The organism is Bacillus cereus group sp. N14, from assembly GCF_016483555.1.
Lineage (GTDB): Bacteria > Bacillota > Bacilli > Bacillales > Bacillaceae_G > Bacillus_A > Bacillus_A wiedmannii.
Window position 1 is genome coordinate 1 of the sequence record NZ_JAEHBQ010000008.1, and the last position, 115,343, is coordinate 115,343.

Sequence of the window (115,343 nt, forward strand, 5' to 3'; positions counted from 1 at the left end):
CCCCAACACCCATCAACCACGCACCCCGTTTCTCTTTCAAGAACAGAACCGGATACACCAGAAACAACGGACCCAGAGAAACCAGAAACGACGGATCCAGAGAAACCAGAAACAACGGATCCAGAGAAACCAGAAACAACGGATCCAGAGAAATCAGAAACGACGGATCCAGAGAAGCCTGAAAAAGAATTACCGAAGACAGGACAGAAAATGCCTGTGGAACCATATATGGGAGCACTTCTTATTATGATGAGTTTTGGATTGCTCGTATTAGGTAGAAAACAGCAGAGATAATAAAAATGAAAAGGTATCCTCAAAGTATTGGAGGATACCTTTTTTATTTGGCATAAAAAAACATTTAGCAAAAGAACTCGATGCAAATAGAAACAAAAAGGAAGAAAAAGTTCGTCCTATTTTCTTAATATAGTTATATCAAAAAATAGCTATATGTATTTAATGTGAAAATAAAAGGTTAAAGGCCTTCGTAATGTTTGGGTGAAAAAAGAGTTATCTATGTAATTAATTTGAGTACTTTAAGAAAGAGGGCTTTTTCCTAAAGTATTCAAAGGATGATAGTCCAATAGCAGGTGGGAGATGAAACTCGTTTTAGCACTGTATTAACACCTTAAAATGTAGATAGGGGAAAATAATGTAAAAAAACTATTGTATATTCAAAAACCTTATGTTACATTTGTGTTACAAGAAAGTTACAAACGGTAACTTATGTTACGGTTTGTTTTCTTTTGTTTTTCGGTATGTTACAGAATGAGGTTCGTAGCCAAACAACCGAGAATATGTAAAGCTAAAAAAATAGCAACCTAAAAATAGTTTTTCTATGTGTATAAGAGTGTGTGTAGTAAAGAGTCTGGTGAGAGCTTTACGCACATTATTAAAATTCCTTTCTGTCTTAAAAGAAGAAAAACAAATACCAACTATTTAGGTGTTTTAAGTAATGATAGTAAATGAAATGTACAGTACATATTTACTTTCAGTCTAATTACTACACAGACTTTTATACATATGCTGTTATTGTTTTAGGAACACATAGGGGGAGAAAGAATGAGGAAGTTATTAACGGTAATTGGAATTACATTTTTAATGTTAGCTGGATGTAGTAATGGGAATTTTGAAAAAGAAATGGATGCAGGGAAGACCGCGTTAACGAATAAAGAATATAAAAATGCCTTATCATCATTTGAAAAAGCGCTAGATGAGAAACAAGACGATTCAGATGTAATGGTGCTTGTAGAACAAACGAAAATAATGATTGAAGCAGTGAAGTTAAAAGAAGAAACAAAGGTAGAAGAATCAATCAAGTCATTTGAAAAAGTAGAGAACATGAAGGATGGGAATAATACACTTATAAAGCAGGCAAAGGAAGAACGAACAGCATTACTAGCTGTGTTAGAACAAAAAAAGAAGTATAGTGAGCAACTGACGAAAAGTGAAGAGTTAATAAGTAAGAAAAATTATGCAAAAGCGAAAGAGATGTTAAATAAGTTAGTTGCAGAAACAAAAGATAATAAGAACCTTGAAGAATATAATAAAAAAGCAGTAGGATTAGTTACTAAAATGAATGAAGAAGAAAAAAATGCAAAGAGTGAAGTAGCAGCGAAGGTACAAAAAACAAATGTAGTAACGAATCAAAAGGTAGCAACAGAAAAGAACGAAAAAAATGAGGCAGAAAAAAATCAGAAGGTAGTAACAGAAAAGAACCAAAAAGTAGAGACAGGAAAGAATCAAAATGCATTTACTTTTGAGAAAGCTAAAGAATATATCAAAAATGAATATAAAGAAGAATATGATTACACACTAGAAGATACACAAGTAGAAAATGGAAAGAAATATTATAAAATTAGAGTGCGTACGACATATAAAATAGAAGGCGCAGCTGGATCAGGATTTACTGGCGTATTCAAAGTATTCGAAGATGGTACAATTATTGAACTGCACTAAATCGATGAAAAAGGTATCCTCAAAGTATATGAGGGTACCTTTTTAGCATAAAAAAAGGCATCTAGCAAAAGTACTAGATGCAAATAAAAACACAAGGGAAGACAAAATTCTTCCCGTTTCCCGTATGTAATTATATCAAAAAATTTATAAAAAACTAGCTTTATTTTTTATATAATTGAAGTGTAAAGCTATGAAAGTGTAAGATTACACTGTTTTCATAGTGTTTTATTAAAAAAAGGAGCTGCGTATATGATTAATTTTAAACCAGAAAATTTGAACCAACTATTAAAAGTGATGTTAATTAGTGCGAATAAGTCTTATGATGCGATTAAAGATTATGAATTTACGGAAGAAGCAGTAGTATTCCGTGTAGATTTCGAATATATTGACGTTTCTCTAATGATTGTAGATATGTTAGGAAGATCTGCTTCTAAATTTAACATTTTGCCATATGCCCGTCCGAATACGAATGAAATAGATTACATTCAGTTTCAAGTGTATTCTATTAATGAAGGGAATTTTAAAGAAGTAATGGATACGATGTAGAAAACTATAAAGTGAAACTTTAATCAGTGGGGGATTCATCCCCACTGATTATTAGTTGAATCAATCGGACGTTTACGGGCAGTTGATCGTCCACCTAACTTCTTTGCTCCAGCTGAAATTTTTGGGGAGTTTTACTGCCCGTTAACGCGGGATAATTTTACAAATATGTATATACCAACTAATATATAATTAATAAATTTATATAATTGGAGTGATGAGATGCAGCCGTTAGAAAGAGAGATTCATTCTAATATGCTGAAAGTGTGGAGAATTCACGCTTTAATTGGGGCGGCAGTTATACTAGCAGTCGTAATTGCATATTTCTTTTTTATGATCAATTTTAATTGGTGGGGTTGGTTGTTTGGCTTGTTAGTAACAGGTGCTATTACATTTATCCCGCTTGATTATTTTGTGTTTCCAAATTTACGTCAACGTTATTATAGTTACAGATTAAATGAAGAAGAGATTGAGATTCAAAAGGGAATGTTCGTTGTAAAACGCGTACTCATTCCGATGATCCGTGTGCAGCACGTAACGATTGAACAGGGCCCGATTATGAGAAAGTATAATTTAGCAGAATTACATATTTCAACAGCGGCAACTTCTCATAGTATTCCAGGCTTAACGAAAGAAGAAGCAGAGCAGCTGAAAAGACAAATTGGAGAACTTGCGAAAGTGAGTGATGAGGATGTATAAGAGGCAACATCCGATCACAATTTTATTAGGTATTCGAATTGCGGGTTTATTGCCTTTTATTTTACTTGTTTTATTTCGATCAGATGGTCAAGTAGAACCTTGGTATTTCTTACACCTTGTTCTTTTGTTTGTATTATTCATTATGGCAATTTTCTCAGCTATAAAATGGTATTTCAAAGTGTACTGGGTTGAAAATAATATTGTACATATAAAGCATGGTGTGTTCGTTAAGAAAGAAAGCTATTTAAATAAAGAACGTGTGCAAAATATTAGTACATCTTCTAACATCATCTATCAAGTGCTTGGATTGACGAAATTAAATATTGAAGTAGCGGGCGGCGGTAGTGAGCCAGAAGTGATGTTAGCTGGTATTAGAGAAGATGAAGCGAAGGAACTAATTGCCTTATTAAATAAAAAAAGAAGCGCTGCGAGTGAAGAAGTGCCCATGGCAGAAGAAAGTAAGACGATTTATCAGTTAACGATGAAAGAGATTTTAGCAGCTTCCATTACGTCTGGTAGATTCGGATTAGTGTTTTCAGGATTACTTCTTATTTACACAGAGTTTAATCAATTTCTTCCAGAATGGCTCATCAATAAAGTAGAAGCGTATGTGATGGATAACGGTGTATATGAATTAATCGTTATGGCTGCGATTTTAATGGCGGTTTCGTGGGTCGTTTCGACAGCTGGCTATGCGTTAAAATATGCGAACTTTAAAATAGAGCGAAACGGAAATGAAGTTCGCATCGTGCAAGGGTTATTTGATAAGAAAGAGTTTGTTTTAAAATTACACCGTATTCAAGCGATCACTGTGAAAGAAGGAATTCTCCGCCAGCCTTTCGGTTATTGCTCTGTCGAAGTGGAAGTCATTCAAAGTATAGAAGCAGCTGGAAATGAAGTTATGTTACATCCTTTTATGAAAAAGAAAGATGTCCAGCAGTTACTTACATATTTGCAGTTACCGTATGAAATGGAAGAGGAAATCGTTCATTTACCGAAGGCTGCATTACGTCGTTACGTAATAATGGGCTGGATTACAAGTGCTGTGCTCGCACTGCCGATCATCGGTACGAGTATATATTTCAAACAAAATATTGCGTTGTTCACTTTAATACCACTATTTATCATATTTACGTTGCTTGCATACGCTCGGTATACAAGTGGCGGATATATGATACGAGACAATCAGTTAGTCATGGTATACCGTGGTCTTGCGAAATATACAGGAATTATGCGAAGAAGACATGTTCAAGCAGTAGGATATGGTCAGTCGCATTTTCAAAAGAAAGACGAGCTATGTACAGCAGTGGTATCGGTAGCGGGGCATCTTTACAAAGTGAAGCATATGCAAAAAGAAGATGCGCTTCGTATATATAATTGGTACAAAGAAAAAGGAAACACCGGCGTGTAACGGTGTTTCCTTTTTTATGTCGTCATTTGTCGATAAGTCGATATTCTTTGTCGAATCGTCGATATATTGAAAAAATCGTTGATATATTCAAAGATATGATAGATATATTCGGAAAATCGTTGATATAATTTCACATACCGTGGTCTTCAAACTCCGAACTCAAAAACTTAAACTAACACATCAAAAGTAGTCACAAATGACGGACGAGAGAAAATACTTTTCTGCTGTTCCGCATGTGGATGCGCCTGAGCTTGTCCTTCTGCTTGTGCAGGGCGTTTTTTATGAGCATTTTCGAATGAACGTGATTCTGTCCAGTCTTTAAAGTTTTGCTCCGTTTCCCACATCGTTAAGATGACATATGTATCGTTACTTAATGGGCGTAGAACACGGATTGCTTGGAAGCCAGGTTCGTTTTCAATAAGGCCTGCTCGGTTTTTAAATCGGTTTTCAAATACTGGGCGACCTTCGTCTGTTACAGAAATGTTGTTACAAACGATATAGCCAGGTTGTCCTTTAAATTCGCCAACAGCGTCTAGTACGTCATATTGAAGCGCTGATTCTACTGATTCTTCTGTATTTTCTTTATAAAACATATCTTTTTCATTATTTTTTGCAGTGAAATGTGCTTGTTCTAGAGGTGTTTCGTATGAAATAATAGCCTTCATTTTAATGCCCCCTTAATTATTTGTTTCTATTATATCAACTCTCTTAAAAAACTTCGAAGATTATATACATAAAGATACTTCTTTTTCAAATAATAAATGTACCATCATTTGGAAAGAAGGCCGATGTATGAAGAAAGTAAAGTGGACTTTATTAGGTGGATTCGCAACGCTAGTATTAGCGATTGTACTTTATAAACTTATTGTGTTAGCTGGTGGCTATATGATGGATGAAAAGCAGCTCGTTTTCCACTCTTCATCACGTATCGTTGACCAGAAAGGGAAAGAGATTACGAAATTATATGTAGAAAATAGAGATCTCGTACCAGTAGAGCAAATTCCAAAGCATGTCCAGCAGGCGTTTATTGCGGTGGAAGATTCTCGTTTTTATGAGCATCAAGGAATTGATTACCCGTCTATATTCCGTGCTCTTTATAAAGATACGTTAGCTGGAGAGAAGGTCGAAGGCGGTAGTACCATTACACAGCAACTAGCGAAAAACGTCTTTTTAACTCGTGAAAAAACAGTTACGCGTAAATTGAAGGAAGTCGCAATTTCCCTTCAATTAGAGCAAAAATATACGAAGCAACAAATTCTTGAAATGTATATGAATCATATTTATTTTGGCCATGGAGCTTACGGTATTCAAGCAGCAGCAAAGTTGTATTTTAATAAAAATGTAGAAGATTTAACAGTAGAAGAAGGAGCAATGCTTGCAGGTCTTCCGAAGTCACCAAATGGATATTCACCTTATTTCTCTCCAGAGAAGAGCAAGGAGCGCCGTGATCTCGTATTGTCACTGATGCATAAACAAGGCTATTTGACTGCCGAAGAGAGCGTACGTTATCAAGGAAAGACCATTGCTCTTTACAAAAACTTAGATGAGAATGAACTCGCATATATGCCGTATATTGATATGGTTATAGATGAAGCAGCTCGTTTATACGGATTGTCTCATCAAGAAGTACTTCGCGGAGGATATACGTTTGTCGTTCCGATGGATGAAAAAGTTCAAAAGGTAGCGTATAACCAGTTTCAAGATGCGAGGAATTTCCCTGGTAAAGAAGAGGGGGCGCAAGGTGCTTTTTTATTAATGGATAATCGTACGGGCGGAATTAAAGCGGCGATTGGTGGAAGAAAGTACGTCCCGAGAGGGTTTAATCGTGTTTTTGCAAAAAGACAGCCCGGTTCTGTGCTAAAACCACTGATTGTCTATGCACCAGCACTCGAAACGAAAAAATATAATCCGTATTCTTTATTAACGAATGAAAAAACTTCTTTTGAAGGTTATGAACCTCGAAATTACAATCGTCAATATACGAAAGAAATGACGATGTATGATGCGATTTTAGAGTCAGCAAATGTACCGGCAGTTTCTTTATTAAATGAGTTAGGGGTAGAAGAAGGAAAGCAATATTTAGAGAAAGGAAATGTTCCTATTGCCGATGCTGGTTTAAGTACAGCACTTGGCGGGCTGAAAAATGGTGTTTCAACATTTGATCTTGTGAAAATGTATCGTGCATTTTTAGCAAATGGCGCTATTATTGAGCCGCATGTGATTGATAAAGTGTTAAATAGACACGGCGCAGTCATTGGAGAATCGCCAAAAGTAGAAACGAAAATTTTCTCGAAACAAACGGCATGGTATATGACGAAAATGTTAGAAGGGGTTGTGAAGGAAGGGACAGCGAAAGCAGGCATATATAGCGGTGCATTAGCTGGGAAAACAGGTACAACTTCCTTACCAAATGACGATAATGGAGCTAGAGATATGTGGTTCGTTGGCTATACGCCAAATTTAGTAGGTGCTGTTTGGATTGGTTATGACCGTACGGATAAAGAGCATCAGTTGCAAGGAGAAAGTGCGTCAGCAACGAAATTGTTTAAGAAAATTTTAACGAAGGCAAATGTAGAACAGAAAGAGCAGTTTATGAAACCAGAAGGTGTGGAAACAATCGGTGCTCCGATTCGTTTGCGCAAGATTGAAGATGTGAAAGTGAAATTAGCGTTTAGCCCTTTCGGTTTATTTAAAGCAAAATTAAGCTGGACACCACTTCCAGATGAAAGAATTATGTATCGTATTTATAGAGTGGAAAACGGAGTTCATACGCATGTAGGCACTGTAAATGGTGACGGGGAATATGAGGAAAAGTTCGTTAACATCTTTTCAAAACCGAGTTTTTACGTTGTACCATATAACACACAAACGAATCGCGAAGGGGAAAAGTCAAAAGTAGCTAAACCATAGTTTTTCTCTGTGCTATAATAAGAATGTTGTGAAAATAGTAAGCGGTTTTACGAATGTTTGTGTCAATTTCATGAACAACGTACATAATGTTATGCATTTTGTTTTTACAAGCTGTATAGTAAAAAAAGATAAATATCGGAATAGAACGTATTTAGAGCAAAAGCATTGGCAAGGAAGGGAGCAAGGGTCTTGGTAAGAACTATAAATGAGACATTTTTAAAAGCATGTAGGGGGGAACGTACTGATTATGTACCAGCATGGTATATGCGTCAAGCAGGTCGTTCGCAGCCGGAATATAGAAAGATAAAAGAAAAGTATTCTTTATTTGAAATTACACATAATCCAGAGTTATGTGCTTACGTTACAAAGTTGCCGGTTGATCAATATAACGTAGACGCAGCAATTCTTTATAAAGATATTATGTCACCACTACCTGCAATTGGTGTGGATGTAGAAATTAAATCAGGTATTGGCCCAGTTATTGATAATCCAATTCGTTCTTTACAAGACGTAGAAAAACTAGGGGAAATCAATCCAGAAGATGACGTACCGTACATATTAGATACGATTCGTTTATTAACGACAGAAATGTTAGACGTACCGTTAATCGGTTTTTCAGGGGCTCCATTTACATTAGCGAGCTATATGATTGAAGGCGGTCCATCTCGTAATTATCATAATACGAAAGCGTTCATGTATGCAGAGCCGAAAGCTTGGTTCGCTTTAATGGATAAGCTAGCAGATATGGTTATTACATATTTAAAAGCGCAAATTAACGCAGGAGCAAAAGCTGTTCAAATTTTCGATTCTTGGGTTGGAACAGTAAATGTAGCAGATTACCGCGTATTTATTAAACCAGCAATGGAGCGTATTTTTGCAGAAGTTCGTCCGATGGGTGTACCGATGATTATGCACGGCGTAGGAGCTGCACACTTAGTAAATGAATGGCACGACTTACCGCTTGATGTAGTAGGCTTAGATTGGCGCTTACCGATTGAAGAGGCACGCGCACGCGGCGTTCATAAGGCGGTACAAGGAAATATGGACCCTTCATTCTTACTTGCACCATGGTCTGTTATTGAAGAACATGTAAAAGGTATTTTAGATCAAGGGATGAAACAGCCTGGTTATATCTTTAACTTAGGACACGGTGTATTCCCAGAAGTAAATCCAGATACATTAAAACGTTTAACTACATTTATTCATGAATACTCTAAAGGGCAGTTAGCGAAGTAAAGGAGAATTGCTGTATGAAAAAGAAAATTGGTTTGCTTGTAATGGCATACGGAACGCCATATAAAGAAGAAGATATTGAACGTTACTATACACATATTCGCAGAGGAAGAAAGCCAAGTCCTGAAATGCTAGAAGATTTAACAGAGCGTTACCGTGCAATTGGTGGTATTTCTCCTTTAGCTACTATTACATTAGAGCAAGCTAAAAAGTTAGAACAGCGTTTAAATGAAGTACAAGATGAAGTAGAGTACCATATGTATCTTGGCTTAAAACATATCGAACCGTTCATTGAAGATGCAGTGAAAGATATGCATAACGACGGTATACAAGATGCAATCGCACTTGTTCTTGCGCCGCACTATTCTACATTTAGCGTGAAATCGTATGTAGGACGAGCACAAGAAGAAGCTGAGAAACTTGGAAACTTAACAATTCACGGCATTGATAGCTGGTATAAAGAACCGAAATTCATCCAGTACTGGGTTGATGCAGTGAAAGGTATATATAATAGTATGGCAGAAGCAGAGCGTGAAAAAGCAGTATTAATCGTATCTGCACATAGCTTACCAGAAAAAATTATCGCACTTGGCGATCCATATCCAGACCAATTAAATGAAACAGCTGACTATATTGCAAGAGGTGCTGAAGTAGCAAACTATGCAGTAGGTTGGCAAAGTGCAGGAAACACGCCAGATCCTTGGATTGGTCCAGATGTACAAGATTTAACGAGAGAACTAAATGAAAAGTACGGTTATACTTCATTCGTATACGCACCAGTTGGATTTGTTGCGGAACATTTAGAAGTTTTATATGACAACGACTTTGAGTGTAAAGTTGTGACAGATGAAATTGGAGCGAAATATTATCGTCCAGAAATGCCAAATGCATCGGACGCATTTATTGATTGCTTAACAGATGTTGTATTAAAGAAAAAAGAATCTGTATTGTAAAAAGAAAGGGGGAGCATGCTTGAGGAAAAAAGTTGTAGTCATCGGCGGTGGCATCACAGGATTAACAACAATGTATAACTTACAAAAAGATATTCATGACAAGAACTTGCCGATCGATACATTACTGATAGAAGCATCGGGTAAACTTGGCGGGAAAATTCAAACCGTTCGAAAAGATGGATTTACAATTGAACGCGGGCCGGATTCTTTCTTAGCACGAAAAGAAAGTGCAGCTAGATTAGCGCGAGAATTAGGTCTTGGCGATGAACTTGTAAATAATAAGGCCGGTCAATCATTTATCCTCGTAAACAATCGGTTACATAAAATGCCGAGCGGATCGATGATGGGAATTCCAACGCAAATTACGCCGTTTCTATTTTCCAGGCTGTTCTCTCCAATTGGTAAACTAAGAGCTGGTTTTGATCTGTTAATGCCGAGATCAAAACCAGTATCTGACCAATCACTCGGGCAGTTTTTCAGACATCGCCTCGGAAACGAAGTGGTTGAAAATTTAATAGAACCATTACTATCGGGTATTTATGCAGGGGATATTGATGAAATGAGCTTAATGTCAACATTCCCGCAAATGTATCAAATTGAGCAGAAGCATCGCAGTATTTCACTCGGTATGCGTACACTTGCCCCGAAAAAAGAGACATCTGAACCGAAAAAAGGAATCTTCCAAACAGTGAAAACAGGCTTAGAATCTATCGTAGAATCTCTCGAATTGAAGATGCATGAAGGTACGATAATAAAGGGAACACGCATTGAAAAAATTGCAAAACTTGGTGATGGCTATACGATTACTCTTAGTAACGGAAAAGAAATAGAAGCGGACGCGGTCGTAGTGGCAACATCACATAAAGTATTGCCATCTATGTTCGCGCAGTACAAGCAGTTTCGTTTCTTCCGCAACATTCCGTCCACATCAGTTGCGAATGTGGCAATGGCTTACCCGAAATCAGCCATTCAGCGCGATATTGATGGTACAGGATTTGTCGTATCTCGAAATAGCGACTACACAATTACAGCATGTACGTGGACACATAAAAAATGGCCACACACAACGCCAGAAGGAAAAACGCTTCTTAGGTGTTACGTTGGACGCCCTGGTGATGAAGCAGTTGTAGAACAAACAGAAGAGGAACTTGTTAGGCTTGTACTAGAAGACTTACGAAAGACGATGGATATTACAGAGGATCCAGGGTTTACAGTCGTAAGCCGCTGGAAAGAAGCCATGCCCCAATATACAGTAGGTCATAACGAGCGAATGAAGAAACTCACAATATTTATGGAAAAAGAGTTGCCAGGAATATACTTGGCAGGTAGTTCTTACGCTGGTTCTGGTCTTCCAGACTGTATTGATCAAGGTGAGAGGGCTGCAAAGCGTGTATTATCTCATTTGGAGAAAGTAATGGATGCTGAATTAATCGCACAATAAAATATAAGAAACGCCTTCAATCGTATTGAAGGCGTTTTGTTTGTTATATAAAATATTTATTCGCCAATAAACATATATAAGTTATTTGGCTTTATAACAGCATCACCAGCATAAATAACCCATTCTGTTAAGTCATCAAAATCTAAATGATAAGAATTTCCTTCGCTCATATCTTCTATAAAATATGGTTCATTAATGAGTATTCCTTGAATAAGGTCTTCTGTAATATGTTGCATTTCAAACCACATATGTTCGCTTTTCCCCTCTTCATAGGAAACACCAAACTTAGCGAGAAAACGAAAATCTTCATTTGATTGTTCAATTTGAAAAATGTTGCTGAAATACCCGAAAGTATTCTTCGCATTGTAAGCCATACGAGCCGTTTCACTATTTGTTTTATAAAACATGAGCCCTGTAGCTTCCTCGTGTTCTTTGAAAAAGCTTTCGATACATTCTTCTGAAGTATCAAATTTGAACAAGAGAACAGATGGCGATTGATGGTATTCATCTCGGTCATCCATCCCGCCTAAGAATGTGTTTTGTGCATCTATTGGTTGTAGCTTCACTTCTTCATTCTCAATTGAAGATAATTGATCTATACTCGTTTTATGCCCAATATAAGATAAGCCTTTCTCCCATGGAACAGCTACTGTATGTATAGAACCTTGCTGACTATGCGCGATAACGATAGGCTCATTCATAGGGACTTGGCCATTCTCAACGGTATTATTAGCAAATGTTTGAAAGAGGTCACCAATGCCGTAGTAGGAAGAAATGCGATTTGGAATAATTAATTCTATTTCCGTTACGCCTGCTCTTAAAAGGCCATGTGTATGAAACCAATATTGCGTAGGCTCACCGTCTTTATCGTCTTCATAAACAGAATGAATAACGTACAAGTCAGGAATGTCAGGTAATAATTCATTTTCAACGTGATATTCAATATAGCTTCTAGATATTACTTTCATTGCTGCACTTGAATCGATTACAAATAACAAGTCTGGAGCGAGGTTCCATAAAAACTGTAACTGCTGGAAAAAGCAGTCCAGCACATCGCCTACAAATAGCGTACGAGTGAAAATTTCAGTGCCATAAGCAGCATCTTCAAAATTACGATCTACGATTGTAGAATCTTGTCTATTGTACATTTTATATTCTTCTGGATCGCTCGTTTCATCAATATGCAGTTCATACGGTATGATTGTTTCATCCATATGTAACTCAACAATAAGGCTTGTCTCATCACTGTAAACAATTTTTAATTCATCCACTTTAGTAGAGATAGTCTCTAGCCGCTGTTTTAACTGTTCAATCGTAATTCTAGTTGGTATAACGGCAATCATATCTGAAAAATGACGTTCTAATGTTCCATTCATAGCTGCGCGGTATGTTTCTGTTTGCACTTCCATCCAATCACTCCTATTCAAATGAATCCATTTTACATGCCAATGAAATTTCGATATTTTCTGTTTTCTCTCTCTACTATTATAGGTCGCATTCGTAGAAGGTGTAAAATTATTATTTTGTATTATAGTTTGAAAGCTTGTAAATTAAATAAATTTTTTGTAAAACTTGTCGAAATAGCATTCTATATAACGAATCATTTGTTATGATAGAAATGCTGAGAAAATATGAAATAGGGAGAGGAAAATGGCTGTGAAGAAATTGTTAAGTGTCTTTTTATCATTATTGCTATTGCTTTCATTTACTGGAACTTTAGTGCAGGCAGAAGAAAATACTTCTATGTCAGTAGAAAAAGCAATTCAAGTATTTAAGCAGCAAGGGAAAACGAAGGGGACAGTGGAAGGATACATCGTTGGATATACGCAAAGTCCTTCTAAATACACGAAAGATCCTGCTAAGTTTGATGATACAAACGTAGCAATTGCGGATTCGCCAACTGAAACGAATCCAGACAAAATCATGCCTGTTCAGTTGCCAAAGGGTGATGTGAGAGCGGCAGTAAACGTGAAAGATCATCCTGAAAATATCGGGAAGAAAGTTAGTTTAACAGGGACGCTTGAATTATATTTTAGTAGCCCAGGTTTAAAATCGGTAACAGCTCATAAGTTTCAAGGGGAAGGACAAAACCGTGTTAGCGATGTAGTAGCTTCGCCTGGTAGTGGAGAAGTTGCGAAGGGAACAGCGGTAACATTAACAACGAATACAGAAGGAGCAACAATCTACTATACGTTAGATGGCTCTAACCCTACAAATAAGAGTGTTCGTTATAACGGACAAATTGTGGTGAATGAAAATAGTGTGATTAAAGCAATCGCAGAGAAAGAAGGGTTTACTTCTTCAGCGATTTCAACATTTTCATTTACTATCGTAAACAATGAACAGGTTCGTATTCATGATATTCAAGGAAAATCACATATTTCTCCTTACAAAGGGAAGAAAGTATACAATGTGGAAGGCGTTGTAACAGCACTTGATAAAAATGGTTTTTATATAGAAGATAACCAGCCGGATAATGATCCAGCTACGTCAGAAGGTATGTACGTATACAAAAAAGATGCGAATGTAGCGGTAGGAGATCTTATTCAAGTTGATGGAGAAGTAGAAGAATATGTTGGACCTGGGTATGCAGAAAGGTTTGACACAGATTTAACGACGACGGAAATTAAAGCGAGCTGCGTTGCTGTAATCGCAAAAGATCAACCTTTACCAGCACCGATTGTACTTGGAGAAAACGGTGTGAAAATCCCTGATCAAATTATCGATAATGATGCATTCGGTTTATTTGATCCAAATGAAGATGCAATCGACTTTTATGAAAGTATAGAAGGTATGCGCGTTACGATGCCAACGCCAAAAATTATTGCACCTCAGAAAAACGGAAATTTATATGTAACAGTAAAAAATGGCGGAAATAAAGTCGTAACGAAATACGGCACACCTGTATTAGATGAAAATCAATTAAACCCAGAGCGTCTTTCTGTAAAAGTACCTCGTGATTATGTAGCAAAAGTAGGAGATACTTTCACTGGAGATATAACAGGGGTAGTCGGATATGATTACGGTTCGTTCCGCATTTCGCCAATAACGGAATTACCATCTGTAGTGGAAGGTGGATTTAAGCAAGTAGGCGCGAATATTCAGCCTCGTCTTGATAAGTTAACAGTTGCTACATATAACATTGAAAACTTCTCGGCGAATAAAAAAGAAACAACAGATGAAAAAGTAAAAGCGTTAGCGTATTCTATTAAATACAACTTAAAAATGCCAGATATTATCGGTGTAGAGGAAATGCAAGATAATAACGGAACGATTAATGACGGTACAACAGATGCTTCTTTAAGCGCAAAACGTATCATTGATGCAGTTCTAGAAATTCGTGGACCAAAGTATGAGTATGTAGAAATTGCTCCGAATAATAATCTAGACGGAGGAGCACCAGGAGCGAATATTCGCGTCGGTTTCTTCTACAACCCATCACGCGTGAAATTAGCAGCAGTACCGAAGTTACTTGATAAAAATGTCGTTCGCATTGGAGACGAAAATCCATTATTTGAAAGTACACGTAAACCGCTTGCAGCAGAATTTACGTTCCAAGGACAAAACGTTGTTGTCGTTGCAAATCACTTAAACTCAAAAATAGGAGATGCAACGCCATTTGGAAAAGTGCAGCCGCTCGTATTAAAGAGTGAAGAAAAACGAATTCAGTTAGCGCAAGAAGTAAATCAATTCGTACAAGGAATTCAGAAAAAGAACACGAATGCACCAGTTGTTGTGTTAGGAGATATGAACGATTTTGAGTTTGCTAAACCACTAAAAGCACTAGAAGGAACAATCTTGAAAAATATGTTAAACACAGTGCCGAAAGAGAACCGCTACACGTACATTCATGAAGGAAATGCACAAGTGTTAGATCATATTTTAGTAACAAACAACATCGCACCACACACAATTGTAGATCCAGTACACTTAAACTCAAACATTATGAAAGAACAGGGACGTGTAAGTGACCACGATCCAGTACTTGCTCAAATTGATTTGAAGAAAGCTTCTTAAATAGTCATGAAAGAACGCTTAGAGATATACTGAGCGTTCTTTTTCTGTAAAAATCATGTTAAAATTAATTAAAAATTCAGCTTTTTGTAATGAGGAGGTTAAAGATGCAAGCGTGGTTAAATGGAAAATTAATGAATCAGCTTGCAATTTTGTTTTGTACAATCGTCATGCTCCAATTTGTAGCGGAGGTAACAGGACTTACTCAAAATTTGGATATTACATATAACTTAATACATACAGCATCGTCCTATGTAACGTTTAGTTTGGCAGTCATTTTTACTTTAATAGGTGCAAGAAGAGAATTAAGTACATATGCAATTATTTTATTATGTTCAGTTGTAGGTATTAAAGCGATTTATTTTGCGGCGGTCGTTATTTTATGGGGATTGGCAGGTACGCCGTAAAGGGGAGATGATTATACGATTGATAAATGTAAATGAGAATAAGAGCGTAATTCTCTAAGCTAACTTAGGGAATTACGCTCTTATTCGTTCAATTATTTAGTCCGAAATTGCTTGAAGCGCTTTTCTACACCGATCTCTTTTTTGCAGTCTTCTTCTATATTTTTTTCTATCCCGCTTTACTCCTTGTATATACATAAATAAGCTAACGAGAAGGAAGAAAGCACATTGCATCGTTAAAATATACGGTGACATGCCTTGCAATGGTTGTTTCGGATCATATAAATGAATAGGTGCTCCGCCTATTGAAGGAAATATTGTATTTAGCAGGACGTAAGGAATGGAGGCAACTGCAAATGGAAAGAGAATTGCCATATAGTCCTTTTGTGACCATACAGATGCAGCAAGTCCTAAAAGGGCCATTAAACCTGCAAATAAAAAATTAATTCCGATATATACAGTAATGTAAGTGAGAGGCGCATCGAAATATAGGTTTGCGAACATTCCATCAGCATTTATGATGCCTGAACCAATCGTAGGTGTTCCGTCTGGAATGGTTAATTTGCAAAATAATAACGATAAGATGAATGGAAATGTATAAAGAAATCCTCCGCAAAAAAACGTAACGATATATTTCATTACTGAATAAGGAAATAAAGAAATCCCCTTACTTACAAACGGTTTAAAACCATCTGACTTATCCGAATTGTAACTTGTACTAAAGGGGAAACTCGCAATAACTGGCATTAATAATAAATAAACATCCATTTCATTGTCGCGAAATCCGATCCATTTTATATCTGTTGAAATAGGTCCACTCGCTGCGTCTCCTAAATAACGAATTACATAGTAATAGTGATAAATACAAATAAGAACGAATCCACTAAACATAATAATTAAAGAAATACGACTACAAAAAGCTTGCTTTATATTTAAACGAAGCGCACGCATCATGACTGAAAAAGCCTCCACTATTTTGATAAACTTGTCTATTTTCTATATTACTATTAAATGTAAAGATTTTCTTGTTTTTTTATTTGATTATTTGAAAAAAGGGAAATTTGTTGTTGTTAAGTAAGGTTTAATTGTATATCTTAAGAACACCTTTTCCTTTTCTCTTTTCTTCTGATAAACTATGGACAGTATGATATACACTGACTGGAATTTTTTTATACTGGAAATAATAAAAAAGAGAACTTGTCTAGAATGTAAGCGTGTGGTAATATCAAAGATGTACTGATTGACTATATTATCCAATTGGTCATTTTTGGAGGTGACGATGTGGCGATAGATCGAAAACGTTCTATTATTGAAGCTGCAACAAAGTCTTTTTCAGCGTTCGGTTATAAAGCAACAACGATGGATCAAGTAGCGAAGTTAGCGAATGTAGGAAAAGGAACGATTTATACTTTTTTCAAAAATAAAGAAGAGCTATTTGGTGAGATTATTTCTAATTTAATTACAGAAATGAAACAAGTTGCAGAAAATGCAATTCGTTCAGATGTTTCATTTTTTGAAAATGTACATAGAGCATTATATAGCATATTAGAATTCAGAAAAGAACATCAGCTCATGATTAAGTTAATTCAAGAAGAGCGTGATATGGGAACGAAAGAAGTACAAGAAGTGATGCAACAAGTAGATGTGGAAATCGTTTCTGTCATTCAATCGTATTTAAAGATTGCGATTGAAAAAGGTGAGATTAGCAAATGTGATCCAGAAATTACAGCATTTATTATGCTTCGCTTATACGTATCGCTTATTTTTGATTGGGAAAAAAATCATGAACCGCTAGAAAAAGAAAAAATCGCAGAATTATTTGAACTTTATTTATTAAAAGGATTGTCAAATTAAGATAATCCTTTTATTATTATAAAATATGACCAAATGAACAAAGTGGTCATATATTTAATTTAAGGAGGGAAAATAGAAATATTAGTTTCGTATTGAGTAAAAGTTGCATAGTATACATTCGGGGATAAGGCATATGTATGAATAGGTATAGCCTTTTTATTTGGGTAAAAATGACCAAATGAACATTTCGGTCATTTGAAAGAGGGGGAGTAAAGATGAAATGGAATCAGTTACTTCGTAAAGAGTTTACTGAAATTATAAAAAGTAAAAAAATATTAATTCCAATTATCGCGGTTTTATTCGTGCCAATTTTATATGCAGGTATGTTTTTATGGGCCTTTTGGGATCCGTATAAACAGTTAGATGATTTACCAGTGGCGGTAGTCAATTTAGATAAAGGTGCAGTATTTGATGGGAAACCAATTGAGGTCGGAAAAGGGCTCGTTGATAACTTAAAAGATAATACAAGTTTTAAATGGGAATTTGTAAGTGAAAAAGAAGCGAAAAAAGGAATGGAAGGTAGAAAGTATTACATGTTAGTACGCATTCCAGATAACTTCTCAAGTAACGCTACAACGTTATTAAAAGATGATCCAAAACCATTAAACTTAGAATACATTCCAAACGAAAGCTTAAACTTCTTATCTTCACAAATTGGCGGAACAGCCATTGAAAAAATTAAAGGTGAAGTATCAAGTACGTTAACGAAAACATATGCAGAGAAAATGTTTGATTCTATTCAAGACGTCTCAAAAGGGTTAGCAGATGGGGCAGAAGGAGCAAGTAAACTACATGACGGATCAAGCGAGCTGCATGATGGTTCAAGTAAAGTGACGGATGGCCTTCATACACTTCAAGGGAAGTCTGGGGAGATGAAGGATGGAGTTCAGAAATTAGCAGATGGATCTAATAAATTAGTAGATGGGTCTGGAAAAGTAACAAATGGTTTAAATACGCTAAATAGCAAAACAGGTGAAATGCAGATAGGTATCGGGAAATTATTAGACGGTTCCGGAAAAGTAACGAACGGTTTAAATACGTTAAATAGTAAAACAGGTGAGATGCAAACAGGTATTGGAAAATTGGTAGATGGCTCCGGAAAAGTAACAGACGGCTTAAATACGTTAAATAGTAAAACGGGTGAAATGCAAAAAGGAATTGGCGAATTGCGTGATGGATCTGAGAAAGTGACCGGTGGTTTGAACCAATTAGTAAGTAAATCTGGTGAATTAAAAGCAGGAACAACTGATCTATCAAATGGTATGGGAAAACTTGCTGAAGGGCAAAGTCAATTAGAAAAAGGGTCTCAAGAAATTCAAAAGGGATTGCAAGATTTAAATAGTAACGTACAAAAGTCTGCTGCAGGATTAGGTGAAATGCAGTCGGAAATTCCTTCTATATTGAATGCAGTAAATGAGAAAATAGATGGGGCTGGAGAGAATGTAAATCAGTTAAATGAACTTACACAATCAACAGCAGGGGATGCAAAAAATGCAGCGCAAGAGGTAGCGAATTTACAAAAACAAATTGAAAGTTTACCAAAAGAATATCAAGAGCAGTTACAACCGTTCATAACAAGTGCTGTAAAAAGTACAGCGACAGTTCAGCAAAAAGCTTCCGGAGTAGCGGGTGGAACAAATAAATTAAATGAAGAAGTAAAACAATTAAAAGGCGAAATACATCAAAAAACAAATGGATTGCAAAACAAATTACCAAATCCAGCAGGGGTGAAAACTCTAGCAGGTGGTATTGAGAAACTAACGAACGCACAAAATGAATTTGTTAGTAAGTTTCATGGGTTTGGTGAGGGATTAGATAATGCAAAAATAGGTGCCGATAAATTAAAAGATGGATCAGTTCAATTAATTGATGGCGTAACGCAATTACAAAACGGATCTGGAAAAGTGACAGCTGGTTTAGGTGCATTATCTGCAGGAGCAAATCAAATGGCAGGTGGAGTAAATCAATTAGCAGATGGCTCAAGCCAAGTGACAGGCGGTTTAGGTACATTATCTGCAGGAGCAAACCAAATGGCGGGTGGAGTAAATCAATTAGCAGATGGCTCAAGCCAAGTAACAGGCGGTTTAGGTACATTATCTGTAGGAGCAAACCAAATGACAGGTGGAGTAAATCAATTAGCAGATGGCTCTGGTCAAGTAACAACTGGCTTAGGTACTCTAAATGGTGGTCTAAATAAAATGTCAACTGGCTCAACCCAGCTAATCGACGGCGTAAATAAACTAGCAGACGGATCTGGTAAAGTAACGGATGGCCTCGTAAAAGTAAATGATGGTTCAGGTGAACTTGCTGAGAAACTTGGCGAAGGGGCTGAGAAAACTGGTGAAGTGAAAGGGACGGATAAAACGTATGATATGTTTGCAAGTCCTGTAAAAGTGAAGACGGAGAAAATGGCGGAAGTTCCAAACTACGGAACTGGATTTACACCGTATTTCTTATCACTCGGTTTATTTGTTGGGGCATTGCTACTATCAATCGTATATCCATTACGTGATACAGTTGGCGTTCCAAAATCAGGATTTAGTTGGTTTATTAGTAAGTTCGGTGTTTTACTATCAGTCGGTATTATTCAAGCGGTAGTAGCAGATATTATATTACTATTCGGATTAGGTGTAGAAGTACAAAGTATTCCGTATTTCATACTCTTTAGCATCGTTACAAGTTTAGCGTTTATCGCATTAATTCAATGTTTAGTAACAGCATTCGGTGATGCAGGGCGTTTCATTGCCATCATCACATTAATTATTCAGCTTACAACAAGTGCTGGAACATTCCCACTAGAATTGATTCCGAAGTTTTTACAACCATTCAATGCTTGGTTGCCGATGACATATTCTGTATCAGGATTGAAAGCAGTCGTATCAAGTGGAGACTTTAACTTCATGTGGCAAAACATAGGAATACTCATGATTTTCATTGTTGTGTTATCACTTGGAACTATCGCTTCATTAACTTGGATGCATAAACGACAGTTTAAAAATATTGTGGAAAATCAATCGGTTGAAGCGTAGAAAAAAGCACCTTTTCGGTGCTTTTTTTATTTTAATGTAGGCATCTTTTCTGTAGTTTATATATGAACCTTTTTAAAAGCTATAGAGACGAAAGAAAAGGAATTACAACACTTTACAGAGAAAACTAGAATAGAGGAGTTGATATGATGAAAGGAAATCTTACTTATTATTTTGTCTTAAATCCGCTAATCATCTTTCTTGTTTACGCCCTTTCACCTATCTTGTTTCATAAAGAAAAATATATAAATATGAAAGATGCACTAGGAATACTTTTAGTTTATTATGTGCTAATTAGCGGGTATTACTTTATGGATGTTGTAAGTAAAAGAATGAAGAAAAATAATAAGGACAAACAATAAAGTTGTAGTATTTAAAAAGCGATGGAGGATAACAAAATGACTGAAAGTGAAATAAAATTTCGTGATACAACCATTCGTAACTTTTTTGATAAAGAGGACCGTCTAAAATCGATTCCAGGTCAAAAGAAGAAAAAACTAGTATTGTTAGAGCATTTAATTTGCAAATTAAATGCAAAGAATCAGTATACGGAAAAAGAAATGAATACATTCATAAAACAATATCATGATGATTTTTGTACGATTAGAAGAGAATTTATCGTGCATGGGTTTATGGATCGCGAGGATAATATGTATCATATAAACGGGAGAGAAGTTTGGACGAAGTGGGAGGAGTTAAAATAATGAATCAGCAGGGGGATCCCCACTGATTATGAGCTCGTACTAGTCTTGCACTTTCTGCGTAGTAAGTCTATGAATTCTTCAATATTTGAACTTGTAATGTATCCCAGCGTGATATATTCATCTTCATAGTAAAATATTATTTTTTTATCAAAGATCCGTCTCTTCGTTTCTATGGATAGAATTTTTTCATAATCAAATTCGGCAATGAATGTGTTTTTATATTGGCTAAAAAAGAGAAGTCTTCCATTAGTAGCAAGTAGCATGCCTGGATGCGGAACTTTATGCGTAATCATATAGCCAGTAAGTGAACAATTTAAAGTAGATAAAATCTTTTCTTCTTTATGTAATAGTTGTTTTGCAGCTGTTAAAATTGGATTCATTGTATACATTCCTTTTATATAGATGTAAGGATATTGTATCAAAAGTGGAAAAATTCTCAATATGTAATGTTGCATTTTGAGCGTTATATAGTTTTAATATTATTTTTTAAAGAAAAAGGTACGAGGTGATTTAGTGATACGATTTGCAAAAGAGATTGATGCGGAAGCAATTATGGATATTAGAAAAGAAATTATATTATCGGAAACTACTACAAAGTTTTTCATAGTATCTCCAAAGAAATTACCAAATGATAGTAATGCAGAAAGAGAAAAGATACGGAAAAGTAATGAAAAAGGTAATCTTTACATAGTTTATGAAGTTGATAAAAAAGTGGTTGGTTTTTTAATTTTCAATCGATATGAACTAGAACGCTTACGACATGCAGGTACAATGGGAATGGGGATAAGGGAGGCGTATTGTAATCAAGGCATTGGTACGAAACTAATTGAATTTCTTATTAGTTGGGCTAAAGAGCAGAAAGGTTTAGAGAAAATTTGCTTAGGCGTAGTTTCTGTTAATGATAGAGCGATTAAGGTGTACAAACGTATGGGATTTGTAGAAGAAGGCAGACAAAGAAAGCAAATTAAATATGAAGATGGATCATATGGAGATGACGTATTGATGTGTTTTTATATTGAATAAAAAAGAGGAGTCTTCTATTGATAGCAAGTGGGAATTTATGAATTGTATAGGCGGTGCATATTTTAGTGAAGAGACTGCCAATATGGGCAGTCTCTTTTTAGTGGAAATGTTAACACTTAGCAAACCTTAAGTTCCAATCTTTCTTTCTGACGCAGATGATGTGCAAAATGCATAGAAATAAGCTGGAACCATTCTGCTGCATGTAAGTAACCAAGCCCAGGATGTTCGACTTTACAATCACTTGGAATAGAAGAAAGTGTTGGCTCAATGTCTTTAACAACTGTAATTAATTCTAGCATACGTTTTTGTATTTCTTCTTTATTAGAGGGGTTTTCAGGTGTATATCCAGGATGATTTGGTACTTTGATTTGTATATCCGGGAAAGCACCAAGTTTATATACTTTTTCACCCATATCCGTTTTCTTGTTAGTTGCTGATGGTGTTTCAGTTCTACATTTCGCGATTGCATCTAACTGCATATATGTAGAAGCAATTAAATGATTATACATTTGACCAAGAGACCATTCTTCGCTAGACGGCTTCGTCCTAAATTGCTCTATAGAGTACCTTTCTAATTCCTCTATGTAATACGTAGCTAATTCCTCAAATTTCTTCATATTGCTAACTCCTTTTTATGAAAATGTATTTGTTAATACCTACTATAAAGGAGGGCTACTGACAGCATTATGTCAGTAGTGAAATGCAAAAATTAAAGTTGTAACATTTTCTTTGCTTCATCACGGATTTTTTCAGATAGAACGTTTGGCTCAAGTACTTGCACTTGGCTTCCCCAGCTCAATACCCATTGAAACACTTCATCTATGTTTCTAGATTTCAAAAAGACGTGAAAACCATCATTTCTATGTTCGTATGAATCTATAAAGAAGTATCGTGATTCAATAATTTTATGTGCAATATGGGAGGGGAATAATAAATGAATCATCACAGTACGGTTGCTTTCAGGCTGATATTCTTGCAAAGAAAAGTCTTCGGGTTTTGTAAAAAATTCTTGTTCTTGCTGTAATTTCTCCATTCGATCTAAGCGGAAATTACGTATTTGTTTTCGAAGTAAACAGTGGGCAACGATGTACCAAATTCCCGAAATATTGACTAAACCGTAAGGATGAACGGCCCGCTGTATTTTTGTAGTTTCCCTCGGTTTACGATAAGAAAAAGAGATAGCTTGTTCTTTTTGAATAGATTCTTGCAATAGGAGAAGTTGATTTTCTAGTGTTTCTTGTTCAGATTGCTGATGTGAGAATATAGGAGAAAGGAAACGAAAAGTTCCTCGTAATTCCTGGGCTTTCTTTTGTTGATCAGCAGGGAGAACAATTTCAAGTTTCTCTTTTGCTGATCGTGCATGTACAGAAAAAGAAGAAGTGAAAGTTTTCTCGATATAATCACCGCCTAATAAAAGAGTAACAGCCTCTTCAGGCGTAAGTTGAATGGGGGGTAAGAAATAACCATCCATTAATGAATAACCGTGGCCGGGCATGGCGAAAAGTGGGACGCCAGATTCACTAAGTGCATCCATGTCGCGATAAATAGTTCTTATACTTGTCTCAAATTTTTCCGCTAAGCTTTGTGCTGTAACAGTGTGTCTTCTTTGTAATTCAATTAATATAGCTAATAAACGATCCGTCCGATTCATGAAATATCTCCCTTTATCTTTAGTAAATATGCCTACTGTAAACTTCTAAAAGTAGTATAAACTCTCCTCCCATTAACAGACTTTTCCCTATGTATAATATTAATATAGTAAAATCATAACAACCCATATTGCAGTTTCCAATAATATACTATATAATCAGTTTAAGAAAACGTTTTCATGCAAAGGGGGAGGATTTCGTGTCGACTATAGAGGACGTGGCGAAATTAGCGGGGTTATCAAGGACAACGGTTTCTAGGGTGATTAATAATCATCCATATGTTTCAGATGAGAAGAAAAAAAGGGTTCAATTAGCAATGAAGCATTTAGGTTTCGTTCCTAATTCTGCGGCGAGAAGGCTTCGTAAACAAAAGACGGAAACAATTGCGGTGCTAGTTCCAAGGATTACAAATCCTTTCTTCAGTAGATTTATTGAAGCAATCGAGATTGCTGCTTCTGAACATAAATATAAACTGATTATTTGTCAAACAAGATATTTACCGGAAAAAGAGATGGAGTATTTACAATTATTATCTACGAAACAAGTAGATGGGATTATTCTATGTTCACTAGAAAATCCGTGGGAAGATGTAGAGCCATACTTACAGCACGGTCCAATCGTGTTATGTAATGAATATATTGAGGAAGCAAATGTTCCAACAGTGAAGTTTGATCATGCGCAAGGAGCATACATAGCTGCTAAGCATGTGTTAGAACAAGGATATCGTAATCTTATTTTTTGTCGTGGTAACGAAACCAAAGTGGTTAGCCAGCAGCGAAAAATGGGCTTTTTACGTGCAATAACTGAGAAGAGCCGCCAAGTAGAAGCGATCGATTTTCTTGAAAACGCTTTCTCTTGGGACGATGGAAAGAGAATATTCCATGAAGTATTAAAGGACAAAAAAAATCCTACCGCGATTTTGGCAGGAGGCGACGAGGTTGCAGCTGGAATCATTTCAGAGGCAAAACGCCATGACTGGAGCATTCCAGATGATCTCGCTGTTATCGGTTTTGATAATCAAATATTATCACAAATTACAGAGCCAGGTATTACGACAATTGAACAGCCAATCGATGAGATGGCCCGAAAAGTTGTCGACCTGATGATGGATAAAATCCATACGAAAAATTATCGACAAAAAGAATTGTATGAGTTTGAACTGGAGCTCTTGGTGAAAGGTTCAACGATGAAGAAGAATACGATGTTATTAGCCTAGTAGACTATGTCTGCTAGGTTTTTTATGTTCATAAACTACTATTCTTCGTGAACGCAGTCATCACATTTGTTATGGTATGCTTCGTGTTGCTCATCAATTTCTTTCCCGCAATGTGCACAAGTTTTCGTCGGTAAATTTCTGAAAAACTCCATTGGTTGATCGATCATGTCAATCCCTCCATTTCCATTTCTTACTATCATTGTATTAGTACAAAAAACAAAAGTCAACAACTGTTTTATAACAAAATTGAAAAATAATGAAAAAGTTTAGGAAATGGATTATAGTTAACAATGTAGAATGTAAGTGAAACATGCATTCCTACTCGGTTTTAGAAAGGATGGATACATATGAAAATGACTGTTGTCGGCTTTTGGGGCGGCTTTCCAGAAGCGGGAGAAGCAACGTCGGGGTATTTGTTTGAACACGATGGTTTTCGTTTACTTGTAGACTGTGGTAGTGGTGTACTAGCACAGATTCAAAAATATATAACACCGTCTGATATAGATGCAGTTGTACTTTCGCACTATCATCACGATCATGTTGCAGACATTGGGGTATTGCAATATGCGAGATTAATTACGAGTGCGACAAAGGGGCAACTACCGGAATTACCAATATACGGTCATACGTTTGACGAGAATGGATTCCATTCTTTAACGCATGAACCACATACGAAAGCAATCGCGTACAATCCAGAAGAAACACTTCAAATCGGACCGTTCTCGATTTCATTCTTAAAAACTGTTCATCCTGTTACATGCTTTGCGATGCGTATTACAGCTGGTAGTGACGCTGTAGTATACAGTGCTGATTCAAGTTATATTCCTGAATTTATTCCATTCACAAAAGATGCTGATCTTTTCATTTGTGAGTGTAATATGTATGCACATCAAGAAGCTGCAAAAGCAGGGCATATGAATAGTACAGAAGTAGCAAGTATTGCGAAAGATGCAAATGTAAAAGAACTTTTATTAACGCACTTACCGCATACAGGCAATCCATCTGATTTAGTAACAGAAGCAAAACAAATTTTCAGTGGCCATATTACGCTAGCGCATAGTGGCTACGTATGGAACTCATGAGGTGATACGATGTTATTTATTGATAATAAAGGGATTACAGATCCTAGAATAAACTTAGCAATTGAAGAATATTGTGTGAAGAATTTAGATATTAATGAAACATATTTACTGTTCTACATTAACGAACCTTCCATTATCATTGGTAAAAACCAAAACACAGTAGAAGAAATTAATGCAGATTACGTAAAAGAACAAGGAATTCATGTCGTTCGTCGTCTATCAGGCGGAGGCGCAGTATATCATGATTTAGGAAACTTAAACTTTAGCTTTATTACGAAAGATGACGGAGACAGTTTCAGCAACTTTAAAAAATTCACAGAACCTGTAACGAAAGCGCTCGGTAAATTAGGTGTAAATGCAGAACTAAGTGGTCGTAACGACATTTTAGCTGAAGGCAGAAAAATTTCAGGTAACGCGCAGTTCTCAACGAAAGGTCGTATGTTCAGTCACGGTACGTTACTATTTGATTCTGAAATCGATCACGTCGTATCAGCGTTAAAAGTAAAAATGGATAAGATCCAATCAAAAGGAATTAAGTCAATCCGTAGCCGCGTTGCGAACATTACAGAGTTCCTAAACGAAGAAATGACGACAGAAGAGTTTAGACAACTTCTTCTAGAAACAATTTTCGAAGGAGAAACAGAAATCCCAACGTATGAATTAACAGAAGAGGATTGGAAAGAGATCCATAAACTTTCTGAAGAACGTTACCAAAATTGGGATTGGAACTACGGAAAATCTCCGAAGTTCAACTTACAACATTCACACCGCTTCCCAGTTGGACAAGTTGACGTTCGTCTTGAAGTGAAAAAAGGAACTGTAACAGAATGTAAAATTTACGGTGACTTCTTCGGTTCACTAGATGTACATGACATTGAAGAGCGTCTAACAGGTGTACAATTTGATAAAGATGCATTCACTGTAGCTTTGGAAGGCGTAGATATTAAACGCTACTTCGGTAATATTACAACAGAAGATTTCTTACATTTATTCTTCTAAAAATAAGGGAGGCTGCCGTAATGGACAGCCTCTTTCTTTTTGCGTAGATTGTCATGTTTTGTCGGTAAGTCAATATATTTTAAAAATCGTTGATATATTTCGAGTTACGGTAGATATACTTGGAAAATCGTTGATATATTTCGAGTTACGGTAGATATATTCGAAAAATCGCCGATATAATTTCATATACCATAAAATCACAGGACATCTGCCCCTTACAAAGGAATATATATATTCAAAAGGAGGCGGATCGAAATGAAAAGGGTAATGTACGTTGTATATTGCTTAGCTTCGTCATCGGAATGACAGCCTGTAACGATGAAACGTCCTCAAGTCGCACAATTTTGTCTATCGGAAAGCCTGCGAAAGATAATGTTATATATTTTACGCATACAGATAACAAACGAAAGATACAGGAAATACAAGACATGTTTCAAAATAAGAAGTGGAAAAGAAATGAAACATTCAGCACTGTTAATAAAACACCAGATGTCGTCTTATCGATAGATGAAGACAATAAAGGGTTACCGGCATTATATGTTACGGTGTATTTTCATGAAGATGAAGCGGATGCTCTTAACTTGCACGGGGAGTATACGAGCTTGAATAAAGAAGAACTAGAAAAACTGAGAGAAAAGATGAGTGCATATTATCTTAAAATGATTTTTGCTCTAGTTTCATAAATTGCTTGTAAATAAAATCCCCTTATCCTTCCAAAGTAAACTAAGAGGAGGTGCTCTGTGTATATGCAGTTAATGGAATATCACTTGCTACTTTAATTTTCTTTTAATATAATTAATTTAGAATTTTTAAATATTCTAAATTTTATAAAGGTGGGGTTTGTGTGAATCTCGTTCAATCTTTAGCTGAAACGGCGAAAAAAAAGGGGGATAAACCGGCTTATATATTTATGGATCAGTCGGTCTCGTATGACCAATTAAACAAAATGGTCACAAGGTTTTCTAGCAATTTAGCAGAAATGGGCATTGGAAAAGGGGACAATGTCGCATTAGTTGTTGGAAACTCACCACATTTTTTGGTCGGTTTATACGGAACAATGAAAGCTGGAGCAACTGTTATTCCAGTTAATCCAATTTATACAGCAGACGAAATGCATTACATTTTACAAAATGGAGATGTAAAAACAATCATCGTACTCGACGTCCTTCTACCTGTTATACAATCTCTTACAACAAGACTTCCTTCACTTGAAAACATCATCATATGCGAAACCTCATCAGATTTTAACCATACAGAAACCGAAAAAATGAAAACGTTTACGAGAATGATAGGGGCTGGAGATTTAACTTTTGAAGGCCCAGAATTAGATGAAGAAGATGTAGCGGTTATTCTATACACTTCAGGTACAACTGGAAAACCGAAAGGTGCGATGTTAACACATAAAAACTTATATAGTAATGCGAGCGATGTGGCGTCGTATTTACAATATACTGCTGATGATCGCGTCGTTGCGGCTTTGCCAATGTTCCATGTATTTTGCTTAACAGTGGCGGTAAATGCACCGATTGTGAACGGAGCAACTATTTTAATGTTACCGAAATTTAGTCCGAAAGAAGTATTCCGTATTTGTCGCACGTACGAGCCAACGATTTTTGCTGGTGTACCGACGATGTACAATTATTTATATTTATTTGAAGAAGCAAGCGCAGAAGATGTGAAGACGCTTCGTCTTTGTATTTCAGGTGGTGCGTCAATGCCAGTTGCTCTTCTGCAAAACTTTGAAAAACGTTTTGACGTTATTGTTTCAGAAGGATACGGTTTATCAGAAGCATCACCAGTTACTTGCTTTAACCCGCTAGATCGTCCGCGTAAACCAGGATCAATAGGCACAAATATTTGGCATGTAGAAAACAAAATTGTGAACGAACTTGGGGAAGAAGTACCTGTTGGCGCAGTCGGTGAATTAATTGTTCGCGGGCCTAACGTTATGAAAGGATATTATAACGCTCCAGAAGACACAGCAGCGACATTGAAAGACGGATGGCTATATACAGGTGACTTAGCGAAAATGGATGAAGAAGGTTACTTCTATATTGTTGATCGTAAAAAAGATATCGTCTTAGTTGGCGGTTATAACGTATACCCTCGTGAAGTAGAGGAAGTATTATATACACACGAATCTGTAGCAGAAGTTGTCGTAATTGGCGTTCCTGATGAAAACTTAGGAGAAGCAGTGCGAGCTTACGTCGTTCTGAAACAAACGAACGTAACAGAAGAGGAACTGATGCATTATTGCACGTTACATTTAGCGAAATATAAAGTGCCAATGAGTATCGAATTTTTAACAGAATTGCCGAAGAATACGACGGGTAAATTGTTAAGAAGAGCGTTAAAAGAAAAAGCGATGCAAGTTTAAAAATAGGGGCAACCATCTTTATGAAGATGGTTGCCTTTGTATTTTTTAGAATTGGTTAAGCTATAACCCCATATATTTAAACCGTAATATGACTAATAAGGAGGAGATATACGTGGAGCAAAAGGAATTACGTTTACGGAGAGTTCAATATCTTATTTGTGACATTATGGATGAAATGAACGCTGAAAGTGAGAAGAAAAACTTAGAAATACTGCAGCAAGTCATTGATCATCTTTCAGGTGCGATAGGTGATTTAGTCGATCCATCAAGCTCGTATTCTATTGATTATTTAGAGAGAAAGGTTCATACGGCTCATTATTTACTATTTAAAAATGAACGAAAGGCATATTTGTGCAGGAGATGATATTTTTTGCACTTAATTGATAATGAATATCAATTAAGTAGTTGCGTTGCGTATATTTATATAAAAGCAGCTGATACATACGATGTTATTTTTAAAACTTATAAAAAGTAAACAAATGAAAATATGAAACTACCAAAAAAATTTGCTGACTTAAACAATCATTGGGGTGCGAAGTATGCCAATATTTTAATCCAAGAAAACATTTCAGTTGGAACAGATAATGGCTGGGCTCCAGATAAAGCGGTAAGCCGCGCAGAAGCAGCACAATTTATTGCGAAGACGGATAAGTTGAAGAAATAAATGAAACGGAATGAGAAATGAAGGCGCACAACGTTCACTTTTGTGAATAGATTGTGTGCTTTTTTTGTTGAGGGGTTTATTAATGGGATAGAGGTGGAGAAAGTATTGCCTCTTTTAATAAGGGGCTCGATAAACTTTATTTAAATCTATACCAAGATAAATGAAATATTATAATATAAAATTAATTTTCTGTGAATAACAATTATAATATTGTCGGTAAATTGTCGGATTTTGTGCACGAAATCTTCAAAACTTTAAAACTATATTTACTTTACTCTTTCGTTTGTTTACATTGTGATATGTAACATTATATATGTTAAAAATATTTCAGCGAGGTGAGTTTATGGAAGCAAAGAAATGGTATAGGTACTTAATCCAACTTATCGTAGTTGCATTAATTGTTACCTCCATACCACTGAATGGATTGGCAGAAACGGCACCACCGTTTACACCATCTCCAAATTCAGAACAAAGGCCAGAAACAGAAAAGAAAGAGGAAAAGGAAAAGGAAAAGGAGTTACCAGCTCCACATCCAGATCAGTTAAAGAAGGATAAGGCTAAAGCACAAGCAAATCCGACTGAGATTGTAGAAGAAAGAACGGAAACAGAAAAAGTTTTCGATAATAATGATGGTACGTATACGAAAAAGGTATATACGGAACCAATTCATGTTGAGAAAGATGGAAAGTTAGAAGAGGTTTCACCGAAATTAGTAGAAGCACCAAATGAAAAAATTGTAACAGAAAATACAACATTAGAACCAGAGTTCGAGAAAACAGCACAAGATGGAAAGTACGTTCAATTTAAAGTAAAAGATCATACGATTCAGTACAAATTAATGAGTGCAAATGGTGAAAAAGGTGAAGTGAAGCCGTCACCAGTTACTGCAACACATGAAAATAATACAGTCTGGTATAAAGGGATTTTCCCGAATATTGATTTAAAGAGTACGACGTTTAATGAAAACGTAAAAGAAGATTTTGTATTACGTGAATATACAGGACATCACATTTTTACTTTTGCATTAGAAACAGATTTAACACCGAATATACAGGAAGATGGTTCAATCGACTTCCAAAATGAGAAAAAAGAAAAAGTCTTCACATTACCGAAACCGTATATGAATGATTCAAATGTGGATCAACAATCAGGTGAGGCTGTAACGTCAGATGCGGTTCGTTACAATCTTGAGAAGAAAGATGAAAAAACATATACATTAACTGTTACCGCAGACCCGCAGTGGTTACAAGCACCAGAGCGAAAATATCCGGTATATGTGGATCCTTCTGTTGAACTAGGTAACTTTGAAAATGCGTACGCTGCAAGTGCCTATCCAACTGTAAACTATTCAGGAGGAAAACTTTGGGATTCCGGTCAAAATGCTTACACGTTAAAAGTAGGGTATTATGATGGGTCATCTGGAACAAACTTTGCATTTGTTAAACCGAATGTTTCAAATTTAAAAGGTGCAAAGATTGAAGGTGCTACATTCCATGCCTATACAGTTTGGCATTATTATGCGAATCAACCAAATGGTGTTTGGTTAGATGAAGTTACAGGTAGCTGGAATGTTGGTGGAGTGAACTGGAATAATAAACCGAACTCTGCAAATATTGCGCATGCTGATGTAACAAGAGGACAATGGGCAAAATTTAACGTAACAAATACAGTAAAAGCATGGGTGGAAGGCACAAAACAAAATAACGGCTTTAAGCTACATGCAAACGGAAATGGACAAAACCATTGGAAGAAATTTATTGCAGCTGAAAACGGAGCAAATGCACCGTACTTAGAAGTGAAATATTCTTACGCAAAACCGAATAAGCCAAGAGTACAAACTTACTCAAATGGTAGTGGTAGTGGTTCAGGTCACTTCAATCTACAATGGGATGCAGTTCCAGGAGCAACAGGTTATAAAGTTGCTATTTTTAATGGGTATGATTATGAATATATTCCTGTTGGGAATGTGACTAGTTGGACGACAAAAGATAAAAAAATCTTCCCGACGCCAGCAGAAATTGCACAAGGGGAATTTGAGTTCCATACAGATGGTACAAGTAGTGGTGGAGAAGCACCAGTTAATCCAGGGCCAATTTATAAAAATGCTCATTTAGCAGGTAGTCCCTATGGAGATTATAGTTGGAGACGTGGTTATTGGATTCGTATTGTTGCGACATATCCATTTGGCGATAGCCCGCTTTCAGATGAAGTAGTTCCATTTATTCCATTAGAGCAAGTGAAAAAGCCAGATGGTTCAGCTTACATTAATGCGACCGATAAGGCAACAGGATATGTGACATTGAAATGGGACCCGGTTCCTGAAGCATCTGGATATAAAGTTTGGATTTATAACGGAAAAGATTATGAAGCGTTCGATGTCGGAAATAAAACGAATTGGACAACGCAAAATGAGAAGATTTGGCCAACGAAAGATGAAATCGCAAAAGGTCAATATTTACTTCATCATGATAAAAAAGGGGCAGAATTAGCAGTTGATCCATCACTTGTGTATAAGAATTCTGGTGGAATCTATGCAGGTGCGCAAAACTATTGGTTCCGTGTAACAGCGTATAGTACAGCGGGGCATGCTGAAAGTGAAATTTCTCATGAATTTGTACCTAAATTCTCCCAAGACTTTGGATTTATGGGGATGTTTGATTACTGGGCATCTATTCCCGTTTTAAACGGACAAGTCAATGCTACAAATGGTAACTTTATCATGAGTGAGAAAGATATTACATTATCAGGGCGCGGACCGGACGTATCAGTAGAAAGAACGTATAATAGCCAAAGTAAAAAGGTAGGTCTATTTGGTACGGGTTGGTCGAGTGGATTAGAGGAAAGAATTTGGGCCGACGGAAATGGAAACTTACTGTTAATTTCTGCCAACGGAGCAAATGTTACATTTACTAAAACTGGAGACAATAAGTATCAAGCTCCTACTGGTATATATTTAGAGATTAAGCAAGTATCAGGCGGATATGAAATAAAAGATAAAGATCAAACTGTTACATTCTATAAATCTGGTGATGCACAGGGGCGTATTGAGTATACAAAAGATAAATATGGAAACACGACGACGTATGAATATGATGGTGAATCCCGTTTATCAAAAGTAAAGAATGCTTCTGGTAAAGAGTTAGTCGTACAATATGATGGTAATAATAAAAAAGCAGCAAGAGTAATCGGTCCAGATAACAAGACTATTACATTTAAGTATGATGGAGATTTACTCGTTTCTTCTACAACACCAGAAGGAAAAGTATATAAATACGGATATGATAATGGGGTACTAACATCTATTTATGATCCACAACATACAGATGCTAAACCATATAAAACATCGTATGCATATGAGAATGATAGATTAGTAAAAGTAACGGACCCATTAGGTAAAGCTACGACATTAGCATATAATACAGGTTCGAAGGAAGTTACGTTAACGAACCCTAAAGGACGTAAGACTGTTTATACGTATAACGATGCTGGAAATCCAGTGAAAACAGTTGAAGATGTGGGACGACTGAATTTAACGACATCGTATGAATATAATGCAAACAATTTAGTAAAAACAACAACTCCTAAAAATCAAACAGAAACAGCGACCTATGACGGTAATGGGAATGTAACTTCTGTTACTGATGAAATGGGAACTGAGAAGTTTGAATACAATAAAGACAACGGAATTATAAAAGCGACAGATAACGAAAATCGTGAAACAACAGTTGCCTATAAAGCTGCAAATACAGAAGTTTCTGAAACTGACCAAGCAGCAAATACATCATCTTTCATGCAGTATGATCAGTTTGGAAATCCAATTGAAACAACGAGAGAGTTAGGGACAGGTGAAAACCTAATTCAAAATCCAAGTTTTGAGATGAATGATACGCAGAGATGGACTGAAGAAAAGGGTAATAGCCAAGGAGCATTGAGAAAAGATACAATCTTTGCGCCAGGTGGATTGGGCGGATCTTCATCATTACGAATGATTGTACAGGCGCAAAATACTGGCTGGGGATATCATAGTGCGATTCAAGATATTGTAGTAGAACCAAATACAACATATACATTAAGTGGGATGATGAAAACATCATTAACACATGCTGGTGCATTCTTTAATGTTCAGTTGTTAAAAGAAGATGGAAATCCTCTTGATGGTGGAAATAATTGGTTTGATACGCGTCATAACAGGATAGAAGGCGAGAAAGATTGGACGAATCGCCAAGTAACTTTTAAGACGACAGGCCAAACGAAAAAAGTTAGAATATATCTACAAGTTGATTATAATCGAGCAGATTCAAGTGGTTCTGCATGGTTTGATAAGATGCAACTTGAAAAAGGAGAAGTGTCTTCAAGCTTTAATCCAATTGAAAATAGTAGTGTAGAGAATATGACGGAGAAAGGTTGTATTCCAGGATGGATTCGAGGCAATGGATCAAGTTGTGATCCGAAAGATACTTCCCATGAGGAAAGCTTTACAGGAGATTCGTCTATTGTATTAGAACGTAGCCAATATGGTGGTTCAGATGTAGGCTATGGTGCGCATATACATTTAAACCAACAAAAAGCAGAAACAATTACATTAACAGGGATGTCTAAATCTCAGAATGTAGAAAATACTGCATCAGATAAGCTCTCACGAGATTATTCTATTTGGGCAGATGTGTATTATCAAGATGGTAGTGGTACGAACTATCAGGCAAAATTCCCAAGTGGTACAAATGATTGGAATCGTAGTGCAGTTGTCATTCCTGCCACTAAACCAATTAAGCGTATGGAAGTCTACCTTCTATTTAGAAGAGAGAATAAAGGAAAAGTTTGGTTCGATAATATTCGTGTACTAGAAGGTAACGCTCTTATTAAAAACGAGTACGACAACGATGGAAATGTTGTTGCTGCGTATGATGAAGAAGGACAGAAGAATACATTCACATACGATGCATCAGGAAATAAAAAGAGCGAGACAGATGAAAAAGGAAATACAAAACTATATGATTACAACAAAGATAATCTATTAACGAAGGTTACATTAAAGAATGGTACCTCTGTTAATTATCGTTATGATCATAATGGAAATACAACAGAGAAATCTGTCATGTTTGGTGGGAAAACGCAAACACACAAATATGAATATGATGTAGATAATAAAAATACAGTGTATATTGATGCGTTAAACCGTCGTATTGAAAATACGTACGATGAAAATGCAAACAAGATTAAAACAACAATGCCAAACGGCTCTATTTTAGAATCTGTATATGATACAGCAGATCGCGTCGTTGGCGAAAAACGCAATGGAAAAGATTCATTTACATTTGAACGTGATCAAAATGGACAAGTTACGAAAGTAAAAGACCATGTCAACGGCGTAGAACGCACGAAAACATACGACAAGGCAGACCGCGTTACAAGTGCAACAGATAGCCGAGGCGGAAAAATTGACTGGGCATATCACGACAAAGCAAACAGTAAGACAGAAAAGTTAAAAGAACAAACAGTAACGCAAGGTGGATACACAAATAAAGTATCGTATGACTACAACACGTTAGATCAAAACATTCGTGTGACAGATGGCTCGCAAACGTATCGATTTGATTATGATGATCAAGGAAATGTTCGTACGTATACAGCTGGAAATGGTTCAGGTTCTACTTTCAACTATGACCATGCGAACAAGATTAAAGATTTAGTAGTAGGTACATCAAATAGCATTCTACTTTCGGAACGCTATGAATATGACCAATCAGGCAACCGCACGAAGATTAAACATGAAGGTGCGGGCGGAAAAATAACAGAAACAAACTTTGTATATGACCCGATTAACCAACTACTAAACGAGGCATTACCAAACGGAACAAGTAAATCATACACATATGATGGATTTGGAAACCGTACGAGTGTTAAAATTGTAGAGAATGGAAAAGAAACAAAATCTATAGCGGCAACATTCAATGAAGGAAATCAGCTTGTCAAATTCGGAAATGAATCATTAACGTATGATGCGAATGGCAATCGTACATCTGATGGGAAGTATAAGTATACATGGAATGAAGATGACCAACTTGTATCTATTACAAAACAAGGTGAGAGCAATGCATTCGCAACTTATAAGTATGATGAGGATAATCGTCGTATTGAAAAGAGTGTAAATGGTCAAGTAACACGTTATTTCTATGATGGAGACAGTATTAATCCGTTATATGAGACAGATGGTAGTGGCAACGTTCTTCGTCAATATGTATATTCTACAAGTGGCGTACGTCTAGCAATGAAATCAAAAGGGCAAACGTTATACTACCACTACAACCCTCGTGGTGATGTCATTGCGATGACAGATCAAAATAGAGAAGTTGTAGCAACATATGAATATGATTCATGGGGTAACGTATTAAAGAGCGACGCAAAAGGTATCGCAGCAGATAATCCGTTCGGATATGCGGGATACATGTATGATAAAGAGATTGGCATGTATTATCTGATGGCACGTTATTATAATCCAGAGCATGGTGTGTTCTTATCAGTGGATCCTGATCCGGGTGATGAGGATGATCCAGTTACAATGAATGGGTATGCTTATGGGGATAACAATCCTGTGATGAACATCGATCCAGATGGGCATTTAGCGTGGTTTGTTCCATTAGCTATACATGGGGCTAGAATAGCGGCTCCGCATGTAGGACGTTTTGTGGGTAAGCAATTGGCTAAGCGTTACGGGAAGAAGATGATTTATAAGGGTACAATAGGTAAAAGAACCAAACCTTTATATGGTCACTTGAAAGATTCTAAATTCGTTGGAGCGGGGAAAGATTTTACTAGTAGTCAGAAACGAAAAATTCTAGCAGAGAATAGAAAAAGGAATGGAGGGATTCTTAGATCGGATGCATCGGGGAAAAGGCTTTGCAAACCTAAACAAAGTAAAAAAGGTCAGAAGCATTGTCCAAATGAAGCGAATGTCGATCATTATTTCCCAAGAAGTAAAGGGGGCACCAATAGTTTTAAAAATGCACAGGTATTGGGACGAAAAGAAAATATTCGAAAATCAAATAAATATTAGATGAGGTAAAATTAATTATGGTGAAATTTAAAATCAATGTAGATAGAGAGAAGTTATGGAACGGTTGCATTTTAACATCAATTGCACATGCAATTAGTGTGGCGCATTATCCAGAATCCTCCTATGAGAATACTTGGGATGGCTTTAATTATAATATACAAAATGGGAGTGGAGCCCAAGGAACAATCACCTTTCATCCAGATTATTGTGTGATAGGATTGCAAGATTTTGAAAGTGAGAGATTTAATAATAAAGCAGATGCACTGATATATTTTGAGGAAGCACCTAAAAAGGTTATAGAGATAGCCCAGAAGGAAACGCTTCAATATCTTTTAGAAGATGGAGATGAAGAAGATACCATCTCTTTAATTACAACGGGATTTTGGATTGAAGAAAACGGTGCATATTCTATGGAACAAATAGAAGGTATTGAGGATAATGGAGGACAATTATTAGAAAAACAGTTGATGGATGTTACATCTGCAATTGAATTGTTAGAAGAAGAATATGAATTAACTGAAGAACAGTTAAAACTCTTAGTGTTGTTATATGAGAGAAAAATAAAAAATCCTAATAAAGTAATTAAGCTCTCTGAAAATGAGATAGCGATGATTGGAACAGATAATGTGGAAGGCCTACAAGAAAGTAAAATTTCCTTTGAACAAATCAATATTACTTGGGAATCTTGAAGAAAAGGAGCGTATTATAATTGGTAATGACAAATGAACAATTCGAGAGTTATCTTGATATGTGTTATGACAAATTAGAAAGTAAGCAGCAAAAATTTATTTCAGATTATAATATCGATAAATTTGATGAATATTGGTATGATCAAGATCAATGCATATTACAGTTTAAAAATAATGGTCAAGTTCTATTGGAATTTAGTATTGTATTTATAGGTTCTTGGTCTGGAAAGAGTAACAGTTGGATGTGGTCTTGGGCTAATGAGAATGTGGCTGATTATGCAAGAAGTAAGTCTAACTGTTTGAAAGATTTACAAAAGATTACAGGAAGTGAGGTTTTTATAAATCCACTTTTTGAATGCGATCAAGAAATGGCGTATGAGCTAGCAGCCTTTTCCATTGAATATTTAGATGCAGAAGGAATGTATATAGTACCGGATGAGAGAAATGATGTATTTATGGCTGTAATGTTACCGCATACGTTGTAAGTAGAAGGTACTAAAAATATAGATAAGGTGAAATGAAAAAGGGGGAGCTAGCTTTTAAGCTCTTCCTTTTTCATTTGTTGCAAATTCGAACAAAGTAATAGAAATAATACGTGGAATGAAAATGACCAAATTTTCGCCATCACAAAAAAAGGTGAAAATAATGCGTTTACAACATATAAATACGATGAAAATAATCGTCGTATTGAAAAGAGTGTAAATGGTCAAGTAACACGTTATTTCTATGATGGAGATAGCATTAATCCGTTATATGAGACAGATGGGAATGGGAACGTCCTTCGTCAATATGTATACTCTACAACTGGCGTACGCCTAGCAATGAAATCAAAAGGACAAACGTTATACTATCACTATAACCCTCGTGGTGATGTCGTTGCGATGACAGATCAAAATAGAGAAGTTGTAGCAACATATGAATATGATTCATGGGGTCACGTATTAAAGAGCGACGCAAAAGGTATCGCAGCAGAGAATCCATTTGGATATGCAGGATACATGTATGATAAAGAGATTGGTATGTATTATCTGATGGCACGTTATTATAATCCAGAGCATGGTGTGTTCTTATCAGTGGATCCTGATCCGGGTGATGAGGATGATCCGGTTACTCAGAATGGATATACGTATGGTGATAATAATCCGGTGATGAATGTAGATCCGGATGGACACAAAGCGTGGAAGAGTAAAGGGAAAAAGATTTGGTATGCAACGAAAGCAGGGACAAAAGCAGGTGCAAAGGCTGTTTATGACAGTTATAGCAGTATTGGGAAAGCCTTATCTTTATCAGTCGGGTTCTCTATTGGGTATTCTAAAGGGAAATTTGAATACAAAAAAAAGAATACACCGGCTTATAATAAAGCTTATGTAAATAAGGCTGCAAGGAAAGCTGGAATGAAAGTAGGTTTCAAAGCCCTAGGGGGTGTTGGATTAATAGAAGATGCTTATACTTTTGGATCAGCCGCATATAAGGGGTATAAAAAAGCTTATAAAAATTATGATAAAAATAATAAAAAATCTAGAAAGCGATCTAGGTGAGATAAATGATAGAATATATATCAATAATAAATTTTAATGTTGCGGACAAGCTATTTTCAATGATTTCGAAATATCCAATACGCGTAATTTTAATATGTGTAGGCTTGTTTTTTGTTTTGAAATGTATAAAACGAAGATTTTTGTTGTCAGCAGGGTTTATGATGATTGCACTTGCATTACTTATTGTTGTTACATTTACAGACTTGTTAACATTGGCTCTAAAAGATATTTCTATTACAGTACAATATATGAGTATCGTGGTATTTACGATTTTGTATTGTGTTATATTTGATTACGAATCCTCCCGTAATTAAATATCGTAGGAAGTAAAATGCTATGTTTTTATAGAATTATTGTAAAAAGACAATAAAGTTATGTGATTTTTAAACCTAAAACCTAAAACAAGCATAACCCCGTTCTAAATTTAGGACGAGGTTATGCTTATTTAATTTTCGATATAAGATACATATAGTATCTTTACGTTCGGAAAAGCAAGTATTTGTTTGTTATGCAGAAGAACGGATTATGGATTAAAATAAAAGCTACAAAAGTTTCTACGTTGAGAATGAACATGCACTCGAATTTTTTGGTGCGTTTTTTTACAACTTCTATATTTAGAATCACTGAGAGGATTTTCATCTATATGAAAGATATCGTATGTAAAGAGTTAGTAAGTTTTAAGTCTATTGTTGAAGCCTATCAAATTAAAAAAATGAGTTTGGATTACAAACAAAATGTAATTTTGCTAGTACAAGACAATCAGAATCGACCTTGTATTATTTATTTAGATAAAAATAATGTGAATATAAGTAATTTCAATTTAAATGTAGATATTGATGTTGAATCCGTGCTATGTATGCAACGAATCGGAGAGAGATGGGTACTTATATTTAATTATGAAGATGAGAATGCAGTTATTTATAATCTGGACGGAAGTGAATATGTTAAATTTTATGCGGGAGAAGGGATTCAAGATTGCCAGGTTGATTCGAATGAAGATATATGGGTTAGTTATTGTGATGAAGGGGTTTTCGGAGAGTGCCCAATTGGAGCAAATGGTATAGTTGCTTTTGATTCTACAGGTCAATTGATTTTTGATAGCTATGATCAATATGTAGAAAAATATAATATACCGTATATAGACGATTGTTATGCAATGAATGTGTTAGATGGAGACGTTTGGCTCTATTATTATTCAGAATTTCCTTTAGTTCAAATGAAAGATAAAAAATTTCATATGTCGTGGAATGAAATAAAGATAACTAGGGAAATATGGTCAGAAAGTTTTGCGGTTGCTCAAGATAAAGTAGTATTCATTACTCAAGATAAAAAGTTGATTGTTTATGATTTTAATAATAACCATGTGTACGATAGTAGCCCTTGTAATGAACGAAGAGAATCAATTCAATTTGTTAATTATTATAGCCGCGGATCTGTTATGTATTTTCAGACGGACGATACGCTGTATTTTGTTGATGCACTTAATATGTGAGGTGATAAATATGAAAAGTGCACCCAACAATCTGGGTGCACTTTTTCATAACCGTTATATATTCCTCCTCATCAATTCCCCAACCTGCGTCGCAACGTACTCAACATCATTATCAATCTCATCCAATACGTAAGATTCTAAAATGCCCATGACAGCTGTTCCTAAAAACTTTAAGACGATGTGTTTATCAATGTTTTTATTTACTGACGTATTTGTATTTAATTTTTTCTCTAGTTCACCCATGATGAACGTTAGGAACTTTTTTTGAAATGATAATGTGCTGTTGCTTCTAAATAGTGATGCGAAAAATGGTTTGTGTTCTTTGAAGTATTCAAACCATATGACAGTTCCTTCTATATAGCCTTTTGTTTGTTTTATATCGCATATTTCTCTTAATTGATTTAAATGGTCGTCCACAATTTTATCTAATAAATTGTATTTATCTAGGTAGTGTAGGTAGAAAGTTTTTCTTCCGATGTTCGCTTTTTCTGTAATGTTTTTTACTGTAATTTCATCAAAGCCATCTTCAATTAACATTTCGATAAATGCGGATTGAATGGCGTTTTGTGATTTTATAATTCTTCTATCGATTTTCTCCATATGATGTTCCTCCGTTATTGATACACATATTTCGTTATGTGTGTATTATCACCCAAATGCGTAAATGTGGTCATTGAAACAAGTGGTTGCTCGCTTTATTATAAATATACACGTGAGTATTAACTCTCACAAGTGTAAAATAAAAATAAAGTAAGGGTGGTTTTATATATGCCAGTTACGAAGAGAAATGTACGTTTTTATGCAAGAGGATTACGAGTTGCAGGTATTTTAAATATTCCTGTAGGTGCTGAGGAAAAGAAACCAAATGCAGCGATTGTTTGTGTGCATCCAGGTAGTAGCTGTAAGGATCAAACAGCAGGATTGTATGCGGAGAAGTTAGCAGAACAAGGCTATGTAACGCTTGCGTTTGATGCGTCGTATCAAGGTGAAAGTGAAGGTGCACCGAGATATATGGAAGAGCCAGCTGCACGAGTTGAAGATATTCGCTCAGCAGTAGATTATGTAACGACTCTTCCTTATGTAGATGAAGAACGTATCGGTGTGTTAGGTGTTTGTGCAGGCGGTGGTTATGCGGTAAATGCTGCGATGACGGAGCGCCGCATTAAAGCGGTTGGTACGGTCGTTGGTGCAAATATCGGCCGATTAAATCGTGAAGCTGATCCGATTGGGGTGTTAGAGGCAATTGGTAAACAACGTACTGCTGAAGCACGCGGAGCAGAGGCGATGATTACGAACTGGATTCCTAAAAATAAGGAAGAATTAGAAGCAGCTGGTATGACGGATATAGATATTGTAGAGGCGGTTGAGTATTATACAACGCCGCGAGGTCAAAGTGTGAACTCGCCAAATAAGTTAAACTTTACGAGCATGGGATCGGTAATTGGTTTTGATGCGTTCCATTTAGCAGATACGTTATTAACACAGCCGTTGCAAATTATTGTCGGCAGCAAGCAAGGTGCATTCGGTTCTTATAAAGATGGTCATGAGCTTTATGAGAAAGCAGCTTCAGAGAAGAAAGACTTACTTGTTGTGGAAGGTGCGAGTCATTACGATTTATATGACCAACCAAAACCGGTAAAAATTGCAGTTGAAAAATTAACAAGTTTCTATAACGAAAATCTGTAAAAGTAATGTTGTTTTAAATTGCACCTCTAATTGTTAGATTTGCGTCTAGCAATTAGGGGTTTTTATTGTGAAGATTGCTGTGCTTAATATTTACGTTAAACGTGCATAACAAGATATAATAGAAGAAATCAATAAGGAGGCACGCTGTGAAGAATCGTCGTTATTTCAATATATTTACTATGTTACTTGTATACACACTACTTATGTTTTACATCGGCTGGAACGGATGGGTTTGGCTTAGCACGGTATTTGGCTGGGAGTCTTGGGGATATTACGCTTTCATAGTTGGTCTCATTTCCTATGCGTACATTCTCGTGCAAGTGTTTAAGTTTTTGCCGTTCCTACGAACGATAGGTTCAATTTGGTTCGCGGTTATACAATACGCGCTTATGTTATTGCCGTTAGCTAATATTACAGTCTTTCTTTTACAGTTTTCAGTGGAGAAAGAAGCGGCAATTATTTGGACAGGGGCGGCTGTGTTAGCTGCATTTATCTTTATCTTTGCGTATGGAGTATTCAACGCATATAGCCCAGTAGTAAGAAAATACGAGGTGCACATACCGAAAAAAGTAGAGGGACGTAAAAGCTTACGCATTGCGATGGCTTCTGATATGCATTTCGGTAAATTATCTGGCGTTTCGCATTTAAAAAGACTTGTCCGTCATGTAAATGAAATGGAGCCTGATATTATTTTACTGCCAGGTGATATTATAGATGATCATCCAGGTGTGTTCATTCAAAAAAATATGGGACATATTATGAAACAAATGACAGCTCCACTAGGCGTATATGGTGTGTTAGGAAATCACGAATATTACGGAAGAGCGGTTCCTGAATTTTTACAAGAGATGGATAAGATTGATATTCGTATTTTATTAGATGAAGTAATTACAATTGAAGATGATTTTTATCTCGTTGGAAGAAGAGATAAAACAGAGCGAGATCGCCAAAGCTTTGAAAGTTTAATGAGTACAGTGGATAAATCCATGCCTGTTATTGCAATGGATCACCAACCATTTGAGTTGAAACAAGCAGCGGATGCTGGCGTCGATTTATTATTATCCGGCCACACGCACCGCGGACAAATGGCACCGAATCATATTGTAACGAGAAGAATGTACGAATTAGACTGGGGATACGCACAAAAAGGTGCATTCCACGCGATTGTTTCGTCTGGTTTCGGATTCTGGGGACCACCGCTTCGACTTGGAAGTAGATCTGAGATTGTGCAGGTGGAGGTTACGTTTGAATAAGTGTATGTAATAGAGAGCTAATGGCTCTCTATTTTTATAAATAAAAAAAGGCTCCACATAAGGAGCATTCAATAAAAACAAATGAATTAAAACAAATAACAGACATGTATAATATACAACATTAATAATTGATATAAAAATATTCAGATTTATAATTTGTGTTGATGTCGATTTCATAAAAGAGGTACGATTATAAAACACGGCTGAAATAAAGGGGGATTATAAGTGGTTATAACAGATGTAATATACGGAGAATGTGAAGTGGATCAAGTAGTAGAAGAGTTGATCTTAAGTAAGTCTGTGCAAAGACTAAAAGGTATTCATCAAAATGGCGCAAGCTACTTAATAAATGAGAAATGGAATGTAACGCGCTTTGATCATTCTGTTGGCGTTATGTTGTTAATTAAGAAACTCGGTGGTTCAGTGGAGGAACAAATTGCTGGTTTACTGCACGACGTATCGCATACTGCTTTTTCTCATGTGATTGATTACGTTTTTGAGAATAGAAATGAAAGTTATCATGAAGAGATATTTAGTTCTGTTGTGAAAAACTCAGAAATTCCAGCGATTCTTTCAAAGTATGGTTATAACTATGAAGATATTTTATTAGATGATTCGAAGTGGACGTTACTCGAAAGGTCCGCGCCAGAATTATGTGCAGACAGAGTGGATTATACGTTACGAGATATGTATACATATGGGTATATTTCTTTAGAAGAAGTTCACAGTTTTTTAGAGGATATCATCGCAGTAGAGGGGAAAATGGTCCTTCAAAGTATCGAAATGGCAGAGTGGTTTACAGAAACGTACTATAAAGAAGTAATCGATTTCTTTATGAAACCAATGAATATTTACGGAAATGATATGTTAGCGAAAACGTTAAAGTTAGCTCTGCATAAAAGGGTTATTCATGCAGATGATTTTCTTCTTGAAGATGATGAGCTAATTTCGAAATTGAAGCAATGTAGTGATCCAGAAGTGCATGCTCTATTAAGCAAAGTTCATCCGAATGTAAAAGTAAAAGAAGATAAAAACGACTATGATTTGTATCAGAAAAATAAAGTCCGACTCATTGATCCTCCGTTACTTCGGGAAGGTGAAGTTGTTCGATCGTCTGTTGTGTCGGAAGAAATAAGACGGATGAGTGAGGTCGCTTATGAAAAAGCGGTGAGAGGGATGTATGTGAAAGTGATTTCGGATTAAAAAGAAGAGCATCACCCCTAGATGCTCTACTTTTCCCACATCACTGATCAAACCAATTCCAAACCTCAATATCCCCAAGAGTCGCATAACGAACGTGAGGTGAGTTTTGTAATTTTAATAACTCTTTCGACGGGCCAGTAATGACCATGCCGTATACTTTAACGCCGTTATCTTTTACGTACTGATAGCGCTTATCTAAGTTCAGATCTTTTTCACGAGTCCGAGTAGCTTCACTCACAATTTTTTTATGTTCAGAAAGAATGCGCATCATTTCGATTACTTCACCTTCTTTTGTTTTCGGTTGCTCTGCTTCACTATCAGGAAGGTCTATATGTTCTCGAAATCCGATAATCTCTCCGCTGTGCAAGATAAAATCGTCTTCATTTATTCTTTCTTGTCCTGTGTCTAAAGCGTACCATAAAGGAGTTGGCGGCATTTCTTGTGCTTCAAATGCGCTATAGAGAATTGATTCAACTTCTTGTAACGTATAAGGTTTGTCAAAAGATAGCGCTACTTCTGCAACTGTTCCCTCGTGTATCTTTCCAAGTGTATCCCAAACTTTTTTAGATGATTCTTTCAAAGAAGCTTCTTCCTTGATTTTTGGATGAACAAAGGAAAGTTTTTTTGAATAGGCTCTGTTTGCCCAAGGTTGATTTGTGATAGCTACAGATGATAAGAAACTACGCGTTGTTACTGTCCCAATTGGAAATTCTTTTTTGCCGACCGTTTTATATAAATCCATTTCATTTTCTGTACGGAAAAACGGTTTAATCTTTGTACTGCCTCCAGCGGAACGACTATTTGGCATTGTCGCTTCTAGTGCGAGTGCTGGAATCTCATCTACTTCAGCTAATTTTTTCATATTATAGAAGTAAAAAGAAGATGAAAAATGGCCAACAAAATAGATTGCTATACAAACGGCAAGGACAAAACTAACGGTTTGCCAACGCTGTTTCCATTTTATTTTCCAAAATGGGACTTTCAGATTTTGTGGCGGTAGTCTTTTCTTTATCGGTTCACTCTTCGAAAGCAACTCATCTAAGTACACTTCACACTCTTCACATGTCTCAATATGACTTTCTAACTGCTCTTGTTCATCATGCGTGAGCGTTCCATTTTCGTATTTCTCCCACAGTTTTTTAAACGCTGTACAACCCATCCTGATCACTCCTTTATGCTTTTCGTTTCTTTTCGTCCCCTGTGTAATTCAATTTTCACTTTCGCTAGTGAGAGACCAGTCATTTCTGCTATTTCCTTATACGAGAATCCGTAGTAATCTCGTAGTAGCAGGACATTTCGTCTTTCAAGGGGAAGAGAAGATAAGCTGTTTAACCAACTAGCAATCTCATGTTTTACGAAATAAGCATGCTCTGTACTTGGTACGTTTGGTAAATGGAATTCTTCAACTGTCGTTGTTTTATATCTTTTTTCTTTTCGATACCAATCGATAAAGGCGTTGTAGGCAATTGTAAATAACCACGGCCTAATTTCTTCTCCTTTATAATAGTCAATATGGACGAGCATTCGATAAAATGTTTCTTGCATGAGATCTTCCGCGTAGTGGGAATCTCCGGTTAGGGAGAGAAGATAGCGAAATAAATCTTGCATATGTTCGGAGTAAATCTCTTCTAATGATTGTTTGCGTTTCACTACATTTCCCTCCCTTCATACATAACAACGAAATACATATAAAAAAGTTACAATTTTTATGGAATTATAGTAAAAAACGTCAAGAATTGGATTGCGTTCTCTTTTATCATAATACATATAAGGCGGGTGAACAGAGATGGAAAGCTATGAAACACAAATTCAAAGGTCCATTGATTATATTGAGGAAGATGTAATGGAAAAACAGACGCTGCGTAAGTTAGCTCGCATTGCAGGTTTTTCTGAGTCGCATTTTCATCGTGTATTTCAGGCGTTAGTAGGTGATACAGTAATGGAGTATGTTCGAAAGAGGAGGTTAGCCCGGGCAGCTTATCAACTTTCTCATACGGATGAAAAGGTTATTGATATCGCATTTGAGCATGGCTTTCAATCTCACGAAACGTTCACGAGAGCCTTTAAAAAAATATTTCAAATGACACCGAGTGAATATCGAAAACAAGAAATTGAAACACCGATGTATTACAGCGTGAATGTAAAGCAAAGAAAATTAAATCCGTATTTAGGAGGCATACAAATGGAATATCGTATTGTAAATAAACCAGAATTTTTAATGGCGGGTTATGAACTGAAGACGACAAGTAAAGAAGGGAAAAACCATCAAGACATCCCAGCATTTTGGCAAGAATATTTACAAAAAGACCTTGGAACGACGATTCCGAATCGTAAAGATACGAGCCAATGGGTAGAGCTTGGATTATGTACTGATTTTAATTTAGAAACGGGCGATTTCACTTATATTATCGGAATGGAAGTTACAGGCTTTGAAAATGTACCAAATGAAGTTGCAAAGCGTACTTTCCCAGCAGCAACATATGCCGTATTTACAACACCGAAAGTTCCTCATGAAGAAATGGTATCGTCTATTCACCAAACGTGGAATGCAGTATTCTCAGAATGGTTCCCGCATTCAGGATACGAACATTGCGGCGTTAATGAGTTTGAGCTATACGATGAACGTTCCCATGCAGATAAAAGTGAGTTCGCTCAAATTGAACTTTGGATACCGGTGAAGAAGAAATAATAGAAAGAAAAGCGAGCCACTGAGTGGTTCGCTTTTTTAATTCGTAAAAACCCCGATTGTTGAATCGTTGTTTTTACGAAATATGAAACAGCTGCTCTTATCATATAGGTTGCTATATTTGCCGATTTTTGTCGGTAAATCGATATAACTTGAAAATCGCTCATATATTTTGAGTTACGCCGATATATTCAGAAGATCGCCGATATAATTTCATTTACCGATGCTCCCTAGAAATGAAAAAAGAAAAGACGCCACTTAGCGTCTTTTCTACGAATGAAACGGGAACACAAGTATAATCGTTGTTCCTTTTCCAAGTTCGCTATCGATAGAAATCGTTCCGTTATGAGCATGAACGAGCTGTTTCGTAATGGCGAGGCCAAGTCCCGTTCCGATGTTGCTTTCTTCTGTATTTGTTCCTCTGTAATATCGTTCAAATAGAAGCTCTTTCGTTTTATCATCCATCCCTTTTCCGTTATCTGAAATAGAGAGTGTGAATGAAGTAGCGTTTTGCGAAAGTTTTACTATGACATTAGTCGTTTCATTATTATGTTTTACCGCGTTTACTAGTAAGTTTTCGATAATACGCTGGAACCAGTTTTCTTCAATGAAATATTGAATTTTGTTTGAGCTTGGTACGAATTCAATATTTTGATTTTGAAGTGTCGGATTATTAATAAATTGTAATAAGACTTTTTGGACGAATTGATTCATTTCAATGTTTACGTGCTGCGCAGGAAGACTGTTATTTTTTAATTGATACGTTAAGCTTAAGTCATCGATTAATGTCGTCATATATTGAGATTTCTCTTTCATAACGCTGCCGAATTGTTGAATGTCGCGATCAGTCCAGTTGTATTGCTGTGATTCTAGTAATAATGCGTAGCCATATATAGAACTAAGTGGTGTTTTTAAATCATGTGTGAGACCGGTAATCCATTCTTCACGTGTTTGCTGCAGTACTTGCCTCATCGCATCATTTTTTTTGAGTGTAATAGAAAGGTGCTCTAGTGAATTTGTCACATCACTAAATAAGCGGAATGACCATTTTTCTTTACCAGATCGCCGGAACCTGACAGGTTTCCCTTTTTTACTAACAGGTTCTTCGTACTTTCCACCAGCGATGTTTTTAAGCCAGCGCATCGCATGGAGTAACGGTTTTCCGAATTTATTACCGTACCAAATAGAAAGAATGACTAAATAAACAAATACGATAAGAAGGATTAATCCGCATCCGATTAGAAACTTTTTAGTAAATACATCGTCTATTTCATCATCTGGGTAGTAGTATTCATTTTTGGCAGTTACAACAAGAAGATGATTGCTATTTGTGTCGTAAAAGCTAGACGTGTTTTCTTTATGATTCCACGGTTCCTTTTCGCTAAGAGCAGCTTGTATGACAGAAAACGTTTTTTTCTTTCCATCTGGATAGGAGAATACTTCTTCGCCATCACTATTAAAGATTTGAAGTGCTGCTTTTTCTTTAGAAAGTAACTGTTTTTCCTCTTCTGTTAATATGAACGAATCCGTAGATACAGACGGGTGCTCTTTCTGTATTGTTTTCAGTAATACATTGCTTTTTAACATACCGCCGTATATAACAAGTACGTTCTTTTCTTCTAATTCAATTTCCCAATATGTAAATGTATAAGGGCTTTCTATATGATTCTGTATATACGAGAATAAAGATGTTCTCGTATAAGATGTCGGTACGTCACTCGGCGTATTAAAGTGATAGAGAACTTTTCCATTTTCCTCTACAACTTGAATCCAATCATTTTTTTCTTTAATTAAGTCTTTTACTTCAGCTTTTAACGAAATATCGCCATTTTCTGAAGAGATATATCTTGCAATCATAAAATTATCAGCATCTGGAATATTCGGTTCGTATGAAGTACTAGTAACAAGGAAAATTAAATAAGTGAAAGCAGCTACTACAGCAAGCAGTAATGTAACTAAAACAAATACGTGTTGCAGGATAAACTGGATAATAAGTCGTTTATTAAAATTCATATCGTCACCTTACTTTGTAATGAACTTATAGCCAAGTCCGCGAACGGTTTTTATATATTCTGGTTTACTAGGGTCTTGTTCAATTTTTTCACGTAGTTTTCGAATGTGAACCATAACGGTATTATCATCGCCATTATAGGCAGGTGCTCCCCAAACTTTTTCGTATATTTCTTCTTTCGAAAATACGTAGTTCGGATTCTCGCAAAAGAAGAGTAATAGCTGAAATAGCTGGGCGGAACATTCGACAACATGTCCATTTACTGTAAGTTCTGCGGAATATCGATCAATTTCAAATCTACCAAATGAATTGAAGTTTGCTTTTTGTTCGTGTGGTACTGCTTGTTTTATATGTCTTCGGAGTTGTGCTTTCATACGAGCGACTACTTCAAGTGGATTAAATGGCTTCGTAATATAATCATCTGCACCGTGTGAAAATCCAGATATTTTATCTAAATCAGATGTTTTGGCTGTGAGGAAGAAGATAGGACAATCTGTTTTTTCGCGAATGATTGGACAAATATCAAAACCAGATTGTCCAGGAAGCATGACATCTAAAATAATTAAATCGTAATCGTTTTGCGCGGTGAGAGATAAAGCTATTTCAGCGGATGTTGCAGTTGTAATATGAGAAAAACCTTCTTTTTCAAGAATGGTAGTTAGTAATTGTAAAATTGCTGTTTCATCATCAACGAGCAAAATATTTGCTTGGTACATAAAAAATCCCTCCTAATTTCCTCGAATATCATATCATCTTTCTATAATTTATGGAATTTTTAAGGAAATTTTAAGGTTTTCTTTCGCAAAAAATTAAGAATCAAATGATATGATAAAAGAACATAGGGGAGGAGATGAGTGTGAATCCGTTTCAAACGATGCGAGCTAGATATTTTTTAATTGTATTTGCACTATTAACTTTAGTTGCAAGAGTCAGTAATGAATTGATAGAAAATACATTTCATATGCAAAATTCTACTTTTATAAATATTCTTATATTCTACATCCTTCCGATTATATGGATTTTTTATGAATATAGAAAACACCGTGTTTCATTTTCATTATTTGTTAATAAAAATGAAACATTTAACCTGGTGCAAGTTTTATACATTACGATTATGTTATGCGTGTTTAGTTACGGGTATCTTATTTTGTACATGTATAGCTTTGCGTGGATTACACCGGAATTTATTATGAACGCATTACGTGAACCGATTATAGATAGTACAGGGGGATATGTATATCAATTTATTATGGTCGTATTCATTGCGCCAATTATTGGTGAATTTGTTTTTCGTGGATTTTTACTGCAACGCTTTGCAGCAAAATGGGGAACGAGTATAGCGATTATTGTAGTAGCGATGTTGTTTGCGTTGTTACATGTTGATTTCCTAGGCGCAGTAGTATTTAGCGTTGTACTATCAATCGTATATATTCGTACGAATAGTTTACTTATGCCAATTGCTATTCACATGTTAAACAATGCATTTGTAATCGGCGCTTCTTATTTAATAAATAAAGAAGAAATAATGAGTTTTGCAGATTTCTCAAATTATACGACCTTTTTCCCAGGACTTATTATTTTTATAACAGGATTAAACTTAGTACTCATCTTCTTATTTGTTAACCGCAAATATTGGAGTAAAGAAATGCCAGCTATATATGTAGAGCAGGAAAAAAGCTTTTCAGACGTAGTGGGGAGTAAATGAGATGAAGAAGACGATTGAAAAAATATTGAAAGACATTATAGATTCTACGTCTATTACAGATATGTGTGATAAAAGCGTTTGTCATTGGGTGCAACCTGTAGTAGATACGATTGTGTTTCCAGAGTATTACTTATTTTCTAGTACTCATGTAAAAGAAAATATTATTTCTCTTCTTATTGTGTTAGGGGTTTTACTAATATTTGGTCTAATTGTAGAAGAAATGATGAAGCGCATCTTCAGAAAAAATGAAGAGAAGTATATGTGGGTTCATAAAGTATTCGAGAAAGTAATAGTGGCTTTCCTTTTGTTTTATAGTATGAAAACAATCATTTACTTTATAGCTTTGAAACATCATTAATTCTAAATTTGAAAGGGATGTATAAAATTATATGAATGAAACAATATCATCAAATAAGTTTTTTTATTTGATTTTGCTTAGTATTGTGCTGATAACGACAGTCAATGTTATTCTTCGCTGGGAGGAAGCTTATTTCTTTATGTATTTAGCGCTCCATTTGTTAGGAATATTATGTATAAGCGGCGGAATAGTTGCTGAAAAAAAGAGTGAAGAAAGCATTAATTATATGTGTGTGACCGGTCTTATTTTACTTTTAGCTGTACAAGGTATTATGAAATATAGTACTTTTTCTTTACAAGATTTTAGTTTATTAGTGGATGTACTTCCTTAAGGGGGACACGTTATGTTATGTAAGAAGCAAATAGGATACGTACTAGTTTTAATTGGATTTTTTACGCTTATTGTAACGACTTTATTTTTTCAAGACTATGAATATATACGCTATATAAAAGGCGCTGGTTTAATATGTTGGGTTGTAAGTACGTTTCTTATCCCGGAGTATGAACCGAAGAAAGTGTCTAAAGGTAGGTGAAACTCTTCTTTTGGTAGAAGAGTTTTTTTATGTAAATAAAAGGATCTCGAGCAATTCGCGTAATAAGCTTGTTCTAATTTAGCATGTACGAACTTACAATAATAATAGACAGGCAGCATAGAGGAGGGAATAGCGTGAGGAAGGTTATTGGGTGGTCGCTTTTTTTGTACGTTGGGTTTGCGTTGCTTATATATTGGTATTTATTTGGATGGAATCATGAACTGATTCCGGACATGTATAAAGGAACAAAGGCAGATCCAGAAACGTTTATGAATGCAAGAGAGCTTACGCTAAGCCAAGATTATTCGCGCGTGAAAAATTTACTGTACTTTTTAGCGACGCCTCTTGAATGGATTATTTTATTATTTGTACTGGTGCTCGGTGTTTCAAGAAAGTTTGAGAAATGGTCGAAGGAAACGACGAAAATAAGTGTCCTGCAAGTTGCGATTTATTTCTTTTATTTATCACTACTCACAACAGTTCTAGCCCTGCCGATGCAATGGATTAGCCGAAAAGTGTCAGTTGATTACGGCATTTCGACGCAAAGTACACAAAGCTGGATAAAAGATCACATTATCGGTTTTTGGGAGAGTTATGCGACGATGCTAATCGTAGTTACCGTTCTGTTATGGCTTATCCGTAAATTCCCGAAGCGATGGTGGCTAGCAGGGTGGGCACTCTCTGTTCCATTTACAATCTTTTTAACATTTATACAGCCGGTCGTTATTGATCCACTTTATAATGACTTCTCGACGCTGAAAAATAAAGAATTAGAAACGAAGATTTTAGCGATAGCAGAAAAAGCTGATATTCCAGCTAAACATGTATATGAAGTAAATATGTCGGAAAAAACGAATACGTTAAATGCTTACGTAACAGGAATTGGCCCTAATGCCCGTATTGTAATGTGGAATACAACATTAAAGCAATTAAAAGATAAAGAGATTTTATTTATAATGGCCCATGAAATGGGGCATTATGTTATGAAACATATATATTGGGGCGTTGCGAGTTATGTGTTGCTATCGTTTATAGGGATGTATTTCATTAGTCGTATTATAAATATGTGTATTCGAAAATGGGGAGATACGCTGCAAATTTCAAAAGTAGCATGTTTCTCAATTTTACCTTTATTTTTCTTAATTTCTTCAGTACTCTCTTTTGCATCACAGCCAGCAACAAACTATGTTTCTCGTATAGAAGAACGAGCGGCAGATCAATATGCTTTAAATATGACGAAAGATGGGGCATCTGGTGTAAAAACGTTTCAATATTTATCAAAAACGAGTTTAAGCCAAGTAAATCCGCCTGCGTTAGTGAAGTTTTTCTTATACACACATCCACCAATTTTCGAAAGAATTCATACGTTTGAACAATATGAAAAAGAAAAGAAGCAGTAGTGTACTGCTTCTTTTTTTTATGGAGTATTCGAGTTTTGGAAAATTATAGTGTATAATATATGGAATATTCAGTGAAATATTTAGGAGGTTAATATTTTGTTTCATTCAAAATCAATGCCGGCTATAAAAATGATCCTTTCGATGTCTATTTTCGGATCAATTGGATTTTTTTCTACTCAAACAGGCTTACCGTCTTTTGAATTAGTATTCGTTCGTTGCATTTGTGCGACTATATTTTTAGCATTGTGTTGGCTCGTAACAGGACAGTATAAAAGTGAGAAATGGAATAAAAAAGAAGTAATGCAAATATTAGCATGCGGCGTATTTCTCGTTTTTAACTGGGTATTTTTATTTAAAGCATTTGAAGTTATGTCGATTACAATTGCGATTTCAGTGTACCATCTTGCACCCATTATCGTATTAATGATTGGTAGTATTGTATTTAAAGAGAGACTTACAGTATTTGCGGTTATGTCCATTGTCATTTGTTTTATCGGTACCGTTTTAGTAGCTGGAGTAGACGGTAGTATGTCGTTAGAGAAATTAATGTCATCTGGAATGGTATGGGCACTTCTTGCAGCGTTATTTTATGCTTTTACCACTTTATTAGGAAAAGGAATTCAGCATACGAGCGCATATGCGATGACATTTTTACAAACGTTTTTAGGTATATTTTTATTGCTACCATTCGTAGATTTTGGCAAGTTTCAAGGGTTAACAGAGATGAACTGGATGATGATTACAGCAACAGGACTTATACATACGGGATTTGTATATTACTTATTTTTTGACAGTTTAAGAGGTTTATCGACGAGATTAATTTCTGTATTAGTGTTTTTAGATCCTGCGGTTGCAATATTATTAGATACAGTCTTTACCGGGTTTAGACCGACTAGTATGCAAGTAGTAGGGATTGTTCTTATATTTGTAGGAATGGCATTTACTTTTCGCAAGGGAACAGAGAAGGAATTATCGATGAAGGAAAGTGCTACTTTATAATTTGAATAAAATGATATTGAAAAGACACATATATATATACTATTTGCGTCTTTTTGTGTCAATAAAGTGAAATTTAAAAATGTAAAGGAGTTCACAAAGAGATTGTAGAATTTTTAATATATAGTACCTTAGATGTGACAGCTTCCTTTTTGAAATAAGAAAGAAGGAGGTATAAAGCAGAGAGGACAATGAAGAAAAAATATTGGGTGTAATGATGATTGCGACAATGGTAGGCGGTATATTTGCAGGGACGAATGTGGCCCCTGTAAAAGCGGAAAGTGCACCATTACAAAATACAAATCCAATTGTATTTAAAGATGTACCAAAAGGACATTGGTCAGAAGAGGCAATTCATAATTTATCGGCAAACGAAATTATTTTTGGATATGGGGATGGAATTTTCGGTTTTGGTGATGACGTAACATGTGAACAAGTTGCAGCTTTAATTTATCGTGTATTTGATATAGAAGAACAAGAGGAATATGAAAACCCATATGGGGATATCGATGAAAACTCAACAAACTTTATTGAAGAGATATTAGCTTTAACGGAACTAGAAATTTTTATGGGAGACAAGCATGGAAACTTTAGACCGAAAGCAACGTTAACTCGTGTGGAAATGGCGCAAGTGCTTACGAATGCTTTTGATTTACAGGCGAAGGGATCTCATACGCTTAATGATGTTTCAGCAAATTCATGGGCAAAGAATGCAATTAGTGCAATACAAACAAATGGTATTACAGCGGGAATCGGAGATAATAAATTCGGCCCATCCATGAAAGTAAAAAGAGAGCAATACGCACAGTTTTTATACAAAGCAATTTTGCATGATATGGAACAAGGACAGCAATAAGGTTTAACTAGTAAAGTGATATTTGAAAAATAATACAAAAAGGTCGTTGTTGTATAACAGTGGCCTTTTTTGTATGGGATAAAGCGCGAAAGAAAGGTATTTTGAAAAAAAACGAAATGAATTTTCAAAAAAAACTTCCTTTTCTGAAGATTTGTTATATAATATAAAACATAAAATCAAATCTGTTATAAAACAGTTTAAGAAGGGGATGCTAATATGTCGACGCAAACTTCACGGGTTACATTGCCCGGAGAAATGTTACCAGCGTACAACGAAATATTGACACCTGAGGCGCTTAGTTTTTTAAAGGAACTACATGAAAATTTTAATAAGCGCCGCATAGAACTTTTACAAAAGCGCGCGGAGAAACAAAAGAGAATTGATGCAGGAGAGTTTCCGAAGTTTTTAGAAGAAACAAAGCGCATACGTGAAGCGGATTGGACAATTGCTCAATTGCCAAAAGATTTAGAGGATCGCCGCGTAGAGATTACTGGACCAGTGGATAGAAAGATGGTTATTAACGCTTTAAATTCAGGAGCGCATCTTTTTATGGCAGATTTCGAAGATTCGAATTCACCAACTTGGGAAAATGCGATTGAAGGTCAAATAAATTTACGAGATGCAGTGCAGGGAACGATTTCACATAAAAATGAAAATGGAAAAGAATATCGTTTAAATAGTAAAACAGCAGTATTAATTGTGCGTCCAAGAGGATGGCATTTAGAAGAAAAACATATGCAAGTTGATGGGAAGAATATGTCTGGTAGCTTAGTAGATTTCGGACTTTATTTTTTCCATAATGCGAAAGCTCTCTTAGCAAAAGGAAGCGGTCCATACTTTTATTTACCGAAAATGGAAAGCCATTTAGAAGCAAGGTTATGGAATGATGTTTTCGTATTTGCTCAAAAATATATCGGTATTCCAAACGGAACGATTAAAGCGACGGTGTTACTGGAAACGATTCACGCTTCGTTTGAAATGGATGAAATTTTGTATGAGCTTAAAGATCATTCTGCTGGATTAAATTGCGGAAGATGGGATTATATTTTCAGCTTTCTAAAGAGTTTCCGTAATCATAATAAATGTTTACTTCCAGATAGAGCGCAAGTCACGATGACGGCGCCGTTTATGCGCGCGTATTCTTTGAAAGTCATTCAAACGTGTCACCGCCGTAATGCACCAGCTATTGGAGGAATGGCAGCACAAATTCCAATTAAAAACAATCCAGAAGCGAATGAAGCAGCTTTCGAAAAAGTGCGTGCAGATAAAGAGCGCGAAGCTTTAGACGGTCATGACGGGACTTGGGTTGCCCACCCGGGACTTGTACCAGTCGCGATGGAAGTATTTAATCACATTATGAAAACACCGAATCAAATTTTTAGAAAACGTGAAGAAATACATGTTACAGAAAAGGATTTATTAGAAGTACCAATGGGAACGATTACAGAAGAGGGGATTCGCCTAAATATTAGCGTAGGTATTCAATATATTGCATCTTGGTTAAGCGGACGGGGAGCAGCACCAATTTATAACTTAATGGAAGATGCGGCAACAGCGGAAATTTCTAGGGCACAAGTATGGCAATGGATTCGTCATGAAGGTGGAAAGCTAAATGACGGCCGTAATATTACGCTTGAATTGATGGAAGAGCTAAAAGAAGAAGAATTAGCAAAAATAGAAAGAGAGATTGGTAAAGAAGCCTTTAAGAAAGGGAGATTCCAAGAGGCGACAACGTTGTTTACAAATCTCGTTCGAAATGATGAATTCGTACCATTTTTAACACTACCGGGTTATGAAATTTTATAAAAAATGAAAAGGGGATGGAACAAATGAAAAACGAAAGAATCGAGAAATTACAAGAGAGTTGGGAACTAGATACGCGCTGGAAAGGGATTACACGCCCATATTCGGCAGAAGATGTAATTCGCTTGCGCGGGTCAATTGATATTGAACATACATTAGCGCGCCGCGGTGCTGAAAAGCTTTGGTCATCGCTTCATACGGAAGATTATATTAACGCACTTGGCGCATTAACAGGAAACCAAGCGATGCAACAAGTGAAAGCTGGGCTAAAAGCAATTTATTTAAGTGGATGGCAAGTCGCTGCAGATGCGAACCTTTCTGGACATATGTATCCAGACCAAAGTCTATATCCAGCGAACAGCGTACCTGCTGTAGTAAAACGAATCAATCAAACGCTTCAACGTGCGGATCAAATTCAGCATATGGAAGGAAGCGATGATACAGATTATTTCGTACCGATTGTAGCAGATGCAGAAGCAGGATTTGGCGGACAACTAAACGTATTTGAACTGATGAAAGGTATGATTGAAGCGGGTGCATCAGGTGTGCACTTTGAAGATCAATTATCTTCAGAGAAAAAATGCGGCCATTTAGGCGGAAAAGTATTATTACCAACGCAAACAGCGGTGCGTAATTTAATCTCGGCACGCCTTGCAGCAGACGTAATGGGAGTGCCGACAATTATTGTTGCAAGAACAGACGCGGATGCAGCAGATTTAATTACGAGCGATATTGATCCAGTTGATAAAGCATTTATTACAGGTGAAAGAACTCCAGAAGGATTTTACCGTACGAAAGCAGGTCTTGATCAAGCAATTGCACGTGGTTTAGCATACGCTCCTTATGCAGATCTCGTTTGGTGCGAAACATCTGAACCAAATTTAGAAGATGCAAAACGATTTGCGGACGCAATTCATAAAGAGCATCCAGGGAAATTGCTTGCATATAACTGTTCACCTTCATTTAACTGGAAACAAAAATTAGATGAAAAAACAATTGCAAGCTTCCAAAAAGAAATCGCATCTTACGGTTATAAGTTCCAGTTCGTAACACTAGCTGGATTCCACTCGTTAAACTACGGCATGTTTGAATTAGCACGTGGCTATAAAGAGCGCGGCATGGCAGCGTACTCTGAACTACAACAAGCAGAATTCGCAGCAGAACAACACGGATACTCTGCAACTCGTCACCAACGCGAAGTAGGAACAGGTTACTTTGATGAAGTAGCTCAAGTTATTACAGGTGGTACTTCATCAACGACAGCGCTAAAAGGATCTACAGAAGAAGCACAGTTTACGAAATAAAAGGAAGGGGCACCTTTTTAAAGGGTGCCCTTGTTATTTTCGGAACGATTCGAGAGTAAATGGAAATACATCAACGGTTTTTCAAATATATTGACTTACCGACAAAAAAGACGATAGTATCAAATCCACTCAGCTCTATGATCGCGAATAAACTTCATATCTTTCTCATAATGCTCTAAATGTCCTTCATCAATCATTCTCTGGAAATTCAAGTCGCCTTCTTGTGCTTTTCTTTTCATATATGTACATAATGCTTCTAATCGTAGTAACACTATTCCTAAGTAATCTTCGTCCATACTTTTACCGTAGGACTGGACAAACAATTTCACTCTTTCTTTCATACGGCTAGCATGTTGTGCCGATTCATAATGAACTGCCTCACCCGATTCTGTATAATACACTCTACTTAAAGGTACACAAGTATAAAGCGTATAAGCGATATCCCAAATTCTCGGACCAGGAGCAGCAACATCGAAATCAATAATACCTACTGGTTTCTCGTCATGAAAAATAATGTTATATATAGCAAAATCGTTATGGCAAATAACCTCAATGTTATTTGGAGTAAGATCCATCGGTTGCCATTCATCTGATAAGGGAAAGTCACTTACCGCATCATGATAAAGGCGGAGCATCTTTGCTATTTCCTTTAAAACATCATTAGATCGCATATATTCTTTTAAAGGATAATTCCCAGCGTCTCCTTCAATAAAGGATAAAATCTCTCTATCTTTTTCATCTACACCTAAAAACTTTGGAGCATGATGAAACCCTTTGTTTTCTAAGTGCTGTAATAATGTATGAATTTTTGCACTACCTGGCTTTAATTCTCGCCGAACAGTATTTTCAGAACGATACACATTTGATACATTTCCCCCTGTAAGCTTTTCCTCGTTGGTGTAGTTTGACATATAATCCCCTCCAATATAACGACTGTACGATTATATTGTAACACTTCAGAACAAGGGATGTAATCGTATTCAAATGATGTTTGTGTTCACTTCATAGTGAAATCCGCACATACTAAAATCAATTATTTACGAATGTACAATCAATTTAATTTGTCAGTTATTTTCAAAAAAGATTGTACATTTCATTTTAAGTATGCTATGATGAAGTCAGTTGAATAGTTAAATTAAGCAATCCATATATTATCAAGTGCCGAAAAACGAACGAGAAAAAGTATGTGAGAACTAGTTTATGTTTCGTGTTTGATAATGTGTGGATTCTTTTTTTATACAGGAAGACTAAAATAAATTGTGTTTTCTTTAGGAGGAAATAATTATGGCAGTAACAGGACAAGTAAAATGGTTTAACAACGAAAAAGGATTCGGTTTCATCGAAGTTCCAGGCGAAAATGATGTATTCGTACATTTCTCTGCAATCGAAACTGAAGGTTTCAAATCTCTAGAAGAAGGTCAAAAAGTTAGCTTCGAAATCGAAGATGGTAACCGTGGACCTCAAGCTAAAAACGTAATCAAACTATAATTTTATAGTTCATTATGGAAAAAAGGATGGCTGCTGCCATCCTTTTTTTTGTTGTAATATACGAGCATAATGATTATATTTGGGGGAAAAGTATACAAATGAAGTCATACTCGATGTTCGTAGTGGGAATAAAGAAGATCTACACAATACGATTGAAGAAATCTCATTCGCCCGTTTTAGATGAATAAGAAAAAATAGTCGGTTTTTTTGAGGACGAAGAAGAGTAAAAGGCTTTCCAAAATGGAAGGCCTTTTACTCTTCTTTTCCAATCTTTTTCTTCTCACGTTTCTTACATTCAGAGCATTTCGATTTACGAAAAGGCTTTGCGAAGAATAGTAGAATGAAAAACAAACCGAATATAATACTAGCTGAATTTTTCACGATCACAATGCTGCTATTTTTCATTTGAATTGTTGGTTGCATTTCTTTTTCTTCCATAGTGGACCTCCATTTATTGGATTTTCCTTTTAATTATAGCAAAGTTAATTGTCGTAATGATGCGAAATGAGGAAGCAGTTGTAAATATTTATCGGTAGTATAAATACATTTTATATAGGTTTTTATTACAGAAACAATATATTGTTATTTTATAATTTAAAAGATGTTTGATAAATGATAAATTATTGTAAAAAAGCGGAATCTGAAAACCATTTCCTTTTCATAGGTGCTAGAATTATATATGCAGCTGCTAATATAAATAGAAAAAAGGAGACAGTAGAATATGGAAAGTAAAGTAGAACGCTATGTTGAAAACTATGTGGTAAATAAAAATACAATGGCCTTACTTCCTGTTATTCTAAGTGAGAAGAAAATTGTTACACGAGTTGTTGAGATGGAAGATTCTTTTTTCGTATTTCAAAGGCCCCTAGATATTATAGAAAGAAGTTGCCGCAAGCATGGCTCTAGTTTCTTAGGTAGAAAAGAAGGAACGAAAGAGTTAACTCATATTACACATAAAGCACCGATTGCGATTAGTCCGGCAGATCAACTTTATTTTTTCCCTACGTATTCTTACTCTAGAAAAGAGTGCGCTTGGTTGTCTCATTTTTATATTGAAAGTAATAAAGAGTTAAAAGATGGAAATGTTATTGTTAGATTTATAAATGGTTTTGCTGTGAAATTAGAAATATCAAAAAGTAGTTTTGAAAATCAACAAAATCGTACAGCGAAATTGCGTACTGAATATGAAGATCGTAGAAAAAAACAAGGAAACCCTTGTTTTAAAGAGATTGATCAAAGGGATGAATCGACATTAAGACCAGCTTATGAGAGAGTGTATGTTGTTAGAGAAGAGGATGTGTAAAAAAGGATTTTAGAAGTAGTTTAAAAAATAGTATTGAGTTTTTTAATATATATTTTTATATAATATAATATTAAAAGAGATTATATCGATTTCGAATTATAGAATAAAAAATAGAAAGTGGGTATTAAATATGAAAAAAGCAGCAAGTGCAGCGGGACCAGAAGCTAAACAAGCGTTGCTAGATTTCTTTGCTTTAGGAAGTATTTATTCTGCTTGTTTTGAATAATGATATAGGAGTGAAATATGACTATCATCAGTACGATTTTCTTCTTTAGTTTTTCAGTATTTTTTGTAATTCGTTACTTAAAATTAAAAAAGACATACGATTTATTAATGATATTTGTAAGCTTGTATGCAGGGATTATGAGTGTGGAATTAATAAGTTTAAGTAAAACGGTATCATATGTTTTAGATACCATAGTTATTGTTCTAGTAATAATTGCTGTAATTCTTTTTCTTAAAGATAAAAAGAATCATTAAATTTTATTATTAAAATTATATTGAAATTCAAATTCAAAAAGAGTTTGACCCAAAAGTAGCTGAATAGCTACTCGGGTTAACCTCTTTTTTATTTATAGGGTGTATTGTTGATATAAAAACAGCATTATGCACAGCGAATTTATTTTTGAAAAGTACTGAGTGTCACTATGTATATTATTCCTTTCTAAATATTGTCGAATATTGAAAGATTATCATAGCGTAATAATGAAGGAATTCTAATGAAAGATATGGAAACTTAATAATTACATCTCCATATGTCGTATCTACCATTTCCTCTTTCATATAAGCAATGATACAGTAGAGGTAGTACTTAGAGTAAAGGGGTAAAGTGTAGAATGGATTTTCAGACAATCAAAGAGTATTTTTCACCAGAAAATATGGATCATATTGTTGAAAGCTATAAAGCGTTCGGACCACTTCTTGGTATTGGTTTACCGATGATAGAAGCGTTGATTCCGGCATTGCCACTCATCGTATTTGTACTGGCGAATGCTGTTGCATTTGGGTTTTGGCTCGGTTTTCTTTATTCTTGGCTTGGATCAGTAATGGGCGCCTTACTTGTCTTTTTCATTATCCGCCATTTTGGCCGAAGTCGTTTCTTTTCTTTTGTAAATAAGCATGAGAGAGTACGAAAGGCAATGGGGTGGATTGAAAGGAAAGGGTTTGCGCCAATTTTCGTCATATTTTGTTTTCCGTTTACACCGTCTGCGCTTATAAATGTTGTTGCTGGTTTATCTCGCATTAGTGTAAAGCAGTTTGGACTTGCGCTCGCGTTCGGAAAGCTTGTGATGATTTTTATTTTAACGTATATCGGTCATGATTTAATGTCATTTATTCATAATCCGGTGAAATCAGTCATTGTAGCAATTGGTATTTTTATTTTATGGTATGTCGGTAAGAAAATCGAAGTAAAGTTAGAACTACATTAAGAATAGTCTTCTTTATTCAGCTATTTGAGGGTAGTAAAACTCCCACCTCAAAATTCGGTTGGATAGGTGAGAGCCTTGTTGCTCGTAAATGCTGGATTGGTGCGGCTGATAAGGAGTGGGATGAACAAAACTCCCGCCGATTCAGTTTCACTTTATAAATGCAGGCTTCATTATTAAAGGATAAGGGGAGAAGCTGATGAAGAAAACTTTGAAAAAAGAAGGCATAGAGTGGATACGAACAATTTTAATTGGTGTATTATTAGCTGTATTTTTTCGAACGTTTTTCTTTTCAACGTACGTTGTAGAGGGGAAGTCAATGATGCCGACATTGCAAGATGGCAATATGCTCGTTGTAAATAAGGTGAGTTATCAAGTAGGGGACTTGAACAGGTTTGATGTTGTTGTATTTCATGCGAATAAAAAAGAGGACTACGTAAAACGAATTATCGGTTTACCTGGGGATCAAATTGAATATAAGCATGATAAACTGTATATAAACGGACAATTCGTGGATGAACCTTATTTAGAGACATATAAGAAAGAGATAAATGGACGACAACTAACGGGTGATTTTAAACTAGAAGAGTTAACGAAAGAAAATTCGGTGCCGCCTGGATATATTTTTGTAGTAGGTGATAATCGCCTCGGGAGCTGGGATAGTAGACACTTTGGATTTGTAAAAGCTGATACAGTTGTCGGTAAAGTTGATTTACGATATTGGCCAATTCAAGAGGTGCAAACGAATTTTTCAAAAGGTTGATATAATAGGTAGAAGTATAGAAAAAGACAAACTACTCTGTTTGTCTTTTTTCGTGTACTATAATACAATTATAGTAGCAAACTAACGTTCGTTATGTAAGTGAAAGGTGGGGTTACATGTCACTTCGATTTGTAATTGGTAGAGCGGGAAGTGGAAAAAGTACACTTTGTTTACACGAAGTGCAGGAAGAGTTAAAGCAACGCCCAAGAGGGAAAACAATATTATATCTTGTGCCAGAACAGATGACATTCCAAACGCAGCAGGCGTTAATTGGTAGTGAGGATGTAAGAGGTTCTATTCGGGCACAAGTTTTTAGTTTTTCACGATTAGCGTGGAAGGTACTGCAAGAAGTTGGTGGAGCGAGTCGTCTTCACATTGATGAAGCGGGCGTACATATGTTACTTCGTAAAATTGTAGAGTCTCGTAAAGATGGATTATCGGTGTTCCAAAAAGCAGCGGAGCAAAACGGTTTCTTTGAACATCTTGGCAGTATGATTGCGGAGTTTAAACGTTACAACGTGACGCCATCTAACGTATATGAAATGTGGCAACAATTAGATGCGCATAGTAGCAGTGCAGAACAAAAGCTATTAGCGAATAAAGTGTATGATTTACAACTATTATATGATGATTTTGAACGTGCTTTAATCGGAAAATATTTGGATTCAGAAGACTACCTACAATTGCTAGTCGAAAAGCTTCCACAGTCTGAATATGTAAATGGGGCTGAAATTTATATAGATGGATTTCATTCATTTTCACCGCAAGAACTAGAAATTGTAAGACAGCTTATGATTTGCGGTGCGCGAGTTACGATCACGTTAACGATAGATGAAAAAACGTTAGCACAGCCAGTAAATGAACTAGATTTATTTTATGAAACGACGTTAACGTATGAAAAAATAAAGCAAGTGGCGCGTGAAGAGAAGATAGAAATTGAAAAAACAATTCCACTTATGGAACAACCGCGTTTTCATTCGCAAGCATTAGCGCATTTAGAAACGCATTACGAAGCACGTCCAAATGAAAAGTTTCACGGAGAAGCAAGTGTAACGATTAGTACAGCAGCGAATTTACGAGCTGAAGTAGAAGGTGTTGCCCGTGAAATTCGTAGACTTGTGGCAGATGAAGACTATCGTTACCGAGATATTGCAGTCCTTCTTCGTAACGGAGAAAGTTATTACGATGTGATGCGAACGCTATTTACAGATTATAATATCCCGCATTTCATCGATGAAAAACGCCTGATGTCACATCATCCGCTAGTAGAATGCATTCGTTCTGCACTCGAGATTATTAGCGGAAATTGGCGTTATGATGCAGTGTTCCGCTGCGTGAAAACAGAGCTTTTATATCCATTAGACGTAAGAAAAGAAACGATGCGCGAAGAGATGGATGAGTTTGAAAACTACTGTTTAGCGTACGGTGTACAAGGGAAGAGATGGACTTCTGAGGATCCGTGGATGTATCGCCGCTATCGTTCTCTTGACGATACAGACGAGATGATTACAGACAGTGAACGTGAAATGGAAGAGAGAATAAATCGACTGCGCGACGTTGTAAGAACGCCTGTTATTCGTATGCAAAAAAGGCTGAAGCGAGCGGGAACAGTTATGCAAATGTGCGAAGCTGTTTATTTATTTTTAGAAGAGCTAGACGTTCCGAAAAAACTAGAAGCATTACGTATTCGTGCAGAAGAGAGCGGAGATTTCTTATTTGCGACAGATCATGAGCAAGTATGGGAAGAAGTAATGAGTCTTCTTGATACGTTCGTTGAGATGCTTGGCGAAGAGAAAATGTCACTTTCTATGTTCACAGACGTTATGTCGACAGGTCTTGAGGCGCTTCAATTTGCAAACATTCCGCCGTCATTAGACCAAGTGTTAATTGCTAATATTGATCGTTCTAGATTGTCAAATGTGAAAGCAACATTTGTCATTGGCGTGAATGAAGGAGTTATTCCGGCAGCACCGATGGATGAAGGGATGCTTTCTGATGAGGAAAGAGATGTTCTTAGTGTTGCAGGTATCGAATTAGCACCAACGACGAGACAAACCTTATTAGAAGAACAGTTCGTTATGTACCAAATGGTAACGAGAGCAACTGAGAAATTATATATTTCATGCCCGCTTGCAGATGAGGAAGGGAAGACGTTACTTGCGTCTAGCTTTATTAAGAAAATAAAAAGAATGTTCCCTGATGTGAAAGATACATTTATTACAAATGACGTAAATGATTTATCACGTTCGGAACAAATTTCATACGTAGCAACGCCAGAAGTAACGTTGTCATATGTTATGCAGCAACTTCAAACGTGGAAGCGATATGGATTTGAAGGGAATTTAGATTTTTGGTGGGATGTATATAACTTCTACGTAACTTCAGATGAATGGAAACAAAAAAGTAGCCGCGTATTATCAAGTTTATTCTACCGAAATCGTGCGCAAAAGCTAAGTACAGTTGTAAGTAGAGATTTATATGGAGATAAAATAAAAGGAAGCGTATCTCGTATGGAACTATTTAACCGTTGCGCATATGCTCATTTCGCGCAGCACGGTTTATCGTTAAGAGAGCGTGACATTTTCAAATTGGATGCGCCAGATATCGGGGAACTATTCCATGCAGCGCTGAAGAGAATTGCAGACAGGCTATTACGTGAAAACCGTACTTGGGCGGATTTATCAATAAAAGAGTGTGAGCATCTTTCGGCTGTAGTAATAGAAGAGATTGCACCGTTATTACAAAGACAAATTTTATTAAGTTCAAATCGTCATTTCTATTTAAAACAAAAACTACAACAAATCATTTTCCGTACATCAATCATTCTTCGTGAACATGCGAAGTCAAGTGGTTTCGTACCAGTTGATTTAGAAGTGCCATTCGGTATGGGCGGTACAGGATCGCTTCCGCCGATGGAATTCTCATTACCAAATGGCGTGAAGATGGAAGTAGTTGGCCGTATTGACCGTGTTGATAAGGCAGAAGATGAAAACGGGACGTTCCTACGTATTATTGACTATAAATCAAGCTCAAAAGCGTTAGACTTAACAGAAGTGTATTACGGATTAGCACTTCAAATGTTAACGTATTTAGATGTTGTTACTTCAAATGCACATACGTGGATGAAAAAGGGAGGTACTGCATCACCGGCTGGTGTACTGTACTTCCATATTCATAACCCGATCGTTGAGATGAAGGGTGACGCATCTGAAGCAGAAATTGAGAAAGAGATTTTAAAGAAATTTAAAATGAAAGGACTCGTACTAGGAGATGCTGATGTTGTTCGTTTAATGGATAACAAACTTTCAACAGGAAGCTCTGATATTATTTCTGCTGGTTTGAAAAAAGACGGTAGCTTTAGTGCGCGTTCGAGTATTGCAAGTGAACAAGAGTTTAACGTACTTCAAAAATATGTACACCATACGTTTGAAAATATCGGAAAAGACATTACAGAAGGCGTTATCGATATTGCTCCTTATAAGAAGGGGAATAAAGCGGCGTGTACGTTCTGTAACTTCAAATCTGTTTGTCAGTTCGATGAATCACTTGAAGATAACCAGTTCCGTACGCTAAAAGATATGAAAGATAGCGAAGCGATGGAGAAAATTAGAGAGGAGGTTGGCGGAGAATGATTGAAAATTGGCCTAAAAAACCAGAAGGTAGTCAGTGGACGGATGACCAGTGGAAAGCGGTTGTAGCGAACGGACGTGATATTTTAGTTGCGGCAGCAGCTGGATCAGGGAAAACAGCAGTATTAGTTGAACGTATTATTAAAAAGATTATAAATGAAGAAAACCCAGTCGATGTCGACCGCCTGCTCGTTGTAACATTTACGAATGCAGCGGCGCAAGAGATGAAAAACAGAATTGGGGAAGCGTTAGAAAAGGTATTAATTGATGAGCCAGGATCGCAGCACGTAAGAAAGCAGCTTAGCTTATTAAATAAAGCTTCTATTTCAACGATCCATTCCTTTTGTTTACAAGTAATTAGAGGATATTATTACATGCTTGATGTTGATCCTCGTTTCCGCATTGCGAATCAAACAGAAAACGAATTATTAAAAGAAGAAGTGCTAGATGACATATTAGAAGAAGAGTATGGAATTGAAGATAATAGTATTTTCTTTGAACTCGTTGATCGTTATACGAGTGACCGTAGTGATGATGACTTACAGCGTATGATTTTAGCGCTTCATACAGAATCAAGAGCGCATCCAAATCCGGAAAAATGGCTCGATAAATTAGTAGAAGCATACGACGTGGAAGGAAAGACAATTGAAGATTTAGTGTATGCTTCTTACTTATTAGAAGATGTGAAATTCCAGCTTGAAACAGCAGAGGCACATATTCGTAAAGCGACTGAACTCGCAATGCTTCCTGACGGTCCGGCGCCCCGCGTTGAAACCCTGCAAGCAGATGCAGTTTTACTTGGAACGTTGTCATCAGCTGCTTGTGAGTCGTGGACAAGTGTGTATGAAGCGATGCAAAATGTATCGTGGCAAACGTTAAAGCGTATTAAGAAAAGTGATTACAACGAGGATGTTGTAAAACAAGTGGACTCTCTTCGTAATAAAGCGAAAGATGAAGTGAAGAAATTACAAGAAGAGTTATTTAGCCGCAGACCTGAAAGTTTCTTACGAGATTTTCAAGATATGCATCCTGTATTAGAAAAACTCGTACAGCTTGTAAAAGTATTTACAGAGCGTTTCCAAGCGATGAAGCGGGATAAAGGAATGGTCGATTTCACAGATTTAGAGCATTTCTGCTTACAAATTTTAAGTGAACAAAGTGAAAGTGGTGAAATGAAGCCATCAGCAGTAGCACTTCAATATCGTAATAAATTTGCTGAAGTACTAGTTGATGAATATCAAGATACGAACTTTGTGCAGGAATCCATTATTAAATTCGTAACGAAAGATTCTGAGAGTGAAGGGAACTTGTTCATGGTAGGTGACGTGAAGCAGTCGATCTATCGTTTCCGACTAGCAGAACCAGGCCTGTTCCTAGGAAAGTATAAACGCTTTACGCAAGAAGGATTAGACGGCGGAATGAAAATCGATTTAGCGAAAAACTTCCGTAGTCGTCATGAAGTGTTAGCAGGTACGAACTTTATTTTCAAACAAATTATGGGTGAAGAAGTCGGAGAAATTGATTACGATGCTGACGCTGAATTAAAGTTAGGTGCTACCTATCCAGAAGGTGAAGATGTAGCGGCAGAACTACTATGCATTCAGCAAACGGAAGAAGAGGTAATAGACGGAGAAGAAGGTGCAGAAGTCGAAAAAGCACAGCTTGAAGCTCGCCTTATGGCGCAGCGAATAAAGGCTATGGTTGATTCAGGATATACCGTCTATGATCGCAAAACGAATGAAATGCGACAAGTACAATACCGCGACTTCGTTATTTTACTTCGCTCCATGCCATGGGCGCCGCAAATTATGGAAGAGTTAAAGCTGCAAGGAATTCCAGTATACGCTGATCTTGCGACTGGTTACTTTGAAGCGACAGAAGTAAATATTATGATGAACGTCTTCCGCGTGATCGATAATCCGATGCAAGATATTCCGCTTGCAGCAGTACTTCGTTCACCAATCGTTGGGTTAAATGATGAGGAACTTGCGACGCTTCGTGCTCACGGGAAGAAAGGTTCGTTTTATGAAGTAATGAGCACATTCTTAAAAGGGGCACCACTTGAAGAAGAGCAAGAACTACATGATAAATTAGAGTGGTTCTATAACTTACTGCAAGGATGGCGTGAATTCGCGCGTCAACAGTCACTTTCTGATTTAATTTGGAAAGTGTACGGTGAGACAGGTTATTACGACTTTGTTGGCGGTTTACCAGCCGGAAAGCAAAGGCAAGCAAACCTGCGTGTACTTTATGACCGTGCAAGACAATATGAAGCAACATCGTTTAGAGGATTATTCCGCTTCTTACGCTTTATTGAGCGTATTTTAGAACGCGGTGATGATATGGGAACTGCGAGAGCTTTAGGTGAACAAGAAGATGTCGTTCGTATTATGACGATTCATAAAAGTAAAGGACTTGAGTTCCCAGTCGTATTTGTAGCGGGACTAGGTCGTCGTTTTAATACACAAGATTTAATGAAACGTTTCTTACTGCATAAAGACTTCGGTTTCGGTTCACAATTTATCGATCCTCGTAAACGAATTAAATATACGACATTATCGCAACTAGCAATTAAGCGTAAAATGAAAATGGAATTAATCGCGGAAGAAATGCGCGTGTTATACGTAGCGTTAACGCGTGCGAAAGAGAAGTTAATTTTAATTGGAACGGTTAAAGATGCCAATAAAGAAATGGAAAAATGGCTCGATGCAAGGGAGCATAGTGAATGGTTATTACCAGACCATATACGTGCCGGAGCGTCTTGTTATTTAGACTGGATTGCACCTTCATTATATAGACATCGTGACAGTGAAATGCTTCTTGAATTAGGACAAGGAAGCATTCCAGGTGAAATTTATGAATATGACACGAACTGGAAAGTGGAAGTTGTTGACGGCAAAACGTTACTTGCACCGGAACCGGTTCAAGAAGAGAAACAAGAATTGTTAGAAGCACTTCGTGAGAAAAAAGCTGTTCCCTTACAAAGTGAACGGAAAGAAGAAGTGTACGACAGATTAATGTGGAAGTACGGATATGAGGAAGCAACATCTCACCGTGCGAAACAGTCTGTTACAGAAATAAAGAGAAACTACCAATCAGAAGAAGGTAGCGATAATGCCTTTATTAAAAAACTGCGTGCACCAATTAAAACGCGTCCTCGTTTTATGGAGAAAAAAGGATTGACGTACGCAGAGCGTGGGACAGCAGTCCATGCTGTTATGCAACATGTAGATTTGAAGAAACCAATTACGATTGAAGTTCTTCAAGAGCAAATTGCCGGAATGGTAAATAAGGAATTATTAACATTCGAACAAGCGGAAGAAGTAGCAATTGAAAAAGTGATTTCATTCTTTGACAGTGACCTAGGTAAGAGGGTATTAGCGGCGGAAAGTGTTGAGCGTGAAGTACCATTTACGATGATGCTTGCAGCAGAAGAGGCGTATCAAGATTGGCAAGGTAAGAGTGACGAAACGATACTTGTCCAAGGGGTTATCGACTGCATGATTGAAGAGGAAGATGGTATCACTTTAATCGACTTTAAAACGGATACGATTGAAGGGAAGTTCCCAGGCGGATTCGATCAAGCGAAACCGATTTTAGAAGATCGATATAAAGTACAGCTTTCGTTATATGCAAAGGCGCTTGAAAAAAGCTTGCAACATCCTGTGAAAGAGAAATGCTTATACTTCTTTGATGGCAATCATGTTGTCAAAGTTGAGGAATAGAGGGACTTGAAAATGGCAATGGAAAAAACGTTAAGAACGTGTGAAAAAGGACATGAATACTATAAAAGTAGCGATTGTCCAACTTGCCCAGATTGTGAGAAAGAAAAGAAACCTAAAACAGGATTTCTTTCACTTCTGTCATCACCAGCACGAAATGCGTTACAACATCATGGAATTCACACTATAGAAGAACTCTCAAAATACAGTGAAAAAGAGATTTTAAAACTACATGGTATGGGTCCAGCATCTTTGCCAAAGCTTAGAAAGGCTTTGGAGGAGAGCGGATTATCATTTAAATAAAATGAAACAGTAAACAGTGGAGTTTTTTGATAATCTTGAATGAGATAAAAGAAAAAAGTAGGAGAATATCTCCTACTTTTTTTACGCTGTTCCGATCTGATCTTGATCGGCCACATCAGAATCAAACGTATTTGTTGCGCTAACGCCGCTAAAAGTGTTCACGACAAATCCAACATTGGAAGCTCCAGATCCATTATAAGCTTTCGTGTTTTCTTTCGGAGACACGTTATAAAAATCCCCTAAATTGAACGAACCATTACTGTTTTGAACGACGAGATTTCCAACAACAGAAGGCATACTACCCACCTACTTTACTAAGCTTTTTAATTACTATATGAATTATTGTGCGGAAGGTTCATCCGTAATATATTGGCGGATTTGCATAATACGAGAGTTATTAAAAACATAATCAACATTTCCAATTTGAAAGCAAGCAGAATTTAAAAGTGTTCGCAATTCAACGTTATTAACTTCAATAAAAGGGCATTCATTTACAATATTTAATTTTACATCTGTTGTTCGTTTTGGAATTGTAATGTGTTCATCTGTAAAGATTTCAAATGCATCGAAACGACCTTCTCCCTTTATATAACAAGGAATTTCCCTGTGGACGGCAAGAGCCCTACTTTTTAACTCCATTTGATTTGCATCTCCAACTTGAAATACGGCAGTAATCCCTAAAGAAATAATAGAAACATTTTGGACAACAGACACATGATGTAACATAGTTTCTCAGTCTCCTTAACCTGGAGTAGGAGGGACATCTGTGACTAATGGTACAAATGGACCCTCTGTAACAGTTTCAAATGGTGTATCAAGAATAGAAGATAGTATGAGGAAATTTGCATCCCCAATTAAAAAGAGTGCGGACGACGATACGCCGTTCATTTTAATCTGGCCAACTTTTAATTCGCGATTTACAACGTTAACATTCATACATACTTACTCCTTTCGGAAATTGCCCGGTATGTGTTGAATAAAAGAGAGGAAAGCTTTGTCGATATCATGTTTCATCGCTTGAATAATAATATCTCGTAAATAATCTGGATCTGTTGAAATTCCTTCATAGGATTGCGTTTGTGATAAATAATAAGGAAGTCTATGCTCCATCTGTTTTTTTATGTCATCAACCATCATTTGTCGATACATTTCATCAAGCGGCGTTCTCTCTTCTTGTTCAAAATGGAGAATTCGATTATATGCTTCTTCATCTAAGTAACGATGCATTTCTTGAAGGATGCCTTGGTAAAAATCTGGGTTTGTATCTGTTTCAGGATTTACTTTTAATGTTTCTGTATCCACTTGGAAATCTTCAATTTGCTGTCCTTTTGCTGAAAACGGATTTAAACCGATATTTAAAGTACCATTTAAATTTTCTACTTTTAATTGATCGAATTTGTATTCCACTTTTCCTACAGAAGAGGAGGGGCGATTTTTTAATTCGTTAAGCTCTTCTTGGAGTTGGCGAACTTGATCTTCTAGGTTAAGGATGGTTGCTTGTTGTGCTTGAAGAGCTTGTTGAAGTTGGTGTAAGTAAGTATATATATCTTGATTCATTTTGTGAAACCTCCTTTTCAGTAGGGAGGGTAAAAATATTCCTGCTATATATTTATGACAAGGATGTCTTAAGAAGAACTAGTTGATGGTTTGATAGAAATAATTTGTCCTTTCGCCTGCAATGGGCGAAGGGGCTCTGTAAATCCACCGCTATTTGAGAATTTAGATAGAGCTTTAATACTTCCTGCAGTACCAATTTGGAATACAGAAGAGGTTGTAATGCTATCAATTTTAATGCTATTAATGATGATGCTTTGGTTTACATAAAAATTCAATGCAATCGCCTCCTCTAAGTTGAACCAATTATCGCTTGATCAATTACATCTGAATCATTGACAGTCGTTGCGCTTTGATAATTGTAGACAGAAACGTTATCTCCAACATTAAAAGAGCCGGCCCCAGCAAAAGCGCGTGAATAACTAATAGGCCTAATCGCAAATACATCTCCAATATGAAAAATACCACTTGATCCAATATTGACGATACGAATATGTCCGACCATAGCTGGCATACAAAACACCTTTCGTTTTTAAAATTTTCTTTTCTACTATTGTATGGGCGTTTTCAATAAAATGTGTTTTTTTTTTATAAAAGAAACACACACGTTATTGCGTGTGTGTATTGAGTGTTTGATTAGGGTGAAAATCCGTATGTACATGCCAAATTACATTTAAGAGCCTGTCCAGTTCTTGGCTACAATCCACTGTTTTTTGAGAAGTCATTCCGTAGCGTTCAGCAAAATAAATCATTTTTTCACGTTTTTTTTCAATCGCTTGCTCAAACATTGAAATCGGCTCCATCTCTAAATGAAATTTTTAGTATATATGTAGTACATATTATACAAAAAAACCATAAAAAAGAAACACCTTCGCTAAAAAAAGTAAAATTTCTACATTTTATGCCAAATATAAAGGAGTAACGAATAGAATATGAGAAGAATATTGTAAAAATTAGCGTGCATGAGAAGGTTTTTTTCTTACGGATGCGAATACAATTAAAGGTCATGAGTTTTAGGATGGAGAGTGGAAATATTGCGTTTGGTAACGGCGAAAAAAGATGAAAAGGTATTTGTAGGTATTGTGGATGAAGAGGAAGAAAAGGTATTGCATGTAAGAGAAGCGCAAAGACAAAAAGGGGAAAAGGTTACGATTCCGATTACAATGTTAGAGTGTATTGAAAGAGGGACCACATGCTTTGAAAAAATATGTGATATTGTAAATTGGGCGAAGGAAAATGAAGGGGCGGCGTATTATCCGTTAACTGAGGTGAAAATATTAGCACCAATTCCAAGGCCAAGGAAGAATATTCTTTGTGTTGGAAAGAACTATCGTGAGCATGCGATAGAAATGGGCGGAGTAGAGTCAATTCCAGAAAATATAATGATCTTTACGAAAGCGCCAACGACAGTTATTGGAATGAATGAAAAAATTAATAGTCATCCCCACGCAACGAATGAACTAGACTATGAAGGAGAACTAGCTATCATTATTGGTAAGCGAGGGAAACAAATAAAAAAAGAAAAAGCGCTTGAGCATGTTTTTGGTTATACCATTATAAATGATATAACTGCTCGCGACATTCAAAGGAAGCATAAACAATTTTTTCTTGGAAAAAGTTTCGATACATTTTGTCCGATGGGACCGTATCTAATTCATAAATCAATGGTTGAAACGCCAAATGCGTTACACATTGAAACGGTAGTAAATGGGGAAGTAAGACAAACTTCAAATACAAATAAAATGATTTTTTCAATAGAAGAAATCATTTCAACGATAAGTAAAGGAATGACGTTAGAGCCAGGCGATATTATTGCAACAGGAACGCCGGCTGGTGTCGGAAAAGGTTTCACACCACCGAAGTTTTTGCATGCGGGTGATGAAGTGGTCATTACAGTAGAAGGAATTGGTACTTTGCGAAATGTAGTGAAATGAAAAAAGAGCTATCTTGTGAAAAGATAGCTCTTTTCTATGGTCTTGGATGATAGAGGTAATCGATAACCGAAAAAGTGTAAAGACCAACGAATGCAAGTGTACAAATACCAAATAGTATAACCGTAAGTGCGCTTTTTTCTCGTCCAAAACCAATGATAGTAAGAATAACAGCAGTCCAAAATGATGCTTTCAGTAGTGTGAATGTAGTAGAAGTGGAGTAGTGGCTAAGCAATGTTACGGAAATTAGGAAGCCAAAGAATGTAACTAAAATAAAAGATGTAGCTAAATAGTTAATATGTTTACCATATCGTAATAACATATCGCACCTGCTTTCTAAAATGAAAATACAGAAAATTACAATTTCATTTTAGTATAAATCAATATAAAAAGAAAGAGGTTGTCCCAACATGTAGGACAACCTCTCTATTATTATGATAATACCGCTTTAATTTTTTGGAACGCCCACTCCAAATCTTCTTCAGAGATTACTAGAGGTGGTGCGATACGAATTACATTTTCGTGTGTTTCTTTACATAATAGCCCAGCTGCTTTTAATTGTTCACAGTAAGGACGAGCTGGCTCGTTTAATTCGATACCGATGAATAAGCCTTTACCACGAATGTCAGTAATCATTGGGTTATCAATTTCTTTTAATTGACCAACTAATTTTTCACCTAATTGAAGAGAACGCTCTGTTAATTTTTCTTCTTCTAACACTTCAAGAGCTGCGATAGAAACAGCACATGCAAGTGGATTACCACCGAATGTAGAACCGTGAGAACCTGGCTCGAATACGCCTAAAATGTCGCGGTTTGCTGCTACACAAGAGATTGGGAATACGCCGCCGCCAAGTGCTTTACCAAGTATGTACATGTCAGGAGTTACATTGTCCCAATCACAAGCAAATACTTTACCAGTACGGCCTAAGCCAGTTTGGATTTCATCTGCTACGAATAAAACGTTTTCTTTTTTACATACTTCAAGAGCTTCTTTTAAGAAACCAGCTGGTGGGATGTTAATTCCTGCCTCACCTTGGATAGGCTCTAAAATGAATGCAGCTGTGTTTGGTGTAATAGCAGCTTTTAACGCTTCTAAATCACCGTAAGGAATTACAACGATGCCAGGAAGCATTGGACCGAATCCACGCTTGTACTCTTCGTTTGAAGACATAGAAACAGCACCCATTGTACGTCCGTGGAAGTTATCTTCACAAACGATAATTTCAGCACGGTTTGCTTCTACTTTCTTCACATCATAAGCCCAGCGGCGAGCTGTTTTAATTGCAGTTTCAACAGCTTCTGCACCTGTATTCATTGGAAGTACCATTTCTTTATTAGTTAGTTTCGCAACTTTTTCGTACCAAGGACCTAATTGATCGCTATGGAAAGCACGAGAAGTTAACGTAACACGATTAGCTTGGTCAATTAAAGCGTTAATAATTTTTGGGTGACGATGACCTTGGTTTACTGCAGAATATGCACTTAATAAGTCCATATAGCGATTTCCTTCAGGGTCTTCTACCCAAACGCCTTCTGCTTTAGAGATAACGATCGGAAGTGGGTGATAGTTATTTGCTCCGTATGTGTCTGTAAGTTCGATAATATCCTTAGTTTGAATCATGATTGTTCCCCCTTTTGTTATTACAAGAAGTTTGTAAATACTCTAAATATTATATCATTTAAATGTAAAAAAGCGAAACATTTCCTGAAAATAAATGAACATGTTATCATATAGAGTGAAAAAGTGTGAAAAGAGGAGGTAGGGGATACGATGGTACATATGCATATTACAGCATGGGCGTTAGGTTTAATTTTATTCTTCGTTGCGTATTCACTTTATTCAGCAGGAAGAAAAGGTAAAGGTGTACATATGGGGCTTCGTCTTATGTACATTATCATTATTGTGACAGGTTTCATGTTGTACATGGGTATTATGAAGACTGCAACAAGTAACATGCACATGTGGTATGGTTTAAAAATGGTAGCTGGTATTTTAGTTATCGGTGGAATGGAAATGGTTCTTGTAAAAATGAGCAAGAACAAAGCAACAGGGGCAGTTTGGGGACTATTTATTGTTGCATTAGTAGCAGTATTTTACCTTGGACTGAAATTACCGATTGGCTGGCAAGTATTCTAATAAAAAATAAAACCACCTAATAATCTCAAAGACTTGGGAGATAAGGTGGTTTTTTTTACTTTATGTTGCATCGATATGCAACTCTTCTCCGTTTACTTTCGTAAAACGAAACATGTTTTTATTTGACGTAGCGTGACGAACAAAATGGTGCTGCAATGTACAAATCATCTCTTCGTTATCAAATAAAAGAATATTTACTCCTTCGCATGCTTCCTCTTTCGGTAGGAAAGATAAATAATTATGACAATACATGCAATCATATAAAGAGTAATGAAGGGATTGCAATGATTCGGTTAATAATGTAAAGACAGAGTCAGGTAATTCCTCAAGCCATTCCGTATAGCTAAGAAGTAATTTTTTTCGAATTCGTATCATTTCTCCGTTTTGCAAATGGTGCTGTTCGTTGGCGATTTGTAGTACATCTTGTTCATAGAAACGAGCTGGTAGCCAGTTGTTGTTATATAAAATCTCAAAGCCATCTTCGACAATATCTTCTAATAAAAAAGCTTCATCATTTTCATCATCAAAGAATACCCATTCATTGTTTATATATTCTACATTACCGACTGTATGAGCGCGTGGCTGGTTATATAAAATATGGTTACGTTGTATCATATATGATTTCTCCTTTATAAAAAGTAGTTATTTCTGTTATAGACAGTTCGGGCATTCTTTATAACTAGACACACCTAGACATAGGTGGGCATACAATAACACACGTTTTACTGAGTGAAAATGCTATTCCGTATGTGGATAGTACGTTATCGTCAAGTTTTTCATTTTTTTGATCCGCACCTCTAAGGTGTGGATTACTGCTCGTTTAGGAAAAGAAATAAGATGGAAGGATGATTCGTATGTGCGGGATTACAGGATGGGTGGATTATAAACGCTCATTAGAAGGAGAACGGGACGTCGTTACGAAGATGGCTGAGACGTTAGCAAAGCGTGGCCCGGATGATAATAAAGTTTGGATTAAAGGCAATGTCGCATTTGGGCATAAACGGTTAATCGTTGTTGATCCTGAGGGTGGTAAACAACCGATGACTTGTTTAAAAGATGAAACGAATTATGCAATTTGCTATAACGGTGAATTGTATAATACAGAAGATATTCGAAAGGAATTATTAAGGAGAGGATATACGTTCAAAGGTCATTCTGATACAGAGGTGCTATTAGCGTCGTATATGGAATGGAAAGAAGAATGTGTCGATCATTTAAACGGTATATATGCGTTTGCTGTATGGGATGAACAGAAGGAACAAGTATTTCTTGCACGAGATCGACTAGGTGTAAAACCGCTATTTTATAAATATGATAGTGGGCGATTACTATTTGGTTCAGAGTTAAAAGCGATATTAGCGCATCCAGATGTGAAGGCAGAAGTAACGTTAGAAGGGTTATCCGAAATATTCGGTCTTGGACCGTCTAGAACACCTGGTCATGGCATTTATGCTGGTATAAAAGAATTACGTCCAGGGCATGCGATGACATTTTCAAAGAACGGTTTATGTATATGGAGATATTGGAATGTAGAAAGCAAAAAACATGAAGACTCCTTTGAAGAAACAGTAGAGAAAACACGCTTTTTATTACAAGATGCGATTACAAGGCAGCTCGTTTCTGATGTACCACTATGTACTTTTCTATCAGGCGGTGTAGATTCGAGTGCGATTACAGCAATTGCTGCGAAAGAATACGCAAGGTCAGGAAAAGGGAAATTACACACATACTCTGTTGATTATGAAGATAATGACAAATACTTTAAAGCGAATACGTTTCAGCCGAATTCAGATGCGCCATTTATTCATTTGATGACTGAGACGTTTCAAACAAACCATCATCGCTGCGTCATTTCAAATGAACAATTAGCACAGTATTTAACAGAAGCGGTACTCGTTCGTGATTTGCCTGGTATGGCAGATATCGATTCCTCATTATTATGGTTTTGCCGCGAAATTAAACAAGATTTTGTCGTCGGTTTATCTGGGGAATGTGCAGACGAAATATTTGGTGGTTATCCGTGGTTTTATAGAGAAGATGATTTACAATCGAGTGCATTTCCGTGGATGCGCTCTACAGAAGCGCGTGAACAACTGCTAAAGAAAGAATGGAGAAATAAATTAAACTTACAACAATATGTACAGCAGCGTTATGAAGAATCTATTCAAGAAGTTCCTGTTTTAGAGGGAGAAAACCCAATTGAAGCAAAGAGACGACAACTATTTTACTTGAACATGGTATGGTTTATGACAACATTATTAGACAGAAAAGACCGTATGAGTATGGGGGCAAGCTTAGAAGTACGTGTTCCATTTGCGGATCACCGACTTGTCGAATATGCGTGGAATATTCCTTGGGAAATGAAAATGTATAAAAACCGCGAAAAAGGTCTATTGCGTAAAGCGTTAGAAGGATTACTTCCAAATGACATCTTATATAGAAAGAAGAGCCCGTATCCGAAAACACATAATCCGCATTATACAAAAGCGGTAACAGTATGGCTACAAGATTTATTAACAGATAAAGGCTCAATTTTGCACGAACTATTTGATAAAGAACAGCTGAGTGGATTAATTGAGTCAGGTGGCAGTGCATTTCAATCCCCTTGGTTCGGTCAATTAATGACTGGTCCGCAGCTTTTAGCTCATTTAGCGCAAATTCATGTTTGGTTTAAAGAGTATGGGGTAAATATTAAAGAATAGAAGAAAAGCGACTTGCATAAAAGTAAGTCGCTTTTCTATTAAATAAATTGTCAAATAAAATTAAAAATCATATTAGAAATAATACTTATTTATAATAATTATTTTGACGTACTTATTATTAGTTGTTATAATTGGAAACAAGTGTTCTTGAAAAAGATTCTCATTTATAAAATTGAGGTGTTATATAGATGACAAAGAAAAAGATAGGTTTACTCGTAATGGCGTATGGGACGCCAGAATCATTAGATGATGTAGAAGCGTACTACACACATATTCGCCACGGGCATAAACCTTCCGAAGAAGCACTCCAAGACTTAATCGGGCGCTATAAAGCGATTGGCGGAATTTCACCACTTGCAAAAATTACGAAAGAGCAAACGCATAAATTAACAGATTCTATGAATAATATATTTACAGAGTATGAATTTACTTGTTACTTAGGCTTAAAACATATTGCTCCATTTATAGAAGATGCAGTAGAAGAGATGAAGCGCGATGGAATTGAGCAAGCGATTAGTATCGTATTAGCACCGCACTATTCTACATTTAGCATTAAAGCGTATAATGATCGTGCTATTCGTCTTTCAAAAGAAATCGGTGGTCCTGTTATTGAACCGATTGAACAATGGTACGATGAACCGAAGTTTATTTCGTATTGGGCAGAGCAACTAAAAGAAACATTTACAAAGATTGAAGATAAAGAGAAAGCAGTCGTAATTTTTTCAGCACATAGTTTGCCAGAGAAAATTATTGCAGCAGGGGACCCTTATGTGGAGCAATTGCAGCATACGGCAGATTTAATTGCGAAGGCTGCCGATATTCGAAACTATACAACGGGGTGGCAAAGTGCTGGAAATACGCCTGACCCATGGATTGGTCCGGATGTGCAAGATTTAACGAGAGATTTATTTGAAAAGCATGGTTATGAATCTTTCGTATACTGTCCGGTTGGGTTTGTAGCAGAGCATTTAGAAGTTTTATATGACAATGATCACGAATGTAAAGTGGTAACTGATGAATTAAACGTGGCATATTTTAGACCGAATATGCCAAATTCACAATCTGTATTTATCGATTGCTTAGCTGAAATTGTTTCCAAAAAAATGAAGGAAATAGTTGACAAGAATTTAGTTTTGAATAATAATTAGTTTATAATAATTTTAAATAAATAATAATTATCATGAAAGAAAGAGGAGGATCCCCCTAGATGAATCCAAATAATCGCTTAACAACAAACCAAGGTGCTCCAGTTGGAGACAACCAAAATTCTCGTACAGCTGGTCGCCGTGGACCGGTATTATTAGAAGACTATCATTTAGTAGAAAAACTTGCGCACTTTGATCGTGAACGTATTCCAGAGCGTGTTGTGCATGCACGTGGTGCAGGTGCTCACGGTGTGTTCGTAACGAAAAACAGCATGAAGCAATATACGAAGGCAGCATTTTTACAAAATGAAGGAACTGAAACGCCTGTATTTGTTCGTTTCTCAACGGTTATTCATGGTCAAGGTTCTCCGGAAACAGCTCGTGATCCACGTGGGTTCGCTGTTAAATTTTATACAGAAGAAGGAAATTATGATATCGTAGGTAACCACTTACCAGTCTTCTTCATTCGTGATGCAATTAAATTCCCTGATATGGTGCATTCTTTAAAACCAGCACCTGATACAAATGTTCAAACACCAGATCGTTACTGGGATTTCATGACGTTAAGTCCGGAATCTACACATATGATGACGTGGGTATTTTCTGATTACGGTACACCAGCAAGCTATCGTGAAATGGAAGGTTTCGGTGTCCATTCATTTAAATGGATTAATGCAGAAGGTAAAATCGTCTACATTAAATATCACTGGAAACCACAGCAAAGTGTACGGAACTTAAGTGCAAAAGAGGTGCAAGAAGTACAAGGAAAAGACTTCAACCATGCAACTCGTGACTTGTTCGATGCAATCGAAAAAGGAAATTATCCGAAGTGGGATTTACACGTGCAAGTAATGCAACTAGATGAAACGGATTCTTTAGACTTTGATCCACTAGACCCAACGAAAGTATGGCCAGAAGATCGCTTCCCGTTAATTGAAGTAGGGACGATGACGTTAAATCGTAACCCGAAAAACTTCTTCGCTGAAGTAGAACAAGTGGCGTTCTCTCCAAGTGCAACTGTAAATGGTATTGAACCATCTGAAGATAAATTATTACAAGGTCGTTTATTCTCTTATCCAGATACACAGCGTTACCGTCTTGGTGCGAACTACTTACAAATTCCTGTAAACTGCCCGTACGCAGCTGTTCATAATCAACAACGTGATGGTGCGATGCAAATCAATCAAAACCCATCTACAATTAACTATGAACCTAGTCGTCATACTGAAAATCCAGTTGAAGACCCGACTTACCGCGATTCAACTATGAAAGTAGAAGGCTATGTATCTCGTGAAAAAATTGACAAACCAAATGACTTCAAACAAGCAGGTGAGCGTTACCGTTCATTCTCTAAAGAAGAGCAAGACAATTTAATTGCAAACTTAACAAATGACTTAAAAGATGTAAATGAACGCACGAAATTATTAGCTGTGTGTAACTTCTTCCGTGCAGATCAAGAGTACGGTATGCGTTTAGCACAAGCGTTAAATGTTGATATCACGCAGTACGTTGGAAACGCTCCGAAATAAATAGAAAAAGACGACCGGATTTCGGTCGTCTTTTTATGTGTAAAATAAGCTTTACACGGGGTGTTTTTCATTTTCGTCATGTCGGAATTTGTTGGTAAATCGATATTCTGTGTCGAAATGTCGATATAATGAAAGAATCGCTGATATATTTAAAAAATCGTCGATATATCCGAATAATCGTTGATATATTCATGAATATACCAACTAGGGTATACCACCGACAGTATAATAAAAAGAGATGCAATCTACTACTAATAGATTGCATCTCTTTTTTAATTCACTCGCTCAGTATACTCATAAGCCTTCTCACCGTGCATCGAAATATCAAGTCCCATATGTTCTTCGTGCTCATCTACCCGAACAGGGAGGAAGTAGTTGATCGCTTTAATAATGGCGTATGTCATTAAAATTGTGAATGCATATGTTGCTCCGATTGCGACAAGTTGTTTAAATAGTAAAGCTGCGTTTCCGTAAAATAATCCGTTAGCGCCATCAGCATTTACAGTAGTAGTTGCAAAGAGTCCTGTTGCAATACCGCCCCAAGTTCCGCCGATACCGTGGCATCCGAATGCATCAAGTGTATCGTCGTATCCGAATTTTGTTTTTAAGAAAAAGACTGCTCCGAAGCATAATACGCCGCCAATTGCTCCGATAAGAAGGGCGGAGAAAGGTGTAACGAACCCGCAAGCTGGTGTAATAGCGACTAGACCGGAAACTACACCACAGGCAGCTCCCATCGCAGTCGGTTTTGATTGGAAGAACCATTCTGAAAGCATCCAAGTTAATGCAGAGGCAGCAGCGGCTATATTTGTATTAATAAATGCAGTTAAAGCTACGTCGTTTAAAGATAATGCGCTACCGACGTTAAAACCGAACCAGCCGAACCATAGTAAGCCTGCGCCTAACATCGTAAATGGTAAATGATGAGGGGAAGAACCGTTTATATTTTTTCGTTTTCCAAGGAAAATAGCTAATACAAGACCAGCAACGCCGGATGTAATATGAACGACATTACCACCAGCGAAGTCTAACGCGCCAAGTTCTCTTAGCCACCCGCCAACGCCCCATACCCAATGAGCGACAGGATTGTAAACAATTGTTGTCCATAGAAGGATGAAAATAAGGAAAGCTGAAAATCGCATTCTTTCGGCGAATGCACCTGAAATTAAAGCGGGAGTTAAAATAGCGAACATGAGTTGGAACATCATAAATAAATTGTGAGGAATAGTGGATGAATAGTCTGGATTTGGTGCGTAGGTAACTCCGTTTAAACCGAACCAATCGAGATTGCCGATAAGCCCGTGCCAATCTGGTCCGAATGATAAAGAATAACCAATTACGATCCACTGAATCGAAACGATAGCCATTGCGCTATAACTATGCATTGTCGTACTGAGTACATTTTTACTGCGAACCATACCCCCATAAAAAAGTGCCAATCCTGGTGTCATCAACATGACCATTGCTGTCGTTACAAACATAAAAACCGTATCGCTTGTATTCATTCTCTCTCCTCCTGTAATGTTAGAAAAAATAACATGAACTTGTTATGTTTCATATCATATTCGAAATAAAATGAAAAATCAACTAAAAATTCAGAAAACTTTATAATTCATGTTAGAAAATCTGACATGAATTATTTTAGGGAGAAAGAAATCAACGTATGCGATTCATTCGGATAATTGGTATAATATTCTTACGATTAAAAAACATGGGGGATGCGTGTGGGAAAAATACAGACTAGGAAACTATTCATTTGTTTTTGTTTAGCTGTCGTTTTGTTTGTACCAATACATGCTTTTGCAGATGAAACAAGAGAGTGGCGAGACGAAGTTATATACTCCATTATGATTGATCGCTTCAATAATGGAGAACCGAAAAATGACAAACAGTTAGAAGTTGGTAATTTAGAAGGATATCAGGGCGGAGATATAAGAGGGATTATAAAAAGACTGAATTACATAAAAGAAATGGGCTTTACCGCTGTTATGCTTTCTCCGCTTTTTGAAAGTGGAAAGTACGACGGATTAGACGTGCGCGATTTTCAAAAGGTAAATGAACATTTCGGAACAGAAAATGATGTGAAAGAACTTGTACAAGAAGCGCATGCAAAAGGAATGAAAGTTGTACTTCAATTTCCGCTTGGAGAAAACGAACAACAAGTCATCGACTCGATGAAATGGTGGATCAAAGAAGTCGATTTAGATGGAAGTTATGTAATACATAGTGAAAAAAAGCCGCGTTCTTTCTGGAATGACGTGCAAAAAGATATGCAAGTGATAAAGAAAGATTTTCGTGTTATAACAAAAGAAGATAGTGAATATAACGAAAAAATAGTAGAATCGTTTTCCAAAGCGGATGTATCGGTGAAACCTTTATATGATGTGAGTAAAAAAGAAGGGGAATCCATTACATTTTTAGATAATCAAGATACAAAAAGATTTGCCCGTATTGCAAAAGAGAATATGAATTATCCACCATCTCGTTTGAAACTAGCTCTTACATATTTATTAACATCACCTGGTATTCCGAATTTTTATTACGGGACTGAAATTGCATTAGATGGAGGGGATACCCCGGATAATAGACGATTAATGGATTTCAAATCAGATGAAAAATTTGTGCAGCACATAACGAAACTCGGTGAGCTTAGACAAGCGAGACCATCTTTACGCCATGGAACGTTTGAGCTTTTATACGATAAAGATGGAATGAGTGTACTGAAACGAAAGTATAAAGATGAAGTAACATTAGTAGCGATTAATAATACGAAAGAAACACAAAAAGTTGCTTTACCTGTAAGTGCAATTGGCGAAAAACAAGAGTTACGAGGATTGTTAGAAGATGAAATTATAAGAGAAGAAAACGGAAAGTTTTATCTTATTTTAAAGCGCGAAGAATCAAATGTGTATAAAATTAGCGGAGAAACAGGTGTGAATTGGTTATTTATCTCCTTAATAGTCGGTGTGAACGTATTATTTATTGCGTTTTTAATTGCGGTTAAAAAGAGACGGAAATGAGTAACGGATGTGTTGTTCTTAATAAGTACGAAAACTCCTCTAATGAGAGGGGGCAGGCTAAGGAGAAGACTATCTCCCTAGCCTGTTTTTGTGTGAGAACCGATAAAAAAAGAGAAGAAGTTCCTTATGATGAATATGTATTAGTCTCTATAGAAGGATTAGTTTCGCTAAATCATTTTCTTCTTATGAGTGAGGTGACAGTTCGTTTTCATTGTATTCTACTATTTTTGTAAAGGGAGACTCTCGCCTCGAAATGCAGCTGAACAAAGAAGTGAAAAGACCTATAGAACAAACAATAATTGCAACTATATTGATTTTACATTACATTAAAGGATGAAAAAATATTCTGATACTCATTGAGGGCTATATTTGGGGAGGAAAAATGGGATTTTACGATTTGGGTATTACCATTAAAGAACTTAGAATGAAAAAGAATATATCACAATCCGAATTGTGTCATGGAATATGTTCGCAAAGTCAAATTAGCAAAATAGAAAAAGGTACGATTTATCCATCTAGTATATTGTTATATCAGTTATCTGAAAGACTTGGTATTGATCCAAATAATATTTTCGCACTAACGCAAAATAAAAAACTAAAATATGTAGAAAATGTAAAATATGTAATGAGAGATTGTACAAAGCAAAAACAATATAATGAACTTTACGAAATAGTGAAACAAGAGAAAAACGAAAATAATTTCCAGTTAAAAGAAGATAAACAATTTCTAATATGGCATGAAGCCATTGCTATATTTCATGTAAATAAATCAATAAAAACTGCTTTAAATCTTTTAAATAGTGCACTAAAACTAACTGTAACGAATGTTGATTTTTTATCAGAAAGAGAAATAGATATTATGCAGTCGATGGCTATATTTCATTGGGCAAATAAAGAGTATGAAAAGAGTATTACTATATTAAGAAGGTGTTTAGCTAATTTTAATAAGTTAGATTTTCCTAGAGATAAAGAGATTAAATTAAAAATCATTTTTAATTTAGCGAAAATTTTAGGTCTTGCCAATCAACATGAAGAGGCAATAAAATACAATGATATGGGTATTAAATTAGCTATTAATCTAAATACTTTATATTTATTAGGTGAATTATATTATGGAAAAGCTTGGAATTTGCTAAAGCTAGAACAATATAATGAAGAAGATGTGGCTGACAACATGAAAAAAGCATTATTTATCTTTGAACTAACAGAAAAAGAAAATCTAATAAAAATGGTTAAAGAAAAATATTTTGAAAAACAAAATAAAAAATGATTCATAATTTCTGATGAATATCTTATTAATTTCTATAAAAAAAGGCACCTTACGGTGTCTTTTTTTATAACTTATATCATCAATTATTACATTTTATAGGTTTCTTATACCAAGCTTTGTTGATGTATTTACACTTCGCAGGTGTTGAAGTTTTAGGTGTATCCTCGGGTGTAGTTATATTATTAGAACATCCTGCAATATATAGACAGAATGTAGTTAATAAAAAACATAGTATTAATTTCTTCAAATAACCACTTCTAACTCTTGTTTAATTAACATTTTTTCATAAAATAAATTCCTTACTAATTTTACATTACATGAAAGGGTGGAAAATATTCTTATACTCATAATTTGTTACATTTGAGTGGGGAGGGAGGTTTTTGCGCCGATTATTAAAAGGACCTTCTTCATTTATGCATAATAATTAAATACTCATTCTAACTATCCGATTGCTCGTAATCTTAGACTTTGTAATATTTTCTCTACCGCTAAAAAGAAAAACATCCTCTGTGTAGAGGATGTTTTTCTTTTTAGCGGTAGTTAATAAATTGTACGTCAATCGGTAAGTCAGCGCTGCGAACTGCTGCGATAACTGCTTGTAAGTCATCACGGCTTTTCGCTGTAACACGTACTTGGTCATCTTGTACTTGTGTTTTTACTTTTAATTTCATTTCTTTAATGATGTTGTTAATTTTTTTCGCGTTATCTTTATCGATACCTTGTTGAAGTGTTGCGCGTTGGCGAACAGTGTTACCAGTCGCAGCTTCAACTTTTCCGTAATCTAAGTTTTTAATTGGAACGTTACGTTTTACAAGTTTAGCAATTAGAACGTCTTTTACTTGGTCTAATTTGAACTCATCGTCAGAAGTTAAAACTAGAACTTCTTTTTCTAATTTAATATCACTTTTACTTCCTTTAAAGTCATATCGGTTTTGGATTTCCTTTAATGCGATGTTAATTGCGTTTGTTACTTCAGGTAATTCTACTTTCGAAACGATGTCAAAAGAACTCTCTTTTGCCATAGTTAGCACCTCCAAATAAATTTCTAATCTTTTTATGTACTGTACATACTAAAGTATAGCTGAAAACGAGCTTAGACTTAAGTGTTTTCATACTTATAATCATGTAACCTCATTTTATTATAGTGAATTTTGGGCAGTTGGACAAATAAAGAGAAAATCGTGTTATAATTAACTTTTGTTTGGAATGATAAAAAGATAAAAAAGTTAATTTTATATATATAGAAGGGAATTAAAAAATATGTATTTACAATTAGGAGCGATTGAACAGGTAACTGTTTTACGCGAAACGGAAATCGGATATATGGTTGGGAATGAAGAGGAAGAAATTTTCCTACATAAAAACGAATTAGTTGGAGAAATTGAAGAAGGCGATACGATTGATGTATTCTTATACCTTGATCATCAAAATCGTGTTTCAGCAACAATGAAGGAGCCACTTATTACAACTTTTGATTGGAACTGGGTAAAAGTTGTAGAAGTTATCCCTAGTTTAGGTGTGTTTGTTAATATTGGTGTATCAAAAGATATACTAATCCCAGCTGATGAGTTCCCGATTTATATGCCAGTATGGCCAGAAGTCGGCGACGAATTATATTGTACGTTAAAATTAACGAATCGTGATCGCCTTATTGCTCTTCCGGCAAGAGACAGTGATATGCAAGAAATTATCGTAGATGCGACGCCATCTATGCGTAATAAAAACGTAAATGGACGTGTATATCGTTCACTTCAAGTTGGTTCATTCATACTAACTGATGAGCATTTCCGTGCTTTCTTACACCATACTGAAAGAAAAGAACAAGTCCGTATCGGTGAACGTGTAACGGGCCGTATTATTGACGTAAAAGATGACGGTACAATTAATATTTCACTTCTTCCTCGTAAAGAAGAAGGAATGGAAGACGATGCTGCTGTAGTTTATGCATATATGGAAGAACGAGGCGGAGCAATGCCGTTTTGGGATAAGAGCAATCCAGAAGACATTAAAGAACGATTCAACATGAGTAAAGCTGCCTTTAAGCGTGCGCTTGGTAAGTTGATGAAAGAAGAAAAGGTTTATCAAGAAGAAGGCTGGACGTATTTTAAGAAGTAAATTAAATAAAAAGAACCGCCTTATTTTGCTGTAAAAATAAGGCGGTTCTTTTTTAATTCCCTTGCTCATGCGCAAGAGTAAACGTATCTTCCAAGTCACTATCATTTATTTTAATATTTGCTTTTTTTAATTCCTTTTGTATTAACTTGTGACTGAATGTAGGATCGGCAATACGTTCTGCTTCTAAGTTTTTACGAATAGAGTCTTTCACTTCATCATAAGGCTTTAAATCTTTTTTATCAGTTAATTTAATAATGTGATAGCCGTTTGGTGATTTAACGGGATTGCTAATTTGTCCGACTTTTAGTTTGTAGGCAGCTGTTTCAAATTCAGGCGCCATTCTGCCTGAATTGAAGTATCCAAGGTCTCCACCTTTATCTTTTGATAGTAGATCTTGTGATTCTTGTTTTGCTAATTCTTCAAATGAAGCGCCAGCATCTAATTTTTTCTTTATTTCTTTCGCTTCATTTTCGTCACTTACTAAAATATGACTCGCTTTAATTTCTGGTTTATAGTGGTCTTTCACGTCTTTTTCTGTAACACTTTTCTTAATTGCTTCATTCATAGCAAGTTTGAACTTAATTTGATTTTTGAAATCAGCTTCATCTTTTAAACGATTGTTTTCTAGTACAGCTGTGAATTGATCGCCGTATTGCTTTTTCGCTTTTTGTACTTCTTTATCTACATCATCGTCAGATACTTTATATTTTTTCGTGATAACGTCTTGTGCCATCATTTCGTATAGCATGTCTTTTCCGTAACGATCTTTCAACTGTTTTTCGAAGTCGCTCTTCTTAATGGTTGAGTCTGTTGCTGTAGCGACTGTAGCTGAGCTGTTTTTTTGTCCACAAGCAGCTAGCATTAATATACTTATTAGTGCAGTAATAATGAAAATGTGTTTCCCTCTCATGCCAACACCTCATCCGAATATGTTATCGCTATTGTAGAATATAGAAGTGAACATGAAGTGAATTTTTAATGTTTTTTCCCTGTAAAATGTAAAAAAAGTACATCAACAATATTGTTGATGTACGATGGAATCAAAGGTGATCGGTCTTTTTAGAATAGGAACGCTTACCTTGCTGAATATTTTTTTGTTCTTGCTCATTTTTTTGTGTACGCTTTGCATTATTATCGCGTGCTTTTTTGTCGTTATCACTCGTATGTGGCATATGTATCAACTCCATTTCTAAACGTTGTACGTTTATCATTTCCTTTTTCGTAAAGACTATGTATAGCAGTGCATTCATGAATAATAAAGGTGGATTCGAAATGGATTTGAAGTTGAATTATACCGAACTTATAAAGAAGTTAATCGTTGTAATCGTCGCAGGTTTGTTAAACGCGATTGGAATGAATTTATTTTTAACGCCAGCGAAAGTGTACGCGAGTGGCTTTGCTGGATTGTCCCAATTGTTATCGCAAATATTAGGTGACTTTTTATCTATTCACATATCAACGGGGGTATTGTTTAGTTTGTTTAATATTCCCGTCGTTATTTTAGCATGGAAAAAGGTTGGAAAGGCCTTTACTTTCTTTAGTTTTCTTTGCGTCATATTTATGACTTTGTTTCTAGAAATTATCCCGGTTAGAGCAGTTTCGAACGATATTATATTAAATGCGATTTTTGGTGGGATTATTTCGGCGATTGGGGTAGGGATTGCGTTGAAGTGGGGGGCTTCTACAGGTGGTTTAGATATAATCGCCATGATTTTATCAAAGATTAAAGATAAGCCTGTCGGTACGTATTTTTTCTTCTTTAATGCACTGATCATTATTGCGGCTGGCTATGTGTATGGATGGGAGAAAGCATTATATACTTTGGTGACTTTGTATGTGTCAACGCGAATTATCGATGCGATTCATACGCGTCATGTGAAAATTACAGCACTAATCGTTACGAAGAATGGGGCAGATGTACGAAAGGCGATTCATTCTCGCTTAGTGAGGGGGATTACAACTATACCAGCAACAGGCGCTTATACAAATGAAAATAAGGAAATGTTAATGATTGTTATTACGCGTTATGAGTTATATGAATTAGAAAGGGTTATTAGGCAAGTGGACCCAGGTGCATTTACAAACGTATTACAGACGGTTGGGGTGTTTGGCTTGTTTCGAAAAGATTAAAGAGGACCAAAGCTGGTCCTCTTTTTTAATGTAAATTCGTAATGTTTTGTAACTGCTCTTGCATTTCGCGTAGCTGAACTTTTTCAGCTGTTGAAGAGTTTGCATAAGCAGAGTGCAAAGCGTTTTTTGCCCTATATACGAGATCTTGTTGCTCAGTACCGCTTGAACAAGATACGGCATTTGCAACGGCATCTCTAGCTTGTTGGAATAGTAAGTTCCCCATTTAAACCCCTCCAAAAGAAGAGTTACTTCTCGCTTTTTCTGCCTCAGCTAATGTACCTCTGTACGGGAATCTTGCATCATGCTTCATAACAGCATCGGCTCCTTGTTGGATAAAACGTTTTGATTTGTTCTTTTTACCCATTCGAAAAACCCCCTTTATTTAGCTGAAAACAATCGACGCGATAATCCGGCGTCTAATAATAGTATGAGCGTTTGGCGAGAAACTATAAGCAGGGAATTTTTAGATTATAATCCAAGAACCTCTTCTAAATATAGCGCAATACCATCTTCTTCATTCGTTAATGTCGTATGATTTGCGAGTGATTTTAATTCAGGAATTGCATTACCCATTGCGATGCCATGACCAGCAAATTCAATCATTTCAAAGTCGTTATCTTCATCACCGAAAGCGATAATTCGCTCTTGTGGAATGTTGTAATGACTAGAAATTTTTTGTAATCCGACAGCTTTATTTAACCCGTTTTTTACGATTTCAATAATCGGCCAAGGTGCGCCCCATTTTCTATGGTCGATTACTTCAGCATGCATATCAGTTAAATGTTGACGAATTGCACTGGAATGCTCGTCATGTGCGTCAATTAATAAGCAGGTTGGATGATCGTTTAAAATATTTAATAAGTCTCCTGTAAAAATATTTGGAGAACCGAATTCGAAAATATGTTTTTTATCTTCATCAATTTCACGAACATACACATCGTCCATTACTTCAGCGTATATATTTTTCACACCAAAATCAAAGCAAGCTCGGACAATTTCTTGGGCTGTTGCTAGCTCAAGAGGAGAGTGATGTGTTCCCCACTTTGAATCAAGAGGATGATGTACGTAAGCGCCATTAAAGTTTACGATTGGTGTGTTAAGACCAAGTTCTTTATAGTAATCAAAACTAGCACGGAATGGACGTCCTGTTGAAATAACGACAATATGTCCTTGTTCCTTTGCTTTTGCAATTGTATGTTTTGTTCGAGTGGAAATTATTTTGTTGTCTGTTAATAAAGTGCCGTCTAAGTCTAATGCGATTAAATGCTGTTTATTCATAATTTCACCTCTTATAATAATTTTTTTGTTTCTATCTATATTTCCGTTTTTAATATGCAGAAATAAGAGGTTAAACTGGGTGAGAACACCAAAGATGGAAAGTTCACTATATATCCATCTTACGTCGCAAAGTGCTGTGGTGTCTACTATTTCTCGCTGGAAATTAAGAAAAGTCAACATCTTTTTAGAAAGTTCAAACAATGTTTCTTTCGTTATGTACAAATTGTGAAAAGGGTTACATTGCTCGTGTGATGAGGCTTATAATGAACATGTAATCTTCTCGTATATGTTTGACTCTCCTTTGAAGCTGGCCTATAGTAGGTTGGTTTCTTTTTTTTCTACAAATAGGAAAGAAATCCCTTCCTAAGCTTGTATCATTCATGTATATGTACAAGAACGAAATGTAGTACTTGTTTCCTAAACATGACAGAAAAGCTTTCTTTTAAAATGGATATACTAATGAGGCAAAGACGTCATGGAAGGAGAATGGAAATGGGACAAAATCGCAGGTTTCGTTCTGGACAAAAAGCGCCAAACGATGGCATTTACGTAGAAATTGGTGAAACAGGAAGTATGGTAAAAGATCCGCAAATGGTGAAATTAACTGCGGGTGAAAAGTTTCCAGATAACGCGAATCATAACCGTCAGTGGACATATAAAAGAAAACCGTAACAGGAGCCGCAATCATTATTGCGGCTTTTTTGTCGTTATGCATTGCGTATATTTTTCAGTTGTATAATGAATGTTCCCTTTTTCTTTTTCCAATAATAAGTTTGAAAATACATAAGCAAAATTATTGTATAAAAAAGTCAGTTGGCGTATAATCAAATCAAAGGTCAAAGAAAGTCAAACATTTGGAGGACTGTAAAGATGGACTTAAATCAAATGACAACAAAAACACAAGAGGCGATTATGAGTGCCCAATCTTTAGCGGTATCTCATCATCATCAAGAAGTAGATACTGTTCATCTCTTGTTTACATTATTAGAAGAGCAAGATGGGTTAGCAGTGCGTATTTTTCAAAAAATGAATGTCGATATAGAAGCGTTAAAGCAAGGCGTCGAAAGTTTAATTAAGAAAAAACCTTCTGTAACGGGAAGCGGTGCAGAAGTAGGAAAATTATATATAACAGGTGCTCTGCAACAACTACTTGTAAGAGCAGGAAAAGAAGCAGAGAAATTGCAAGATGACTACATTTCAGTTGAACATGTATTGCTTGCTTTTTCAGAAGAAAAAGGCGATATAAATCAATTACTTACAAGATTTCACATTACAAAAGATAACTTATTACAGTCTTTAATGACAGTTCGGGGGAATCAAAGAGTGACTAGTCAAAATCCAGAAGCAACTTATGAAGCGTTAGAAAAATATGGTCGTGATTTAGTGGCGGAAGTGAGAGCAGGGAAAATTGATCCTGTTATCGGTCGCGATAGTGAAATTCGACGTGTAATCCGCATTCTTTCACGTAAAACGAAAAACAACCCGGTTTTAATTGGTGAACCCGGTGTTGGTAAAACAGCAATCGTTGAAGGGTTAGCACAGCGTATTGTGAAGAAGGATGTACCAGAAGGATTAAAAGATAGAACAATCTTCGCATTAGATATGAGTGCGCTTGTAGCTGGAGCGAAATTCCGTGGTGAGTTTGAAGAGCGTCTGCAAGCTGTATTAAATGAAATTAAAAAGAGTGAAGGTCGCATTTTATTATTCATTGATGAACTTCACACAATCGTCGGCGCTGGTAAAACAGAAGGTGCGATGGACGCAGGAAATATGTTAAAACCGATGCTTGCGCGTGGTGAACTGCATTGTATCGGGGCGACAACGTTAGATGAGTATCGTAAATATATTGAGAAAGATCCAGCGCTAGAAAGACGTTTCCAACAAGTATTAGCAGAAGAACCAACTGTTGAAGATACAATTTCCATTTTACGTGGTTTAAAAGAGCGCTTTGAAATTTATCATGGTGTAAATATTCATGACCGCGCGATTGTAGCAGCATCCGTTTTATCAGATCGATATATTTCGGATCGTTTCTTACCAGATAAAGCGATTGATCTTGTTGACGAAGCGTGCGCAACGATTCGAACAGAGATTGATTCTATGCCGACAGAATTAGATGAAGTAACGCGCCGCATTATGCAGCTGGAAATTGAAGAAGCGGCTCTTGGAAAAGAGAAGGACTTTGGTAGCCAAGAACGCCTGAAAACGTTGCAACGTGAATTATCGGATTTAAAAGAAGTTGCAAGTGGTATGAGAGCGAAATGGGAGAAAGAAAAAGAAGACATTCATAAAGTGCGTGACTTACGTGAACATTTAGAGCGCTTGCGCCGTGAGTTAGAAGAAGCAGAAGGAAATTACGATTTAAATAAAGCAGCTGAACTTCGTCACGGGAAAATTCCAGCTATCGAAAAAGAGTTAAAAGAAGCAGAAGAAATGGGCGCACATAATAAACAGGAAAATCGTTTATTACGTGAGGAAGTAAGTGAAGAAGAGATTGCTGATATTGTTTCACGCTGGACTGGTATTCCTGTCGCAAAACTCGTTGAAGGTGAACGCGAGAAATTACTACGCTTAGAGCAAATTTTATCAGAGCGTGTCATCGGACAAGAGGAAGCGGTAAGCTTAGTATCAGACGCAGTTCTTCGTGCACGCGCTGGTATTAAAGACCCGAACCGTCCAATTGGTTCCTTCATCTTTTTAGGACCGACAGGTGTTGGTAAAACAGAACTTGCAAAAACGTTAGCGCAGTCTTTATTCGATAGTGAAGAGCAAATGATTCGTATCGACATGTCTGAGTATATGGAGAAACACGCTGTGTCACGCTTAATTGGTGCGCCTCCTGGATATGTTGGGTATGAAGAGGGCGGTCAATTAACAGAAGCGGTAAGACGTAAACCGTATTCAGTTATTTTGTTAGACGAAATCGAAAAAGCACATCCAGAAGTATTCAACATTTTATTACAAATGTTAGATGATGGACGCATTACAGATTCTCAAGGACGTACAGTAGACTTTAAAAACACGGTTATTATTATGACTTCAAATATTGGATCTGCTCATTTGTTAGATGGATTAGAAGCAGATGGCTCAATTAAAGAGGAATCAAGAGAACTTGTAATGGGGCAATTAAGAGGACATTTCCGACCAGAGTTTTTAAACCGTGTCGATGAAATTATTTTATTCAAACCTCTTACAACGAATGAAATTAAAGGTATTGTTGATAAAATTGTAAAAGAATTACAAGGGCGTTTAGCTGACCGTCATATTACAGTAGAATTAACAGACGCAGCGAGAGAATTTGTTGTAGAAGCTGGCTTTGATCCGATGTACGGAGCTCGTCCATTAAAACGATATGTACAGCGTCAAGTTGAGACGAAATTAGCACGAGAATTAATTGCAGGAACGATTACTGATAACAGTCACGTAGTTGTTGATGTAGAAAATAACGAATTAGTCGTTCATGTAAAGTAAAATAAAAAAGAGTTCGGATAAAATCCGGACTCTTTTTTTAATGTTGTTCTACTGGCTCGTTTGGAATTGTAGCTGAAATTGCTAGTACAAATACCGCAAGAACAACTGAGAAAATAGACGCTTGGTTAAAATCGTATGTACCGCCAGTCATAGAGCCGATTACGTAGCTCATCATATGTACAAGCGCGAACGACCAAATTAATGCCCAAATGAAACGCATATTTTACACCTCTATTCGTTCAATCTGTCCTTATTGTAACACAATTGAAAAAAGAATATAGAAAAATATTTGTAGATTTTTCAACGCAAATTTGCATTCCGTTCATACATTATAGAAGAGTACTTTTATACGTTTAGAAAATAAGGCGGGGGAAAAATGAGTATTACGGAACGTTTTTTTTATTTAGAAAAAGAACCATGTGTCATTTATTTACCGGAGAAGCCAAATGGATTTTCTGTTATGCTTCTCGGTGATTATAACTACTTTATTGAGAATGGTACAAGTTTATGGACACAGCATGCAGGTAGATCTTATTTTTTACATGGCCTTATTGAGGAAGGCTACACGGTCTTTTCCTCTAATTTATACGGAAGACATTGGGGAAACGACCAATCTGTTCGTCTAGCAAAACGTTTATATGATGTTGTTTTGAGAAAAGAGACATTAAATGCGAAAATGCACATTATGGCAGATGGTATGGGTGCACTTGTAGCACTTGAAATGATGAACAAATACCCTGAATGTATACGCTCTGTCGTTATGTTAAATCCGTGTTTAGATTTACCAGAATATGTGGAGTTTGAAAAAGAGCATAAGTTTTTTTACAAAAGATTAGTGAAGGAATTAAGTTTGGCGTATGATTCCAAAGAAGAAGAATTAGAATCCAAAATAAATAAGAAATCATTTACGCTTCTTCCGTCTTGTGTACCTGTTAAAGTTTTCGTATCAACACAAGAAAAAAGAGGAAGAAAACAGTTGTTACGTAAATATGAGAAAATGAGGCAATTCAATCAATGCGATACTTCTGTCTTATTCCATCTGCAAGATGTGAAATATAAAATGGTTAGGCAAACGACTGATTTCTTTAAAAAATATGAAGAAGAATTGTGAAGCTCCCATATACATAAATGAGGAGCTATTTGTTTCAAGGAGAAAGGGTTGGTGGTATGGAGCGCGTGCTAATTATAGGTGCACTTACGTTTGTAGGTTATCACCTTGTGAATAAAATGATTGCAGAAGAAGTAGAAGTGTACGGTCTTGATTTTGATGAATTCGAGAATATGACAAAAATTAATGAAGAGAAGTTATTGTTGATTGGACGAAATGCGTTATTTACGTATTATTCGATAAGAGATGAAGATGGATGGAGATCAGTAGAAGGAGAGAAGTTCGATACGGTTTACTTTTGCTTGTATGAGCCAAATCAACAAAGTGGTTTTCGGAATGAAAGAGTTATATTACAGTATTTAAAGCGGATTATAAGACTGTGTGCAGAACAGAAAGTGAAGTTAAATCTAATTTCTTCTATTGAAGTAGAAAACGCAGATGAATCTGAAAATAAACGTTTATTTTCGAAAGTGGAAGAAGGATTGAAAAAAGGAGAGGCACCATATAGTGTATTTCGAGTTCCAACATTATATGGGCCATGGCAACCATCTTTTATGATGTATCATCAGCTCATTTTATCAGAATTGGATGAGAAAGAGTGCCATTATGCGAGTGAGGAAAACGGAAGTGATCTATTGTACGTGGAAGATGTATGTGAATACTTATGGGAAAATGGAATGAACGAGGAGCATCTCGGCATATACAATTTACTTAGTGGTAAAAAGTCATTATGGAAAAAAGGTATGAACCTTTTACGTGCAGCGGATAAAGTGAATAAAAAGAATGAGGAAGAACGAAATGATGCTGTCGAGGTTATTTCGATAAAAAGAAATACCCCGTTAGAATACGGTTTAAATAAACAATTGGCACATATGAAAAAATATAAAGAGTTATACGAAGGATAGCGAGCGTGTTACACTATGTATGTGAAAGTTTTAATGGAGAGGAAGAACATAATATGAATGAGAAAAGCATGCAATTTTTACAAATCGCAATGAAGCATTTACCAGAAGCAAAGGCCATCTTAGATTCGAATGGAATTGCGCTTGATATGGAGAAAGCACAACCAGTATTAGAGTTATTGATGAAAGTTATGAACGAAGCATATGAGCTTGGGAAAGCAGAAAAAGAATAAAAAGCATCTTTTTAGATGGAAGAGAGGCTCGAACCGTGGATAGAAGCGGTTCGGGCCTTTTTATATTTCAAAAGAAACAGGAAAGGTATGTTTCTGTTTCTTTTAATAAACAATAAAGTGAATAATGCTGGATTTATGGTTTAGCTGAAATATATTCTAGACAAAAATACATTTATGTTTTAAAATTAGTACCAAGTCATAATAATTGATATAAAACGGAGGGCTGCGATGTGAACGTGGGCATTTTAGGGATCGGAAGATATGTGCCAGAAAAAGTAGTCACAAATCACGATTTAGAGAAAATCGTAGATACATCTGATGAATGGATTCGTACGAGAACGGGAATTGCAGAAAGACGCATTGCCGATGATACAATAGATACTTCATATATGGCGGTAGAGGCTTCTAAAAAAGCACTTGAAGATGCCGGGATTAGCGGAGAGGATATCGATCTGATTTTAGTGGCAACAGTAACACCAGATCGCGCATTCCCAGCAGTAGCTTGTGTCATTCAAGAAGCCATTGGCGCAAAACACGCAGCCGCAATGGATTTAAGTGCAGCGTGTGCTGGTTTTATGTACGGAATGATTACAGCGCAGCAATTTATTCAAACGGGAACTTATAAAAATGTATTAGTAGTTGGTAGTGATAAACTATCTAAAATTGTAGACTGGAATGATCGAAATACAGCAGTACTATTTGGAGACGGAGCTGGTGCAATCGTAATGGGGGCTGTTTCAGAAGGAAGAGGCGTTCTATCTTTCGAATTAGGAGCAGACGGAAGCGGCGGTAAGCATCTTTATCAAGACGAGTATGTTATGATGAACGGCAGAGAAGTCTTTAAATTTGCTGTTCGCCAACTTGGTGATTCCTGTCTTCGCGTGTTAGAAAAAGCGGGACTTACGAAAGAGGATGTGGATTTTTTAGTACCACATCAAGCGAATATTCGTATTATGGAATCTGCAAGAGAGAGATTAAATTTACCACAAGAAAAAATGAGTATGACAATTGAAAAGTTTGGTAATACATCAGCTTCTTCAATTCCAATTGCAATGGTAGAGGAATTGCAAAATGGACGTATTCAAGATGGTGATTTAATTATACTTGTTGGTTTCGGCGGCGGATTAACATGGGGAGCAGTTGCTCTTCGTTGGGGTAAATAAGGACTGAGAGAAAAAAAGGAGTGTATTTTGTATGGAGAAAAAGAGGGTCGTAATTACAGGACTAGGAGCTGTTACACCGATCGGAACAGATGTTGAAACAGCGTGGGAAAACATTAAAAAGGGTGTATCTGGAATCGGACGACTTACAAGAATTGATCCGGAACTGTTTCCAGCAAAAGTAGCAGCAGAAATTAACGACTTTGAAGTCGAGAAATATATTGATAAAAAAGAAGCGCGCCGTATGGATCGCTTTACACAATATGCAGTAGCAGCAGCGAAAATGGCAGTTGCAGATGCAAAGCTTGAAATTACAGAAGAAAACGGACCTCGAATTGGTGTATGGATTGGTTCTGGTATTGGCGGTATGGAAACATACGAAGAACAATTTAAGATTTTTACTGAGAAAGGTCCGCGCCGCGTGAGCCCATTCTTCGTACCGATGATGATTCCAGATATGGCAGCAGGTCAAGTATCGATCGCAACAGGAGCAAAAGGAATTAACACTTGTTCTGTAACGGCTTGTGCATCTGGTGCAAACTCAATTGGTGATGCATTTAAAGCAATTCAGCGTGGTGATGCTGATGCGATGATAACAGGCGGAGCTGAAGCGCCGTTAACAAGTATGGCATTTGCAGGATTTAGTTCAGCGAAAGCATTAACATTTAATGAAGATCCAGCAACAGCTTGCCGTCCGTTTGATAAAAACCGTAGTGGTTTCGTAATGGGTGAAGGTTCAGGTATTTTAATTCTTGAAGAATTAGAGCACGCATTAGCTCGTGGTGCTCACATTTATGCGGAAATCGCTGGTTACGGTGCAACTGGTGATGCATTCCATATTACAATGCCGGCTCCTGGCGGTGAAGGCGGCGTGCGTGCAATGCGTCAAGCTTTAGCAGATGCAGGTCTACAGCCAGAAGATATTGATTACATTAATGCGCACGGTACAAGTACGGATGCGAATGAAAAGTATGAAACGATGGCAATTAAAGAAACGTTCGGTGAGCATGCGTACAAAGTAGCAATTAGCTCAACGAAATCAATGACAGGTCACTTATTAGGAGCAGCTGGTGCTGTTGAAGCGATCTTCTCAATTAAATCAATTACAGACGGAGTAATCCCTCCAACAATTAACTATGAAACACCAGATCCAGAATGTGACTTAGATTACGTACCGAATAAAGCGAGACAACAAGAAGTAAATGCAGTATTAAGTAACTCACTAGGATTCGGTGGTCATAACGCAGTATTAGTATTTAAATCGTATAAATAATAGATGAGATAAGGAGTTTTTTCGCACTATATTGCGAAAAAACTCCTTATTTATTTTTACGCCTTTTTCTCCTTTTGCATATACATAAGAAAAAGGAGGGATAAAGATGGGGATTGTTGAAACTGCTGAGTGGTTACATCTATATTATGGACGGCCAGAAAAGCTGTGTGAGAAGTTTACGAAGTATATCCCGCTGCCAAAAGAAAGATTGTATCGCTTTTTAATTTCTAAAGGTATGTACCGCCCAGTTATACGGGGAGAACAAGAAGTTAAAGAGTTAGAGAAAAAGGAAGTTTGGAAAGAGTTACGTACGGAGTATGAGAAACTAAAAAATTGGTTAAAAGGTCCGGATGTCCCTGTCTTTATTTTATTATCAGATTCATATAATCGAACTATACAAGAAGAGTATAACGGTAGAGCTGGATTATCTATGCGTCACGTTATTTTCTTATTCGTATGTGGACGGAATTCGGTGGAAGAATTAAAGGTGTTATTGGCGCATGAATATCATCACATATGCAGGTTACATCAAATTGAGACGAAAGAAACAGAATATACATTACTTGATACGATGATTATGGAAGGGCTAGCTGAGCAAGCGGTAACGGAAAGATATTCAGAAAAAAACAATGCACCGTGGACGACGTATCTTTCAAAAGAAGAGGCTATTTATTATTGGAAAAATGTTGTACATGAAAGAATAAGTATAAAACGAGGAACAAGGGAGCACGACATCTTATTAAATGGATTTCACTCTTATCCGAAGATGCTTGGTTATGCGCTTGGATTTCATATTGTCAAAGATTGTGTAACATTGGAAGGAGAAGATACACTTTCTTTATTATCTATAGATGCAAAAGAAATATTGAATAAAGCAAATACATTTCATATATAAAAAACAGGAGCTCTATTTCCTGTTTTTTTTAGTATTAATAGAAGAAAAAATAATAATTAGAATATATTTCCTTAGGTGGAATAAAGTTAAGAAAAATTGAACATAATGATTGATACAAACAGTAGTGAAGTGAGGGGTAGTGAATGTTATATCTACATGATGTATGGGTAAATTGGTTTGAAGGTGAAGAGAATGGGTATAACGTTTGTCATTTTTACGAATGGCGGAAAGATGATACGATTGAGCTATTAGATCAAGTGCCATTATTAAAAGTAGATGCCACATTATATCATTACATCGAGGACGAATTGTTAGAGCTTCCGCAAAAATTGTTGGAAGACGTACATCATAAGGCATATATTCGTAAAAATCATGAACGTTTGCAGCAGGAGTATTGCTTTGTTGTTACAGATGGAAAAGGAATTATTGCGATCGACACAATTGGTTACAATGTACCAATTCGAAAGAGCAGACTTATACCGCGCCAAGAGCAGATGGTATATGAGATGGTAGAAAATGTACAAGCAGAAAAGTATGAGTTCCAAGTAGAAGAAATGGAAAAAGAACATCATATTTTATCACCATCACCTTTCATTATGAATGGCTTAACTCGTAAAGAAAGACAGCTGAAACAATTATTATTTATGGCGTTAGATCAATTACATACAACGAAAAACACAGCAGAAATTCGCTATTGGTTCACAGAGTGGGATCCATCAGCATACGGAATGGTTCAACATATGGAATTTGAAGATATTTGGGCTAAACTGTATGATGAAGCGAAAACAGGCTGGTCTGAGAAGCACGAACAATTATGCGAGCGTCTCGTAAAAGGACAGCCATTTTTTGAAAAGTTATGGGAAATGGAAAACGAGCAAAAGGTAAATTAAAAAACCGCCAATTGGCGGTTTTTTAATTTGTTGTAACTTAGCTCCGGCGGCAAGAATGTTCGGTGACTTCGCGCCTTCCTGCGAGGCAAAAAACGCCTCTACGTCAGGAGCTCCATCCCCCTCACATTCTAAGCGAGCCGTTTCCGCTTTTTAAGAAATCCAGCTCCAGCGGCAAGAATGTTCGGTGGCTTCGCGCCTTCCTACGAGGCAAAAAGCGCCTCTACGTCAGGAGCTCCATCCCCCTCACATTCTAAGCGAGCCGCTTCCGCTTTTTACATTACCTACGTTTTCTACTTAGTCCCATTGCGTTTTCTACTTTGCGTAGTTGTTTGAATGCAACGCGGTTTGCTTTTTCTGCACCTTTGTCTAGAATTTCGTCTAGTTCTGGTGAGTTGATTAGTTCGTTATATTTGTCTTGGATTGGACGAATTGCTTCTACGACTACCTGTGCTAGGTCGCCTTTGAAGTCGCCGTATCCTTTTCCTTCGTACATTGCTTCGATTTCTTCAACTGTTTTTCCAGAGAATGAAGAGTAGATTGTTAATAAGTTAGAGATGCCAGGTTTGTTTTCTTTATCAAATTTCACGATACCTTCAGAATCAGTTACAGCACTTTTAATTTTCTTTTCAATTGTTTTTGGTTCATCAAGCATACTGATCATTGCTTTTGGATTCGGATCAGATTTGCTCATTTTTTTCGTAGGTTCTGTTAATGACATAACGCGAGCTCCTACTTTTGGAATACGAATTTCAGGGACAGTGAACACTTCACGGAAGCGTTTGTTGAAACGCTCTGCTAGGTCGCGTGTTAATTCCATATGTTGTTTTTGATCATCACCAACAGGTACGATTTCAGTGTTGTAAAGTAAAATATCAGCAGCCATTAATGGTGGATACGTTAGTAATCCAGCTGGAACTGAATCTCTACCAGAAGATTTATCTTTATATTGCGTCATACGCTCTAATTCTCCAACGTAAGCAACTGATTGCATAATCCATCCTAGTTGAGCGTGTGCTGGTACTTCTGATTGTACAAATAAAGTAGCTTTTTCAGGATCGATGCCACATGCTACATAAAGTGCAGCAAGACTGCGAATGTTTTTACGAAGTTGTACGGGATCTTGAGGTACTGTAATCGCATGTTGGTTTACAATACAGAAATAACAGTCGTGTTCATTTTGAAGCTCTGTAAATTGCTTCATAGCTCCTAAATAGTTTCCAAGTGTAATCGTTCCACTCGGCTGAATACCAGAAAAGATAACTGACATAAGTAATTCCTCCTAAATTTGAATGCGTGATGGGGAAGAGAAGGCAAACAAAAAAGCCCATTCATCCCAAAAACTATAGGGACGAATGGACCGCGGTACCACCCTAATTATTTCACTACTGTGAAATCTCTCTAATCCATAATAACGTTTGGATATAACGCCAAAGCCTACTACTTTCGGTTCGGTTTGGTGCTCAAAAGCCCATTCCATACTGCGCAATTACTTGTTCACACCAGCCACAAGCTCTCTGAAATTGCCTCAATATGTACTCTTCTTTATCATCGCATACATATAAATTTATTTATTGTTACCTAAGCTCTTTTAATATGAAAGAACTAAAGTTTTATAACAAAATGTTTTGCTGATTATTATATCATATGGGATAGTGTTTGCAAACTACATCAAAATAGTAAAACTAATGAGGGTCGAGAACAACCCAAGAACGATACCGGTAATGCAAATTGGATACGTCCATTTGAATGAATATGTTTTATAAATACGTTCTTTCTTATCGGCAGGTTCCTCTACTTCTTCAATTAAAGACTCAATTTTTTTGTTCGTACCAAATACTCTTTGGAAGGCGTAAATTGTTACGTTAAAAAATCCATTTTGAAATATGAATAAAAAACCGCCTATAAGAATAAAAAATAGTGCGACATAAAACGATATATTGACAAAATTCAACAAAAATTGCGATGAAACGAGGAATGCGCCAATACTAGAAGCGATTATCGCTATGGAAATTAGTATACAAGTATGAAAAAAAACTTTATTCAAAATGTTCCCCTCCGTCAAAATATTACTAGAATTATTATACTATAAAAGCTATAATATGTACTAGAATTAATTTTTTGAAAATTATACGCAATTAAAGGTCTGATTTCAAGATGATGGTAGCAATGTTAACGTATCCCTTTACAAAAAAATAAAAAAATAAACATTTTATTAAAAATTTTAACAAAAAAACAAAAAACTATATTCACAATTGTTATATTATATGTATAATGAAAATTGTAGAAACTTGGAGATTATTCTTTCAATTCTACATTTTTACAAGTGAGGGTACAGGAAGTGCAATTAGGGGAGGCAACACAACATGAAGAAAAAGATACCGTTATTACTTGCATCGACGTTGACTGTCAGTATGTTAGGAGCTTGTAGTTACCAAAAAGAGGATAATAAAGCAGGCGCAAAAGAAAAATCCTCAAACAAGCAAGTGTTAAATCTAACCGAGACAGCTGAAATCCCAACTATGGATACGACGTTATCAACAGATGCAGCATCTTCTAACATCATGAATAACACAATGGAAGGATTATATCGTCTGGGGAAAGACGATAAGCTTGTTCCAGGTGTCGCTAAATCTTATGAGAAATCAGAAGATGGCAAAAAGTATGTATTTAAGTTACGTGAAGATGCGAAATGGTCTAATGGTGAACCTGTAACAGCGAAAGACTTCGTTTATTCTTGGCGAAGAGCTGTAGATTCAAACACGGGTGCCAAGTTTGCTTACATACTATTTGATGTTAAAAATGCGGAGAAAGTTAACAAAAAAGAATTACCAGTTGAAGAACTTGGTGTAAAGGCAATTGATGATCATACACTTGAAGTGGAATTAGATAACCCTGTTCCTTATTTTGTAAGTTTAACAGTCTATCCAACATTATATCCTTTGAATGAGAAGTTTGTAACAGAACAAGGAGCAAAATTTGGATTAGAATCCAATACGACACTTTATAATGGTCCATTCGTATTAAATGAATGGAAGCATGAACAAAGTTTCCAACTTAAGAAAAATCCAACGTATTGGGAAAATAAAGAAGTAAAACTTGAGGAAATAAACTTCAATATTGTTAAGGATCGTTCAACTGCTATAAATTTATATGAAACGAAAGCCATTGATCGTGTAGTCTTAACATCAGAGTTTGTAGACAAATACAAATCAGATGCTGACTTTAAAACGATTAAGAGACCATCTACACAATTTATTCGCTTAAATGAAAAGAATAAATTTTTAGCAAATAAAAATATCCGAAAAGCAATTGCAATGTCCTTTGAGCGTGAAAATATCGGGAAAGTTATCTTAAACGATGGTTCAGAGGGGATATATGGTTTTGTTCCGAAAGGCTTAGCAAAAGGTCCGAATGGAAAAGACTTCCGTGAAGAAAACGGAAAGCTTATCAAAGAGGATATTAAAGAAGCTCAAAAATACTGGGAAGCTGGTAAAAAAGAACTTGGTGTAGACAAAGTAGAGTTAGAGCTATTAAACTTTGATACTGATGATGCTAAAAAAATCGGAGAGTATTTAAAAGGCCAATTTGAAAAGAACTTACCAGGTTTAACAGTTTCAACAAAAATGCAGCCATTTGCACAAAAATTAAAACTTGAAGCAAGTGGAGATTACGCAATATCATACGCGGGATGGAGTCCAGATTATATGGATCCAATGTCATTCCTTGAAATGTATACGACAGGTAATGCGCAAAACAAAGTAAATTACGCAAATGCAGCGTATGATGATTTAATTAAAAAAGCGAAAACAGAAGTTGATGTACAAGCTCGCTGGGATGCTTTATTACAAGCAGAAAAACAACTGCTTGAAGATGCAGCGATTGCTCCAGTATATCAACCAGGAAAAGCTTATTTACAACGTGGCTCAATTACTGGCCTATTAGAACATAAATATGGCGGAGAATTTAGCTATAAGTGGGTTGAACTAAAAAACTAAAAATGGTTTCCATCATGAATAAGGGTATATGCCTATGATGGGCATATGCTCTTATTTTAAAAAAATAAAAGTAAGAATATTTTAAACTATCTTATTGCTTTTGAGAAAAACGGGGAGGTGCTTGACTATGGGACGTTATGTATTAAAACGTTTCGTGTACATGGCTTTGACATTATTTTTAATTACTACACTGACTTTCTTTTTGATGAAATTACTTCCGGGTTCTCCGCTTAAAAACCAGGAGAAACTATCACCGGCACAAAAAGAAATCATTCTTGAAAAATATGGCTTAAATGATCCAGTACCAGTTCAATATGCACGTTACTTAGGTAACTTAGCAAAAGGTGATTTAGGGGTATCATTCCAATATGATAACCGTCCAGTAACAGATATGATTGTGGATCGCATTGGACCATCAGCACAACTTGGTTTACAAGCGATTATATTAGGAACATTTATCGGTTTAATTTTAGGAATCGTTGCGGCACTTCGTAACAATACGTGGGTCGATTATGGGGCGACAATTATTTCCGTACTCGGGATGTCGGTACCATCGTTCGTATTCGCCGCATTACTACAATATTTCGTAGGGGTAAAACTTGGGTGGTTCCCAGTAGCATTCTGGAAAGGACCAGAGTTTACCGTAATGCCTACAATCGCTTTATCGATGGCAGTTATCGCAACAATCGCACGTTTTGCTCGTGCAGAGTTAATTGAAGTTATGCAAGCTGATTACATTTTAACAGCGAAAGCGAAAGGAATTAGCCAAGGTGTTATCATTATTAAACACGCACTTCGTAACGCGTTAATTCCAGTAGTAACAATTTTAGGACCAATGGTTGCAGGTTTAATTACAGGGACATTAGTTATTGAGCAAATTTATGCTGTACCAGGACTAGGGGAACAGTTCGTTAAATCTATTACAGTGAATGACTATACAGTTATTATGGGAACTACAATTTTCTATAGTGCGATTTTCATCTTAGTTATTTTCATTGTCGATATTTTATACGGAATTATTGATCCTCGTATTCGTTTAGCGGGAGGGAAAAAATGATGAAAGATGTACAAAAATTATCTCCAGATTTATTTCAACAAGCCAATCAAAATAATGTTGATAATGAAGTCATTGCCCGTCCAAGCTTAACGTTTTGGCAAGATGTAAGAAGACGTTTGTTCCAACATAAAGGAGCAATGTTCGGTTTCGTTTTATTAGCGCTTATTATATTACTAGCAATCTTAGGACCGATGGTAAGTAAGCATTCTTATAAAGAGCAAGACTTAGGTCGTGCGAAATTACCACCGAAAATTCCTGTTATTGAAAATGTTCATTGGCTACCATTTGACGGTACGGATCAATATGGTGTTGACCAATATGAAAAACGTGATATTAAAGAGTATTTCTGGTTTGGTACAGATGATCTTGGCCGCGATTTATGGACAAGAACATGGGAAGGTACGCGTGTATCATTATATATCGCTCTTTTAGCAGCGGCGATTGACTTAGTAATTGGGGTTGCTTATGGAGGTATTTCAGCGTTCTATGGCGGTAGAGTAGATAATATTATGCAACGTGTTATGGAGATTATTAACGGTATTCCATACTTAATCATCGTTATTTTAATGGTAATCATTATGGGATCTGGTATATGGTCAATTACACTAGCAATGGCGATTACAGGTTGGATAGGGATGTCACGTATCGTTCGTGGACAAATCCTGAAATTAAAAAATCAAGAATATGTATTAGCATCTCGTACATTAGGTGCAACAAATACACAATTAATTGTAAAACACTTAATTCCGAACGTAATGGGACCAATTATCGTAATGACAATGTTTACAATTCCAACAGCAGTGTTTGGTGAGGCGTTCTTAAGCTTCATCGGTTTAGGTATTCAGCCACCATTCGCATCACTTGGTTCTCTTGTAAACGATGGTTATAAATCAATTCAAACGTATCCACATATGATGTTCATCCCAGCGGTTGTCATCAGTATGTTAATCTTAGCATTCAACTTAATGGCAGACGGATTACGCGACGCGTTAGATCCAAAAATGCGTAAGTAAAAGAGGGGAGAAGTAAAAATGAAAACATTGCTAGAGGTAAAAGATTTGCAAGTCTCCTTTGATACACATGCAGGTGAAGTACAAGCTGTACGCGGTGTTACTTTTGATTTGAAAAAAGGAGAAACATTAGCGATTGTAGGAGAATCTGGTTCTGGTAAATCAGTTACTTCTAAAGCGTTAATGGGATTAATTCCGAATCCTCCAGGGCGTATTAAAAACGGTGAAATCGTATTTGAAGGTCGTGACTTAACGAAACTGACAGAAAAAGAAATGCAGCAAGTGCGCGGGAAAGATATCGCGATGATTTTCCAAGATCCAATGACATCATTAAATCCAACGATGACAATTGGGAATCAAATTATGGAAGGTCTTATTAAACACCAAGGGATGAGTAAAGCAGACGCACGTAAAGTTGCGTTAGAATTAATCGACCTTGTAGGTATTCCGAATCCAGAAGCGCGTTTAAAACAATATCCTCACCAATTCTCAGGTGGTATGAGACAGCGTGTAGTTATTGCGATGGCGTTAGCTTGTAACCCGAAATTATTAATTGCCGATGAGCCGACAACAGCGCTAGACGTTACAATTCAGGCGCAAATTTTAGAGCTTATGAAGGACATTCAGCAAAAAACAGAAGCGGCAATCATTTTCATTACACATGACTTAGGTGTAGTGGCAAACGTTGCGGACCGCGTAGCAGTTATGTACGCAGGTAAAGTTGTTGAAATTGGAACGGTTGATGAAATTTTCTACAATCCAAAACATCCATACACTTGGGGCTTAATCGCATCTATGCCAAGTTTAGATGGTTCAGAAGAAGAGTTATACGCAATCCCTGGAACGCCTCCAGATTTATTAAAGCCGCCAAAGGGAGATGCTTTTGCACCACGTAATCCACAGGCATTGAAAATTGATTTTGAAATGGACCCACCTTTATTTAAAGTAAGTGATACACACTATGCGGCAACTTGGTTACTTCACGAGCAAGCTCCAGAAGTAAAACCACCGGCAGTCGTTGAAAAACGCATTCTTCAAATGAAAGCAGGTGAACAACATGACTAAACAACGTGAGAAATTAATTGAAGTAAAAAATGTAAAACAGCACTTCGACGTGAGTGGTGGTGTTGTCAAAGCGGTTAATGATATTTCATTTGATATTTACCGCGGAGAAACATTTGGTCTTGTAGGAGAATCAGGTTGTGGTAAATCGACAACTGGAAGAACGATTATTCGTTTATATGATGCAACTGCTGGTGAAGTGTTGTTCGATGGTGAAAATGTACATGGTAAAAAATCACGTGCAGAGCTGAAGAAATTCAACCGTAAAATGCAAATGATTTTCCAAGATCCATATGCATCATTAAACCCTCGTATGACAGTAGGGGATATTATTGCAGAAGGTATTGATATTCACGGACTAGCAAAAGGTAAAAAAGAGCGTATGGACCGTGTTCATGAATTATTAATCACAGTTGGTTTAAATAAAGAGCACGCAAACCGTTTCCCGCATGAATTCTCAGGTGGACAACGTCAACGTATCGGTATCGCCCGCGCACTTGCTGTAGAGCCTGAATTTATCATTGCCGATGAGCCAATCTCAGCACTTGACGTATCAATCCAGGCGCAAGTTGTAAACTTACTGAAAAAGTTACAAAAGGAAAAAGGTTTAACATACTTATTCATTGCCCATGATTTATCAATGGTAAAATACATTAGTGATCGCATCGGCGTAATGTACCGTGGTCAAATCGTTGAGCTAACAACAAGTGAAGAGTTATATGCGAATCCAATTCATCCATATACTAAATCACTATTATCAGCAATTCCGCTTCCAGATCCAGATTATGAGCGCAATCGTAAACGTATCGTATACGATCCATCTCAGCATGATTATGCTAGTGAAGCACCAACAATGCGTGAAATTCGCCCAGGACATTTCGTATTATGTTCTGAAGCAGAGTATAAGAAATATAAAGAGATTTATCAATAAGAAAAAGAGCCATTCTTCCGCTACAGAAGGATGGCTCTTTTTCTATTCTATAAACAGTTGTATTGTTAACATTTGTCGGTAAGTGAATATAAATGTTATTTTCCGATGAATGCATTTTAATTAAACGAGTATTACTGTGCCTGAACAGAAACACACTCCTCTTGTTCTTCAGGTTTAACGAGTGCATAACGTTCCCACGCTCTACTTTTCCAGCGGAAGAACATAATGATGGCACGTGTCCATTCATCAATAGCAATCGCTAGCCAAATACCAACGAGCCCCATATCTAAATGGAAGGCGAAAAAGTAGCCGAGTGGTAAACTCATTAACACCATAGAGAATGCACCGATTAAAACGGGGTACTTTGCATCACCAGCTGCGCGAAGTGAATTGATAATGACGATGTTCATCGTACGTCCCGTTTCAAGTAGTACACTTAGTAAAAGAACTGATGCACCTAACGTAATAATGTGCGGATTATCTGTAAATAGTCCCATTAATTGTGTACGGAATGTAACGACGAGAGCGACCATACATAAAGTGACGCCAATTGCCCATTTTACACTTTTCCATACGCGTTCATACGCTTCATCTTTTTCACCACCGCCAACGAGGCGCCCGATAATAATTGCTGTTCCCATACCGATTGCAATAGCGAATAAATAAGTGAACATAGAAATATTCGTAGCGTATTGTCTAGCCGCTAATGATTCCGTTCCTAAGTACGTTGCATAATACAGAAAGACAATTTGGCAAGCTTGATACATAACTTGCTCAAATGCAGAGGGAATCCCAATTTTTAAAATTTTCCCGATGTATTCTTTTGATAAGGTGAAGTAATATTGTATTTTCACACGGTATTCCATAACGCGGTACAGTAACCAGAAGAAAACGATAAGAGCGATTAATCTGCTGACAGCAGAAGAAATGGCAGCCCCTTGTACACCGAGTTCTGGGAAACCAAATTTCCCGAAAATGAGTACGTAGTTTCCAGCGATATGAATAATATTCATTCCAAGTGAAATAAACATCGCTTGCTTTGTGAAGCCGTGTACGCGGATAATTGCGGCTAATGAATTAATAATAGCTTGAAGGAAAATAGCTCCCCCGACGATGGATAAATAGTTTTGTGCATACATGAGTACATCGCCTTGTAAGTTCATTGCCATCATCATATGTTTTGAAAATAAAAGAAAACCAGCGCTTATAACGAGTCCGACCACTAAATTTAATGTGACGGCTAAAGCTGATATTTTAGATGCTTCCATAAAACGTTTGGAACCGAGGTATTGAGATACGACGATAGCTGCGCCGTTCCCGATGACTTCTAGTACCAAAATAGCGATATGGAGATATTGATTCGCTGCACCAACCCCAGATACAGCATCGTCTGATAATGCACTTAACATGAAAGTATCAGCGATCCCCATTAACATAAATAGAAAAACTTCTAGAAAAATAGGCCATGTTAATAAGAATAAACTTAATTTCTCTGTTGGCCCGTTTTTTGCCTGAATTGCTGTCATGTCCGTCCCCTCTTTACCGATATCTATTTTTAGCAAGGTGTATCGTAACATACTTTCTTATCCTTTGCACCCATTTGAGCCTACATATTTTTAATATGAAGGGCCTGCAATTTTATGTTAAAAAGAGAAGGATAATTATGCACAAATTATTATGAAATATAAAATTTATTTTTCTCTGATAATTTAGAAAAATATAAAAATAGTTATTATCGACACTTTAGCGAGGGGAAATAGTAATATAAAACGTTTACATGGATACATTTTTTAACAGAAAATTTTAATAAAATAGAAATATAAATATACAAAAAATATATTTGTGTGTATAATATGAATTATTAGAACATATATATATTTCTTTCTGTTTGGAAATGAAAGGGCTAACATTTTTTGGAGGGTGGAAGTATGAAAAAAAAGATACCAGTTTTTGTAGCATCAACAGTAGCAATGAGCATGATGTTAGGGGCATGTAGCTATCAAAAAGATGAACCGCAAGCGAACGCAAAAGGGGATAGCGGGAAAAGCGGTGCGAAGCAAGTTATTAATCTAACAGAAGTGTCTGAAATTCCGACAATGGATACAACACTTGCCTCGGATGCTGCTTCTTCAAAAGTTATGAATAATACAATGGAAGGGCTATATCGACTTGGGAAAGGCGATAAGTTAGTTCCAGGTGTAGCGAAATCCCATACGAAATCTGAAGATGGTAAAAAATATACATTTAAATTGCGTGAAGACGCTAAATGGTCGAATGGTGATCCTGTAACAGCAAAAGATTTTGTATATGCATGGCAAAGAGCTGTTAACCCGGATACGGCAGCGAAATCAGGATATATTATGTTAGATGTGAAAAATGCAGAGAAAATTAATAAAAGAGAGCTATCACCGGATCAATTAGGTGTAAAAGCGATAGATGATTATACATTAGAAGTTGAATTGGATAACCCAGTTCCATATTTTCTTGATTTAACGGTGTATCCACTATTTTTCCCATTAAATGAGAAGTATATGAAAGAACAGGGAGAAAAATTTGGTTTGGAAGCAAATACAACGTTGTACAACGGTCCATTTGTATTAAATGAATGGAAGCATGAACAAAGTTTCCAACTAAAGAAAAATCCAGGTTATTGGGATCAAAAAGAAGTGAAATTAGAAGAAGTTAATTTTAATGTTGTAAAAGATACAGGAGCAGCTGTTAATTTATATAATACGAATGCGATTGACAGAGTTGGTTTATCAGCGGAATTAGTTGATAAGTATAAAGGGCAAAAAGATTTTAAAACAATTAATGATCCAACTGTGTTCTTCTTGCGTTTTAATCAAAAAAATCCAGCGTTAGCTAACAAAAATATTCGTAAGGCTATTTCTAGTGCATACGATCGAGATGGTATTGGTGAGGTTATTTTAAACAATGGTTCTAAGGGAGCTTATGGTTTAGTACCATCTGATTTTGTTAAGGGACCAGATAAGCAGGATTTCAGAAAAGAAAATGGAAAACTTTCAAAAGTAGATGTGAAGGAAGCTAAAAAATTCTGGGAAGCAGGAAAGAAAGAATTAGGTAAGGATAAAATAGAACTAGAATTTTTAAACTTTGATAATGAAGAATCTAAGAAAATTGGTGAGTATGTAAAGGGAGAATTAGAAAAGAATTTACCAGGTCTAACAGTAACGATTAAGATGCAACCATTTGCACAAAAATTAAAACTTGAAGATAGTGGACAGTTTGATATTTCATTTACTGGATGGGGACCTGATTTCCCTGATGCAATCACATTCCTTGATATGTTTATAACAGATGGTTCACAAAATAAAATGAGTTATTCTAATGCCCAGTATGATGGCCTTATTAAAAAGGCAAAGCAAGAAGGTTCAGATGTAAAAGGACGTTGGAATGACCTGTTAAAAGCGGAAAAAATCTTATTTGAGGATGCAGCAATTGCACCAGTATTCCAACGAGGTAGATCTATATTAGAAAGAGAAACAATTAAAGATGTATATATCCACAAATATGGCGGCGAATTAAGCTTTAAGTGGGCATCTGTAGAAAAATAAAAAAAGCAGGCTAACCGCCTGCTTTTTTTAATACGTACGTTTCTTATAAATACCTTTCCCGCCAACTTGGTTCCAGCCGGATTGGACATCCAAGCTTTTATTAACAAACTTCATTTTTTCTTTTCCGCCAAAGAGTTTTTCACCAATGCTATTTGTAATGACACCAATCAATGCTGTGATTCCGATGATGAGGGCAGCAACAGTGACAAAATCAATAAAAAAAGCAATCATTTGCAAATTCCCCCTTTGCCTGTCTGTATGTTTATTGTATGAGATAAAAGATAAAAAAGAAAGAAATGTCAGAAAAATAATTGATTTATTTTAGAAATCGTATAGACATGGATGAGGATGTTTGTTAAAATAAGAACAAGTGTTCCTTTTGATTCTCACTTTTATAGTCTTACATTTCTTAATTGATTTATCAAGAAAAGGTAAGAAAACGTTCTCTTTTTTATAGAGAAGATTATGGGGAAATAACTGTATATCACATGAAAAATCTATGACAAGCCAGTATTAAGAGGGTTGAAGGTTATTGTTAAATTACAGCTGAAGTGAGTTTGATCATGTTACATAGCAGTGGAATACACGGAAGAGTTTTCTCAATTAGAAGGAAATTTACTGTATATTTCTTGCAAAATCTATTGTATAATGATTATAGAAGTTACTTATTAAAAGTAATTGTTGTTTGCTCAAAGTTGTTGCTTACATGAAATGAGATTTTTTGCACTTTGTTATAAGACAAGGTATCGTAAAAAATTGCTGAATTTAGAAATTTAAACTGTAATTAGTACAGAATTTGTACTCTTTAAGGAGAGTGAGCTTTGTATGGTAACATTATATAGTTCTCCAAGCTGTACGTCTTGTAGAAAGGCGAAATTATGGCTAGAGGAAAATCATATTCCTTATACAGAACGTAATATTTTCTCAGATCCATTAACGATTGAGGAAATTAAAGAGATTTTACGTATGACAGAAAGCGGAACGGATGAGATTATTTCTACTCGTTCGAAAGTTTTCCAAGAATTAAATGTAAACTTAGAGTCTTTACCACTTCAAGATTTATATAAGATGATTCGTGACTATCCAGGGATTTTACGTCGTCCAATTATGATTGACGAGAAGCGCCTTCAAGTAGGTTACAATGAAGACGAAATCCGCCGTTTCTTACCACGTACAGTAAGAACGTTTCAATTACGTGAAGCACAGCGTCTTGTAAATTAATTATAATAACATGAAAACCTTCTACCTATTATATAGTAGAAGGTTTTTTTTAATGTTTCACATTTCGTAATCGAACTTGTTGCACGATAATACCGATGCATAGAACAGTGAAAATGAATAAGAAAGGCATGCTTGTGGTGAAATTTGGATTATTATGAAAGAACGTTGCAAGCCTGTCTTCATGTGTAACCATTTTTCCTGCTGTATAGGCGAGAATCGCTGCTCCGCAATAAATGAGGAATGGAAAGCGTTCCATAAGTATTAAAATAAGTTTGCTGCCCCAAATAATAATCGGGATAGAAATGAGTAAGCCGATTATTACGAGTAAAAATCTTCCGTGAGCTGCACCTGCAATGGCAATAACGTTGTCAAACCCCATAACGAGATC

109 protein-coding genes, 2 pseudogenes and 1 other annotated feature (1 of these 112 running past the window's edge) are annotated in these 115,343 nt (G+C 36.3%); of the genes and pseudogenes, 74 read left to right on the plus strand and 37 right to left on the minus strand.

The window, feature by feature from the left end; genetic code table 11:
* From JDS82_RS13395 to JDS82_RS13415, 5 genes are all read left to right on the plus strand, one after another.
* On the plus strand, nucleotides 1-294 hold a 294-nt coding region (locus tag JDS82_RS13395; protein WP_199713437.1), incomplete at its 5' end, for an LPXTG cell wall anchor domain-containing protein.
* A gap of 765 nt (nucleotides 295-1,059) precedes the next feature.
* On the plus strand, nucleotides 1,060-1,956 hold the full coding sequence (locus JDS82_RS13400; RefSeq protein ID WP_088112682.1) for a hypothetical protein: 897 nt from the start codon (nucleotides 1,060-1,062) through the stop codon (nucleotides 1,954-1,956).
* Nucleotides 1,957-2,205: 249 nt separating this feature from the next.
* Entirely contained in the window at nucleotides 2,206-2,502 is a 297-nt protein-coding gene (locus JDS82_RS13405) for a hypothetical protein (protein WP_048559633.1), read from the plus strand.
* A gap of 219 nt (nucleotides 2,503-2,721) precedes the next feature.
* Nucleotides 2,722-3,198 (plus strand): PH domain-containing protein, encoded by a 477-nt coding sequence (locus JDS82_RS13410; protein ID WP_001182711.1) that lies wholly within the window; start codon nucleotides 2,722-2,724, stop codon nucleotides 3,196-3,198.
* On the plus strand, nucleotides 3,191-4,609 hold the full coding sequence (locus JDS82_RS13415; protein WP_199713438.1) for a PH domain-containing protein: 1,419 nt from the start codon (nucleotides 3,191-3,193) through the stop codon (nucleotides 4,607-4,609). Before JDS82_RS13410 ends, JDS82_RS13415 begins: the two co-directional genes overlap by 8 nt.
* Nucleotides 4,610-4,776: 167 nt before the next feature.
* Here JDS82_RS13415 and hmoB read toward each other — a convergent pair whose 3' ends face one another.
* Complete coding sequence (hmoB, locus tag JDS82_RS13420) at nucleotides 4,777-5,274, minus strand: heme-degrading monooxygenase HmoB (RefSeq protein ID WP_000644083.1); 498 nt, start codon at nucleotides 5,272-5,274, stop codon at nucleotides 4,777-4,779.
* Between the two features lie 127 nt (nucleotides 5,275-5,401).
* Here hmoB and JDS82_RS13425 point away from each other — a divergent pair, with 127 nt between their 5' ends.
* From JDS82_RS13425 to hemY, 4 genes are all read left to right on the plus strand, one after another.
* Nucleotides 5,402-7,519 (plus strand): transglycosylase domain-containing protein, encoded by a 2,118-nt coding sequence (locus JDS82_RS13425; RefSeq protein ID WP_199713439.1) that lies wholly within the window; start codon nucleotides 5,402-5,404, stop codon nucleotides 7,517-7,519.
* A 189-nt stretch (nucleotides 7,520-7,708) separates the two neighbouring features.
* Entirely contained in the window at nucleotides 7,709-8,755 is a 1,047-nt protein-coding gene (hemE, locus tag JDS82_RS13430) for a uroporphyrinogen decarboxylase (protein WP_000252609.1), read from the plus strand.
* Between the two features lie 14 nt (nucleotides 8,756-8,769).
* Nucleotides 8,770-9,705 carry a ferrochelatase gene (gene hemH / locus JDS82_RS13435; protein ID WP_088057549.1) on the plus strand — a complete coding sequence of 312 codons (936 nt, stop codon included), beginning with the start codon at nucleotides 8,770-8,772 and terminating at the stop codon, nucleotides 9,703-9,705.
* Between the two features lie 19 nt (nucleotides 9,706-9,724).
* Nucleotides 9,725-11,146, plus strand: a complete 1,422-nt coding sequence (gene hemY, locus JDS82_RS13440; RefSeq protein ID WP_199713440.1) for a protoporphyrinogen oxidase — start codon at nucleotides 9,725-9,727, stop codon at nucleotides 11,144-11,146.
* Nucleotides 11,147-11,202: 56 nt separating this feature from the next.
* On the opposite strand, the gene JDS82_RS13445 is transcribed toward hemY, so the two are convergent.
* Nucleotides 11,203-12,555, minus strand: coding sequence for a DUF4026 domain-containing protein (locus JDS82_RS13445; protein WP_061672956.1), 1,353 nt, complete (start codon nucleotides 12,553-12,555; stop codon nucleotides 11,203-11,205).
* A gap of 241 nt (nucleotides 12,556-12,796) precedes the next feature.
* Between JDS82_RS13445 and JDS82_RS13450 the strand changes: the two genes are divergently transcribed.
* On the plus strand, nucleotides 12,797-15,163 hold the full coding sequence (locus tag JDS82_RS13450; protein ID WP_199713441.1) for a DUF6359 domain-containing protein: 2,367 nt from the start codon (nucleotides 12,797-12,799) through the stop codon (nucleotides 15,161-15,163).
* Between the two features lie 104 nt (nucleotides 15,164-15,267).
* The gene (locus JDS82_RS13455) at nucleotides 15,268-15,567 is read left to right on the plus strand and encodes a hypothetical protein (RefSeq protein ID WP_001149501.1); all 300 of its coding nucleotides are present in this window, start codon (nucleotides 15,268-15,270) and stop codon (nucleotides 15,565-15,567) included.
* Nucleotides 15,568-15,663: 96 nt separating this feature from the next.
* On the opposite strand, the gene JDS82_RS13460 is transcribed toward JDS82_RS13455, so the two are convergent.
* Complete coding sequence (locus tag JDS82_RS13460; protein ID WP_000984168.1) at nucleotides 15,664-16,518, minus strand: hypothetical protein; 855 nt, start codon at nucleotides 16,516-16,518, stop codon at nucleotides 15,664-15,666.
* Nucleotides 16,519-16,845: 327 nt separating this feature from the next.
* Here JDS82_RS13460 and JDS82_RS13465 point away from each other — a divergent pair, with 327 nt between their 5' ends.
* The 4 genes from JDS82_RS13465 (at nucleotide 16,846) to JDS82_RS13480 (ending at nucleotide 21,148) form a co-directional block, all read left to right on the plus strand.
* Nucleotides 16,846-17,418, plus strand: coding sequence for a TetR/AcrR family transcriptional regulator (locus tag JDS82_RS13465; protein WP_000963378.1), 573 nt, complete (start codon nucleotides 16,846-16,848; stop codon nucleotides 17,416-17,418).
* A 215-nt stretch (nucleotides 17,419-17,633) separates the two neighbouring features.
* A complete protein-coding gene (locus JDS82_RS13470; RefSeq protein ID WP_199713442.1) occupies nucleotides 17,634-20,447 on the plus strand; it encodes a YhgE/Pip domain-containing protein in 2,814 nt (937 codons plus the stop codon).
* Nucleotides 20,448-20,590: 143 nt separating this feature from the next.
* On the plus strand, nucleotides 20,591-20,806 hold the full coding sequence (locus tag JDS82_RS13475; protein WP_199713443.1) for a hypothetical protein: 216 nt from the start codon (nucleotides 20,591-20,593) through the stop codon (nucleotides 20,804-20,806).
* A 36-nt stretch (nucleotides 20,807-20,842) separates the two neighbouring features.
* A complete protein-coding gene (locus JDS82_RS13480) occupies nucleotides 20,843-21,148 on the plus strand; it encodes a DUF2087 domain-containing protein (RefSeq protein WP_199713444.1) in 306 nt (101 codons plus the stop codon).
* 26 nt (nucleotides 21,149-21,174) lie between these two features.
* Here the strand turns inward: JDS82_RS13480 and JDS82_RS13485 are convergent, their stop codons facing one another.
* The gene (locus tag JDS82_RS13485) at nucleotides 21,175-21,528 is read right to left on the minus strand and encodes a PH domain-containing protein (protein WP_199713445.1); all 354 of its coding nucleotides are present in this window, start codon (nucleotides 21,526-21,528) and stop codon (nucleotides 21,175-21,177) included.
* Nucleotides 21,529-21,661: 133 nt separating this feature from the next.
* Here JDS82_RS13485 and JDS82_RS13490 point away from each other — a divergent pair, with 133 nt between their 5' ends.
* The gene (locus JDS82_RS13490) at nucleotides 21,662-22,171 is read left to right on the plus strand and encodes a GNAT family N-acetyltransferase (protein ID WP_048559617.1); all 510 of its coding nucleotides are present in this window, start codon (nucleotides 21,662-21,664) and stop codon (nucleotides 22,169-22,171) included.
* 116 nt (nucleotides 22,172-22,287) lie between these two features.
* On the opposite strand, the gene JDS82_RS13495 is transcribed toward JDS82_RS13490, so the two are convergent.
* Both JDS82_RS13495 and JDS82_RS13500 read right to left on the minus strand, forming a co-directional pair.
* Nucleotides 22,288-22,788 carry a DinB family protein gene (locus JDS82_RS13495; protein WP_199713446.1) on the minus strand — a complete coding sequence of 167 codons (501 nt, stop codon included), beginning with the start codon at nucleotides 22,786-22,788 and terminating at the stop codon, nucleotides 22,288-22,290.
* A 92-nt stretch (nucleotides 22,789-22,880) separates the two neighbouring features.
* Nucleotides 22,881-23,822, minus strand: a complete 942-nt coding sequence (locus JDS82_RS13500; RefSeq protein ID WP_097815433.1) for a helix-turn-helix transcriptional regulator — start codon at nucleotides 23,820-23,822, stop codon at nucleotides 22,881-22,883.
* Between the two features lie 197 nt (nucleotides 23,823-24,019).
* On the opposite strand from JDS82_RS13500, the gene JDS82_RS13505 reads away from it, so the two are divergent.
* A complete protein-coding gene (locus JDS82_RS13505) occupies nucleotides 24,020-25,036 on the plus strand; it encodes a LacI family DNA-binding transcriptional regulator (RefSeq protein ID WP_000103725.1) in 1,017 nt (338 codons plus the stop codon).
* Nucleotides 25,037-25,074: 38 nt separating this feature from the next.
* On the opposite strand, the gene yhfH is transcribed toward JDS82_RS13505, so the two are convergent.
* Nucleotides 25,075-25,203 (minus strand): protein YhfH, encoded by a 129-nt coding sequence (gene yhfH / locus JDS82_RS13510; protein ID WP_000567010.1) that lies wholly within the window; start codon nucleotides 25,201-25,203, stop codon nucleotides 25,075-25,077.
* 180 nt (nucleotides 25,204-25,383) lie between these two features.
* On the opposite strand from yhfH, the gene JDS82_RS13515 reads away from it, so the two are divergent.
* The 12 genes and pseudogenes from JDS82_RS13515 (at nucleotide 25,384) to JDS82_RS13570 (ending at nucleotide 40,931) form a co-directional block, all read left to right on the plus strand.
* On the plus strand, nucleotides 25,384-26,118 hold the full coding sequence (locus JDS82_RS13515; protein ID WP_000784641.1) for an MBL fold metallo-hydrolase: 735 nt from the start codon (nucleotides 25,384-25,386) through the stop codon (nucleotides 26,116-26,118).
* 9 nt (nucleotides 26,119-26,127) lie between these two features.
* A complete protein-coding gene (locus tag JDS82_RS13520) occupies nucleotides 26,128-27,117 on the plus strand; it encodes a lipoate--protein ligase (RefSeq protein ID WP_000897289.1) in 990 nt (329 codons plus the stop codon).
* Nucleotides 27,118-27,372: 255 nt separating this feature from the next.
* Nucleotides 27,373-27,800, plus strand: a pseudogene (locus JDS82_RS13525) (hypothetical protein).
* 161 nt (nucleotides 27,801-27,961) lie between these two features.
* Nucleotides 27,962-29,494 (plus strand): long-chain-fatty-acid--CoA ligase, encoded by a 1,533-nt coding sequence (locus JDS82_RS13530; protein WP_199713447.1) that lies wholly within the window; start codon nucleotides 27,962-27,964, stop codon nucleotides 29,492-29,494.
* A gap of 112 nt (nucleotides 29,495-29,606) precedes the next feature.
* Nucleotides 29,607-29,858 (plus strand): hypothetical protein, encoded by a 252-nt coding sequence (locus JDS82_RS13535; protein WP_000435469.1) that lies wholly within the window; start codon nucleotides 29,607-29,609, stop codon nucleotides 29,856-29,858.
* Nucleotides 29,859-29,972: 114 nt separating this feature from the next.
* Nucleotides 29,973-30,158: pseudogene (locus JDS82_RS13540) on the plus strand (S-layer homology domain-containing protein); the annotation flags it as partial.
* Nucleotides 30,159-30,501: 343 nt separating this feature from the next.
* On the plus strand, nucleotides 30,502-37,212 hold the full coding sequence (locus JDS82_RS13545; protein ID WP_242474902.1) for a DNRLRE domain-containing protein: 6,711 nt from the start codon (nucleotides 30,502-30,504) through the stop codon (nucleotides 37,210-37,212).
* A gap of 17 nt (nucleotides 37,213-37,229) precedes the next feature.
* Complete coding sequence (locus JDS82_RS13550) at nucleotides 37,230-37,901, plus strand: hypothetical protein (protein WP_098057894.1); 672 nt, start codon at nucleotides 37,230-37,232, stop codon at nucleotides 37,899-37,901.
* Between the two features lie 20 nt (nucleotides 37,902-37,921).
* On the plus strand, nucleotides 37,922-38,386 hold the full coding sequence (locus JDS82_RS13555) for a DUF6882 domain-containing protein (protein ID WP_199713448.1): 465 nt from the start codon (nucleotides 37,922-37,924) through the stop codon (nucleotides 38,384-38,386).
* 72 nt (nucleotides 38,387-38,458) lie between these two features.
* Nucleotides 38,459-39,439, plus strand: a complete 981-nt coding sequence (locus JDS82_RS13560; RefSeq protein WP_199713495.1) for an RHS repeat-associated core domain-containing protein — start codon at nucleotides 38,459-38,461, stop codon at nucleotides 39,437-39,439.
* Nucleotides 39,440-39,582: 143 nt separating this feature from the next.
* On the plus strand, nucleotides 39,583-39,753 hold the full coding sequence (locus JDS82_RS29735) for a hypothetical protein (protein WP_242474904.1): 171 nt from the start codon (nucleotides 39,583-39,585) through the stop codon (nucleotides 39,751-39,753).
* 329 nt (nucleotides 39,754-40,082) lie between these two features.
* Entirely contained in the window at nucleotides 40,083-40,931 is an 849-nt protein-coding gene (locus JDS82_RS13570; RefSeq protein ID WP_199713449.1) for a hypothetical protein, read from the plus strand.
* 54 nt (nucleotides 40,932-40,985) lie between these two features.
* On the opposite strand, the gene JDS82_RS13575 is transcribed toward JDS82_RS13570, so the two are convergent.
* Nucleotides 40,986-41,531, minus strand: coding sequence for a TetR/AcrR family transcriptional regulator (locus JDS82_RS13575; protein ID WP_199713450.1), 546 nt, complete (start codon nucleotides 41,529-41,531; stop codon nucleotides 40,986-40,988).
* A gap of 168 nt (nucleotides 41,532-41,699) precedes the next feature.
* Between JDS82_RS13575 and JDS82_RS13580 the strand changes: the two genes are divergently transcribed.
* The 3 genes from JDS82_RS13580 (at nucleotide 41,700) to JDS82_RS13590 (ending at nucleotide 45,073) form a co-directional block, all read left to right on the plus strand.
* Nucleotides 41,700-42,617, plus strand: a complete 918-nt coding sequence (locus JDS82_RS13580; protein WP_199713451.1) for an alpha/beta hydrolase — start codon at nucleotides 41,700-41,702, stop codon at nucleotides 42,615-42,617.
* Between the two features lie 146 nt (nucleotides 42,618-42,763).
* Complete coding sequence (locus JDS82_RS13585) at nucleotides 42,764-43,870, plus strand: metallophosphoesterase (RefSeq protein WP_071742979.1); 1,107 nt, start codon at nucleotides 42,764-42,766, stop codon at nucleotides 43,868-43,870.
* A 225-nt stretch (nucleotides 43,871-44,095) separates the two neighbouring features.
* Entirely contained in the window at nucleotides 44,096-45,073 is a 978-nt protein-coding gene (locus JDS82_RS13590) for an HD domain-containing protein (RefSeq protein WP_199713452.1), read from the plus strand.
* 40 nt (nucleotides 45,074-45,113) lie between these two features.
* Here JDS82_RS13590 and JDS82_RS13595 read toward each other — a convergent pair whose 3' ends face one another.
* A complete protein-coding gene (locus JDS82_RS13595) occupies nucleotides 45,114-46,232 on the minus strand; it encodes an anti-sigma factor (protein ID WP_199713453.1) in 1,119 nt (372 codons plus the stop codon).
* 5 nt (nucleotides 46,233-46,237) lie between these two features.
* Entirely contained in the window at nucleotides 46,238-46,723 is a 486-nt protein-coding gene (locus tag JDS82_RS13600; RefSeq protein WP_064448998.1) for an RNA polymerase sigma factor, read from the minus strand.
* A gap of 136 nt (nucleotides 46,724-46,859) precedes the next feature.
* Between JDS82_RS13600 and JDS82_RS13605 the strand changes: the two genes are divergently transcribed.
* Complete coding sequence (locus JDS82_RS13605) at nucleotides 46,860-47,762, plus strand: AraC family transcriptional regulator (RefSeq protein WP_061672210.1); 903 nt, start codon at nucleotides 46,860-46,862, stop codon at nucleotides 47,760-47,762.
* A gap of 267 nt (nucleotides 47,763-48,029) precedes the next feature.
* Here the strand turns inward: JDS82_RS13605 and JDS82_RS13610 are convergent, their stop codons facing one another.
* Together JDS82_RS13610 and JDS82_RS13615 are read right to left on the minus strand one after the other, a co-directional pair.
* Entirely contained in the window at nucleotides 48,030-49,772 is a 1,743-nt protein-coding gene (locus tag JDS82_RS13610) for a sensor histidine kinase (RefSeq protein ID WP_199713454.1), read from the minus strand.
* A 9-nt stretch (nucleotides 49,773-49,781) separates the two neighbouring features.
* The gene (locus JDS82_RS13615) at nucleotides 49,782-50,486 is read right to left on the minus strand and encodes a response regulator transcription factor (protein ID WP_199713455.1); all 705 of its coding nucleotides are present in this window, start codon (nucleotides 50,484-50,486) and stop codon (nucleotides 49,782-49,784) included.
* A 140-nt stretch (nucleotides 50,487-50,626) separates the two neighbouring features.
* On the opposite strand from JDS82_RS13615, the gene JDS82_RS13620 reads away from it, so the two are divergent.
* The 9 genes from JDS82_RS13620 to aceA all read left to right on the plus strand — a co-directional run bounded on the left by JDS82_RS13620 (nucleotide 50,627) and on the right by aceA (nucleotide 58,724).
* Nucleotides 50,627-51,475 carry a CPBP family intramembrane glutamic endopeptidase gene (locus JDS82_RS13620; protein ID WP_001067969.1) on the plus strand — a complete coding sequence of 283 codons (849 nt, stop codon included), beginning with the start codon at nucleotides 50,627-50,629 and terminating at the stop codon, nucleotides 51,473-51,475.
* A 1-nt stretch (nucleotide 51,476) separates the two neighbouring features.
* Entirely contained in the window at nucleotides 51,477-51,833 is a 357-nt protein-coding gene (locus tag JDS82_RS13625) for a hypothetical protein (protein WP_000750876.1), read from the plus strand.
* Nucleotides 51,834-51,864: 31 nt separating this feature from the next.
* On the plus strand, nucleotides 51,865-52,164 hold the full coding sequence (locus JDS82_RS13630; RefSeq protein ID WP_001006045.1) for a hypothetical protein: 300 nt from the start codon (nucleotides 51,865-51,867) through the stop codon (nucleotides 52,162-52,164).
* 12 nt (nucleotides 52,165-52,176) lie between these two features.
* On the plus strand, nucleotides 52,177-52,365 hold the full coding sequence (locus JDS82_RS13635) for a hypothetical protein (RefSeq protein WP_000882301.1): 189 nt from the start codon (nucleotides 52,177-52,179) through the stop codon (nucleotides 52,363-52,365).
* A 134-nt stretch (nucleotides 52,366-52,499) separates the two neighbouring features.
* A complete protein-coding gene (locus JDS82_RS13640) occupies nucleotides 52,500-53,765 on the plus strand; it encodes a M48 family metalloprotease (RefSeq protein ID WP_199713456.1) in 1,266 nt (421 codons plus the stop codon).
* A 96-nt stretch (nucleotides 53,766-53,861) separates the two neighbouring features.
* Nucleotides 53,862-54,764: a DMT family transporter gene (locus JDS82_RS13645; RefSeq protein ID WP_081113559.1), complete on the plus strand. Its 903-nt coding sequence runs from the start codon at nucleotides 53,862-53,864 to the stop codon at nucleotides 54,762-54,764.
* A gap of 214 nt (nucleotides 54,765-54,978) precedes the next feature.
* On the plus strand, nucleotides 54,979-55,617 hold the full coding sequence (locus JDS82_RS13650; protein ID WP_346011110.1) for an S-layer homology domain-containing protein: 639 nt from the start codon (nucleotides 54,979-54,981) through the stop codon (nucleotides 55,615-55,617).
* Nucleotides 55,618-55,833: 216 nt separating this feature from the next.
* Nucleotides 55,834-57,423 (plus strand): malate synthase A, encoded by a 1,590-nt coding sequence (gene aceB, locus JDS82_RS13655; protein ID WP_061672207.1) that lies wholly within the window; start codon nucleotides 55,834-55,836, stop codon nucleotides 57,421-57,423.
* A gap of 23 nt (nucleotides 57,424-57,446) precedes the next feature.
* Nucleotides 57,447-58,724: an isocitrate lyase gene (aceA, locus tag JDS82_RS13660; RefSeq protein WP_199713457.1), complete on the plus strand. Its 1,278-nt coding sequence runs from the start codon at nucleotides 57,447-57,449 to the stop codon at nucleotides 58,722-58,724.
* Between the two features lie 119 nt (nucleotides 58,725-58,843).
* On the opposite strand, the gene JDS82_RS13665 is transcribed toward aceA, so the two are convergent.
* Complete coding sequence (locus JDS82_RS13665) at nucleotides 58,844-59,635, minus strand: phosphotransferase (RefSeq protein ID WP_000074028.1); 792 nt, start codon at nucleotides 59,633-59,635, stop codon at nucleotides 58,844-58,846.
* Nucleotides 59,636-60,008: 373 nt separating this feature from the next.
* Between JDS82_RS13665 and cspA the strand changes: the two genes are divergently transcribed.
* Nucleotides 60,009-60,212, plus strand: a complete 204-nt coding sequence (gene cspA / locus JDS82_RS13670; RefSeq protein WP_000301521.1) for an RNA chaperone/antiterminator CspA — start codon at nucleotides 60,009-60,011, stop codon at nucleotides 60,210-60,212.
* Between the two features lie 252 nt (nucleotides 60,213-60,464).
* On the opposite strand, the gene JDS82_RS13675 is transcribed toward cspA, so the two are convergent.
* The gene (locus tag JDS82_RS13675; RefSeq protein WP_000391438.1) at nucleotides 60,465-60,650 is read right to left on the minus strand and encodes a hypothetical protein; all 186 of its coding nucleotides are present in this window, start codon (nucleotides 60,648-60,650) and stop codon (nucleotides 60,465-60,467) included.
* 283 nt (nucleotides 60,651-60,933) lie between these two features.
* Here JDS82_RS13675 and JDS82_RS13680 point away from each other — a divergent pair, with 283 nt between their 5' ends.
* From JDS82_RS13680 to JDS82_RS13705, 6 genes are all read left to right on the plus strand, one after another.
* Nucleotides 60,934-61,515 carry a competence protein ComK gene (locus tag JDS82_RS13680; RefSeq protein WP_000444426.1) on the plus strand — a complete coding sequence of 194 codons (582 nt, stop codon included), beginning with the start codon at nucleotides 60,934-60,936 and terminating at the stop codon, nucleotides 61,513-61,515.
* Nucleotides 61,516-62,351: 836 nt separating this feature from the next.
* Nucleotides 62,352-62,945 (plus strand): TVP38/TMEM64 family protein, encoded by a 594-nt coding sequence (locus JDS82_RS13685; RefSeq protein WP_000347517.1) that lies wholly within the window; start codon nucleotides 62,352-62,354, stop codon nucleotides 62,943-62,945.
* 196 nt (nucleotides 62,946-63,141) lie between these two features.
* Nucleotides 63,142-63,705: a signal peptidase I gene (lepB, locus tag JDS82_RS13690; protein WP_000751908.1), complete on the plus strand. Its 564-nt coding sequence runs from the start codon at nucleotides 63,142-63,144 to the stop codon at nucleotides 63,703-63,705.
* Between the two features lie 116 nt (nucleotides 63,706-63,821).
* On the plus strand, nucleotides 63,822-67,337 hold the full coding sequence (addB, locus tag JDS82_RS13695; protein WP_199713458.1) for a helicase-exonuclease AddAB subunit AddB: 3,516 nt from the start codon (nucleotides 63,822-63,824) through the stop codon (nucleotides 67,335-67,337).
* Complete coding sequence (addA, locus tag JDS82_RS13700; RefSeq protein ID WP_199713459.1) at nucleotides 67,334-71,059, plus strand: helicase-exonuclease AddAB subunit AddA; 3,726 nt, start codon at nucleotides 67,334-67,336, stop codon at nucleotides 71,057-71,059. The genes addB and addA overlap by 4 nt, the downstream gene beginning before the upstream one ends.
* Before the next feature lie 12 nt (nucleotides 71,060-71,071).
* Nucleotides 71,072-71,359: an RNA polymerase alpha subunit C-terminal domain-containing protein gene (locus JDS82_RS13705; protein WP_001240557.1), complete on the plus strand. Its 288-nt coding sequence runs from the start codon at nucleotides 71,072-71,074 to the stop codon at nucleotides 71,357-71,359.
* An 81-nt stretch (nucleotides 71,360-71,440) separates the two neighbouring features.
* Here JDS82_RS13705 and gerPF read toward each other — a convergent pair whose 3' ends face one another.
* The 7 genes from gerPF to JDS82_RS13740 all read right to left on the minus strand — a co-directional run bounded on the left by gerPF (nucleotide 71,441) and on the right by JDS82_RS13740 (nucleotide 73,701).
* On the minus strand, nucleotides 71,441-71,656 hold the full coding sequence (gerPF, locus tag JDS82_RS13710) for a spore germination protein GerPF (RefSeq protein WP_001141570.1): 216 nt from the start codon (nucleotides 71,654-71,656) through the stop codon (nucleotides 71,441-71,443).
* 42 nt (nucleotides 71,657-71,698) lie between these two features.
* The gene (locus JDS82_RS13715; protein WP_199713460.1) at nucleotides 71,699-72,085 is read right to left on the minus strand and encodes a spore germination protein GerPE; all 387 of its coding nucleotides are present in this window, start codon (nucleotides 72,083-72,085) and stop codon (nucleotides 71,699-71,701) included.
* Between the two features lie 15 nt (nucleotides 72,086-72,100).
* Nucleotides 72,101-72,295, minus strand: coding sequence for a spore germination protein GerPD (gene gerPD, locus JDS82_RS13720; protein ID WP_001102341.1), 195 nt, complete (start codon nucleotides 72,293-72,295; stop codon nucleotides 72,101-72,103).
* A gap of 6 nt (nucleotides 72,296-72,301) precedes the next feature.
* Nucleotides 72,302-72,916 (minus strand): spore germination protein GerPC, encoded by a 615-nt coding sequence (gerPC, locus tag JDS82_RS13725; RefSeq protein WP_001070746.1) that lies wholly within the window; start codon nucleotides 72,914-72,916, stop codon nucleotides 72,302-72,304.
* Nucleotides 72,917-72,984: 68 nt separating this feature from the next.
* On the minus strand, nucleotides 72,985-73,191 hold the full coding sequence (gerPB, locus tag JDS82_RS13730; protein WP_001012506.1) for a spore germination protein GerPB: 207 nt from the start codon (nucleotides 73,189-73,191) through the stop codon (nucleotides 72,985-72,987).
* A gap of 14 nt (nucleotides 73,192-73,205) precedes the next feature.
* Entirely contained in the window at nucleotides 73,206-73,427 is a 222-nt protein-coding gene (gene gerPA / locus JDS82_RS13735) for a spore germination protein GerPA (RefSeq protein WP_001111187.1), read from the minus strand.
* Nucleotides 73,428-73,521: 94 nt separating this feature from the next.
* Nucleotides 73,522-73,701, minus strand: coding sequence for an aspartyl-phosphate phosphatase Spo0E family protein (locus JDS82_RS13740; protein WP_000462847.1), 180 nt, complete (start codon nucleotides 73,699-73,701; stop codon nucleotides 73,522-73,524).
* A 246-nt stretch (nucleotides 73,702-73,947) separates the two neighbouring features.
* Between JDS82_RS13740 and JDS82_RS13745 the strand changes: the two genes are divergently transcribed.
* Nucleotides 73,948-74,847 (plus strand): fumarylacetoacetate hydrolase family protein, encoded by a 900-nt coding sequence (locus tag JDS82_RS13745; RefSeq protein ID WP_001241719.1) that lies wholly within the window; start codon nucleotides 73,948-73,950, stop codon nucleotides 74,845-74,847.
* 34 nt (nucleotides 74,848-74,881) lie between these two features.
* Here JDS82_RS13745 and JDS82_RS13750 read toward each other — a convergent pair whose 3' ends face one another.
* Together JDS82_RS13750 and rocD are read right to left on the minus strand one after the other, a co-directional pair.
* Nucleotides 74,882-75,166, minus strand: coding sequence for a hypothetical protein (locus JDS82_RS13750; RefSeq protein ID WP_000926860.1), 285 nt, complete (start codon nucleotides 75,164-75,166; stop codon nucleotides 74,882-74,884).
* A 110-nt stretch (nucleotides 75,167-75,276) separates the two neighbouring features.
* Complete coding sequence (gene rocD / locus JDS82_RS13755) at nucleotides 75,277-76,467, minus strand: ornithine aminotransferase (RefSeq protein WP_000616656.1); 1,191 nt, start codon at nucleotides 76,465-76,467, stop codon at nucleotides 75,277-75,279.
* A 150-nt stretch (nucleotides 76,468-76,617) separates the two neighbouring features.
* On the opposite strand from rocD, the gene JDS82_RS13760 reads away from it, so the two are divergent.
* The gene (locus JDS82_RS13760; RefSeq protein WP_000233492.1) at nucleotides 76,618-76,983 is read left to right on the plus strand and encodes a YisL family protein; all 366 of its coding nucleotides are present in this window, start codon (nucleotides 76,618-76,620) and stop codon (nucleotides 76,981-76,983) included.
* Between the two features lie 60 nt (nucleotides 76,984-77,043).
* Here JDS82_RS13760 and JDS82_RS13765 read toward each other — a convergent pair whose 3' ends face one another.
* The gene (locus JDS82_RS13765) at nucleotides 77,044-77,598 is read right to left on the minus strand and encodes a DUF2777 domain-containing protein (protein WP_000616070.1); all 555 of its coding nucleotides are present in this window, start codon (nucleotides 77,596-77,598) and stop codon (nucleotides 77,044-77,046) included.
* Nucleotides 77,599-77,837: 239 nt separating this feature from the next.
* On the opposite strand from JDS82_RS13765, the gene asnB reads away from it, so the two are divergent.
* The 3 genes from asnB (at nucleotide 77,838) to katB (ending at nucleotide 82,359) form a co-directional block, all read left to right on the plus strand.
* A complete protein-coding gene (gene asnB, locus JDS82_RS13770) occupies nucleotides 77,838-79,685 on the plus strand; it encodes an asparagine synthase (glutamine-hydrolyzing) (protein WP_199713461.1) in 1,848 nt (615 codons plus the stop codon).
* Between the two features lie 188 nt (nucleotides 79,686-79,873).
* Nucleotides 79,874-80,833 carry a ferrochelatase gene (gene hemH, locus JDS82_RS13775; RefSeq protein WP_199713462.1) on the plus strand — a complete coding sequence of 320 codons (960 nt, stop codon included), beginning with the start codon at nucleotides 79,874-79,876 and terminating at the stop codon, nucleotides 80,831-80,833.
* A gap of 59 nt (nucleotides 80,834-80,892) precedes the next feature.
* Nucleotides 80,893-82,359, plus strand: coding sequence for a catalase KatB (gene katB / locus JDS82_RS13780; protein ID WP_061672202.1), 1,467 nt, complete (start codon nucleotides 80,893-80,895; stop codon nucleotides 82,357-82,359).
* Between the two features lie 272 nt (nucleotides 82,360-82,631).
* On the opposite strand, the gene JDS82_RS13785 is transcribed toward katB, so the two are convergent.
* Entirely contained in the window at nucleotides 82,632-83,864 is a 1,233-nt protein-coding gene (locus JDS82_RS13785; RefSeq protein ID WP_199713463.1) for an ammonium transporter, read from the minus strand.
* Nucleotides 83,865-84,077: 213 nt separating this feature from the next.
* On the opposite strand from JDS82_RS13785, the gene JDS82_RS13790 reads away from it, so the two are divergent.
* Both JDS82_RS13790 and JDS82_RS13795 read left to right on the plus strand, forming a co-directional pair.
* Complete coding sequence (locus JDS82_RS13790; RefSeq protein ID WP_199713464.1) at nucleotides 84,078-85,379, plus strand: alpha-amylase family glycosyl hydrolase; 1,302 nt, start codon at nucleotides 84,078-84,080, stop codon at nucleotides 85,377-85,379.
* 382 nt (nucleotides 85,380-85,761) lie between these two features.
* Nucleotides 85,762-86,649, plus strand: coding sequence for a helix-turn-helix domain-containing protein (locus JDS82_RS13795; RefSeq protein ID WP_199713465.1), 888 nt, complete (start codon nucleotides 85,762-85,764; stop codon nucleotides 86,647-86,649).
* 530 nt (nucleotides 86,650-87,179) lie between these two features.
* Here JDS82_RS13795 and JDS82_RS13800 read toward each other — a convergent pair.
* Complete coding sequence (locus JDS82_RS13800; RefSeq protein WP_061678717.1) at nucleotides 87,180-87,671, minus strand: YajQ family cyclic di-GMP-binding protein; 492 nt, start codon at nucleotides 87,669-87,671, stop codon at nucleotides 87,180-87,182.
* Between the two features lie 238 nt (nucleotides 87,672-87,909).
* On the opposite strand from JDS82_RS13800, the gene JDS82_RS13805 reads away from it, so the two are divergent.
* Nucleotides 87,910-88,764, plus strand: coding sequence for a CvfB family protein (locus JDS82_RS13805; RefSeq protein ID WP_087979775.1), 855 nt, complete (start codon nucleotides 87,910-87,912; stop codon nucleotides 88,762-88,764).
* A gap of 52 nt (nucleotides 88,765-88,816) precedes the next feature.
* Here the strand turns inward: JDS82_RS13805 and prsA are convergent, their stop codons facing one another.
* Nucleotides 88,817-89,674 carry a peptidylprolyl isomerase PrsA gene (gene prsA / locus JDS82_RS13810; RefSeq protein WP_001214189.1) on the minus strand — a complete coding sequence of 286 codons (858 nt, stop codon included), beginning with the start codon at nucleotides 89,672-89,674 and terminating at the stop codon, nucleotides 88,817-88,819.
* Between the two features lie 130 nt (nucleotides 89,675-89,804).
* Nucleotides 89,805-89,936: a DUF3941 domain-containing protein gene (locus JDS82_RS13815; RefSeq protein WP_001120852.1), complete on the minus strand. Its 132-nt coding sequence runs from the start codon at nucleotides 89,934-89,936 to the stop codon at nucleotides 89,805-89,807.
* Nucleotides 89,937-90,036: 100 nt separating this feature from the next.
* On the opposite strand from JDS82_RS13815, the gene JDS82_RS13820 reads away from it, so the two are divergent.
* On the plus strand, nucleotides 90,037-90,894 hold the full coding sequence (locus JDS82_RS13820; protein ID WP_000364451.1) for a YitT family protein: 858 nt from the start codon (nucleotides 90,037-90,039) through the stop codon (nucleotides 90,892-90,894).
* Between the two features lie 25 nt (nucleotides 90,895-90,919).
* Here JDS82_RS13820 and JDS82_RS13825 read toward each other — a convergent pair whose 3' ends face one another.
* The 3 genes from JDS82_RS13825 to JDS82_RS13835 form a co-directional block, all read right to left on the minus strand.
* Nucleotides 90,920-91,117 (minus strand): DUF3813 domain-containing protein, encoded by a 198-nt coding sequence (locus JDS82_RS13825; RefSeq protein WP_000527398.1) that lies wholly within the window; start codon nucleotides 91,115-91,117, stop codon nucleotides 90,920-90,922.
* Entirely contained in the window at nucleotides 91,118-91,258 is a 141-nt protein-coding gene (locus JDS82_RS13830) for a hypothetical protein (protein WP_000516816.1), read from the minus strand. It abuts the gene before it with no gap.
* Between the two features lie 104 nt (nucleotides 91,259-91,362).
* Nucleotides 91,363-92,172, minus strand: a complete 810-nt coding sequence (locus JDS82_RS13835; protein WP_001041224.1) for a Cof-type HAD-IIB family hydrolase — start codon at nucleotides 92,170-92,172, stop codon at nucleotides 91,363-91,365.
* A gap of 492 nt (nucleotides 92,173-92,664) precedes the next feature.
* On the opposite strand from JDS82_RS13835, the gene JDS82_RS13840 reads away from it, so the two are divergent.
* Both JDS82_RS13840 and clpB read left to right on the plus strand, forming a co-directional pair.
* Nucleotides 92,665-92,844: a YjzC family protein gene (locus JDS82_RS13840; protein ID WP_000531420.1), complete on the plus strand. Its 180-nt coding sequence runs from the start codon at nucleotides 92,665-92,667 to the stop codon at nucleotides 92,842-92,844.
* A gap of 198 nt (nucleotides 92,845-93,042) precedes the next feature.
* On the plus strand, nucleotides 93,043-95,643 hold the full coding sequence (gene clpB / locus JDS82_RS13845; RefSeq protein WP_060489321.1) for an ATP-dependent chaperone ClpB: 2,601 nt from the start codon (nucleotides 93,043-93,045) through the stop codon (nucleotides 95,641-95,643).
* Nucleotides 95,644-95,680: 37 nt separating this feature from the next.
* Here clpB and JDS82_RS13850 read toward each other — a convergent pair whose 3' ends face one another.
* Nucleotides 95,681-95,863 carry a YjzD family protein gene (locus JDS82_RS13850; RefSeq protein ID WP_001211110.1) on the minus strand — a complete coding sequence of 61 codons (183 nt, stop codon included), beginning with the start codon at nucleotides 95,861-95,863 and terminating at the stop codon, nucleotides 95,681-95,683.
* Nucleotides 95,864-96,019: 156 nt separating this feature from the next.
* Here JDS82_RS13850 and JDS82_RS13855 point away from each other — a divergent pair, with 156 nt between their 5' ends.
* The 7 genes from JDS82_RS13855 (at nucleotide 96,020) to JDS82_RS13885 (ending at nucleotide 102,104) form a co-directional block, all read left to right on the plus strand.
* Nucleotides 96,020-96,754, plus strand: a complete 735-nt coding sequence (locus JDS82_RS13855) for a lipase family protein (protein ID WP_000028707.1) — start codon at nucleotides 96,020-96,022, stop codon at nucleotides 96,752-96,754.
* Nucleotides 96,755-96,783: 29 nt separating this feature from the next.
* Nucleotides 96,784-97,656: an NAD-dependent epimerase/dehydratase family protein gene (locus tag JDS82_RS13860; protein WP_142308254.1), complete on the plus strand. Its 873-nt coding sequence runs from the start codon at nucleotides 96,784-96,786 to the stop codon at nucleotides 97,654-97,656.
* Nucleotides 97,657-97,709: 53 nt separating this feature from the next.
* Nucleotides 97,710-97,886 (plus strand): ComZ family protein, encoded by a 177-nt coding sequence (locus JDS82_RS13865; RefSeq protein ID WP_048559636.1) that lies wholly within the window; start codon nucleotides 97,710-97,712, stop codon nucleotides 97,884-97,886.
* A 230-nt stretch (nucleotides 97,887-98,116) separates the two neighbouring features.
* Complete coding sequence (gene fabH / locus JDS82_RS13870; protein ID WP_001100551.1) at nucleotides 98,117-99,049, plus strand: beta-ketoacyl-ACP synthase III; 933 nt, start codon at nucleotides 98,117-98,119, stop codon at nucleotides 99,047-99,049.
* A 31-nt stretch (nucleotides 99,050-99,080) separates the two neighbouring features.
* Entirely contained in the window at nucleotides 99,081-100,319 is a 1,239-nt protein-coding gene (gene fabF / locus JDS82_RS13875; RefSeq protein ID WP_000412643.1) for a beta-ketoacyl-ACP synthase II, read from the plus strand.
* A gap of 106 nt (nucleotides 100,320-100,425) precedes the next feature.
* Nucleotides 100,426-101,214: a DUF2268 domain-containing putative Zn-dependent protease gene (locus JDS82_RS13880; protein WP_048559569.1), complete on the plus strand. Its 789-nt coding sequence runs from the start codon at nucleotides 100,426-100,428 to the stop codon at nucleotides 101,212-101,214.
* A 143-nt stretch (nucleotides 101,215-101,357) separates the two neighbouring features.
* The gene (locus JDS82_RS13885) at nucleotides 101,358-102,104 is read left to right on the plus strand and encodes a YjbA family protein (protein WP_000966116.1); all 747 of its coding nucleotides are present in this window, start codon (nucleotides 101,358-101,360) and stop codon (nucleotides 102,102-102,104) included.
* Between the two features lie 277 nt (nucleotides 102,105-102,381).
* On the opposite strand, the gene trpS is transcribed toward JDS82_RS13885, so the two are convergent.
* Entirely contained in the window at nucleotides 102,382-103,371 is a 990-nt protein-coding gene (trpS, locus tag JDS82_RS13890; RefSeq protein ID WP_000110999.1) for a tryptophan--tRNA ligase, read from the minus strand.
* 74 nt (nucleotides 103,372-103,445) lie between these two features.
* Nucleotides 103,446-103,662 (minus strand) — a binding site (T-box leader).
* Nucleotides 103,663-103,767: 105 nt separating this feature from the next.
* A complete protein-coding gene (locus tag JDS82_RS13895; RefSeq protein ID WP_001045005.1) occupies nucleotides 103,768-104,148 on the minus strand; it encodes a DUF3899 domain-containing protein in 381 nt (126 codons plus the stop codon).
* A 319-nt stretch (nucleotides 104,149-104,467) separates the two neighbouring features.
* Between JDS82_RS13895 and JDS82_RS13900 the strand changes: the two genes are divergently transcribed.
* The 5 genes from JDS82_RS13900 (at nucleotide 104,468) to JDS82_RS13920 (ending at nucleotide 110,159) form a co-directional block, all read left to right on the plus strand.
* Complete coding sequence (locus JDS82_RS13900; protein ID WP_199713466.1) at nucleotides 104,468-106,099, plus strand: peptide ABC transporter substrate-binding protein; 1,632 nt, start codon at nucleotides 104,468-104,470, stop codon at nucleotides 106,097-106,099.
* Nucleotides 106,100-106,226: 127 nt separating this feature from the next.
* Nucleotides 106,227-107,156, plus strand: a complete 930-nt coding sequence (gene opp3b / locus JDS82_RS13905) for an oligopeptide ABC transporter permease (protein ID WP_000534165.1) — start codon at nucleotides 106,227-106,229, stop codon at nucleotides 107,154-107,156.
* A complete protein-coding gene (opp3C, locus tag JDS82_RS13910) occupies nucleotides 107,153-108,169 on the plus strand; it encodes an oligopeptide ABC transporter permease (RefSeq protein WP_000974096.1) in 1,017 nt (338 codons plus the stop codon). The genes opp3b and opp3C overlap by 4 nt, the downstream gene beginning before the upstream one ends.
* Before the next feature lie 18 nt (nucleotides 108,170-108,187).
* Nucleotides 108,188-109,231, plus strand: a complete 1,044-nt coding sequence (locus tag JDS82_RS13915; RefSeq protein WP_000854346.1) for an ABC transporter ATP-binding protein — start codon at nucleotides 108,188-108,190, stop codon at nucleotides 109,229-109,231.
* Nucleotides 109,224-110,159 carry an ABC transporter ATP-binding protein gene (locus tag JDS82_RS13920; RefSeq protein ID WP_000166340.1) on the plus strand — a complete coding sequence of 312 codons (936 nt, stop codon included), beginning with the start codon at nucleotides 109,224-109,226 and terminating at the stop codon, nucleotides 110,157-110,159. Before JDS82_RS13915 ends, JDS82_RS13920 begins: the two co-directional genes overlap by 8 nt.
* A 131-nt stretch (nucleotides 110,160-110,290) precedes the next feature.
* On the opposite strand, the gene JDS82_RS13925 is transcribed toward JDS82_RS13920, so the two are convergent.
* The gene (locus JDS82_RS13925; protein WP_199713467.1) at nucleotides 110,291-111,736 is read right to left on the minus strand and encodes an MATE family efflux transporter; all 1,446 of its coding nucleotides are present in this window, start codon (nucleotides 111,734-111,736) and stop codon (nucleotides 110,291-110,293) included.
* A 351-nt stretch (nucleotides 111,737-112,087) separates the two neighbouring features.
* Here JDS82_RS13925 and JDS82_RS13930 point away from each other — a divergent pair, with 351 nt between their 5' ends.
* Nucleotides 112,088-113,734: a peptide ABC transporter substrate-binding protein gene (locus JDS82_RS13930; protein ID WP_000727246.1), complete on the plus strand. Its 1,647-nt coding sequence runs from the start codon at nucleotides 112,088-112,090 to the stop codon at nucleotides 113,732-113,734.
* 27 nt (nucleotides 113,735-113,761) lie between these two features.
* On the opposite strand, the gene JDS82_RS13935 is transcribed toward JDS82_RS13930, so the two are convergent.
* Nucleotides 113,762-113,965 carry a hypothetical protein gene (locus JDS82_RS13935; RefSeq protein WP_000559978.1) on the minus strand — a complete coding sequence of 68 codons (204 nt, stop codon included), beginning with the start codon at nucleotides 113,963-113,965 and terminating at the stop codon, nucleotides 113,762-113,764.
* A 594-nt stretch (nucleotides 113,966-114,559) separates the two neighbouring features.
* Here JDS82_RS13935 and spx point away from each other — a divergent pair.
* On the plus strand, nucleotides 114,560-114,955 hold the full coding sequence (spx, locus tag JDS82_RS13940) for a transcriptional regulator Spx (protein WP_000258267.1): 396 nt from the start codon (nucleotides 114,560-114,562) through the stop codon (nucleotides 114,953-114,955).
* A 49-nt stretch (nucleotides 114,956-115,004) separates the two neighbouring features.
* Here the strand turns inward: spx and JDS82_RS13945 are convergent, their stop codons facing one another.
* Nucleotides 115,005-115,343 carry the 3' portion of a TerC family protein gene (locus JDS82_RS13945; protein ID WP_000362605.1) on the minus strand. Its footprint extends 336 nt past the window's final position, so 339 of the gene's 675 nt are visible here — the last part of the coding sequence; the start codon falls outside the window, past its right edge; its stop codon occupies nucleotides 115,005-115,007.

What these genes read in the sequence shown, in the direction of transcription:
- JDS82_RS13400 (WP_088112682.1), top strand. Translation starts at nt 1,060, where the DNA reads ATGAGGAAGTTATTAACGGTAATTGGAATTACATTTTTAATGTTAGCT.
- JDS82_RS13405 (WP_048559633.1), top strand. Translation starts at nt 2,206, where the DNA reads ATGATTAATTTTAAACCAGAAAATTTGAACCAACTATTAAAAGTGATG.
- JDS82_RS13410 (WP_001182711.1), top strand. Translation starts at nt 2,722, where the DNA reads ATGCAGCCGTTAGAAAGAGAGATTCATTCTAATATGCTGAAAGTGTGG.
- JDS82_RS13415 (WP_199713438.1), top strand. Translation starts at nt 3,191, where the DNA reads ATGTATAAGAGGCAACATCCGATCACAATTTTATTAGGTATTCGAATT.
- hmoB (WP_000644083.1), bottom strand. Translation starts at nt 5,274, where the DNA reads ATGAAGGCTATTATTTCATACGAAACACCTCTAGAACAAGCACATTTC.
- JDS82_RS13425 (WP_199713439.1), top strand. Translation starts at nt 5,402, where the DNA reads ATGAAGAAAGTAAAGTGGACTTTATTAGGTGGATTCGCAACGCTAGTA.
- hemH (WP_088057549.1), top strand. Translation starts at nt 8,770, where the DNA reads ATGAAAAAGAAAATTGGTTTGCTTGTAATGGCATACGGAACGCCATAT.
- JDS82_RS13445 (WP_061672956.1), bottom strand. Translation starts at nt 12,555, where the DNA reads ATGGAAGTGCAAACAGAAACATACCGCGCAGCTATGAATGGAACATTA.
- JDS82_RS13450 (WP_199713441.1), top strand. Translation starts at nt 12,797, where the DNA reads ATGGCTGTGAAGAAATTGTTAAGTGTCTTTTTATCATTATTGCTATTG.
- JDS82_RS13455 (WP_001149501.1), top strand. Translation starts at nt 15,268, where the DNA reads ATGCAAGCGTGGTTAAATGGAAAATTAATGAATCAGCTTGCAATTTTG.
- JDS82_RS13460 (WP_000984168.1), bottom strand. Translation starts at nt 16,518, where the DNA reads ATGATGCGTGCGCTTCGTTTAAATATAAAGCAAGCTTTTTGTAGTCGT.
- JDS82_RS13470 (WP_199713442.1), top strand. Translation starts at nt 17,634, where the DNA reads ATGAAATGGAATCAGTTACTTCGTAAAGAGTTTACTGAAATTATAAAA.
- JDS82_RS13475 (WP_199713443.1), top strand. Translation starts at nt 20,591, where the DNA reads ATGATGAAAGGAAATCTTACTTATTATTTTGTCTTAAATCCGCTAATC.
- JDS82_RS13480 (WP_199713444.1), top strand. Translation starts at nt 20,843, where the DNA reads ATGACTGAAAGTGAAATAAAATTTCGTGATACAACCATTCGTAACTTT.
- JDS82_RS13485 (WP_199713445.1), bottom strand. Translation starts at nt 21,528, where the DNA reads ATGAATCCAATTTTAACAGCTGCAAAACAACTATTACATAAAGAAGAA.
- JDS82_RS13495 (WP_199713446.1), bottom strand. Translation starts at nt 22,788, where the DNA reads ATGAAGAAATTTGAGGAATTAGCTACGTATTACATAGAGGAATTAGAA.
- JDS82_RS13500 (WP_097815433.1), bottom strand. Translation starts at nt 23,822, where the DNA reads ATGAATCGGACGGATCGTTTATTAGCTATATTAATTGAATTACAAAGA.
- yhfH (WP_000567010.1), bottom strand. Translation starts at nt 25,203, where the DNA reads ATGATCGATCAACCAATGGAGTTTTTCAGAAATTTACCGACGAAAACT.
- JDS82_RS13515 (WP_000784641.1), top strand. Translation starts at nt 25,384, where the DNA reads ATGAAAATGACTGTTGTCGGCTTTTGGGGCGGCTTTCCAGAAGCGGGA.
- JDS82_RS13520 (WP_000897289.1), top strand. Translation starts at nt 26,128, where the DNA reads ATGTTATTTATTGATAATAAAGGGATTACAGATCCTAGAATAAACTTA.
- JDS82_RS13545 (WP_242474902.1), top strand. Translation starts at nt 30,502, where the DNA reads ATGGAAGCAAAGAAATGGTATAGGTACTTAATCCAACTTATCGTAGTT.
- JDS82_RS13550 (WP_098057894.1), top strand. Translation starts at nt 37,230, where the DNA reads ATGGTGAAATTTAAAATCAATGTAGATAGAGAGAAGTTATGGAACGGT.
- JDS82_RS13570 (WP_199713449.1), top strand. Translation starts at nt 40,083, where the DNA reads ATGAAAGATATCGTATGTAAAGAGTTAGTAAGTTTTAAGTCTATTGTT.
- JDS82_RS13575 (WP_199713450.1), bottom strand. Translation starts at nt 41,531, where the DNA reads ATGGAGAAAATCGATAGAAGAATTATAAAATCACAAAACGCCATTCAA.
- JDS82_RS13580 (WP_199713451.1), top strand. Translation starts at nt 41,700, where the DNA reads ATGCCAGTTACGAAGAGAAATGTACGTTTTTATGCAAGAGGATTACGA.
- JDS82_RS13595 (WP_199713453.1), bottom strand. Translation starts at nt 46,232, where the DNA reads ATGGGTTGTACAGCGTTTAAAAAACTGTGGGAGAAATACGAAAATGGA.
- JDS82_RS13605 (WP_061672210.1), top strand. Translation starts at nt 46,860, where the DNA reads ATGGAAAGCTATGAAACACAAATTCAAAGGTCCATTGATTATATTGAG.
- JDS82_RS13610 (WP_199713454.1), bottom strand. Translation starts at nt 49,772, where the DNA reads ATGAATTTTAATAAACGACTTATTATCCAGTTTATCCTGCAACACGTA.
- JDS82_RS13615 (WP_199713455.1), bottom strand. Translation starts at nt 50,486, where the DNA reads ATGTACCAAGCAAATATTTTGCTCGTTGATGATGAAACAGCAATTTTA.
- JDS82_RS13625 (WP_000750876.1), top strand. Translation starts at nt 51,477, where the DNA reads ATGAAGAAGACGATTGAAAAAATATTGAAAGACATTATAGATTCTACG.
- JDS82_RS13630 (WP_001006045.1), top strand. Translation starts at nt 51,865, where the DNA reads ATGAATGAAACAATATCATCAAATAAGTTTTTTTATTTGATTTTGCTT.
- JDS82_RS13635 (WP_000882301.1), top strand. Translation starts at nt 52,177, where the DNA reads ATGTTATGTAAGAAGCAAATAGGATACGTACTAGTTTTAATTGGATTT.
- JDS82_RS13650 (WP_346011110.1), top strand. Translation starts at nt 54,979, where the DNA reads ATGATTGCGACAATGGTAGGCGGTATATTTGCAGGGACGAATGTGGCC.
- aceB (WP_061672207.1), top strand. Translation starts at nt 55,834, where the DNA reads ATGTCGACGCAAACTTCACGGGTTACATTGCCCGGAGAAATGTTACCA.
- aceA (WP_199713457.1), top strand. Translation starts at nt 57,447, where the DNA reads ATGAAAAACGAAAGAATCGAGAAATTACAAGAGAGTTGGGAACTAGAT.
- JDS82_RS13665 (WP_000074028.1), bottom strand. Translation starts at nt 59,635, where the DNA reads ATGTCAAACTACACCAACGAGGAAAAGCTTACAGGGGGAAATGTATCA.
- cspA (WP_000301521.1), top strand. Translation starts at nt 60,009, where the DNA reads ATGGCAGTAACAGGACAAGTAAAATGGTTTAACAACGAAAAAGGATTC.
- JDS82_RS13675 (WP_000391438.1), bottom strand. Translation starts at nt 60,650, where the DNA reads ATGGAAGAAAAAGAAATGCAACCAACAATTCAAATGAAAAATAGCAGC.
- JDS82_RS13680 (WP_000444426.1), top strand. Translation starts at nt 60,934, where the DNA reads ATGGAAAGTAAAGTAGAACGCTATGTTGAAAACTATGTGGTAAATAAA.
- JDS82_RS13685 (WP_000347517.1), top strand. Translation starts at nt 62,352, where the DNA reads ATGGATTTTCAGACAATCAAAGAGTATTTTTCACCAGAAAATATGGAT.
- lepB (WP_000751908.1), top strand. Translation starts at nt 63,142, where the DNA reads ATGAAGAAAACTTTGAAAAAAGAAGGCATAGAGTGGATACGAACAATT.
- addB (WP_199713458.1), top strand. Translation starts at nt 63,822, where the DNA reads ATGTCACTTCGATTTGTAATTGGTAGAGCGGGAAGTGGAAAAAGTACA.
- addA (WP_199713459.1), top strand. Translation starts at nt 67,334, where the DNA reads ATGATTGAAAATTGGCCTAAAAAACCAGAAGGTAGTCAGTGGACGGAT.
- JDS82_RS13705 (WP_001240557.1), top strand. Translation starts at nt 71,072, where the DNA reads ATGGCAATGGAAAAAACGTTAAGAACGTGTGAAAAAGGACATGAATAC.
- gerPF (WP_001141570.1), bottom strand. Translation starts at nt 71,656, where the DNA reads ATGCCTTCTGTTGTTGGAAATCTCGTCGTTCAAAACAGTAATGGTTCG.
- JDS82_RS13715 (WP_199713460.1), bottom strand. Translation starts at nt 72,085, where the DNA reads ATGTTACATCATGTGTCTGTTGTCCAAAATGTTTCTATTATTTCTTTA.
- gerPD (WP_001102341.1), bottom strand. Translation starts at nt 72,295, where the DNA reads ATGAATGTTAACGTTGTAAATCGCGAATTAAAAGTTGGCCAGATTAAA.
- gerPC (WP_001070746.1), bottom strand. Translation starts at nt 72,916, where the DNA reads ATGAATCAAGATATATATACTTACTTACACCAACTTCAACAAGCTCTT.
- gerPA (WP_001111187.1), bottom strand. Translation starts at nt 73,427, where the DNA reads ATGCCAGCTATGGTCGGACATATTCGTATCGTCAATATTGGATCAAGT.
- JDS82_RS13740 (WP_000462847.1), bottom strand. Translation starts at nt 73,701, where the DNA reads ATGTTTGAGCAAGCGATTGAAAAAAAACGTGAAAAAATGATTTATTTT.
- JDS82_RS13750 (WP_000926860.1), bottom strand. Translation starts at nt 75,166, where the DNA reads ATGTTATTACGATATGGTAAACATATTAACTATTTAGCTACATCTTTT.
- rocD (WP_000616656.1), bottom strand. Translation starts at nt 76,467, where the DNA reads ATGATTCAAACTAAGGATATTATCGAACTTACAGACACATACGGAGCA.
- JDS82_RS13760 (WP_000233492.1), top strand. Translation starts at nt 76,618, where the DNA reads ATGGTACATATGCATATTACAGCATGGGCGTTAGGTTTAATTTTATTC.
- JDS82_RS13765 (WP_000616070.1), bottom strand. Translation starts at nt 77,598, where the DNA reads ATGATACAACGTAACCATATTTTATATAACCAGCCACGCGCTCATACA.
- asnB (WP_199713461.1), top strand. Translation starts at nt 77,838, where the DNA reads ATGTGCGGGATTACAGGATGGGTGGATTATAAACGCTCATTAGAAGGA.
- hemH (WP_199713462.1), top strand. Translation starts at nt 79,874, where the DNA reads ATGACAAAGAAAAAGATAGGTTTACTCGTAATGGCGTATGGGACGCCA.
- katB (WP_061672202.1), top strand. Translation starts at nt 80,893, where the DNA reads ATGAATCCAAATAATCGCTTAACAACAAACCAAGGTGCTCCAGTTGGA.
- JDS82_RS13785 (WP_199713463.1), bottom strand. Translation starts at nt 83,864, where the DNA reads ATGAATACAAGCGATACGGTTTTTATGTTTGTAACGACAGCAATGGTC.
- JDS82_RS13790 (WP_199713464.1), top strand. Translation starts at nt 84,078, where the DNA reads ATGCGTGTGGGAAAAATACAGACTAGGAAACTATTCATTTGTTTTTGT.
- JDS82_RS13795 (WP_199713465.1), top strand. Translation starts at nt 85,762, where the DNA reads ATGGGATTTTACGATTTGGGTATTACCATTAAAGAACTTAGAATGAAA.
- JDS82_RS13800 (WP_061678717.1), bottom strand. Translation starts at nt 87,671, where the DNA reads ATGGCAAAAGAGAGTTCTTTTGACATCGTTTCGAAAGTAGAATTACCT.
- JDS82_RS13805 (WP_087979775.1), top strand. Translation starts at nt 87,910, where the DNA reads ATGTATTTACAATTAGGAGCGATTGAACAGGTAACTGTTTTACGCGAA.
- prsA (WP_001214189.1), bottom strand. Translation starts at nt 89,674, where the DNA reads ATGAGAGGGAAACACATTTTCATTATTACTGCACTAATAAGTATATTA.
- JDS82_RS13815 (WP_001120852.1), bottom strand. Translation starts at nt 89,936, where the DNA reads ATGCCACATACGAGTGATAACGACAAAAAAGCACGCGATAATAATGCA.
- JDS82_RS13820 (WP_000364451.1), top strand. Translation starts at nt 90,037, where the DNA reads ATGGATTTGAAGTTGAATTATACCGAACTTATAAAGAAGTTAATCGTT.
- JDS82_RS13825 (WP_000527398.1), bottom strand. Translation starts at nt 91,117, where the DNA reads ATGGGGAACTTACTATTCCAACAAGCTAGAGATGCCGTTGCAAATGCC.
- JDS82_RS13830 (WP_000516816.1), bottom strand. Translation starts at nt 91,258, where the DNA reads ATGGGTAAAAAGAACAAATCAAAACGTTTTATCCAACAAGGAGCCGAT.
- JDS82_RS13835 (WP_001041224.1), bottom strand. Translation starts at nt 92,172, where the DNA reads ATGAATAAACAGCATTTAATCGCATTAGACTTAGACGGCACTTTATTA.
- JDS82_RS13840 (WP_000531420.1), top strand. Translation starts at nt 92,665, where the DNA reads ATGGGACAAAATCGCAGGTTTCGTTCTGGACAAAAAGCGCCAAACGAT.
- clpB (WP_060489321.1), top strand. Translation starts at nt 93,043, where the DNA reads ATGGACTTAAATCAAATGACAACAAAAACACAAGAGGCGATTATGAGT.
- JDS82_RS13850 (WP_001211110.1), bottom strand. Translation starts at nt 95,863, where the DNA reads ATGCGTTTCATTTGGGCATTAATTTGGTCGTTCGCGCTTGTACATATG.
- JDS82_RS13855 (WP_000028707.1), top strand. Translation starts at nt 96,020, where the DNA reads ATGAGTATTACGGAACGTTTTTTTTATTTAGAAAAAGAACCATGTGTC.
- JDS82_RS13865 (WP_048559636.1), top strand. Translation starts at nt 97,710, where the DNA reads ATGAATGAGAAAAGCATGCAATTTTTACAAATCGCAATGAAGCATTTA.
- fabF (WP_000412643.1), top strand. Translation starts at nt 99,081, where the DNA reads ATGGAGAAAAAGAGGGTCGTAATTACAGGACTAGGAGCTGTTACACCG.
- JDS82_RS13880 (WP_048559569.1), top strand. Translation starts at nt 100,426, where the DNA reads ATGGGGATTGTTGAAACTGCTGAGTGGTTACATCTATATTATGGACGG.
- JDS82_RS13885 (WP_000966116.1), top strand. Translation starts at nt 101,358, where the DNA reads ATGTTATATCTACATGATGTATGGGTAAATTGGTTTGAAGGTGAAGAG.
- trpS (WP_000110999.1), bottom strand. Translation starts at nt 103,371, where the DNA reads ATGTCAGTTATCTTTTCTGGTATTCAGCCGAGTGGAACGATTACACTT.
- JDS82_RS13900 (WP_199713466.1), top strand. Translation starts at nt 104,468, where the DNA reads ATGAAGAAAAAGATACCGTTATTACTTGCATCGACGTTGACTGTCAGT.
- opp3b (WP_000534165.1), top strand. Translation starts at nt 106,227, where the DNA reads ATGGGACGTTATGTATTAAAACGTTTCGTGTACATGGCTTTGACATTA.
- opp3C (WP_000974096.1), top strand. Translation starts at nt 107,153, where the DNA reads ATGATGAAAGATGTACAAAAATTATCTCCAGATTTATTTCAACAAGCC.
- JDS82_RS13915 (WP_000854346.1), top strand. Translation starts at nt 108,188, where the DNA reads ATGAAAACATTGCTAGAGGTAAAAGATTTGCAAGTCTCCTTTGATACA.
- JDS82_RS13920 (WP_000166340.1), top strand. Translation starts at nt 109,224, where the DNA reads ATGACTAAACAACGTGAGAAATTAATTGAAGTAAAAAATGTAAAACAG.
- JDS82_RS13925 (WP_199713467.1), bottom strand. Translation starts at nt 111,736, where the DNA reads ATGTTACGATACACCTTGCTAAAAATAGATATCGGTAAAGAGGGGACG.
- JDS82_RS13930 (WP_000727246.1), top strand. Translation starts at nt 112,088, where the DNA reads ATGAAAAAAAAGATACCAGTTTTTGTAGCATCAACAGTAGCAATGAGC.
- JDS82_RS13935 (WP_000559978.1), bottom strand. Translation starts at nt 113,965, where the DNA reads ATGATTGCTTTTTTTATTGATTTTGTCACTGTTGCTGCCCTCATCATC.
- spx (WP_000258267.1), top strand. Translation starts at nt 114,560, where the DNA reads ATGGTAACATTATATAGTTCTCCAAGCTGTACGTCTTGTAGAAAGGCG.